The 115,343-nt window shown below is 36.1% G+C and carries 110 protein-coding genes, 3 pseudogenes and 3 riboswitches (1 of these 116 running past the window's edge); of the genes and pseudogenes, 10 read left to right on the forward strand and 103 right to left on the reverse strand.

Going from position 1 to position 115,343, the window contains the following annotated elements:
• Positions 1–138: 138 nt before the first annotated feature.
• The 4 genes from ACIQX2_RS00005 to ACIQX2_RS00020 all read right to left on the reverse strand — a co-directional run bounded on the left by ACIQX2_RS00005 (position 139) and on the right by ACIQX2_RS00020 (position 3,422).
• Positions 139–555, reverse strand: coding sequence for a hypothetical protein (locus ACIQX2_RS00005; RefSeq protein ID WP_402845711.1), 417 nt, complete (start codon positions 553–555; stop codon positions 139–141).
• A 225-nt stretch (positions 556–780) separates the two neighbouring features.
• Positions 781–1,971, reverse strand: a complete 1,191-nt coding sequence (locus ACIQX2_RS00010) for a hypothetical protein (protein ID WP_402845713.1) — start codon at positions 1,969–1,971, stop codon at positions 781–783.
• 225 nt (positions 1,972–2,196) lie between these two features.
• The gene (locus ACIQX2_RS00015; protein ID WP_402845715.1) at positions 2,197–2,565 is read right to left on the reverse strand and encodes a hypothetical protein; all 369 of its coding nucleotides are present in this window, start codon (positions 2,563–2,565) and stop codon (positions 2,197–2,199) included.
• Positions 2,566–2,852: 287 nt separating this feature from the next.
• The gene (locus ACIQX2_RS00020) at positions 2,853–3,422 is read right to left on the reverse strand and encodes a group-specific protein (RefSeq protein WP_402845717.1); all 570 of its coding nucleotides are present in this window, start codon (positions 3,420–3,422) and stop codon (positions 2,853–2,855) included.
• Between the two features lie 451 nt (positions 3,423–3,873).
• Here ACIQX2_RS00020 and ACIQX2_RS00025 point away from each other — a divergent pair, with 451 nt between their 5' ends.
• The gene (locus ACIQX2_RS00025) at positions 3,874–4,620 is read left to right on the forward strand and encodes a class I SAM-dependent methyltransferase (protein ID WP_402845719.1); all 747 of its coding nucleotides are present in this window, start codon (positions 3,874–3,876) and stop codon (positions 4,618–4,620) included.
• A gap of 201 nt (positions 4,621–4,821) precedes the next feature.
• Here the strand turns inward: ACIQX2_RS00025 and ACIQX2_RS00030 are convergent, their stop codons facing one another.
• The 13 genes and pseudogenes from ACIQX2_RS00030 to ACIQX2_RS00090 form a co-directional block, all read right to left on the reverse strand.
• Positions 4,822–5,214, reverse strand: coding sequence for a DUF3139 domain-containing protein (locus ACIQX2_RS00030; protein WP_402845722.1), 393 nt, complete (start codon positions 5,212–5,214; stop codon positions 4,822–4,824).
• Between the two features lie 211 nt (positions 5,215–5,425).
• Complete coding sequence (locus ACIQX2_RS00035; RefSeq protein ID WP_402845724.1) at positions 5,426–6,199, reverse strand: Cof-type HAD-IIB family hydrolase; 774 nt, start codon at positions 6,197–6,199, stop codon at positions 5,426–5,428.
• Between the two features lie 472 nt (positions 6,200–6,671).
• Positions 6,672–7,145, reverse strand: a complete 474-nt coding sequence (locus ACIQX2_RS00040) for a DinB family protein (RefSeq protein WP_402845726.1) — start codon at positions 7,143–7,145, stop codon at positions 6,672–6,674.
• Positions 7,146–7,281: 136 nt separating this feature from the next.
• Entirely contained in the window at positions 7,282–7,752 is a 471-nt protein-coding gene (locus tag ACIQX2_RS00045) for an NUDIX domain-containing protein (protein ID WP_402845728.1), read from the reverse strand.
• Positions 7,753–7,927: 175 nt separating this feature from the next.
• Positions 7,928–8,338, reverse strand: a complete 411-nt coding sequence (locus tag ACIQX2_RS00050) for an Ig-like domain-containing domain (protein WP_402845730.1) — start codon at positions 8,336–8,338, stop codon at positions 7,928–7,930.
• Between the two features lie 16 nt (positions 8,339–8,354).
• Entirely contained in the window at positions 8,355–8,972 is a 618-nt protein-coding gene (locus tag ACIQX2_RS00055) for a phosphotransferase (RefSeq protein WP_402847455.1), read from the reverse strand.
• Positions 8,891–9,418 carry an aminoglycoside phosphotransferase/kinase family protein gene (locus ACIQX2_RS00060; protein ID WP_402845732.1) on the reverse strand — a complete coding sequence of 176 codons (528 nt, stop codon included), beginning with the start codon at positions 9,416–9,418 and terminating at the stop codon, positions 8,891–8,893. The genes ACIQX2_RS00055 and ACIQX2_RS00060 overlap by 82 nt, the downstream gene beginning before the upstream one ends.
• A gap of 44 nt (positions 9,419–9,462) precedes the next feature.
• Positions 9,463–10,026, reverse strand: coding sequence for a hypothetical protein (locus ACIQX2_RS00065; protein ID WP_402845734.1), 564 nt, complete (start codon positions 10,024–10,026; stop codon positions 9,463–9,465).
• Positions 10,027–10,338: 312 nt separating this feature from the next.
• Entirely contained in the window at positions 10,339–10,560 is a 222-nt protein-coding gene (locus ACIQX2_RS00070; RefSeq protein WP_402845735.1) for a hypothetical protein, read from the reverse strand.
• A gap of 106 nt (positions 10,561–10,666) precedes the next feature.
• Complete coding sequence (locus ACIQX2_RS00075) at positions 10,667–11,107, reverse strand: hypothetical protein (RefSeq protein WP_402845736.1); 441 nt, start codon at positions 11,105–11,107, stop codon at positions 10,667–10,669.
• 169 nt (positions 11,108–11,276) lie between these two features.
• Positions 11,277–11,675 (reverse strand): annotated as a pseudogene (locus tag ACIQX2_RS00080) (transcriptional regulator).
• Positions 11,676–11,910: 235 nt separating this feature from the next.
• A complete protein-coding gene (locus ACIQX2_RS00085; RefSeq protein WP_402845738.1) occupies positions 11,911–12,381 on the reverse strand; it encodes a DinB family protein in 471 nt (156 codons plus the stop codon).
• A gap of 347 nt (positions 12,382–12,728) precedes the next feature.
• Positions 12,729–13,682, reverse strand: coding sequence for a calcium/sodium antiporter (locus tag ACIQX2_RS00090; RefSeq protein WP_402845740.1), 954 nt, complete (start codon positions 13,680–13,682; stop codon positions 12,729–12,731).
• A gap of 293 nt (positions 13,683–13,975) precedes the next feature.
• Here ACIQX2_RS00090 and ACIQX2_RS00095 point away from each other — a divergent pair, with 293 nt between their 5' ends.
• On the forward strand, positions 13,976–14,155 hold the full coding sequence (locus ACIQX2_RS00095; protein ID WP_402845742.1) for a hypothetical protein: 180 nt from the start codon (positions 13,976–13,978) through the stop codon (positions 14,153–14,155).
• Positions 14,156–15,236: 1,081 nt separating this feature from the next.
• The gene (gene hpaB / locus ACIQX2_RS00100; protein WP_402845743.1) at positions 15,237–16,688 is read left to right on the forward strand and encodes a 4-hydroxyphenylacetate 3-monooxygenase, oxygenase component; all 1,452 of its coding nucleotides are present in this window, start codon (positions 15,237–15,239) and stop codon (positions 16,686–16,688) included.
• A 787-nt stretch (positions 16,689–17,475) separates the two neighbouring features.
• On the opposite strand, the gene ACIQX2_RS00105 is transcribed toward hpaB (ACIQX2_RS00100), so the two are convergent.
• Positions 17,476–18,600: an NADH-dependent flavin oxidoreductase gene (locus ACIQX2_RS00105; RefSeq protein WP_402845745.1), complete on the reverse strand. Its 1,125-nt coding sequence runs from the start codon at positions 18,598–18,600 to the stop codon at positions 17,476–17,478.
• 162 nt (positions 18,601–18,762) lie between these two features.
• Between ACIQX2_RS00105 and ACIQX2_RS00110 the strand changes: the two genes are divergently transcribed.
• Positions 18,763–19,077, forward strand: a complete 315-nt coding sequence (locus tag ACIQX2_RS00110; RefSeq protein ID WP_402845748.1) for an ArsR/SmtB family transcription factor — start codon at positions 18,763–18,765, stop codon at positions 19,075–19,077.
• A gap of 233 nt (positions 19,078–19,310) precedes the next feature.
• Here ACIQX2_RS00110 and ACIQX2_RS00115 read toward each other — a convergent pair whose 3' ends face one another.
• The 10 genes from ACIQX2_RS00115 to ACIQX2_RS00160 all read right to left on the reverse strand — a co-directional run bounded on the left by ACIQX2_RS00115 (position 19,311) and on the right by ACIQX2_RS00160 (position 25,427).
• Positions 19,311–19,781, reverse strand: coding sequence for a hypothetical protein (locus ACIQX2_RS00115; RefSeq protein WP_402845750.1), 471 nt, complete (start codon positions 19,779–19,781; stop codon positions 19,311–19,313).
• 195 nt (positions 19,782–19,976) lie between these two features.
• Positions 19,977–20,531, reverse strand: coding sequence for a D-glycero-alpha-D-manno-heptose-1,7-bisphosphate 7-phosphatase (locus ACIQX2_RS00120; RefSeq protein ID WP_402845752.1), 555 nt, complete (start codon positions 20,529–20,531; stop codon positions 19,977–19,979).
• Positions 20,532–20,655: 124 nt separating this feature from the next.
• Positions 20,656–21,027 carry a YhfM domain-containing protein gene (locus ACIQX2_RS00125; protein ID WP_402845754.1) on the reverse strand — a complete coding sequence of 124 codons (372 nt, stop codon included), beginning with the start codon at positions 21,025–21,027 and terminating at the stop codon, positions 20,656–20,658.
• Positions 21,028–21,238: 211 nt separating this feature from the next.
• A complete protein-coding gene (locus tag ACIQX2_RS00130; RefSeq protein ID WP_402845756.1) occupies positions 21,239–22,243 on the reverse strand; it encodes a DUF4179 domain-containing protein in 1,005 nt (334 codons plus the stop codon).
• Positions 22,221–22,763, reverse strand: a complete 543-nt coding sequence (locus ACIQX2_RS00135; protein WP_402845758.1) for a sigma-70 family RNA polymerase sigma factor — start codon at positions 22,761–22,763, stop codon at positions 22,221–22,223. Before ACIQX2_RS00135 ends, ACIQX2_RS00130 begins: the two co-directional genes overlap by 23 nt.
• A gap of 396 nt (positions 22,764–23,159) precedes the next feature.
• Positions 23,160–23,678, reverse strand: a complete 519-nt coding sequence (locus tag ACIQX2_RS00140; RefSeq protein ID WP_402845760.1) for a YfiT family bacillithiol transferase — start codon at positions 23,676–23,678, stop codon at positions 23,160–23,162.
• 161 nt (positions 23,679–23,839) lie between these two features.
• A complete protein-coding gene (locus tag ACIQX2_RS00145) occupies positions 23,840–24,103 on the reverse strand; it encodes a hypothetical protein (RefSeq protein ID WP_402845761.1) in 264 nt (87 codons plus the stop codon).
• A gap of 164 nt (positions 24,104–24,267) precedes the next feature.
• Positions 24,268–24,522 carry a hypothetical protein gene (locus tag ACIQX2_RS00150; RefSeq protein WP_402845763.1) on the reverse strand — a complete coding sequence of 85 codons (255 nt, stop codon included), beginning with the start codon at positions 24,520–24,522 and terminating at the stop codon, positions 24,268–24,270.
• Positions 24,523–24,660: 138 nt separating this feature from the next.
• Positions 24,661–24,831, reverse strand: a complete 171-nt coding sequence (locus tag ACIQX2_RS00155; protein WP_402845765.1) for a hypothetical protein — start codon at positions 24,829–24,831, stop codon at positions 24,661–24,663.
• A gap of 218 nt (positions 24,832–25,049) precedes the next feature.
• Positions 25,050–25,427 carry a CopG family transcriptional regulator gene (locus tag ACIQX2_RS00160; RefSeq protein ID WP_402845767.1) on the reverse strand — a complete coding sequence of 126 codons (378 nt, stop codon included), beginning with the start codon at positions 25,425–25,427 and terminating at the stop codon, positions 25,050–25,052.
• Positions 25,428–25,888: 461 nt separating this feature from the next.
• On the opposite strand from ACIQX2_RS00160, the gene ACIQX2_RS00165 reads away from it, so the two are divergent.
• Positions 25,889–26,446 (forward strand): TVP38/TMEM64 family protein, encoded by a 558-nt coding sequence (locus ACIQX2_RS00165; protein WP_402845768.1) that lies wholly within the window; start codon positions 25,889–25,891, stop codon positions 26,444–26,446.
• Between the two features lie 252 nt (positions 26,447–26,698).
• On the opposite strand, the gene ACIQX2_RS00170 is transcribed toward ACIQX2_RS00165, so the two are convergent.
• Positions 26,699–27,052 (reverse strand): winged helix-turn-helix transcriptional regulator, encoded by a 354-nt coding sequence (locus ACIQX2_RS00170; protein ID WP_402845770.1) that lies wholly within the window; start codon positions 27,050–27,052, stop codon positions 26,699–26,701.
• Positions 27,053–27,188: 136 nt separating this feature from the next.
• Here ACIQX2_RS00170 and ACIQX2_RS00175 point away from each other — a divergent pair, with 136 nt between their 5' ends.
• Positions 27,189–28,061 carry an SDR family oxidoreductase gene (locus tag ACIQX2_RS00175; protein ID WP_402845772.1) on the forward strand — a complete coding sequence of 291 codons (873 nt, stop codon included), beginning with the start codon at positions 27,189–27,191 and terminating at the stop codon, positions 28,059–28,061.
• A 427-nt stretch (positions 28,062–28,488) separates the two neighbouring features.
• Here the strand turns inward: ACIQX2_RS00175 and ACIQX2_RS00180 are convergent, their stop codons facing one another.
• The 9 genes and pseudogenes from ACIQX2_RS00180 to ACIQX2_RS00220 form a co-directional block, all read right to left on the reverse strand.
• Positions 28,489–28,653, reverse strand: a complete 165-nt coding sequence (locus ACIQX2_RS00180; RefSeq protein WP_402845775.1) for a hypothetical protein — start codon at positions 28,651–28,653, stop codon at positions 28,489–28,491.
• Positions 28,654–28,671: 18 nt separating this feature from the next.
• Positions 28,672–29,652, reverse strand: coding sequence for an SDR family oxidoreductase (locus tag ACIQX2_RS00185; RefSeq protein ID WP_402845776.1), 981 nt, complete (start codon positions 29,650–29,652; stop codon positions 28,672–28,674).
• 424 nt (positions 29,653–30,076) lie between these two features.
• Positions 30,077–30,976, reverse strand: a complete 900-nt coding sequence (locus ACIQX2_RS00190) for an aldo/keto reductase (protein ID WP_402845778.1) — start codon at positions 30,974–30,976, stop codon at positions 30,077–30,079.
• Positions 30,977–31,150: 174 nt separating this feature from the next.
• Positions 31,151–31,867 carry an SDR family oxidoreductase gene (locus ACIQX2_RS00195; protein ID WP_402845779.1) on the reverse strand — a complete coding sequence of 239 codons (717 nt, stop codon included), beginning with the start codon at positions 31,865–31,867 and terminating at the stop codon, positions 31,151–31,153.
• A 92-nt stretch (positions 31,868–31,959) separates the two neighbouring features.
• Positions 31,960–32,472, reverse strand: coding sequence for a type 1 glutamine amidotransferase domain-containing protein (locus tag ACIQX2_RS00200; RefSeq protein ID WP_402845780.1), 513 nt, complete (start codon positions 32,470–32,472; stop codon positions 31,960–31,962).
• A gap of 100 nt (positions 32,473–32,572) precedes the next feature.
• Entirely contained in the window at positions 32,573–33,595 is a 1,023-nt protein-coding gene (locus ACIQX2_RS00205) for an LLM class flavin-dependent oxidoreductase (RefSeq protein ID WP_402845782.1), read from the reverse strand.
• Positions 33,596–33,634: 39 nt separating this feature from the next.
• Positions 33,635–34,600: a TIGR03571 family LLM class oxidoreductase gene (locus ACIQX2_RS00210; protein ID WP_402845784.1), complete on the reverse strand. Its 966-nt coding sequence runs from the start codon at positions 34,598–34,600 to the stop codon at positions 33,635–33,637.
• 11 nt (positions 34,601–34,611) lie between these two features.
• Positions 34,612–34,958: pseudogene (locus tag ACIQX2_RS00215) on the reverse strand (ArsR/SmtB family transcription factor).
• A 232-nt stretch (positions 34,959–35,190) separates the two neighbouring features.
• Positions 35,191–35,475 (reverse strand): putative quinol monooxygenase, encoded by a 285-nt coding sequence (locus ACIQX2_RS00220; RefSeq protein WP_402845786.1) that lies wholly within the window; start codon positions 35,473–35,475, stop codon positions 35,191–35,193.
• Positions 35,476–36,066: 591 nt separating this feature from the next.
• Between ACIQX2_RS00220 and ACIQX2_RS00225 the strand changes: the two genes are divergently transcribed.
• Positions 36,067–36,498, forward strand: coding sequence for an ASCH domain-containing protein (locus ACIQX2_RS00225; RefSeq protein ID WP_402845788.1), 432 nt, complete (start codon positions 36,067–36,069; stop codon positions 36,496–36,498).
• A 272-nt stretch (positions 36,499–36,770) separates the two neighbouring features.
• Here the strand turns inward: ACIQX2_RS00225 and ACIQX2_RS00230 are convergent, their stop codons facing one another.
• The 3 genes from ACIQX2_RS00230 to ACIQX2_RS00240 form a co-directional block, all read right to left on the reverse strand.
• Positions 36,771–37,247: a hypothetical protein gene (locus ACIQX2_RS00230; protein WP_402845790.1), complete on the reverse strand. Its 477-nt coding sequence runs from the start codon at positions 37,245–37,247 to the stop codon at positions 36,771–36,773.
• A gap of 308 nt (positions 37,248–37,555) precedes the next feature.
• Positions 37,556–38,791 (reverse strand): hypothetical protein, encoded by a 1,236-nt coding sequence (locus ACIQX2_RS00235; RefSeq protein ID WP_402845792.1) that lies wholly within the window; start codon positions 38,789–38,791, stop codon positions 37,556–37,558.
• On the reverse strand, positions 38,772–39,311 hold the full coding sequence (locus tag ACIQX2_RS00240) for a sigma-70 family RNA polymerase sigma factor (RefSeq protein ID WP_402845794.1): 540 nt from the start codon (positions 39,309–39,311) through the stop codon (positions 38,772–38,774). The genes ACIQX2_RS00235 and ACIQX2_RS00240 overlap by 20 nt, the downstream gene beginning before the upstream one ends.
• Positions 39,312–39,483: 172 nt before the next feature.
• On the opposite strand from ACIQX2_RS00240, the gene ACIQX2_RS00245 reads away from it, so the two are divergent.
• On the forward strand, positions 39,484–39,630 hold the full coding sequence (locus tag ACIQX2_RS00245; RefSeq protein ID WP_402845796.1) for a hypothetical protein: 147 nt from the start codon (positions 39,484–39,486) through the stop codon (positions 39,628–39,630).
• Positions 39,631–39,829: 199 nt separating this feature from the next.
• Here the strand turns inward: ACIQX2_RS00245 and glgA are convergent, their stop codons facing one another.
• The 10 genes from glgA to ACIQX2_RS00300 all read right to left on the reverse strand — a co-directional run bounded on the left by glgA (position 39,830) and on the right by ACIQX2_RS00300 (position 54,066).
• Positions 39,830–41,266, reverse strand: a complete 1,437-nt coding sequence (gene glgA, locus ACIQX2_RS00250) for a glycogen synthase GlgA (protein ID WP_402845798.1) — start codon at positions 41,264–41,266, stop codon at positions 39,830–39,832.
• Positions 41,267–41,282: 16 nt separating this feature from the next.
• On the reverse strand, positions 41,283–42,389 hold the full coding sequence (glgD, locus tag ACIQX2_RS00255; RefSeq protein ID WP_402845800.1) for a glucose-1-phosphate adenylyltransferase subunit GlgD: 1,107 nt from the start codon (positions 42,387–42,389) through the stop codon (positions 41,283–41,285).
• Positions 42,390–42,404: 15 nt separating this feature from the next.
• Positions 42,405–43,562 carry a glucose-1-phosphate adenylyltransferase gene (locus ACIQX2_RS00260; protein ID WP_402845802.1) on the reverse strand — a complete coding sequence of 386 codons (1,158 nt, stop codon included), beginning with the start codon at positions 43,560–43,562 and terminating at the stop codon, positions 42,405–42,407.
• Positions 43,552–45,501 carry a 1,4-alpha-glucan branching protein GlgB gene (glgB, locus tag ACIQX2_RS00265; RefSeq protein ID WP_402845804.1) on the reverse strand — a complete coding sequence of 650 codons (1,950 nt, stop codon included), beginning with the start codon at positions 45,499–45,501 and terminating at the stop codon, positions 43,552–43,554. Before glgB ends, ACIQX2_RS00260 begins: the two co-directional genes overlap by 11 nt.
• Before the next feature lie 274 nt (positions 45,502–45,775).
• Positions 45,776–46,798 carry a glycoside hydrolase family 15 protein gene (locus ACIQX2_RS00270; RefSeq protein WP_402845806.1) on the reverse strand — a complete coding sequence of 341 codons (1,023 nt, stop codon included), beginning with the start codon at positions 46,796–46,798 and terminating at the stop codon, positions 45,776–45,778.
• A 596-nt stretch (positions 46,799–47,394) separates the two neighbouring features.
• Complete coding sequence (locus tag ACIQX2_RS00275) at positions 47,395–48,402, reverse strand: LLM class flavin-dependent oxidoreductase (RefSeq protein ID WP_402845808.1); 1,008 nt, start codon at positions 48,400–48,402, stop codon at positions 47,395–47,397.
• 260 nt (positions 48,403–48,662) lie between these two features.
• Positions 48,663–50,120, reverse strand: coding sequence for a D-alanyl-D-alanine carboxypeptidase/D-alanyl-D-alanine endopeptidase (gene dacB, locus ACIQX2_RS00280; protein ID WP_402845810.1), 1,458 nt, complete (start codon positions 50,118–50,120; stop codon positions 48,663–48,665).
• Positions 50,121–50,309: 189 nt separating this feature from the next.
• Positions 50,310–51,023: a TrkA C-terminal domain-containing protein gene (locus tag ACIQX2_RS00285; RefSeq protein WP_402845812.1), complete on the reverse strand. Its 714-nt coding sequence runs from the start codon at positions 51,021–51,023 to the stop codon at positions 50,310–50,312.
• 641 nt (positions 51,024–51,664) lie between these two features.
• Entirely contained in the window at positions 51,665–53,086 is a 1,422-nt protein-coding gene (gene hpaB / locus ACIQX2_RS00295; protein ID WP_402845814.1) for a 4-hydroxyphenylacetate 3-monooxygenase, oxygenase component, read from the reverse strand.
• A 194-nt stretch (positions 53,087–53,280) separates the two neighbouring features.
• Positions 53,281–54,066 (reverse strand): SDR family NAD(P)-dependent oxidoreductase, encoded by a 786-nt coding sequence (locus tag ACIQX2_RS00300; protein WP_402845816.1) that lies wholly within the window; start codon positions 54,064–54,066, stop codon positions 53,281–53,283.
• A gap of 187 nt (positions 54,067–54,253) precedes the next feature.
• On the opposite strand from ACIQX2_RS00300, the gene ACIQX2_RS00305 reads away from it, so the two are divergent.
• Positions 54,254–54,580 carry a DUF3889 domain-containing protein gene (locus tag ACIQX2_RS00305; protein ID WP_402845818.1) on the forward strand — a complete coding sequence of 109 codons (327 nt, stop codon included), beginning with the start codon at positions 54,254–54,256 and terminating at the stop codon, positions 54,578–54,580.
• A gap of 46 nt (positions 54,581–54,626) precedes the next feature.
• Here ACIQX2_RS00305 and ribH read toward each other — a convergent pair whose 3' ends face one another.
• The 3 genes and pseudogenes from ribH to ribE form a co-directional block, all read right to left on the reverse strand.
• Positions 54,627–55,091: a 6,7-dimethyl-8-ribityllumazine synthase gene (gene ribH / locus ACIQX2_RS00310; RefSeq protein WP_402845820.1), complete on the reverse strand. Its 465-nt coding sequence runs from the start codon at positions 55,089–55,091 to the stop codon at positions 54,627–54,629.
• Between the two features lie 36 nt (positions 55,092–55,127).
• A pseudogene (gene ribB, locus ACIQX2_RS00315) lies at positions 55,128–55,715 on the reverse strand (3,4-dihydroxy-2-butanone-4-phosphate synthase); the annotation flags it as partial.
• A gap of 12 nt (positions 55,716–55,727) precedes the next feature.
• On the reverse strand, positions 55,728–56,363 hold the full coding sequence (gene ribE / locus ACIQX2_RS00320) for a riboflavin synthase (protein ID WP_402845822.1): 636 nt from the start codon (positions 56,361–56,363) through the stop codon (positions 55,728–55,730).
• A 104-nt stretch (positions 56,364–56,467) separates the two neighbouring features.
• Positions 56,468–56,599, reverse strand: a riboswitch (FMN riboswitch).
• A 112-nt stretch (positions 56,600–56,711) separates the two neighbouring features.
• A riboswitch (FMN riboswitch) is annotated at positions 56,712–56,844 on the reverse strand.
• A gap of 112 nt (positions 56,845–56,956) precedes the next feature.
• Positions 56,957–57,088: riboswitch (FMN riboswitch) on the reverse strand.
• A gap of 155 nt (positions 57,089–57,243) precedes the next feature.
• Here ribE and ACIQX2_RS00325 point away from each other — a divergent pair.
• Positions 57,244–57,468 (forward strand): hypothetical protein, encoded by a 225-nt coding sequence (locus tag ACIQX2_RS00325; protein ID WP_402845824.1) that lies wholly within the window; start codon positions 57,244–57,246, stop codon positions 57,466–57,468.
• A 54-nt stretch (positions 57,469–57,522) separates the two neighbouring features.
• Here the strand turns inward: ACIQX2_RS00325 and ACIQX2_RS00330 are convergent, their stop codons facing one another.
• The 49 genes from ACIQX2_RS00330 to ACIQX2_RS00570 form a co-directional block, all read right to left on the reverse strand.
• Positions 57,523–58,383 (reverse strand): YitT family protein, encoded by an 861-nt coding sequence (locus tag ACIQX2_RS00330; protein WP_402845826.1) that lies wholly within the window; start codon positions 58,381–58,383, stop codon positions 57,523–57,525.
• Positions 58,384–58,539: 156 nt separating this feature from the next.
• Complete coding sequence (locus ACIQX2_RS00335; protein ID WP_402845828.1) at positions 58,540–60,006, reverse strand: protein adenylyltransferase SelO; 1,467 nt, start codon at positions 60,004–60,006, stop codon at positions 58,540–58,542.
• Positions 60,007–60,226: 220 nt separating this feature from the next.
• Positions 60,227–62,251: a TRAP transporter permease gene (locus ACIQX2_RS00340; RefSeq protein ID WP_402845830.1), complete on the reverse strand. Its 2,025-nt coding sequence runs from the start codon at positions 62,249–62,251 to the stop codon at positions 60,227–60,229.
• Positions 62,244–62,759 carry a DUF1850 domain-containing protein gene (locus ACIQX2_RS00345; protein ID WP_402845832.1) on the reverse strand — a complete coding sequence of 172 codons (516 nt, stop codon included), beginning with the start codon at positions 62,757–62,759 and terminating at the stop codon, positions 62,244–62,246. Before ACIQX2_RS00345 ends, ACIQX2_RS00340 begins: the two co-directional genes overlap by 8 nt.
• 71 nt (positions 62,760–62,830) lie before the next feature.
• Positions 62,831–63,820 (reverse strand): TAXI family TRAP transporter solute-binding subunit, encoded by a 990-nt coding sequence (locus tag ACIQX2_RS00350; protein ID WP_402845834.1) that lies wholly within the window; start codon positions 63,818–63,820, stop codon positions 62,831–62,833.
• A 210-nt stretch (positions 63,821–64,030) separates the two neighbouring features.
• Positions 64,031–64,468, reverse strand: a complete 438-nt coding sequence (locus ACIQX2_RS00355; RefSeq protein ID WP_093060210.1) for a YlbF/YmcA family competence regulator — start codon at positions 64,466–64,468, stop codon at positions 64,031–64,033.
• Positions 64,468–66,015 carry a tRNA (N6-isopentenyl adenosine(37)-C2)-methylthiotransferase MiaB gene (miaB, locus tag ACIQX2_RS00360; RefSeq protein WP_402845836.1) on the reverse strand — a complete coding sequence of 516 codons (1,548 nt, stop codon included), beginning with the start codon at positions 66,013–66,015 and terminating at the stop codon, positions 64,468–64,470. The genes ACIQX2_RS00355 and miaB overlap by 1 nt, the downstream gene beginning before the upstream one ends.
• A gap of 170 nt (positions 66,016–66,185) precedes the next feature.
• On the reverse strand, positions 66,186–67,052 hold the full coding sequence (locus ACIQX2_RS00365; RefSeq protein WP_402845838.1) for a 2-oxoacid:ferredoxin oxidoreductase subunit beta: 867 nt from the start codon (positions 67,050–67,052) through the stop codon (positions 66,186–66,188).
• On the reverse strand, positions 67,039–68,793 hold the full coding sequence (locus ACIQX2_RS00370; RefSeq protein ID WP_402845840.1) for a 2-oxoacid:acceptor oxidoreductase subunit alpha: 1,755 nt from the start codon (positions 68,791–68,793) through the stop codon (positions 67,039–67,041). Before ACIQX2_RS00370 ends, ACIQX2_RS00365 begins: the two co-directional genes overlap by 14 nt.
• A gap of 748 nt (positions 68,794–69,541) precedes the next feature.
• On the reverse strand, positions 69,542–69,808 hold the full coding sequence (locus ACIQX2_RS00375) for a stage V sporulation protein S (protein ID WP_093060206.1): 267 nt from the start codon (positions 69,806–69,808) through the stop codon (positions 69,542–69,544).
• Positions 69,809–69,893: 85 nt separating this feature from the next.
• Positions 69,894–70,691 carry a TIGR00282 family metallophosphoesterase gene (locus tag ACIQX2_RS00380; protein ID WP_402845842.1) on the reverse strand — a complete coding sequence of 266 codons (798 nt, stop codon included), beginning with the start codon at positions 70,689–70,691 and terminating at the stop codon, positions 69,894–69,896.
• Between the two features lie 92 nt (positions 70,692–70,783).
• Entirely contained in the window at positions 70,784–72,340 is a 1,557-nt protein-coding gene (gene rny, locus ACIQX2_RS00385; RefSeq protein WP_402845844.1) for a ribonuclease Y, read from the reverse strand.
• Between the two features lie 400 nt (positions 72,341–72,740).
• Positions 72,741–73,811: a recombinase RecA gene (recA, locus tag ACIQX2_RS00390; protein ID WP_402845846.1), complete on the reverse strand. Its 1,071-nt coding sequence runs from the start codon at positions 73,809–73,811 to the stop codon at positions 72,741–72,743.
• Between the two features lie 179 nt (positions 73,812–73,990).
• Positions 73,991–75,247 carry a competence/damage-inducible protein A gene (locus ACIQX2_RS00395; protein WP_402845848.1) on the reverse strand — a complete coding sequence of 419 codons (1,257 nt, stop codon included), beginning with the start codon at positions 75,245–75,247 and terminating at the stop codon, positions 73,991–73,993.
• Positions 75,248–75,261: 14 nt separating this feature from the next.
• Entirely contained in the window at positions 75,262–75,840 is a 579-nt protein-coding gene (gene pgsA, locus ACIQX2_RS00400; RefSeq protein ID WP_402847457.1) for a CDP-diacylglycerol--glycerol-3-phosphate 3-phosphatidyltransferase, read from the reverse strand.
• Between the two features lie 53 nt (positions 75,841–75,893).
• A complete protein-coding gene (locus ACIQX2_RS00405) occupies positions 75,894–76,751 on the reverse strand; it encodes a helix-turn-helix domain-containing protein (RefSeq protein WP_402845850.1) in 858 nt (285 codons plus the stop codon).
• A gap of 16 nt (positions 76,752–76,767) precedes the next feature.
• On the reverse strand, positions 76,768–77,574 hold the full coding sequence (locus ACIQX2_RS00410) for a DUF3388 domain-containing protein (protein WP_402845852.1): 807 nt from the start codon (positions 77,572–77,574) through the stop codon (positions 76,768–76,770).
• 153 nt (positions 77,575–77,727) lie between these two features.
• A complete protein-coding gene (gene ymfI / locus ACIQX2_RS00415) occupies positions 77,728–78,459 on the reverse strand; it encodes an elongation factor P 5-aminopentanone reductase (RefSeq protein ID WP_402845853.1) in 732 nt (243 codons plus the stop codon).
• A complete protein-coding gene (gene yfmH, locus ACIQX2_RS00420) occupies positions 78,452–79,753 on the reverse strand; it encodes an EF-P 5-aminopentanol modification-associated protein YfmH (RefSeq protein WP_402845855.1) in 1,302 nt (433 codons plus the stop codon). The genes ymfI and yfmH overlap by 8 nt, the downstream gene beginning before the upstream one ends.
• A complete protein-coding gene (yfmF, locus tag ACIQX2_RS00425; RefSeq protein ID WP_402845857.1) occupies positions 79,746–81,023 on the reverse strand; it encodes an EF-P 5-aminopentanol modification-associated protein YfmF in 1,278 nt (425 codons plus the stop codon). Before yfmF ends, yfmH begins: the two co-directional genes overlap by 8 nt.
• 106 nt (positions 81,024–81,129) lie before the next feature.
• A complete protein-coding gene (locus tag ACIQX2_RS00430) occupies positions 81,130–82,089 on the reverse strand; it encodes an ABC transporter permease (protein ID WP_402845859.1) in 960 nt (319 codons plus the stop codon).
• 1 nt (position 82,090) lies between these two features.
• On the reverse strand, positions 82,091–83,137 hold the full coding sequence (locus tag ACIQX2_RS00435; RefSeq protein ID WP_402845861.1) for an ABC transporter permease: 1,047 nt from the start codon (positions 83,135–83,137) through the stop codon (positions 82,091–82,093).
• Positions 83,127–84,677 (reverse strand): ABC transporter ATP-binding protein, encoded by a 1,551-nt coding sequence (locus ACIQX2_RS00440; protein ID WP_402845863.1) that lies wholly within the window; start codon positions 84,675–84,677, stop codon positions 83,127–83,129. Before ACIQX2_RS00440 ends, ACIQX2_RS00435 begins: the two co-directional genes overlap by 11 nt.
• Positions 84,678–84,857: 180 nt before the next feature.
• Positions 84,858–85,943, reverse strand: coding sequence for a BMP family lipoprotein (locus tag ACIQX2_RS00445; RefSeq protein WP_402845865.1), 1,086 nt, complete (start codon positions 85,941–85,943; stop codon positions 84,858–84,860).
• A gap of 48 nt (positions 85,944–85,991) precedes the next feature.
• The gene (locus ACIQX2_RS00450) at positions 85,992–86,720 is read right to left on the reverse strand and encodes a GntR family transcriptional regulator (protein ID WP_402845867.1); all 729 of its coding nucleotides are present in this window, start codon (positions 86,718–86,720) and stop codon (positions 85,992–85,994) included.
• Positions 86,721–86,918: 198 nt separating this feature from the next.
• Positions 86,919–89,162, reverse strand: coding sequence for an FtsK/SpoIIIE family DNA translocase (locus ACIQX2_RS00455; protein ID WP_402847458.1), 2,244 nt, complete (start codon positions 89,160–89,162; stop codon positions 86,919–86,921).
• 356 nt (positions 89,163–89,518) lie between these two features.
• Positions 89,519–91,186, reverse strand: coding sequence for a ribonuclease J (locus tag ACIQX2_RS00460; protein ID WP_402845869.1), 1,668 nt, complete (start codon positions 91,184–91,186; stop codon positions 89,519–89,521).
• Between the two features lie 398 nt (positions 91,187–91,584).
• Positions 91,585–92,466 (reverse strand): 4-hydroxy-tetrahydrodipicolinate synthase, encoded by an 882-nt coding sequence (gene dapA / locus ACIQX2_RS00465; protein ID WP_402845871.1) that lies wholly within the window; start codon positions 92,464–92,466, stop codon positions 91,585–91,587.
• A gap of 2 nt (positions 92,467–92,468) precedes the next feature.
• Positions 92,469–93,515, reverse strand: coding sequence for an aspartate-semialdehyde dehydrogenase (locus ACIQX2_RS00470; RefSeq protein ID WP_402845873.1), 1,047 nt, complete (start codon positions 93,513–93,515; stop codon positions 92,469–92,471).
• A 77-nt stretch (positions 93,516–93,592) separates the two neighbouring features.
• Positions 93,593–94,180 (reverse strand): dipicolinate synthase subunit B, encoded by a 588-nt coding sequence (locus tag ACIQX2_RS00475; RefSeq protein ID WP_402845875.1) that lies wholly within the window; start codon positions 94,178–94,180, stop codon positions 93,593–93,595.
• Positions 94,180–94,980, reverse strand: coding sequence for a hypothetical protein (locus ACIQX2_RS00480; protein WP_402845877.1), 801 nt, complete (start codon positions 94,978–94,980; stop codon positions 94,180–94,182). The genes ACIQX2_RS00475 and ACIQX2_RS00480 overlap by 1 nt, the downstream gene beginning before the upstream one ends.
• Positions 94,977–95,249, reverse strand: coding sequence for a YlmC/YmxH family sporulation protein (locus ACIQX2_RS00485; protein WP_402845879.1), 273 nt, complete (start codon positions 95,247–95,249; stop codon positions 94,977–94,979). Before ACIQX2_RS00485 ends, ACIQX2_RS00480 begins: the two co-directional genes overlap by 4 nt.
• Positions 95,250–95,927: 678 nt before the next feature.
• Positions 95,928–97,157 carry a M16 family metallopeptidase gene (locus tag ACIQX2_RS00490; protein ID WP_402845881.1) on the reverse strand — a complete coding sequence of 410 codons (1,230 nt, stop codon included), beginning with the start codon at positions 97,155–97,157 and terminating at the stop codon, positions 95,928–95,930.
• 94 nt (positions 97,158–97,251) lie between these two features.
• The gene (pnp, locus tag ACIQX2_RS00495; RefSeq protein WP_402845883.1) at positions 97,252–99,372 is read right to left on the reverse strand and encodes a polyribonucleotide nucleotidyltransferase; all 2,121 of its coding nucleotides are present in this window, start codon (positions 99,370–99,372) and stop codon (positions 97,252–97,254) included.
• 153 nt (positions 99,373–99,525) lie between these two features.
• On the reverse strand, positions 99,526–99,795 hold the full coding sequence (rpsO, locus tag ACIQX2_RS00500; RefSeq protein WP_090562453.1) for a 30S ribosomal protein S15: 270 nt from the start codon (positions 99,793–99,795) through the stop codon (positions 99,526–99,528).
• Between the two features lie 376 nt (positions 99,796–100,171).
• Positions 100,172–101,128 (reverse strand): riboflavin biosynthesis protein RibF, encoded by a 957-nt coding sequence (gene ribF, locus ACIQX2_RS00505; protein WP_402845886.1) that lies wholly within the window; start codon positions 101,126–101,128, stop codon positions 100,172–100,174.
• A 1-nt stretch (position 101,129) separates the two neighbouring features.
• A complete protein-coding gene (truB, locus tag ACIQX2_RS00510) occupies positions 101,130–102,050 on the reverse strand; it encodes a tRNA pseudouridine(55) synthase TruB (protein WP_402845888.1) in 921 nt (306 codons plus the stop codon).
• A 69-nt stretch (positions 102,051–102,119) separates the two neighbouring features.
• Entirely contained in the window at positions 102,120–102,461 is a 342-nt protein-coding gene (gene rbfA / locus ACIQX2_RS00515; RefSeq protein ID WP_269921274.1) for a 30S ribosome-binding factor RbfA, read from the reverse strand.
• 21 nt (positions 102,462–102,482) lie between these two features.
• On the reverse strand, positions 102,483–102,761 hold the full coding sequence (locus ACIQX2_RS00520; protein WP_402845891.1) for a DUF503 domain-containing protein: 279 nt from the start codon (positions 102,759–102,761) through the stop codon (positions 102,483–102,485).
• Positions 102,761–105,181, reverse strand: coding sequence for a translation initiation factor IF-2 (gene infB, locus ACIQX2_RS00525; RefSeq protein WP_402845892.1), 2,421 nt, complete (start codon positions 105,179–105,181; stop codon positions 102,761–102,763). The genes ACIQX2_RS00520 and infB overlap by 1 nt, the downstream gene beginning before the upstream one ends.
• A gap of 4 nt (positions 105,182–105,185) precedes the next feature.
• The gene (locus ACIQX2_RS00530; protein WP_402845894.1) at positions 105,186–105,506 is read right to left on the reverse strand and encodes a YlxQ family RNA-binding protein; all 321 of its coding nucleotides are present in this window, start codon (positions 105,504–105,506) and stop codon (positions 105,186–105,188) included.
• A complete protein-coding gene (gene rnpM / locus ACIQX2_RS00535) occupies positions 105,503–105,781 on the reverse strand; it encodes an RNase P modulator RnpM (RefSeq protein WP_093060176.1) in 279 nt (92 codons plus the stop codon). The genes ACIQX2_RS00530 and rnpM overlap by 4 nt, the downstream gene beginning before the upstream one ends.
• Before the next feature lie 19 nt (positions 105,782–105,800).
• Positions 105,801–106,934, reverse strand: coding sequence for a transcription termination factor NusA (gene nusA, locus ACIQX2_RS00540; RefSeq protein WP_093060174.1), 1,134 nt, complete (start codon positions 106,932–106,934; stop codon positions 105,801–105,803).
• A 22-nt stretch (positions 106,935–106,956) separates the two neighbouring features.
• A complete protein-coding gene (rimP, locus tag ACIQX2_RS00545) occupies positions 106,957–107,436 on the reverse strand; it encodes a ribosome maturation factor RimP (RefSeq protein WP_402845897.1) in 480 nt (159 codons plus the stop codon).
• A 134-nt stretch (positions 107,437–107,570) separates the two neighbouring features.
• On the reverse strand, positions 107,571–111,884 hold the full coding sequence (locus ACIQX2_RS00550) for a PolC-type DNA polymerase III (RefSeq protein WP_402845899.1): 4,314 nt from the start codon (positions 111,882–111,884) through the stop codon (positions 107,571–107,573).
• A 95-nt stretch (positions 111,885–111,979) separates the two neighbouring features.
• Complete coding sequence (gene rseP / locus ACIQX2_RS00555) at positions 111,980–113,245, reverse strand: RIP metalloprotease RseP (RefSeq protein ID WP_402845901.1); 1,266 nt, start codon at positions 113,243–113,245, stop codon at positions 111,980–111,982.
• A 45-nt stretch (positions 113,246–113,290) separates the two neighbouring features.
• The gene (dxr, locus tag ACIQX2_RS00560; RefSeq protein ID WP_402845902.1) at positions 113,291–114,439 is read right to left on the reverse strand and encodes a 1-deoxy-D-xylulose-5-phosphate reductoisomerase; all 1,149 of its coding nucleotides are present in this window, start codon (positions 114,437–114,439) and stop codon (positions 113,291–113,293) included.
• 17 nt (positions 114,440–114,456) lie between these two features.
• Positions 114,457–115,248 (reverse strand): phosphatidate cytidylyltransferase, encoded by a 792-nt coding sequence (locus ACIQX2_RS00565; RefSeq protein WP_402845904.1) that lies wholly within the window; start codon positions 115,246–115,248, stop codon positions 114,457–114,459.
• On the reverse strand, positions 115,245–115,343 hold the final stretch of the coding sequence (locus ACIQX2_RS00570; protein ID WP_402845906.1) for an undecaprenyl pyrophosphate synthase. It continues 696 nt past the right edge of the window; 99 of the gene's 795 nt are visible here — the last part of the coding sequence; its start codon lies off the right edge, out of view; the stop codon is at positions 115,245–115,247. Before ACIQX2_RS00570 ends, ACIQX2_RS00565 begins: the two co-directional genes overlap by 4 nt.

The following is a 115,343-nucleotide window of genomic DNA, read 5'->3' on the forward strand; positions in this document are numbered from 1 at the left end:
TTCATTTCCTCACCCCAATACCAATATCCAATTCTATAATTCTATACCTATCCTCAACAAACCTGCCGCGTTAGTTTAATAAGAAAAAAGGCTTTACTCCTTCTTGAAGTAAAGCACCCGTTAGTTGAATATTCCATTTTAATTCTCCTCAGAATATTCTTGTGTGTAATACTCGACACCTTCTGGGTCCTCGATAATTCTTAATCCTACCTTTTCAAACTCTAACTTAATATTTTCGTTAAGAGTTATATAGTATTTAGAACCATCTGTCTTAATCGTGGCGTCTTTATAAACTTTATTAAATTGTTGGGTAAGTGGAATATTTTCTTTTTCAAGAACTTTATCAATACTGCTTTTTCTGTGACTCTTTCCCCACTGAACATGACTACTTATCCTTATTCCCTCTTCTGATAAAACAATGATTTGATTAGATTTATTTATAAACCCAGAGTTTTCAAAATCTGAGACATATGCTTTTAATTCATCATTCTTGGAACTATCAGTACAAGCAACTAAAAGTAAAACTGAAAACAACATTACCATCAGCTTTTTCATCACAATTCCTCCCTCTAAAATATATACAGATTAAAAAACGGAAAGGTTTCAAAAAATTATGAATTATATGAAATGTGTTCTCCAACTAGGAATTATTGTTAAATTTGAACTTTCAGAAATACCACTTATTAAACTAAACTGCCCCGTTAGTTCAATAAGAAAAAGAGTTACCAATGGCAACCCCATGATTTTTTACTAAAGCACCCGTTAGTGAAATAAGAATAATTACCGTATTAAAATTTCATTTATATTAAAACGATATTCTGATGGTAATTTATCTATCTCACGAGAAACTTCTGCCCTTAGACTATTTCTGCCCTTTATAACAATCTCATTTTTCTTTAATTGTATTTTACCTATACTATAAGGTGCATAATAAATATTTAACTTATCAATAGCTATAATTCCAGTCTTATTACTATTTATTTCTGTTATTCTTAGTTTAAAATCAACCTTTGTAAGATGACTGTGTGGAACATGGTATACGATTTCAACAAGATAATCTTTATTTCGTGCAGTAGAATAAATTATTTCCATATCAATTCCATTTTTACCTATATACTCAATTACACTTTCGATTTTATCTTTTTCTAAATGGTCAAAATCAGCAATCATCCTTAATCCCTCGCACATTGAATTAAACACCATATTTGCTTTCCCTTTGTCATCTGCTTGGTTATACTCAGATAGATTTAATGTGGCGTACGTGTATTTAAAAAATTCGTCAATAGTAATTGATTGTTTTGCTTGTTCTATTGTTTCACCAATACTGAAATATATCTCTTCATAGTCAGGGGATTTTACCTCGGCTCTTCTTAATAAATTACTAAATAGTTCAGAGTATATATAATCGTAAGGTGCTAATGTATTCCTTTCAAAATGGTCGTATAATCTAACACCAATTATTCGTTTCAACAATGGTCTTGGATTAATCTTGCAGGAATATATCAAGCTATCGACACGTTTGACGTTATTTAAATACTCAATCTCTTTGTATTTTTTTGCATAATTTTTTAATTCTTCATCAGTTTGTGGAGCCTTATTAATAATATTATCAAGGTTATATAATAATTTTTCTTTATTAAAATCCAGTTCTTCTTTAACCTCAATTTGTGAAACCATGTTAATTGCTTCTTTAACCTTCGATAGTCCATGTTGAAAATCAGCAATGTTTAACTTCACGTTGTTAGTAAAGTTCCCTTCAGTTTCAACTTCTGCAATTATTTTATAAAGAGTTTTTAATTTAAACTTTTTTGTGTGTGGTGCTTTGTTTACAAAACGAATTAGTATGCTTTCAAATGTTTGTCCATGATAATCTCCAATAAAATGTTCATTTAGGAATGTATTCAGTATACTTAATGATTTATTTTTCTCTTCTTTGGTACTAAAATCTTTATATTCAATCAAAAATCGCATAAGTATCTCCTTAGTAATAAAGTGACTTTATTTGTTATTTTATCAATAACCCTTATTAAACTAAACTGCTACGTTAGTTTAAGTGTAACACTTCACAATGCATTCTGAGTTCTACTCGATGTTTTGGTTATAAAAATAGACCATCGAAATGATGGCCATGATTAGCTAAAGCACCCTTTAGTTTAAGTACATTCTTTCACAAACTTTTTAACTTTAGTGTTACTGCTATCTTTTTTCAATCGCCATACGTAAGTTCGAGATGACTCCAAGGAACAATATTAACGAACAAAACATTTTTTCAAAAGGTGTTCCTAACAATTGTTGTATAAACCCAAAAGACCAAAGTACAACAAAAAGCCAGCATATAACGGTTATTCCTCTTTTATATAGTATATTTCTGCCAACAATTAGAGTAAACACTCCTCCAATAACAGAAATAAAGATACTGATAATAGATATTGGTAGCTGCGTAGCGAAGGATTCGGAGCGTCCGCCATTAACCCATGTGAAAGGAATAATGCCGCTAATAATTAGAACATGGATTAAAATAGTCAATGAGTAAAATATAATCCCCATAAATACAGCAGTTTTCATATTAATTTTTCTAAGTTTCTCTAATATAAAATCACCTCATTTCTTCCTATTATCATTTTATTTAATCTAGTAAGATACTATTCCTATATGATTTTCCATATGGTACCTTTTTTGTGCTCAAACCCTCTCCGCATTTCTAATATATAGGCTTATGTATTCTAGTTAAACTAACCAACCGCGTTAGTTCAATAAGAAAAAAGAGCTGCCTAAGCAACCCATAAACTTTTACTAAAGCACCCGTTAATTGAACAAGGTCGCAGATTTATCCTACCTATTATTAAAACTAACTATGTTTTAACTGGAGCAACACTCCAGTTAATTTTATTAATACCTTTTACATTAATGTTTCCTAAACTCAAAATATGAGGAATGTATGCGAACATCCCAAAGTTAACACCTTTTTTATGTTCATCTGTAAAGTACGCTAAGGTGTCCGATGGCAAGGCTGAACATACTTGATAAAAAATTATATCAATGATTTTAACTTCTTCATCAGGTATATCTGTAGCTGGTCCTTTATAATTTTCTTTATTACAGAAATACACAGCATTTTTATTTTCCACCAATTTTTCCGTTGGTATTTCATAAAACATCAAATCTTTTTTAGTACTTACTCCAAGAGAATGTAAAGCCTCATAGACATAGTAAGGGTGAAGCGGCAGTAAAAAAATTACATCATTCCATAAACAATTTAATTTGGGAATGCTTTTCAATAATAAGCTCGCCCTTTCTGGATGGTTAAAATACTTTCTTGAGTAGGTTTCATAAAGTTCGGGATGCATCAGTTTTATCTCATTAAGGGAAGTAAGAAACTCCCCCTTCATTTCTTTTGGCACCATATGATAAACGTAATCCATCAGAATTCCTCCCCAAATAAGTTTGATTCCCCAAAATGATAATTCCCTATATATCCTTTAATTCCCTTTTCACCACTCATACTACCTAGAAAATTTGAAAATAAACAGACTTATAGTTTATGGAATAAAATGCTATAATTGAATTAACTTAAAAACAGGAAACCGCTAGAGAAGAAGTACATTCTCTAGCGGTTTTATATTGTTCTGCCAACTCGAACTTAAACTAACCTGCTTCTTTAGTTCAATAAGAAAAAGCTACCCTTAAAGGCAGCCTCTTGTTAAACTAAAGCACCCGTTAGTTGAAGAGCTTAATGAACACTTTGTAGAAAACTCAATTTTCTGTCATTAACTTAATATCAATGATAAGATAGTAACGGGAGGTGCTCTATATGGGTATCAGAAATTTAATTTAATTCCTGTAAACGAATAGTTTATTACAGGAGGATATTTTATGAATGATAATTGGGTAAAACCTTTTTACAAAAGACAATTTGAATTTTATCAGGTTCCCTTAGACGATATAAATGATTATAAGAAGGAAGTAGCATTGATTCACGAACAAGTGGGTAAACCCTTTAAGGATGTTCTTGAAATCGGTGCTGGCTCAGGGCTACTTGCAAACACACTTTCACTAACAAATAAGGATATAACTACAGTTGAACTGGTATCAGAATTGGTTGATTACGCTAGAGCTCACTCAAATTCATCTATAAACATTTTATATGACAACTTTTATACGGTAACACTAACTAAACAATATGATTTAGTTCTCTATCTAGATGGTTTTGGCGTAGGAACAGATAAAGATCAACTACTCCTATTACAACGTATTAATGAGTGGCTGAAGCTTGACGGATATGCACTTATTGATATATATCAACCAAACTATTGGCTAAATATTAAGGGACAACAAATGCTTGTCTCTGAGAAAAATCAGATAATGAGAGAGTACGGGTATGATGAAAAAAACTGTCGCATGACGGATACTCTTTGGGAAAGAAGTTCACCTAATGAAACAATTACACAATCGCTAGCTTGCTATTCAACAGATGAAATATATTGTTTATGTCAACAAGCGGGTCTACAAATAATTGCCTTTTACCCAGGTGGAGCACTTAATTTAGATACTTGGAATTTTGAGGAAGTCACTTCGTTATCAAATTGTTTATCTTACCGAATTAAGGTAAAAAAAGTTTAATTCATTTGTTTAAATAATATTTTAGATTCTAACTACTATTTCTTATTCAACTAAACTGCCCCGTTAGTTTAATAAGAAAAAAGCTTTACTCATTCTTGAAGTAAAGCACCCGTTAGCGGAATTAGAAAGCATAGTATGCTCCATAAATGAAAAATAAAAAAAAGCCGCCAAATTGGACGACTCATTGATAAATTCACAAATCTAAAGTTCAATAACTCCTTCTTCTATGATCTTATTGCCATAAAAGTAAATATCATACACAGGGTATTTCGCTTTTTTATTGGCTAAATCTAAAGATATATTATTATACATAGTAAAAATTCTTACTTGATCTTCTGATCTTGTATATTCATATTGGTATGCGATTTCTGGATCATCTTTAAATACAATCTTCTGATACCAACACCCATTTTTATAGTCGTATAAATCTACAAGTATCTCACTATTCTCTATAGATGCTCCTTGATATTCAATTACTTTTGCTATTATTTCTTCAGCCTGTTTTTCATAAAGAAAAAAGTTTAGTTTTATTCCTCCCCACAGCAGCAAAAAAAATAGAAGCATTGAAAATAAAACTATTAATACCTTCTTCATTCTTTACATCGTCCTTTTAGTGTAAATTTACACTTTTTAGTTTAATGTATAAAATGAATATTGGCAAACCTGTTAAACTAGGAACATTTCGTACAACTATACTGCTTCTTTAGTTCAATAAGAAATGGCTTTACTCCTTCTTGAAGTAAAGCACCCGTTAGTTGAAGAAGAAAAAAAGTTTATTTAAGATTCAAAAATAAGGATTACTGTTCTAGATTATCATAAATTTTTTCAATGCATATTCAATACCATCATCACTGGATTTTTTGGTAACGAAATCAGCCACATTTTTCAATGTATCGTTAGCATTTCCCATCGCTATTCCTAACCCTACTAATTCCAACATATCAATATCATTTTCTCCATCTCCAAAAGCGATTGCATCCATTTTGTCTATACCAAAAAATTCTAAAGTTTTTAGGATAGCTAATGACTTGGATACATCCTCCTTCAAAACGTTCAACACATAAGGATGCCATCTCTTGAATGTTAGATGCGGAAATTCATGAATGTACTTGTCAACTGCTTCATCATTGGCAAACAAACACAATAAAAATATATCTTGATTATGTATTAATTTATTAGTTTCAGGATACTCATTCAGAGATAGTGTTTCCTTCAATGCTCTTAAAATTCCATCTTCAGTTACACCATTCATACTAAATTCTTCAGTATAGAAAGATAATCCGTTATTGTGTAATGTGGCAAAATCCATAACATCTTTAACCAGATTTTTATCCATTGGTACACTATGAATCAATTCTTGGTTATGTTTCACATATCCCCCATTAGCTGTAATGAATGTTTCTATACCTAGTTCATGTAATTCATTGCACATTGATAACGGTCTTCCTGTTGCTGCAACAACTTTTATTCCTTTACTCTTCAATGTTTTTATAACTTCAATAGTACTCTGTGGAATGGTGCCATCTTCATGATTTGTAATAGTCCCATCCACATCGAAGAAAACAATTTTATAACCCATAAATATCTCCCTTAAAAATTTCTATAATAGTAACAGCTTATCTAGTATTCGCTTTCCCTACAAAGAATCCTTCTTCAACTAACCTGCCCCGTTAGTTCAATAAGAAAAAAGAGTTACCAAAGCAACCCATTGACCTTTACTAAAGCACCCGTTAGTTAAAAAATCCACTTGGAATATCCCATAAAATATAGTGTTTTGAATATTGTCTGGTTTCTACAACTAAAGTTTCTTCATCTTTTTCAAAGACAAGTCCTGAACCCATTTGCTCCTTAAAATACCATCCCTTTTCATTCATAAAATCTTTTAATACATCGATCGTATCGAGAATTACCTGTATTCACTGATACATAACTATTACTTGTATTTGATTCATAAAATTGTTCATAATTACTATTGGAAAGTTCGATACCCATTATCGAGTTAAGTATAGTTTTATAACAGGAAAGCTGCCCCGTCTTAGAATTACGGTATTTCATTCAAATAGTTGTACGTTTGGTTTCCGCTTAAGAATGTGAACGATCATGGCGTGCAGCTGACCTCGGTGATGGTAAAAATATGCCTGAGTATCCAGCAGCCACTCGTAACGCGAATGGACTGACCCAAAGAAGGAAGTAGTTTCTCTCAATAACTCTGCATCTTCGAGTTCGGCTACACCCTCTCTGAAAAAAGTGTAATTGTCTATCAGTGTTGAAGTTATGGACTTCAGATTCGCCTTTGGTTCTGACTCTTCGTAATAACGATCCATTTCCTCCTCCGATGCCCCCAAACCAATCAGGAAATCTGCTTTGCATATAACCGACATGTGCACGAGCAGTTCACCAATTGACCATTTTTCTTCCGTGGGTTTGATGTTTAGGTCTTCCTCGTTTAACGTATTTATCAGCTTGACTACTGAATCAATTGCCATATCCATCTGATTTATAATTCCTTTACAATACACGTTCATTCTATTATCCCCTTTTTACTTAAATTTTGGGCTACGGACTAAATTCCTTCTTCCACTAACCTGCCGCTTTAGTTCAATAAGAAAAAAGGCGTTACTCCTTCTTGAAGTAAACACCCGTTAGTTAAAAACGAAAGTTTTAACTTCTGTTTGTATCATCAATTTCAGAATTTAAAGTACTCTCCCACCAAATATTCTTATTTCCGTTTAAATAATTCTTTATCAGATTCCTAAATGGGTAGGGTTGTAGGTTTATAGTTTCCAATTCATCAGCATTGCACCAGAAAAAATTAAGATGAGATTCAATTGATTTTGGGTTAAGACTTGTTGTTAATTCATCGTTTGTAATCTCAAATACTTGATTTATTTCACAGTTTAAGATGCCTCTTTTCTCCCATTTATGTTCTACTAACCCAAGTAATCTAACCACTTTGCAGGTTATTCCTAATTCTTCTTCTATCTCTCTCAACAGTGCATCTTTTGCACTTTCACCAAATTCAATGTGACCACCTGGTAAAAATGTATTTTGATATCCGGTTGATTGTGCAAGTAAAACTTTATTATCTTTTATAAAGATTCCCCTTGCTAAATGATGAAATGGATTAGGCAAGAAATCCTCCTCCTAACAATATTTTTTCAAAACTGTATCGGGTACTTATTCTGTATTTCAGTTAAAAAACCTTTAAATTTTGCATGGTTCTTCTTAAACTAAACTGCCGCGTTAGTTCAATAAGAAAAAAGGCTTTACTCCTTCTTGAAGTAAAGCACCCGTTCTTAAATAGTAGTTATAGATTATTAATCGTCGAGAAATGTATTCGATATTGTTTGGGCATATCTTGATTCCCCACGTGTTCCAAATCTAAATCTCTATCAAAGTAGATATCATATGATTTTCCTTTTAGATAACCCTCACTTGGTGGTTTTATTAACATAGTTGTAGAATCTTTAGCTTCTACTATCACACTGACTTTATTTTTATCTTCGTCTAAAACATAAATGGATTTTTCATTAATAATATCCTGATTAATTCCCTTATCGAAAGTAATTACCCAATTGTGATTTAAAGGAATATCAGATTGATTCATACTAGCCATTACTATATTTTCTTGTTTTTCTTTAGTGCTCTGATTATAACTAATTAGACTTCCTACTCCTGCAATGGTAAAAGCAAATAAAACAAGAACTATCTTTTTCATATTATTTCCCCCCTTATTATTCACACTCGAAAGGTTCTTCGCACGAGAAAACTTCATGGAAAAATCCCTTATACGGGATATCTTCTTCGAGGCATTTTATGCTATATGACAACTCCTCATAGCACTTCAACTCTTCTCCGTTGTTCCGCATGACCTCGAATGCATCTATAATATTTTCCATGAGGGTAATTTGGATAAATAAGGACAAATTATTCAACATCGAATCTTCAATTTTGGTCTCAGATGTGTATCCCTCGAGTACTGTTTTGAAATAATCATCCATAAAGTCTTTTCGTTTACCGGCATCTGGTTCGAATTGTATCCAGCCCAATCCGAGCATCCAGACATTTGCCAAGTCATACATATACCAACAGAAACAAGAGTTATCGAAATCAAATACAGTGATTTGTCCGGTATCAAAGTCAATCATATAATTACCATCATTGTAATCAAAATGTACCATACCGAAAGACTCAGAGTTCTTGTCCAATTCTTCTAAGGTTTTAAGAAGCTCTACCATCTTTTCCTTAAGCAGTGGTAACGTACCCGGTATCAGATTATCGATATACTCGACATTATATTTATCAAAGAAACTATATCGGCGATGAACAGGAGCATATAGCCTTTCGACAATTGGTGTAGTTTCCCGAGAACTTTACCGCAGTTATAATAGTATTCCGTAATAGGAACTCCTTCGCGATACTGATAATGATTTTCTACAAGCGTTTTTCCCCTAGCCTTTTCGAACAGGCAGATAAAAAGGGTGTGATTATTATGAGTGATCTCTTCCAGTAAATTTCCCTTCCGGGAGCTGATCACATTCGAGACACTACCGCCATGCTCGAATAAATATTGGATATATTCAACTTCGCCCAACAAATCCCCTCGGCTCCTGTCATTTAAATAGGCGATTCTGAGTATTTTTGCACTAGCGCCCTCCTTCACACAGTTATAAACGACATTTCGCCCTCCGGCATGAGCATTAATTAGACTTGTTTCATAGCCTTCCAACTCGTACAACTCTGATACTAGTGGACTTAAATAAGTTTCGTATATTTCAGCAACTTCATTATGATTCATAACATCTCCTCCAACTAAAGTGAAACTCTTCACATTTTCTAAAATTAGTTATTAAAAAGTTCTGTTAACTCAATTACATTACTATTTTTGTCGTAGAATACTAAATTTGCTGGGAATGGTTGATTTACACTTTTAGGAAGTTGAGAGTATTTTACAAAAACTTCATCCGTACTAACATCTACTTTAAAATTAAATTCGGAAGAGAATAATTTGACTTTAATTTTTTCAATTTTTAGCTCAGGGTTTTTCCCAACTAAAATACCGTATATCCCTTTGTTCGTTTTCACTTTTTGATATTTCACTATATTCGTTCCATATCCAACATTTTCAATCTTTAATCTTCCATTCCACCCCTTTTTATAATGAGCGTACCCAATCTTATTACTGCCTGTTTGAAATAAAACTAGATATGATTTTGTGTCACCTATTCGAAGAAAATCAAGCACATCAGGTTCAATGCCTTTCGTATTACCAGAACTAATCCATATCTCTAAGCTGGATTGTATATCTTCTCTATTATCTTTAATGCGATAATCATTTAGATAAAAGACCATGTAACCTATAAAAATTATCCCAAAAACCAATAGTAAATATGTTAATTTTTTCAATATTATCGCCTTTCTATATTATGTTTGATTGCACTAACTTGCTGCATTAGTTCAAGAAAAAAGTGCCACCCCAAACTTGAAGTAAAACACCCCTTTAGTTCAATAATTTAAATATATTAACTTATTCAACACAATCGCAAAAAAACCTTCTTCTTCAACTAAACTGCTTCTTTAATTCAATAAAAAAAGCTACCCAAAAAGGCAGCTACTTGTTTAACTAAAGCATCCGTTAGTTGAAGAAGAGTTGTAAATAAAAAATTTTTTTTTTATTTAAAGCTAATACAGGCTGTTTGTCGCTATATCTTGAGTAAGTCAACCTTCATTCGAAACATCTGTACAATTCTTATCGGTGCAAGTAAAAATATATGATTCCTTCCCAGTTTGAACCTGGATCTCATAGTTATAAATTGAAGAGGGGTCACTAACATTGAATCTATTTACGACTTGTTTAATAGCTTTAACCGTTTCCCTTGCAGTAATTTCTTGATATTGCTCGTTTTGAAGTACCATTTGTGTCATTTCAGCTAAAAACACTTGGTCATCTCAATTGGGTGTAGTTGTGTTTTTGAGATAACTCGTATTTCCCAAATATAGATTCAGTAGCAAGCTAATGAAAAGTAGTGCGACGATTAACTTTGATTTATTTTTCATTTAAGTACCCCTCCCCCACTTTTTTGCGTTTTTCTAATAAATTTACTAAAAATAAAACATGATAGAATATATTTGTAGCGAGTACGCCTAGTCCCAAAAAATAGAGCATGTTGCGAATGTAAAATATCCCTGGAGGGAATAAAGCAACTCCTACGATTAAACCGAATAATGAGTACATCAATAGACCAAAGACATATGATTTTTTGGGACTCACTTTGTTTGTAACCCAAATGTTCAAATAAGAAAACAAGATGCCCACCGTGAAATAGAATGGAAAACTAAAAAGGCTTCCGATAGTAAATCCTCCTACAAAGTTATCAAAAGCACTAATTTCATAATAATTTTCAATTACGATAAATATTCCGAAACAGACACCAAATAAAAGAGCTGATAGGAATGCCGTAGCAAATAATTTCAAAAATAATTTCAAGTTGATCCTCCTAATTTATTTATTGATATCTCAGTAGGTTCATAGTTTGGAACTTCAATTTATTAACTTTCGGAAGAATTATTGACCAGCTGAAACCAGTCCTAAATGTTTTTTATATCATCCAGTTTAACCTTTGAACGAGTAACTAATTGTTAATACTTATCTTGAGCTAGCTCGTTAAACGAATGAACACTCCTACATCTTCAAATGAACTATACCACCGATAATTATTTCATCGATAATCCGATAATGTTGGTTTATTAGATTTTGCTGCAGTCGTTAATCCCCTTTTGTCTCAATTTCTTTCCACCATACCCTTCCACCCATTGATTTATCTTTAGGTCGTTACCGTTATGTGCAATCGTTTCGATTTTTTCCAATGGCTCGTCCCCTAAAACAGACTGCAATTACATTCGTCCAACCAGATAAAGTCCTGCTTTTTCGATTTGAACAAGTGTTTTCTTGGAGATCTCCATAATTTCAGCCATCTTATCTTGTGAATAAATATTCTCTACCGAATCATTCTCATTTTACTGGAAATTAGCTGAATAACTTGTTGTCTACTTATCACAATACCTTTTAAAAAAGTTACAAATTATATCAATAAGTGTAATTTTACACCTTAAATTCAAAACTTTCAATACTGAAATCTTCAGAATTATAGTATAAAGTCTAAAAAAACCATACGAAGTCTCACTTCGCATGGCTTCTCTTACTTTGCGCTAACCTGCCCCGTTAGTCAAAAAAAGCTACCCTTACAGGCAGCCTTTAACTAAAGCACCCGTTAGTTCAATAGTAAAGTTCTATTCAAACAATGGAACTTTTGGGTCTATCCCATAACAATGAACAAGCATAGAGTGTAATTGTCCTCTGTGATGATAAATATGAGCTACAATCTCTAACAACCATTCATATCGTGAGTATGTAACACCCCAATAAGAAGTAATTTCCTCTTGAAGTTCGACTTCTGTAAAATTCATAAATTTCTCTTCTAAAAATTGATGATTTTTGATCAATGCTTCTTTCAACTCATTTAGACTTTTATATGAAATACTTGAATAAAATTTATTCATCTTGTCTTGGGAAGCCCCGTCCGAAATAAGCGAATCGGCATCACAAATAATAGCGATGTGCTCTAACAGCTCTCCTATGGAATGCTTATTGGGTGTAGGTCTTTTTTGCAAGTCTTCTTCTGCTAACTTTTCAATTATCTCGACAATTGTAGTTACAGCGACTTTAATTTGATGTAATGTACTCTTACAATATGTATTCATATTATCCTCCTTTACTTCAATCCTATATTCATCTAACTTGCTGCGTTAGTTGAAGTGTAAAATTTCACAATGATATCTGAGATGTAATGTTTTGGAAATAAAAATAGACCATCGAAATGATGGCCATATTTTACTAAAGCACCCTTTGGTTTAAGTGGAATCCTTCAAACTCTTCTCCACCTTTATTACTCCAATCCATTAAATATGTTACTTGCAGAATCCGATTGATTTAGAAAAAGACGACTCCCTATTAAGCCCCTTTGTATTAAACTTAAATCCAGGCTCTTAAGCCAACAATCTAGCACGTATCTTAGATCTAATCCTATAAAGAATGAACGGCTATTTCATTAATTTCGTAATATAATATACACAAAGTAAATTAAGTAGGCGGCGATAAGCACTAATCCTTCCAGCTTTCCAACCTTGAAGCTGGTTCTTGAGAAAACCAATAATATAATAGTCAGTACAATCATAATGATGACATCAATAAACATTTTATCATTTACCGCTAATGGAGAAATAGTAGCCGAGGCACCTAGTACAAATAAGATGTTAAAAATATTACTCCCGACAATATTTCCCATCGCGATTTCACTTTCTTTTTTTAGTGCCGCAGAGACGGAGGTGACAAGTTCAGGTAGGGATGTTCCAATTGCAATAATCGTTAACCCCACCAATGTTTCACTCATACCAAGAGAGTATGCAATTTCTTTACCGTTATCTACTACCAGGTCCCCCCCAAATATAATTGCAGCCAATCCTAATATGGTAATTAATATATTTTTACCCCATTTGATGTCCTCAGGAACTGTTTCCCCTGCTGTATCTTTTCTGCTTTTTAGGCCAATCTCAATCACATAGTACATAAAGATGGATAAGAATAATAAAAAGATAAATCCATCACTCCGTGTAAGCAAGTTGCTATTGGTTCCTTGCAATACAATATCACTTATTAGAATTAGCAATGCCGCACTTGCGAGTATCGTAAATGGGATTTCTTTTCTAATGGTTTCACTTTCAACTCTCAAAGGATATAAAAAAGCTGCTACACCTACAACAAGGGTAATGTTAAAAATATTGCTTCCAACTACGTTCCCCAGTGAAACATCTGCACTTCCTTCCAGTGCTGCAATAATACTGACAGTCGCTTCCGGGGAACTTGTTCCAAAAGCCACAATGGTTAACCCGATTAAAATAGTCGGAACCCGGAGCAGTTTAGCAATATTGGAAGACCCATCAACAAAGAGATCTGCTCCTTTTATCAACAATGCAAAGCCAACAATTAATAAAATATAAGCCATAGTTTGTTCTCAACACCCTCATTAAGTTTCTATTACGCTCTATTACTTTCTAATTACTATAAATATACCCCATTATTACGGAATTAAAATAATGAAACTTAATAATATAGCTAAGATTTTTATAATAAATACGATTAATAAAAAAATGTTTAAATGTCACTCTTTCACTAACCTGTCGCGTTAGTTCAACAAGAAAAAGGCTTTACTCCTTCTTGAATTAAAGCACCCGTTAGTTGAAACCGTTAGGTTAGTTGAATAAGAATATTCTAGTTAATCAGGAAGGGGCAAGAACAATGAATAGATTTGTATTGCCACACATGTATTTGTTTTTTGGAATCATATTATTTATTTTGGCAGAGTTCACCTTTCCAGCAGGAGGCTTTTATTGGCTTACATTTTTCATTTCAATGACATGCATTGTTACTGGATTGATATGGAATGTCATTTTATTATTATTTAAAAAGAGAAGTTAATCGAATAGCATAACTTATACCAATGAATTAAACTAACGGGTGCTTTAGTAAAAAAAACGGACTTAAAAATACATTGAGTTTGGATACACATTTCCAAGCTCATTTTTTATGTACTTTTCTATTTTCAATGAAAAACCATTAATAATCTAGTCACTCAAAATGCAACGTCTCTCAGTCTTAACTTATCTGCGGTTTACCAAGTTCCATGAACACTTGCCAAGATATCCCTATGAATGGAGGTAAAAAGTGTTAAATCCAATGCGTTTTAATGTAGGACGTCAAAGGTTTCCCGGTTTTAGACCCCAATTTTTTCCCCGTTTTGAAAACGAAAGGTTTCCCGGTTTCGAAAACCAAATGTTTCCCGGTTTTCCTAGATAAAAAGGAATAGGAGGAAATTTGGTCTACATGAACCTGAATAAACACGAGATCTCTCTCAATTGCTTTAATATCATGTAGGAATCCGATGTTTTCCATATTTCTATCCGTATGATTAATGTCCTTTAACAACCAATCCTTCTTCAACTAACCTGCTGTTTTGTTTAAGTGTAACATTTCACACTCGATCTCCGAAATCTACTTGATGTTTTGGACGTTAAAACAGACCATCGAAATTGATGGTCTTGTTTAACTAAAGCACCTGTTAGTTCAAAAAGAAATATCCGTTAGAAGAAAATTAGAAGTAATGCTCCTACGACGAAACAATAATATGTAAAATAAACCAACTTCCCATTTTTCATAACTCCCTTTAATTCTTTCTCTGGTAACGAGAAAAATGAATCAACTTTATAATTCCCGTTCTCTATTTTTTCTGGAGCATAGGCGAAAGCTGAGATTGAACCATCGGTATTAAGTTAAAAAAACAAGCTGAGATATTTTTTTCATGTTCCCTACAATCTATTTTGTAGGTAGTTTCTCCATGTTTCACATATCAATGCTAATTGAACTAACCTACCGCTTTAGTTAAAGAAGGAATATTAGCATGCTCTATTTACATAGATTAATTTTAGTAATAGTAATAAAATACTGAACGGCTTAACTTGTCAAAACAGCAATACACGAGATTTAAATTGGGGAGTGAAACATGGGGGCTATTAATGGAAAAGATTATATTAACCGATTAAATCAGCTAAATAATGCAATTTGGTACGACGGGGAAAAAATTGAGGGTTTGCTTTCTGAACACCCTGCCTTTAAGGGACTTATTCAGTCAAAAGCGGCTCTTTATGATTTGCAACATGACCCAAAAATAAAAGATGAGATGACTTTTATTTCTCCGGTATCAGGAGAACTTATTGGTCTTTCTTATTTGCAACCAAAAACGAAAGAGGACTTAGTAAGAAGAAGAAAGATGACTGAACATTGGGCTAGGTATTCAGGGGGGATCATGGGAAGAAGCCCAGATTATTTGAACACAGTTTTAATGAGCTTTGCTTCTTCAGTATCCTTTTTAAAAAATAAGGACAAATGTTTTCCAAATAATCTACAAGCATTTTATGAATTGTCCAGGGAAAAAGATCTTTCGTTTACACACACCTTTATTTCTCCTCAAGTAAATCGTTCTCATATATACATTGAAAATACCGAGGAGCCAATCGCCGCAAAAGTAATTGATAAAAATGAAGAAGGAATTATCATTAAAGGTGCCCGTCTACTTGCTACGCAGGGTGGTTTAACAGATGAAATATTAGTATTTAGCGTTGGTAGATTTCTATTTAATGAAGATGAAGCATTTGCTTTTTCTATCCCTTCTAACACGAAAGGAATAAAGTTTATATGTAGGGATACATTCATCGGAGGTCATTCTTCTTTTAATCATCCATTAAGCTCGCGGTTCGAAGAAATGGATTCTATCGTTGTCTTTGACAATGTATTAGTACCTTGGAATAGGGTATTTTATTACAACAATGCGGAAGTAGCCGAAGAATTCCCAATTCAAAGCTCATTCCATCCCTTTACTAAGCACCAAGTATTGACTAGACAGATTGTAAAAACAGAGTTCGTCTTAGGTATTGCTGAGCTTCTCATCGAAACGATTAAAATAAGCGAGTATCAACATATCCAAGAAAAGATGTCAGAAATCATCATTGGTCTAGAAACGATGAAAGCCTTGTTAGAAAAATCGGAAAATAACGCAAAATTAGATGAATGGGGATATATGCGACCAGAAATTTTCCCGCTTCAAGTTGCTGGTAACATTTTCCCTAAAATCTATCCTCGTTTTACTGAAATTATCCAGCTAATCGGGGCTAGTGGAATGATTACATTGCCAACCGAAAAAGCATTTCATTCTATTATTAGAAGTGACTTAGATTTTTATCTTCAAGGAGCAACTAAGACCGCAGAGGAACGAGTAAAAATATTTCGTTTAGCTTGGGATTTAACAATGAGTTCATTTGGAACAAGACAAACCCAATATGAGCGATACTTTTTTGGCGACCCGATTAGATTATCAAGCGATTTATATAAGAAATATCCAAAAAATGAATATGTAAAGGCAATTAGTAATTTCTTAAATCTAAAAAAAGAAGAGTAAAAGAAGTTCAATTATTGACTTAAATGAATACAGGTTTAATAATTCCTTTTTAGGATTAATATACTACGCTCAATCTTTAATACATTGAGCGTTCTTTTATTTTTGCAATGATTCCATACTTTTTTAACTATATTTTGCTTTCTTTATATCCTCTAAATCAACATTAAATGCAATATGTTTTTATGAAACGTGGCAAGGAATTTCTGATCCTTCCCTTCCTATAAACCAATCCAACTCTCTTCTTTAATTCAATAAAGCTGCTTTATTATCTTTTATAAAGTATAAAACCTAATTTTTCATAAAACTCTATTGTTAATTATAATTTTCTTGGTAGTAAAAAATCCCCGTTTTATTCAAATGTCTAATATTATTTAATTTTGTTCTACTATTCTAATCATTGTTCAACTAAATTACTGCTTTAGTTAAATAAGAAAAATGCTTTACTCCTTCTGGAAGTAAAGCACCCGTTAGTTGAAGAAGAAAAGTGAAGCTTATTCAACAATCGGCCCTTTAGTTAGAAGAATACGGTAGGGTTTAAATTTGGAACTTATCATATCTTTTTGTTAATCATCAGTCTTATCGTTTTTTTAATTCAAAAAAGAATTTATTAGTAATAAGGTAACTTGCCGATTGTCGGCACTATTGATCAGAAAGAGATGATACCACAAATCAAGGTTTAGTTATCAAATAAACTTCGAAATTTCAGTAAACAAAAATGTGAAACATTACAATAAGTAATGTTTCACATTTTTGTTTTTATTAGATTTTATATCTATCTTATATCTATTTATTTGACTATTGGTAGCCAGCCAGGTCTAGATTGTATATATTCCCACATAGCATCAGGCAATGCTAAATCTTCTCTGTCTTCCGGATAAATCTCTGTACGGATTGTACTTTCTTTCCCTGTTTTCACCTTTTCAATCCAATCAGGCTCTACAATAAGCTCTCTTCCAATTGCCACAAGTGGAAGATTAAGTTCTTCCAATGCTTCCAATGCATCATCTGGTGTTATTATAGAACCAACTCCAATAATCGGCATCTCAGCTCCAATTTTTTCATTAATAATGTTAATAGTTGGTGTATCACTTTCCTTATTACGAAGCGAACTCTGTGCCACACTACCAACTGAAACATGAATATAATCAAGCCCTTGATTTTTTAATTCCATTAATAGGGACAAGGTATCGTCAAGTGTAATCCCTGGCTCTTCTATCTCTTCTGGAGAAATACGATAACCAAAAATAAAAGGTTTGTCAGCATGTTTTTCGATTGCTGATTTTACAGATTGTACAACAGCAAGTGGGAAGTTCATTCGTTTTTCTAGCGTTCCACCCCAATGATCATTTCTACGATTAGAATGCGGGGAGAAAAATTGTTGAATTAAGTAAGTGTTTGCTCCGTGAATTTCTACCCCATCAAAACCTGCTTGAATAGCTCTTCTAGTCGCCTCACCAAAAGCCTCAATTTTTTCGCGAATTTCTTCCTCTTGTAATGCTCTTGGAGTCTCTGCACCTTCACGAACATGCGGGATATCACTGGCACTTACAGGTTGAACTCCTCTAAGCCAAGACGAAGGAGCCATTCGACCCGCATGGAAAATTTGTAAAATGGCTTTTGTACCTGTACTTTGGATTGTTCTAGCTAGTTTTGCAAGACTTTCAATATACTTATCTGATGAAGCACTCAATGAGCCAGCAAATTTACCATCTTCTGTTACGTGTGCACAAGAAGTAATGACTGCACCAAGACCAGTTGTTCTACGTTTGTAGTAGATATGTTCATCTGTCGTAACCATCCCATTCTCAAAAGCTGAATCAGTTGTCATAGGTGACATGATAATGCGATTATCAATCGTTACACCTGATGCAAAAGTAAACGGTTCAAATAACTTATCGTATTTACTGTTCATTTTTATATCCTCCAATTTTTATATTTGCTTCTTTTTGTATATCGATATATACCGATTAAACGATGATAATACATCGTAAATGAATATGCAAGAAAGAAGCCTTATGGACCTGCTAAGCTATGCGTCTTGACTTATCGTTATATTCCGATATAACATATGCATATGGAACCTATTGATATTTTTAAAGCGCTCTCGAATGAGACAAGGTTAAATATACTGCGATGGTTAAAGGAACCTGAAAAGAATTTTCCAGTACAACAAGCTCACTTGCCAAAGGGGGATAAAATAAAAGGTGGGGTTTGTGTAGGTGACATACAGGAAAAAGTTAATCTTTCTCAATCCACCGTATCTCAGTATCTATCAATGATGCAGAAAGTAGGCTTACTGGAATCGGAACGCTACGAACAGTGGACATACTATAGAAGAAATGAAGAAAAAATTTCTGAGTTAAATAACTTCATGAAAACAGAACTATAATAATTATTTAAATAAGAGTGGTCAAACTAGAGATAGTTGACCACTTTTTCCTGCCATCTTTGTGACAGCAAGGAAGCCACATAAAATGAGTGTCGCCTATAGCAGAGAAAAAATTCCACTTCTCTTTTTGAACTAAACTGCCCCGTTAGTTCAATAAAAAAGCTCCCGTTAAAGGCAGCCACTTGTTTAACTAAAGCATCCGTTAGTTGAATATAAGAAATTTTTAATTCGATTCAATTATCAATAGAATTAGCTATCTGAACTAAAATTTCTGGAGTAATATTTTCAGACATTCTTTTATCCATACTAAACCTATATTGTAAATTATCTTTTTCAAAAACCAATAAGTTTGCACCTCTTATACTCAACAAGTATGCAGTGCTTCCATCCTTGAGCCTAAATTCCTTTATTACTTCTTTATCCAGTATTTCAAATTTTGATTTATCTTTTAATGCTACATTGATCATGAATTTGTTCATAGATGATTGCTCATTTATGTACTCCATTTCAAAAATATCATGACTACCAACATTAGTTCGTGCAAATACGTGAGTAAAGATAACAGGAGGGACTCTCAATGGCAGCTGTAAATCCTGTTTATAATTTTGTGCAAAATCACTTAAAGCTTCCCCGACAGGTTTATATCCAATTTCAAGATAACTTTCTTCAATAGTTCTAGGTTGAAAGTTAGCGTTTGCATCCATTTTTCCGTAATATGCTCCACAAATCACAGTATAAATAAATATAAGTAGAATAAACTTGTTCAGGTAAATCACCCTTTATTGATTTTTGTATTATTTTACCCATGTCTATTCGCACTATCCCTAGTTTAATAATAAAAGGCTTTACCTCTTATTGAAGTAAAGCACACGTTAGTTGAATAACTCTCCTGTTCTTCTTCATTGTTTTAAATCATTTGAAATCCAATTTACTGCGTCTATTAAATTATCCGCTATATAGTCCGGGTCTACCTCTTCCCAATGATTGCGATACTTAGTCAGTGACCCTTCTCCCCATCCTGTTTTTACTAATACGTTTTTCGTTCCTGCTTTGTAGCCAGCTAGCATATCTGAACCACCCGTATCGCCAACAACGTAACATTCTTCAAGTATTAGATTATGTTCTTTTTTAGCTCTTAACAATAATCCAATGTTAGGTTTTTGGCATTCGCAACCATCATCAGGTTTATGAGGACAATAGTATATACCATCTAAAAATGCAGAATGGAATGATAATTCATCTTCCATCCTTTTAAATCCTTCTAATAAATCTTCTTCTGTAAAAAATCCTCTGCCTACTCTTGTTTGGTTTGTAAAAAGAAATACTTTAACTCCTTGTTCATTGAGCAATTTTATAGCTTTAGGAGCAAAATCATACAAAGAAAAATCAAATGGATGCACTCCTCCTCCAGTACCTCCAATTGTTCCATCACGGTCTAGAAAAATAGCTTTCATTTCTGTATCTCCTTCCTCTCAATACCTGTTAAAATATCCACCCTTATTGAACTAACCTGCTGCGTTAGTTCAATAAGAAAAAGAGTTGCCTATGGCAACCCATGATTTTTTACTAAAGCATCCGTTAGTTTAATAAATCATTAACCGTTTTTGCTGAACTTTTTGAAAGGACATAGATGGTATGAGTATCTTTTAAATTCATTATCGTGCCACTTTCTTCACTTATCCAAAGAAAATAGGATTCTTCACCAAATTCAACTTTATACTCAGGGTTACCCATATCAACTATACCTGGCATTTTTTCAGCATTGTTGAACGCCTTTACAAAATCATTAACAACTTTTGAATCTGTAAACGAGGTCAATGAATCTTTTTTGATATCCGAAAAGCTTTCCATTTCGTAAACATCTACTCTTTGAATATTTTTAGTGGAACATCCACCAAGGAAAAACAAAGTAAATACCATAGCTATCAATAACAGAGACAATCTATTCAACGAAGCACCCCCATATAATTAGACATGTTCAAGCAAATAAAGTTACACATTTATCTTCGTTTATTGAACTAACCTGCCGTCTTTAGTTCAATAAAAAAGGCTTTACTCCTTCTTGAATTAAAGCACCCGTTAGTTTAAGTGCAACCCCTCACATTGTTCATATAACAACAAATTCGATATTTGAAAGTTGAGGATACTACCGCAAAAATATTTAATTTAATTCAATCGTAATTGTATCGAAATCAATTCGTTTATTATCGCCTTGACTATTACTTACATGGGCAAATGGATAAAACGTAATGGATCTTGCTTCGGGGTCAAGATCATGGATTGTTGCATCCCATGTAATATCTTCACTCGAGTCACCACCCTCTGTCCCAATCCCCCCGTTATAAGGCACTTTATATTTATTGCCCAAATTGTCAACAGCACTTAATTCCGCTTCTACTGCTATCCAGTTTTCATCCATAGAAGTATCAACATCTTGCAAATAATTAATCGTTAAATTTACTTCCGTTTTGACAGCATCGATTAACTTGACTGTTACACCATCTTGAGTCACCTGTTCATTAATTGCTATTTGTTTTCCTTCTAGCTTATTTAATGAAAATTTAAAATTCCAGTTACCTTTAATTGTTTGTTTGTCTGTAACAATAGCCTTAGGACTCCAATCTAAATTCACCGTATCTTTCTTACCGGGCACAGATAAATTCATCATGCCAACGTAACCAACACCATCCACATAATTTCCACCATAGCCACCTGTACCTAAATTTATTGGTAGAGCCTCGAAATATGGAAATGAATCTAAATCTTCTTTAGTTCGTACTACATATGATAGTGTTACCGTATTTCCATCGAAAAAAGCTTGCTCAATATTTATTTCGATACCATTGCTTTTTTCAACTAAACCAATGTCTGTACTGACGTCCTCATAAGCTTGATAATAGTCTTCTTGAGAAATGAAATAGTCGAATGCGTATCCAATTACCGGAATTTGTGTAACAAAATTAGCAAATGCAGGTGATACGTATGCAGTTGAAATTGTACCAAACGATAGAATCCCGGCTGCTGCCATATATTTAACCATTCGTTTGAAGGGAAATTTCACTTCCTTCTTCTCCTTTTTAAAAGCGTCTGACAAAATAGTATCTAATTCTTTAGAAGGAACAGGAATTTCATTGATTGCCTCTTTAAATCGGTTTTGTTCGTTCATCTAAGTACACTCCTTTTAATGTCTTTTTAATTTTCGCTAATGCTCTCTTACCGTTAGATTTGACTGTACCAATCGGTTCGCCAAGTAACTCTGCAATTTGCTCAAAAGTAAAATCCTCATAATATTTTAAAAGAAGTACTGTTTTATATTTTTCATCTAACCGGTAAATTGCATCGAGTAGATCCAACTTCTCATCAGATGTTGCTATTTCGGTGGAGATGGATTGAAATTTTTGGTTGTCCAGAGAGATCACTTTCTTTTGTTTTTGAAGTACACCAATTGATACATTGATACAAATTTTCATCAGCCATGTCGTGAAATATTTTGGCTCTCGTAACTGATGAATGGATTCAATTGCTAGCAACACTGTTTGCTGGAAGATGTCTAGAGCATCTGCCTGATTACGAACATAACTATAAGCAGTCCTATAAAGTTTCTCTTTTTCTTGTTTAAGTAAAAACAGCAGTGCTTCTTGATCCCCTTCTATTGATAGTTTTACTTTCTTTTCGTTAACCGTCATCTTTTCTCACCATCCTATCTATTAGAGAGCGTACATAAAAAAAAAGATGCACTTTTTTGAAATAAAATAGAACTAATTACTTTTATATAAAAAAGGGGGTACTTTTGTAATATTTATACAAAAGTACCCCCATCTTCTCATTTTTTATAACCTCTATTTTCTTATATTATATTTAAAATTCACTAACAAACCTCGTTTAAATTCAAGGGAACGAGGTTTGTTATATTTTTTTGTACATAAATTTCTTATTTTTTCCCATTCTTTAATTTTCCTTTAATTTTCATTATTTTTCTAACTTTAACAGAACCTTTTAGTTGAACGAGAAACAGAGCGGCATTGTCAAGGTTCTTCAACTAAAGCACCCGTTACTTTAAGTGTAATAGTTCACAAAGACCTTTACCAGCTCTTACGACTACACAAAGAAGTAATATGTGCAAGATGATGTCTACCGTGCCAAGCGTAGATTCCTATATTTTTACCTACTGAAACTTCCCCTGAATCTGGGTGTTTAAATGTCTTTTCCATATCCGCAGGACTTAAACTAAGTAAAAGGTTTGTCCAGCGTTTGTGCAATGCTTCGAGCAGTGATAGTGAAATATCAATTGGCAATTTATAATCAGAAAGTTCCGCCCATTTCGTTTCGTCATAAGGCTTAATTACAGGTTTTTCTTCTGTAAGAGCCAATTTAAAGCGAACGTAGGCATTCATATGGCTATCTGCAAGGTGATGTATTACTTGTCGAACAGTCCACCCTCCTGAACGATAAGGTGTATCAAGCTGTTCATTATCTAAGTCTTTTACAGCATCTTGTAATAAACTTGGTAATTCTTCAATCTCATTTATCCAGTCCATTGTAACACTTTTAGTAATCTCACCATCAAATTGAAATTTTCCAATTGGATATTTCATATCCATCTACTATTCCTCCTATAAAATCCCTTGAAATTTTTTGGGTTAACTAAATGAAATGTATAAAAATATATAATTCTACATCATTTCTTAAAATCCTTTACACCTATATATGTTCTTCAACTAAACTGCCCCGTTAGTTGAAAATGATTCAATTAAGGCGATATTTATACGTAAGTAAAACCAATTGCAAAAATGATTGCCGTCACACTAAAGAATGACCAATTAACAATTCGACTTTCTTTTACTGTAAGAAATTTGGATTCCATAAATCTGAAACTACTTAGAATAAAAATAAGTCCAAACGTTATGAGTCCACGTCCTATGACATCATCTATGATTAAAATGTACCTTATACCAGCAATCATAATTAAGAAAGTACCTATATATCCAATGACAATATAAAAGTAATGGTTCTTTTTCCTATCCACGAACTTCTACTCCCTCTCAATTGCAAACCCTTCTTTAAGTATGCCTTCTTATTCCACTAACCTGCTTCGTTAGTTCAATAAGAAAAATAGTTACCAATGGCAACCCCATGATTTTTACTAAAGCACCCGTTAGTTATAGAAGTTCTGCATACTGAGTTCTATTATTACAAATCAAAGAAATAAAATGAACCTAATATACAGACAAAAGCTATTATCCATAAGATCAAATATGTAGGCTTCTTTAGTTCTCTATCTAATGTTGATATAGATTGAATAACTTTAATAACAACCGCTGCAAACAGAGCTACCATTAATGCTCCAATTAATGTAGGCATGTCGATTATATATTCATCAATTAATCTAAACAGAATAACCGCAAACACTACTGAAACACCAGAAAGAAAATGCTTTAAATTCATTTGAATTTCCCTCTCTCATAACAATTTCCTTTAATTAACCTACCCAATACTTGAATGATTCTCCATAACAAGTACTCCTAGATCTTTTCAAAAAAGCCTGCTTCTTTAACTAAAGAACCCGTTAATTGAGCACTTGATCTATACTTTTTCAGACTTATCCTTTAGAAATAATCCGATTAACGTAAATACAAATCCACCAGTTACAATAAAGAACTCTTTATCACCACGCAATATTCCACCATATTCTTGTATCCAGAAACCTAAAATCATTATTGCAATGCCAAGTAACATTATTTTAGTAGAACGCATTATTCTCCCTCTTTTCTTATTGAACTAACCTGCCCCATTAGTTTAAGTGTAACATTTCACAATGCATTTCTGAGATCAACTTAATGTTTTGGACATAAAAATAGACCATCGTAATGATGGTCTTGTTGAACTAAAGCACCCGTTAGTTTAAGAAGAACAGAGACGCTTCTTTTCTCTTTGCTTATTCAACTAACCTGAACGGTTAGTTGAATAATGCATCATTGTTTTAATACTTTTTTTATCTCTGGAGTTGCTTTGAGTACCCCAAATACTTTTAAAGATTTTATTGTTTTAGTTGCTAATTCCTCGTCAATGTCATCTGCAAGGATCACCATTCCAACTACTTTAATATCTAGTATTTTGTTTTGTTCCTTTACTTTCTCAAGCCGTTCCCTACTGTATAGACTTACTCCCATTAAATATGATTTATCTGTAATTATATTATCAACAACATTTGCATGAACTGATAATTGATTACGGATAGCTGTTTTAATAAAGTCTGTACGATTAGAATAAAACCCTTGTTCAACTAATAAATCAACTTTCCCTAAATCCACAACATTCATGTTGATTGTTATCTTTTCTGTTTCCGCCATCTTCTTACCATCCTCTCACCATCTAATCGTATTGTATGTTATCATACAATAAAAAATACCATCTGTAAAACATCCAAGCGGATGTTTTACAGATGGTATTTTATTTTTATTGTAAAATTCTTATTGAAGTAAAGCACCCACTTCCATTGACGATGCATCAAAAGGGATCAGCATAATGTTTAATATTTCTTTCTCCATTAAAGTAGGGTTTAACAATTCCATTTCATTTTCACGTGGACATAAAATACTCGTTATACAATTTGTTATCTACCATGAGTAAATTCCTTTTTATGCCTTCAATCTCTGATTCACTTTTCTTAAATAAAGCTATACCAGCTTCATTTTCTATAACACACAAAGTTCCAACCTTTAGAATCATGATGTACGATGATAGTATAAACAAAGAGTAAACAATTGAAAAAGGAAATTTTTACTTCTTAACGATAGGTGGCTTATAACCTTTGCATGAATATATACAACTCATTCCATTACTGAACATAGCACTTAAATTTTTCTGTTTACTTATCTTAAACTTAGGCATTGGGGCTATCGGCTTTGTGCCAAGTTTCTTTATCACAGCAATCAACATCAACACTCTGGGTTTAGTATTAGGCTCCGTACTTACATTTATAGGAGAAATTCTTGGAGCGCTTATCGGGTTTCACCTATACCGTTGGGGTTTCTCTAAAATTCGTTCTAAATGGTTAAATAATTCTTTTTTTAAAGTAATGAAAATTAGCTCTCCTAAAAATATATTTATTCTAATTATTCTTTTTCGACTTCTACCGTTTGTTCCATCCGGGTTAGTTACGGCAGGTGCTTCCATGACAACTATCAGTGGAGGACTCTTTATGATTGCTAGCTCTATAGGTAAAATACCTGCAGTAATCCTTGAGGTTGCAGTAGTCTTTGGTGTTCTCCAAAAAGTATCTATGACTTCTTTGAATATCTCTATTATCTTGTTATTAATTATTATTTCACCTATTTGGATAAAAATTAAAAAGAAGACAACTGATTAAGGTTGGTATAGAGCTTAATAGACTTAATATGAAATCATAGTTTTAATGTTGGGTTTGGAAAAAGGATGAATAATACAGCTACAAATGTTGATTCTAATAGTAAGTTACAACCCCTATTCAAAGGGGCTATTTTTAATACAAGTATAGGGCTTATTTGTAATAAAGATTGATTATTTCGGAAAGCGTATATATAACTAAAGTGCAAGTTAGTTGAATATAAAGCATTTAAATATGTAATGATGGATTTTCTTTTTATTTACTCACTAAATGTTTTTTACTCCACTCGCCCATACTTTGCAGTATAGGGATAAAACTTTGTCCCAAAGGTGTTAACGAGTATTCTACTTTAGGAGGAACTTCTTTATATACTTCTCTGTGAACCATTTGGTCTTCTTCCAATTCTCGCAACTGACGTGTCAGTATTCCTTTTGAAATATTAGGTAACAATCTTTGAAGTTCATTAAATCTTCTTGTCTGTATGCTTAAATACCATAGAATGATGATTTTCCATTTCCCTGCAATTATGTCTTGAGCTTGAGTAACTGGACAAACCTCTATTCCCTCAATTTGTTCCTCTGGAGGATCACCGAACCAACTTCGTGCCATAATAAATGCCTCTCTTTCTTAATGGTACTATTTTTGAGACTATGTTATAAAAAAATGACTACTTTTAAATAAATGTCTAACACTATAATATTAGACTAGGCTTAAAAATCAAATAAAAAGATTGGAGAGATAAATAATGAAATTATTAGTAACAGGAGCAACAGGGAAATTCGGCACTAAGGTTGTAGATAAGTTATTGGAGACTGTACCAGCAAGTCAATTAGCTGTCAGTGTGCGTAAACCAGAGAAAGCAGAAGGATTCCGAGCTCGTGGAGTAGAAGTTCGACATGGAGATTTTGATTATCCAGAAACATTGGATTCTGCTTTTGCAGGAATTGATCGCTTATTAATTATTTCTGCTGATGGAGACAATGAAACGCGAATTCGTCAGCATGGCAACGCAGTCAAAGCTGCTGAGTATGCTGGAGTTAAATTTATCGCTTATACAAGTTTGGCAAATATAAGAGAAAGCAAATTATCCCTTGCTGAAGTTCACCGTTTTACAGAAAAAGTAATTTTGAAAACAGGTATTCCATACACTTTTCTACGGAACAACTGGTACTTGGAAAATGAAATTGCAAGTATTCAAGGTGTACTAGCAGGAGCTCCTTGGGTGACATCTGCCGGAATAGGAAAAGTAGGCTGGGCAACTCAACAAGATTATGCAGAAGTTGCTGCTGCAGTACTTTCTGGCAAAGGACACGAAAATACCATATACGAGCTTTGTGGTAAACCATTGACTCAGGAAGAATTAGCATCAGCTGTTGGTGAAGTATTAGGAAAAGAAGTAATAGTTCAACAAGTGGATGACTCCACTTATGCCGATATTATGACAGGTGCTGGTGTACCAGAATTTGTTATTCCAATTCTTGTTGATATACAAAAAAGCATTAGAGAAGGTTCACTTGATTTAGAGAGTAATGATTTAGAAAAAGTTCTTGGTCGTCCAACTACGCCAATCAAAGAGGCACTTACTCAAATTGTAAATGGAATTACCCAAAATAAATAATTGAACTGAACCGACCTTGTTTGTTCTAAATAGGGTCGGTTTTTTATTACTTTTAAAAAAACTAGGGATATATATAATTACCCTAGTTTTATCAACATTATTGTTTGTTGAACTAAACTGCTTCTTTAGTTTAATAAGAAAAAAGGCTTTACCCCTTCTAGAAGTAAAGCACACGTTAGTTGTATAAGGATGTATTAATAAAGCGTCCATTCATAAATTTTATGCATCTCCTCACCCAAAGTGACCCTTGGATAAGAAAGCCTTGGTTATCAAATATTCAATATCGGAAGGACAACTGTCGTTTTAAAACCGTTATTCTATTTTCATATTAGTTTAAATGGGTGAATTAAAAGTTATCGTAATTGAAACCCTAAGAGAAATGTCGAATGGGCTTCCACACTGTTTATAGAAGCCTTTTTGTGTATTATTACATTATTGGATAATTCAGCTCGTAATTTGGGTAGCAATAGTATGGTGGTCTCGGTCCTATTTTTGGCATGGGCCAGGAATCCTCAATATAGACCATCGTTACTTTTTCATTTGAATGGTTTACTAGCAATAGAAATACTTCTGGATTAAATTCGTATCTCAAAATGTTAACCCCCTTCCATTAGGAATGTGTGGATTCTCCCCCATCAACATGAAGAACTTGACCAGTAACAAAACGAGAATCATCAGAAGCAAGATAGACAAAGGTTGGTGCGAGTTCAAATGGATGGGCAACTCGTTCCATTGGATTAAATGCTCCATATACAGCGACTTGGTCTGACGAGAAACTTGCTGCAATTAGTGGGGTCCAAATTCGGCCGGGGGCGACGGCATTGACTCGGATCCCTTGTTTCACGACATTTTTAGCCAAGGCACGTGTCCAACCAACTATTGCGCCTTTTGTGGCCGTATAATCAATCATTTGCTTCTCACCTACATACGTGACCACTGAAGAAGTGCCAATAATTGAGCTGCCTGGTTTTAAATGAGGAAGCGCTGCTCTTGTTGTGTAAAAATGGGAGTATATATTAACTTTGAAGGTGTCCTCGAATTGCTCGTCTGTAATGTCAAGGAGACTTAGTTGTTGGAATTGGATACCAACGTGATTACAAAGAATATCGAGACGCCCAAACGTACTTACTGTTTGTTCTACAATGGAGATGCACTGTTGTTTGTCTCGCAAGTCACCAGGCATTAGAAAACAACGTTGTCCGAGTTGTTCAATCCTCATTTTTGTTCTATTTGCATCCTCATGTTCATCTAAATATGAAATAGCAACATCTGCGCCTTCTTTAGCAAACGCAATTGCTACTGCTGCACCAATACCACTGTCACCCCCTGTAATAAGTGCTACTTTTCCTGTTAACTTTCCACTCCCTTTATAGTTCGGGTTTTCGATAATTGGAAGGGGTACCATAAGTTTTTCCACTCCGGGATGGCGCAGCTGGCGCTGTTCAGGAAGATTTATCGGAATTTCTTCGTACCGTGTTATTTTGCCATAGTTAGGGTACATGGGATAAGGTTGAGTTTGCATGTTCGCTATAAACATTTGTTGCATTTGCTTTATTTGGTCTAACTGAAGACTTTGATCCTTTTGATCCATGGAATCCTCCCATAAAAGTAATTTTCTACAATAGAATGTTTATGTTGTTCACTACAAATATAGTACCCCCCAAAAAGTCAAACAGAAAAACCGGCAAACCACATAATACGATTTGGCCCTATTGCTGAATAACAAAAATTACGTTTTGTATTTACACAAATGCCTTAATTGTTTTTGAAATCCCTAACTGATTTCAGCAAACTTTCTTACTCTCTTTCTCCAAGCTCTTTAAGAAGTAAGCTAATCTCACCATTCCGCTACTTAGTGAAGGGAGGGCTCATAGTTAAAAAGCAATTGACTCCATGTGCTCGCTTTCCGCCGGCGAGCCGGGAGCCTCCTCGGCGCTGCATCTGGAGTAAATCTTCCCAATACCTCTGTTGACATACACATTCAATCCCTTCTTTCTTGTCTATCCTCGAAATTTCTATAAAATGTCCAAAGGCATTTTTCTAGTCGGTTGCGGAAATACTTCATCAAGTCTATTTAAATCCTCTTTTGTTAATTCAATAATAGCGGCTTCCGCATTTGCTAGTACATGTTCTTTCTGAACAGCTTTTGGAATAGCTAGACAATTGTTAGAACGGATTGTCCAAGCGAGAGCGATTTGTAAGGGTTGTACAGCGTATTTTTCTGCAATCTCTAAAATGGTTGGATCCGTTAACAGTTGTCTTCTTAAAGAACCCCCTTGAGCTAGCGGGCTATATGCCATAATAGGCATGTGATGTTCTCGCTGCCATGGTAAGAGATTATACTCTATACCCCTTGAACCAAGATGATATAATACTTGATTAATCATACAATTTTTTCCGTTAGTGGTGTTCCATAACTCTTTCATATCATCGGAATCAAAATTGGAGACTCCCCACCTTACTATTTTTCCTTCCTTGCGTAGATTTTCCATTCCTTCAATGGTTTCTGCTAATGGCACACTTCCTCGCCAGTGTAAAAGGTATAAATCAAGAAGATCGGTTCCCAGCCTTTTTAGACTGTTTTCACACGCTTTGGCAATCATATCTAATCCTGCATGATGAGGATACACCTTTGATACTAAAAAGACGTCATCTCTTCGTCCTTTAATTGCTTCACCTACTAAGCGTTCAGAATCGCCATTACCATACATTTCCGCCGTATCTATTAGTTTCATGCCTAATTCTATTCCGAGTTGTAAAGCTTTGATTTCCCGTTCTCTCATTTGAGGATTTTCTCCCATGTACCAAGTTCCTTGTCCTATTCTTGGCATAGAAGTTCCATCAGGCAATGTAACTACACGACTTTCAAGGGATTTTTTTATTTTTGTTAATTTATTTTCGTCCTGTACACTCATTAAAAATCAACACTTCCTTTTGTATCTTTTTATGTACCTAATAACAAAAAAGGCGGCAATACTCTTTTGCAGTATTGCCACCAGTAAATTACTTAATACTTAACTTATTTCTATTTTAGTTAGAACCCCTGCTTGGCAGGGTGATAAGCTTCCGTTCAACATCCATTTTGGCCATTATACAAAGTGGGCTCCACCATCAATAAGAACAGCCGTACCAGTAGTAAAACCATTTTTAGCAAGGTATACATAGGTTTCAGCTATGTCTTCCGGCTTTGCAATCCGTCCAACAGGGAGCTGTTGTGCAATGCCGTTGAACAGTGCTTGCCTCTGATCATCTGGCATTCCTGCATAGATTGGAGTGTCTACAATTCCAGGTGAAACCACGTTTACCCTAATAGGGGCAAGGTCTACGGAAAGTCCTCGAACCAATCCTTCAATGGCTGAATTGATTGCCGCTAACGTAGTAGCGCCTTGAGGAGGACGAACGCCATATACACCAGAGGTTAAGGTGATTGAGCTCTCATTGTTTAAATATGGAAGTGCTGAACGGACGGTAATATATTGCCCCCAGAACTTACTATCAAACGCCTCTTTAGCACTTGCCACAGGCAATTCGCTAAAGTGCCCCATTGCGCCTTCTCCTGCTGTTACCACAAGGTGGTCAAATTTTCCAACCTTGCTGAAAAATTCTGCTACTTTTTCTTCGCTTCGAAAATCGATTTCATTTCCTTCTACATTACCACCAAGAACTTGTTTTGCCTCATTTAATTTGGAAACAGAACGGCTGGCAATGATCACTTGAGCTGATTGATCGAGAAACGCTTTGGCAGTTGCTAAACCAATACCAGAAGTACCCCCTAAAACAACTACTCTTTTACCATTTAATGACATAATAAAACCCCTTTCTTATTAAAACCTTTTTTGTATTGAAATTCATTGTGAAATATTAATTTCTAAAACGATACTATTGAGTACGTACGCTATTATTCAGCTAATAATTTTAAGGATTCACGATTAAAGGCAGGAATGTCATCCGGAAAACGGCTTGCTACAATATTATTGCTTACCACAACTTCTTCATCTTTGTAGTTAGCACCTGCATTTTTGAGATCATTCCTTATTGATTTGAAACCTGTTATATCGACGCCTTTTAATAGGTCTGTATCAATTAATACTTGTGGGCCATGGCAAATGGCAAAAACAGGTTTACCTTCTTGTATAAATGCTTTTGCGAATTCACCAAAACGGTCGTCTTCACGTAATAAATCGGGAGAGAAGCCGCCAGGGATGAGTAGAGCATCAAAGTCTTGAGGATTAACTTCCCCAATTCCTTTATCTATTTTTACTGCTTCACCTTTTTTACCAGTAATATCTTTTCCAGCCTGTATGTCGATTGTGATCACTTGATGACCAGCATCTTTAAATGCTTGTGCTGGTTCTGTGAATTCTACATCTTCAAATAAGTCTGTTATTAGTGTAGCGATTTTTTTGCTCATTATGATAAGCCCCCTTATAATTGTAAAAGCATCGTTGGGTTTCATCCATATTCAATTCCCTAGAAAAATCAAAAAGGTTTCCTTGCTGATGTCCTCCTTTTTACCTTTCGCTTTTTGTAATTTCTGCCAGAAGCTCGTATGAATGCAGGCGAGCTTTGTGGTCGTAAACTTGGGCAATGGCCATGATTTCATCTGCCTGGCTCTCCTCCAAAAATGTATGCAGCTTGTCCTTTACCGTCTGCTGGCTGCCAACAATCGATGAGCCTAATTGCTGCTCAAGAGCCTTTAATTGGTAGCTGCTGGCCACTTCGGATATGTCATCTACCGGTGGTTGAAGCGGTGTAAGGTTGCCACTCATCAGATTCAAAAATTGCTGCTGTATTGTTGTAAAAAGGCGCTTTGCCTCTTTATCCGTTTCTGCTGTAATGATATTCAATGCCACCATCGCATACGGCTTATCGAGAACATTCGAAGGCTTAAACACCTTGCGATAGATCTGTAGAGCACCCAGAGTGTTAAGTGGCGAGAAATGGGCGGCAAACGCGAATGGCAAACCAAGTTCTCCAGCCAGCTGAGCACTGAAGCCGCTTGAACCCAGCAGCCAGACTGGAATATTCAAACCTTCACCTGGAATCGCTTTTATAGGGTTCCCTTGTGCCAGAGATGGATCAAAGTAACCGCTGAGTTCCGCTAATTGCTCAGGAAAGTCATCTCCGGTACTTCCCAAGTCGCGTCTCAATGCACGAGCGGTCACCTGATCTGTACCGGGTGCCCGCCCCAGACCAAGGTCAATTCGCCCAGGATATAATGATTCAAGAGTGCCAAATTGCTCAGCGATGACGAGCGGTGCATGATTCGGCAGCATGATTCCTCCTGAACCAATCCTGATTTTTGATGTACCGGCTGCCACATGGGACATCACCACAGAAGTGGCGGAACTGGCGATAAACGGCATATTATGATGTTCTGCGAGCCAAAAACGGTTGTAACCAAGTTTTTCAGCAAGCTGTGCGAGTTCCAATGTATGGCGGAAAGAGTCAGCAGGAGTACTTCCGGCTGTTATCGGTGAAAGATCAAGCACCGAGAATGGAATTTCGTTTAGTTTATTTGCATGTTTAGACATAAGTTCATCTTCTTCCCCTATCTAATTTTTTTTTAAAAACTAATCTAATACTGGAATTTCATGAGTCGGAAAGTAAGGCAACACAAACTCTCCAAGCTCCTGGATGACTTCCTCGGGAGGGCGCTTTGAAAAATACAATACAAATGCCAGGTGATTGACACCAATGGATTGAAATTGATATAGAATTTCTAATAACTGTTTACTCCCTACACGAAATCCTAACGGAATCGGAACAGGAAACAAATCGGGATTTTCCGATAAATCGATAAATAATGTCTGAGTGAAAGGTTTAAACACTCCTGGGGCGTGAATTTCCGACAACTCGCGATACTCGTTAATCAATTGAGTTTGTTGTGGGATAATCCTCGGGTACTGGATCCAGCCGTCCCCATTCTGGGCGATCCATTCAATCGATTGATTGCTGAATCCTGTCACCATGGTTGGAATCGAAGAAAAAGGTTTGGGGATCATTCTCATATCCGTTCCATCGATGATGCCTAAATCACTGTTGATTGTCGGATTGTCCTCCTTTAACAGCCGTTCAAGGAATGCATAATTCTTTTTAAACAGCCCTCCACTTTCCAGCTTGGATATTCCCAAAGCTGTGAAATCTTTATCCCGGTCTCCTGAAGCCACTCCCATGATCAGGCGTTCGGGAAACAACCGGTCAATAGATGATGCTTCCTTTGCCACCCGGACAGGATGGCGCAGCGGGAGGACCACACTCGCCGTCCCAAGTGCAATATCCTTGGTATGGGCCGCAAGATAGGTCAAATAAATCCATACATCATACATTTGACCATTATCATCAATATTCAAATTCTGAATCGTAACGTCCCGAAGCCATAATGCCGCGAAACCATGGTCTTCAATTTTGCGAGCAAGCGACAGCTGATTTTCCATATTCGGATATTTGGACATCCTTGCCGTCGGAATCGCGAAACCAAGCGTCATTTTATCCTGTTGGTACAACCTGTTATATGCTCGATGCTGTAATAAACTCACTTCAATTCTCCTTAAATTTTTGAACCAATGTATTTTTCGAACTTTTTAATCGTCTCCTCATTACAGCGATAATACGTCCATTGTCCGATTCGCTTCATTTCAACCCGTACGCTTTGCAGCAGAATCGATAAATACTATGAAGTAGTGGATTGCGAAATCCCAGCCTTGCTTCGGATATCCCCTACGCAAACCCCGCCTTCAAATCTTCATCAGCAATAATATGGGCTTGCGGTGAAAAATGACTGTCGGGATCTTTTAACATTTGAAGAATGCTCACCCTCGTCTGGTTCGACAATGCCTTAAAAATTTCAACGGCTTGTTCATCATTTAAGCGTTCCAATTCCTGCTTGAATGTCATTTGCCTCTTTCTATATCGACTATCACTATCTCACTGTAAGCTGGATAGATGGTCTGAAAGCATCACGTCAAATCGGTAATTCGCGATATTTATATATTAGCCATCTGGTCTGTCAAAATCAAAAGATTTGTTTCGAAGGAGATACGGCGAAAAGCTCCCATCTTAAAAAAGACAACTAAAAAACCTGCATATAACAGGTTTTTTCGACGGTTCCGCCACTCCATCTTTGAACTTATTCCATTATTTTTAGCTTATACACTTCTCTAGTTGAAACAAGGTCTGCAATATTGTTCCTGTATTCCTGATAATGAGCAGACTGAATATGGTGTTCCAGCGCTTCCCCATCCTCCCACACTTCATATAAAACAAAAGTTTGGTCTTCAGATTGGTGCAAGTCATACTTTATACAACCCGCCTCTTCCCTTGATGCCGCTTGTACCTTTTTGAGATCTGATAATAGTTGCCCCTGCAGGCCTTCTTTTGGTTTTAATACAGCAGTAATTACAATATGCTCCATTTTCATCCCCCTTAATAACGAGTAGTTTGTCTTTCTTTTAAAAGTTGGTGGCAGTGGAGTTAATGTCCCTCCCAGCATCGTGTAAAAAATATACCCTTTTTAATCTCTTATCCGCTTTTGTTATGTAAGCTTTTAACTGTTACTCTTTACTTTTTTAGTTAGAGTACTTAGAATTTCACATGTTTTTGTAAAATATGCATACTTCATATCACTATAAAAATTAATTTTACTTACGCCTAGTTGAATCGATTCACCAGTTGAATTCCTTCCGATACGTAAACTTCCACAATCGGTATAACAAACCACATTAAATCTGTTCGTTAAAAGCTCCAGGCTGCTTTTCATATTCTAGCCCAACTTGTGAACTGGGTCAGTACATGTGTAAGTTTGTGCCCAATCACATCTAGTGAGTTTGTAAAACCCAACAAAAATAGTTCGCTGATTAATATATGATATTAATGATCACTGGTCATGACTCATGCTTCATAAATTGGATCTCCGTGAACTGATATTCTGCCTTTTGCTCATAATATTCCTTTAAAGGGACACTCTATAATCAAAATAAACTTCTATAGGTTGGAGGCAGTCAGAATGAAGGTTTTATCAATGATTCAGCCGTGGGCAAGCCTTTTTGTCCTTAGAGAGGCAACATATGAAACAAGGTCATGGAGAACGAATTATCGGGGGCCACTTGCCATTCACACAAGTAAAAAAATAGATAAATACGTCTCTAACCATATAGCCATAATGTCGTTGCTTGGTAAGCATGGATACACACCAGAGAATCTTCCAACTGGCCAGATTATTGCTGTATGCAAACTTGTAGATTGTTTGAAGGTAACTGAAAACAATGGGACATGGGCCATTCTTGAGGATGGCCGAATCGTATCAGGGAATGACTATTTTATGGGTACCTTTATAGTGGGAGGTTATGCTTGGGTAGTTGAGGATATGGAGATGCTGGATGAATTTATTCCAGCAAAGGGAAAGCTAGGATTATGGGAGCATGTTTTAATTTTATAGGAAATTATACATTAATTTCAAATACAGGGGTTTTATTCCAAATATTTACCTCTACAGAAATTTGTATAGAACTGATCTTGAAAAGCGCCTTATGAAATGCGCCTGATTACGGAGATCAAGATAATGATTATTCAACAATATGGCCCTATTGCTAAAAAAGGCACAATTCCTTTTCAAGAATTGCGCCATATTGTGAAACATTATTTCGAATAGTCCTACTTAAAACAAAGCCATCGTTAAATAATAAAATAGCCGATCTTATGAAATCTATATTAAAGAAATTTTAATTTTGTTATAAGTACATCATCTCTGTTTTTTGAAAGCTTCATCCATATTGGCAGCCTACTTTCAGCACTCAGATAATATAATCCAGAAGGTCTTACACGTTCTTTTATATAATTTTCAACCCCGAAAAGATGTTCGTAATTAAAGAACCAAAGTTTTTGCCCACAGCATTGGGTTTGAAGATACAACGGCAAACCGAAGTACCAATCTACTCCTTGTTTCACATTATATAATTGGTGACTAATAGCCCAAAGATTATTCCATTTTCTTTTGGGGTGAATATCTTTCGTGTATCCACATTTGACACATAACAACCGTTTCGATTCATGCCCCAAATATCTAGGTTCATTTTCACCTATTGCTCTATTTGGAGTATAAATTCTCGCACAACTGTTACACCTAGGACACTGAACAAGAAACAAGTCAGAATAGTCTAATAACCTTCCACCTACACCATCTAACATTAGAAATTCTCACCTACAATCAATATTCGTTATCTTAATTGTAATTCATTTTCTTATGTTAAAATACTTACAATCACACAATACCACCTAAATTATTCTCCAGATTTATTTGAGGTGTTACTCAACAATCTGGCCCGATTGTGGAATAAGACATAAAGACGATTCTTAAACTAACCTGCCCGTTAGTTTAAGTGAACACTTTCACAATCTTAAATTTATTTTAACACAAATATCCAGTTCAAAATTTTATTGGGAAACCTGTTCTCCAAAAACATTAAGGATTAATCAACCTTTTCTTTTAACAGGGTCTAATTTACTAACTCCAACATATTTAATCCGTTGAATTTATATATAAAATTCTGTGTCCCTTGGATGTTTTTATAAGTCAATTTAATATATGGATCGTTCCATTCCGTATGAATTTCGCCGGTATATTCATTTTTTGAAATAGCTTTGGTCAGATTTGTTACACTTAAACTACCTCCATTGCTTTTAAACAAAATGACATCTTTATCATTCGACACTATCTCTACTAATCCATCACCATTTAAGTCCTTATACATTGGAGATGACCATAAACTAAGTGTTTGATATCTATCAAGATTTTCATCAAGTAAGATTAATGTAAAATCTTCAATTCGATCAATCAGACCAATTATTTTTAATTTTTCACCAAGCTGTTCATTAACTTTCTGTATGGTAATATTCCCCCCCTCCAGTGAAGTAAGAATATTCAAATCAAAGATCTCATTGCTATCTTTTAAATAGGTCAACATATTCCCATTTTTTCGAACTATTTGTACTTCTAGTCCTTCTCCTAACAACTCAGTATGCAAAATATCTATGAATTCAGCTGAAGTCGAAACCTCTGGTATGAAAACATCGGTTTCTTTATATTCCAGTGATATTGACTTAGGAGCAATAAAAGGTTCGTATTCCTGCCACTTTTCTTCCAGATTTTCATAAACAACAGCTGAGGGCACATCCGTTAAATTAGTTAAATTGACTGAGTGCTTATACTCGACGGGACTATTTCCAATTTCTCGATGGACCAAATCAATACGAAAGCCTGGTTCAGCTTGACTTGGAATAATTGCATCCACTCGAATAGATTCAAAATCAACATTACTGTATCGAGATATTAATGTTTTTAAATCCTCTTCGCTTTCATTGAAAAAAGAGTATTGCTTTAAGCTTTTGAAATCCTTTTCATAAATGCTACTTAAATAACTCTTTAATACGTTTGCTACGTAATCATTGTCAATATCATCATTCACTATGGTATATATGCTATCTAAATTTCCGGTTGGGTCTACAGTTTCTACTATAGATTTTTGAATAGAAGATTGATAAAGAAGATAACTAAAAGCAAATATACAAAGGATTGCCGCTAACGGAAGGAATCTGCTACCTCTTTTACGTTTAGAAGATTTCTTATAGTGCTTACTCTTTCCCTTTACCATTTTTCTTATTAACTCTTCACTTAACCACTGTTCTTCACTGATTAATGTATCAATAGATTTTTTAATTGGAGAATTTTTCATGAAAATAGTCCTCCTCTCCATGGAAATAGTCCCTCAGTAAACCTTTTCCTCTCCTAAGTCTCGTCTTTACTGTATTAGGAGGACATTGTAGTAAGGCCGCAATTTCTTCAATCTGAAATTCCTTATAATAATATAAGACGATTACTTCACGGTATTTCGTTTTGAGATGAAGCACAGACTCAGCGATGACAAGCTTTTCTTTGTTTTTTAGAACTATTTCCTCTGTTGAACTAGATCCTTTAAAGACCTCATGCAGCATATCTAATACCATTGAATTCTTATATGTCCAGCTACGTACATAATCGTGACATTTGTTAATCGTAATACGATATAAATAAGTGCGGTAAGTAGCATCTCCTCGAAATTCTTTCCTCTTCTCAAATGCTTTAATAAAAACATCCTGCACAATATCCTCAGAGACCGTATGATTTTTTACATAGGTAAAAGCTAAACGTAGTAGCTCCTCTCCATACAACCGAATGAGTTCACCGAACAATCGATCCTCATCCCTCTCTTCCATATTAATCCACCTCCAGAAGTAACAGTTAGACGGAATGATAAAAGGTAAAGTTTCATTTTCCTATCAAACAAATTCAAACACAAAATCCCCTCATTCAAGTATGGTAAAGAACAAATCAATTTGAATAACTCCAGCTATACTGAGCACATTAAACTCTAGGAGGTGACTATACATGTCAAATAAAAGCAAACCAAACTTCAAGAAGAAAGAACCAAATTCAAGAAACGACAATCGCGAAGAATTTGCAGAAGACTTTGATTCAAATCAAACTAAAAGTAAAACTGAAAAACAAAATAACCGAAAGAATCGAAAAAGATAATTAACACATTTGCAAATATTGCACGATTTAAATACTTTAGTGATTTCAATTTTTAGAAGGATTCCAATTAGAACTTTATTCTAATTATTTGTAAATTGCCTTAAAAAGAAGACGCATCCCTTAATGGAATGCGTCTTTATATATGAACCTTAATTATGGTAGGAGCATAAAGAATTTTACCTCTGAACATCATTCTTTCTTATTTATCAGATATCAGGAGTTGCTCGTACAATTTGTGATATTGCTGCGAAGAAGATGACCAGCTATAATCCAGATTCATTGCGCGAACAACCAAGTTGTTCCATTTAATAGGTTGGAAGCTATATAGTGCAACTGCTCGCTCAATTGTATAAAGCATTTCGTGGGCATTATAATTAGCAAAGCTGAATCCATTACCTTCTTCGGTTATTTCATTGTAAGGGTTGACCGTATCCTTCAGTCCTCCTGTTTCACGGACAAGTGGTAAGGTTCCATAGCGAAGTGCTAGCAATTGCCCTATACCACATGGCTCAAACTGGGAGGGCATTAGAAAAAGATCCGAACCGGCATAAATTTGTCGAGCCAAAGCTTCGTCAAAATAAAGGTTAGCAGACACTTTACCGGGATAAATTTCTTCAAAATTTCTGAACGACTCTTCATACTGCTGATCGCCTGTACCTAGTAAAACAAATTGGACATCCAAACCAATGATTTCATGAAAGACATGTAAAATTAAATCTATACCCTTTTGATCAACTAGTCTTGTAACCATTGAAATAATTGGAATATCAGCATTAATTGGAAGCCCGAGTGTTTCTTGTAGATGCTTTTTATTGACAGACTTTCCCTTATAATCGTCGAATGGAAGGAATAGATTTTCATCACTTTTAGGATTATAGGAGTCATTATCAATCCCATTCACGATTCCATGAAGATCAGCACCTCTTTTTCGTAAAAACCCATCTAACCTTTCCCCATAATAAGGAGACTGTATTTCGGATGCATAGGTTGAACTTACGGTGGTCACACAATCAGCAAAGGCCAGTCCTCCTTTGAGGTAACTGACATCCCCATAGAACTCTAAGGCATCCATGTGAAAATAATGCTCACTTAAATCCAACAAATCAGAAAGCACGGCTTTAGGATATACGCCTTGGTAGCGTAAATTATGAATTGTAAACATTGTTTTGATACCCTGATAATACGCATTATTTTCATAATTCGCCTTCAAATGAACAGGTATCAATCCTGTTTGCCAATCATGACAATGTATAATATCAGGCCGCTGCTCTAAATAAGGTAAAGCCTCTAGAACAGCTCGAGAAAAGAAAGCGAAACGTTCACCATCATCCCAAAAGCCATAACTGCCATGCCTTTTAAAATAATATTCGTTATCAAGAAAGTATACTGTTATCCCCTGGTACAGCAATTTTTCTATACCACAAAATTGACGTCTCCAGCCTACAGGTACTTCAATGCTTTTGATCCATTGCATTTGTTCTTTAAAATGTAATGGAAGATCGCCATATTTCGGTAATATCACGCTAACGTTTGCTCCCTTTTCATGTAAAGCTTGAGGCAAGGCACCTATAACATCACCTAGTCCCCCAGTCTTTATAAATGGGGCGCACTCTGAGGCTGCAAATAAAACATTCATGCTGGTGTACCTCCAGTTAAACTACTTCTTCTTTTTTAATTACTATTGGTTTATTTCTCGCTGTAATGATTCGATCCCTTGTAATGATTACTTGTTTATCCGTAATCACATTTTCGATATGTGCTCCTTCTTCAATGTCACCCTTTTGCATAATGATACTGTTTTTAACTACTGCACCTTTTTTAACTTTTACTCCTCGAAAAATAATACTATTTTCCACGGTGCCTTCAATAATACATCCATTAGCAATTAAAGAATTAGATACCTTTGATGAATTTGTGAATTCGGCAGGTGCTTCATGTTTAATTTTGGTGAAAACTTCCCATGAATCATAAAAAAAGTTACGAAGAATTTCTGGGTTAAGAAATTCCATATTACTGGCATGGTATGTATCTAGGGAATGAATAAATGGCATATAACCCGTGAACTGATACCCCTGCACTTTCAAATTTACTAAATTTGCTTTAACAATATCTTTCAAAAAATCATACTCATCATACTCAATACAGTTCTTAATCAAATCTATTAATAGTTGTTTTTTAATCACATATGTTTCCAAACATACTTTGTCACCTTTCTTAGGTGACGTATAAAGGTTTATATCAAGGACTTCATCATTTGTATCAAGTGAACATTGATGATAAATTGGTCTTTTAACTGGTACACCATCATAATCCTTATACAGAACTGTAATATCAGCTTCACTACGCTCGTGTTCTTTGATCACATCGTTAAAGTCAATTTTACATATATGATGCCCTGGAGCAATAATTACTGTATCTGCAGTTGCACGTTGGAAAAATTCTAAATGATCATAGAACTGTTGTAAATCTCCTCTAATCTTTTCATCAGGATGAATGGAAGGAAGAATAAATAAACCTTGTGAGCGATGATCAAGATCCCATTCCTTTCCAGAACCTAGATGATCCATTAATGATCTATATTTATCTTTTGTGAAAATGGCAACTTTACTGACGGAGACATTCATAAAGTTTGACATAGTGAAATCGATCATCCGATAGCGGCCGCCAAAGGGTAAGGAGGCAAGGCAACGGTGATGGGTCAATTCTTTTAATATTGGTCTTTCATTTACAAGATTTATAACACCTAATACATTCCTCATATAAACTACCTCCTATTATAAAGCTTGTAGCAAAGCTGTTTTAGATGAAACCATCTGATTTTCACCAATTAATGTAAGTCCTTGTTTTGAGTCAGAGATAATAGCGCCATCTTCGATGATTGTACCAGTACCGATTATTGCCTTTTCAATTATTACATTATTCCCGATTTTCACATTTGGCATAATTACAGAATTTTTTACGATAGAGCCCCTTCCAACTTGGACATTATAGGAAAGAACAGAATGGTTTACCATCCCAAATACCAAACAGCCTTCATTGATCAAAGATTGGGTCACATCAGCATCTTCAGATATATATTGTGGGGGGTGATTGGCATTCCCTGCGTATATTTGCCAGTTTGGGTCTCCAAGCTTGAAATCAGATGATTCTTCCAATAAATCCATATGCGCTTCCCATAAGCTTTCAATAGTACCTACGTCTTTCCAGTAACCTTTAAATCGATACGCTTGTAATTTTGCTTCATCATTAAGCATCTTTGGAATAATATCTTTACCAAAGTCATTGGTGGAACTGCTATCCTGTTCGTCTTCTGTTAAATATTTTTTTAAATGTTTCCAATTAAAGATATACACACCCATCGATGCTAAATTACTTTTTGGATGTTTCGGTTTTTCATCAAATTCAATAATTTGATCTGTTTCGTCGGTATTCATTATGCCAAAGCGATTTGCTTCTTCCCATGGCACCTCTATAACAGCAATGGTCGCATGTGCACCCTTATCAATATGATCTTCAAGCATTTTATTATAATCCATCTTGTAAATATGATCACCTGAGATAACAAGTACATATTCCGGGTCGTTATGATCGATAAAATGGAAATTTTGGTACACTGCATTTGCGGTACCTTTATACCATTCACCTCCATCTTTCCCTTGATAAGGCGGAAGCATAGATACCCCTCCCTTATTACGGTCTAGATCCCACGGGCGACCGTTTCCAATATATGAATTCAAAAGATGCGGGCGATATTGAGTAAGTATGCCGACTGTATCAATACCGGAATGTGTACAGTTGCTTAAGGTAAAATCGATAATCCGATATTTCCCTCCAAATGGTACTGCGGGTTTAGCTAAGTCACTCGTCAATTCCCCCAGCCTTGAACCTTGACCACCTGCTAAAAGCATTGCAACCCATTTCTTAGATGTCATTTGTATTGACTCCCCTTTTTCTTGTTTTTGTTTCTTTCATAAAAATAGCAACCCCTAGCGGTGGCACGGTAATTTCCATACTGCATGGAAGGTTATTATGCGGGATCTTACTGGCCAGTATTGGAGCTGAATTTAACTGTCCCGATCCGCCAAATGCTGTAGCATCGCTATTAAATGCTTCGTAATATTTTCCGATGGACGGAACTCCTATTTGATAGTTATGGTAAACATCGGATGAAAAATTACAAACAACAATGCAATAATCGCCCTTCCGTTTTCCTTTTCTCATAAAGGTAATCACGCTTTGTTTCGCATTGTCCGCATCGATCCATTGAAAGCCGGCTTGCTCATGATCTAGGCGCCAGAGAGAACTGGTTTCCTGATAGAATTTATTTAATTCTTTATAGTATTTAAAAAAAGTAGAGTGAGCATCAAAATCTAATAGCAACCAATCCATTTCTTGCGAGTATTTCCATTCGTCAAACTGACCAAACTCACTGCCCATAAACACAAGTTTTTTCCCAGGATGTACAAACAAATAGCCAAATAAGAGGCGTAAATTCGCAAACTTTTGCCAGTAATCGCCTGGCATTTTGTTTACCAATGACCTTTTTCCATGCACTATTTCATCATGTGAAAATGGAAGGACAAAATTTTCTGAAAATGCATATAAAAATGAAAAAGTTAGTAAGTGATGATGCTCTGGTCGTTGATTAACATCAAGCTTCATATATTTAAGTACGTCATTTGTCCAACCCATATTCCACTTATAATTGAATCCAAGTCCACCTGCAATAGTGGGACTTGTTACCAGCGGCCATTCAGTTGCTTCCTCCGCCATCATGAGGACACCGGGATATTTTCGAAAAATGGTTTCATTTAACTTTTTTAAAAAATCGATTGCCTCAAAATTTTCTTCACCACCATACTGATTTTTCAATTTAACTGGAAGTGGATTATCATGATTCAGATAAATCATAGATGAAACTGCATCAATTCGAATTCCATCAACATGATAGACATCCATCCAAAACATTGCGTTTGAAATTAGAAAGCTTACGACTTCAGGTTTGCTATAGTCAAAGCTATATGTCCCCCAGATTGGTCGCTCGGCTCGCATAGGATCTGTCGATTCGAAGAGAGGTGTTCCATCGAACTGTCCAAGACCATGGACATCTTTACAAAAATGTGCGGGTACCCAATCAAGAATCACACCAATACCCTTTTGATGGCATTGATCTATAAAATACATTAATTGCTCAGGTGTACCGTATCTGCTAGTCGCTGAGTAATATCCTGTTATTTGATAGCCCCATGAACCATCGTAGGGATGCTCCATAACAGGCAGCAACTCAATATGTGTAAAGCCATTTTCAATTGCATAATCGATTAATTCGTCTGCGAGTTCTTGATAATTATAAAATCCACCATCTTCTCTTTGTTTCCAGGAAGCCAAGTGAACTTCGTAAATCGCCATCGGTTTGTGGTAAATATCTTGCTTTACTCGCTGGGCCATCCATTTTTGATCTTGCCATTCAAAGGTATTTAAATTGTAAACAATAGAAGCTGTTGCTGGCCGCATCTCTGAATAAAAGGCATACGGATCTGATTTTAATACCTTCCGTCCATCTACTCCTATAACTTCATATTTATAGATGTCTCCATGCGCTAGCTCAGAAACTAATAATACCCAGAGGCCAGAATGATCTAAGCGTTCCATTAGATGTTGGGTACCATTCCAATTATTAAAATCACCTACGATGGATACCTGTTTTGCATTTGGCGCCCAAACAGCAAAACGCACACCTTGAATATCGCCTTCATCAAGTATATGAGCTCCAAGCATCTTATAACTTTCAAACAGTGTTCCTTCATGAAAAAGGTATACATCAAAATCACTAGGGTATTGCAAGCTATTCGTCTTCAAAATCTCTACCATTTCAACACCTCTTTCAATCTATGAATATTTCATTTTATATATCAGTACTTCTCTTTGATTATTCGCCATCAATTTTAAAACACCTTTTATTATTTAACTTTTCTTAATAATAGATAAATTTCGACAAAAAAAGCCCTCCATTGAATGAAGGACTTTTGAAAATATATTTTGTTCTTGAAAAATAAATAACGGAAATATACTATAGTTGACCACAGACTAGTTATCAGCTGTCCTCCCTATTAAAATGCAATCTTAGAACTCCTGTAAATTAAGATCAGTCATTTCCTGTCAATTGTATAGAAGGTGTAGTAATCCTACGGTTTAAAAATAAATAGGAAAGGGAGACAGACCACGCTAGTGGAGTGTTGCCATTTGGAACATTTTTACCGCCAATATATAATTCAGGTACCTCCCAATTTTCTGGTACGATTCGTTCCGTTTTATTTACATATTCATAAGCCCTATCATGCATGCCAAGTTCAAAATAGCACAATCCTAGCCAAGGTAGTCCGAAGCACCATTCTGCTTCGCTCCCTTCGTTGTAATATTGATCGTTCTCATAACGAATACAGCCATTTGTTCGCTCTAGGCGTTCGGAAACCATCTCGACAATTTTAAGTGCTGTTGTCCTTTCAACAATGCGATATGGATAGATAAGTGAAAGAAGGGATAAATCGGTTTCTTTTGTTTCACTTTCCCTAGGCAATAGAAAACGCAGCGTCTCTTCACCTTTTTGAATCAGTTCATCTTTAACATTTACGAGCATTTTAACCGCACGTAACCCCGCCACACATGCACCTACACTTGAAGCATGCAGTTCCATATTCTCTTCCCACATTCCATTATCCTTTGCCTGCCAGTATTGAAGACACTCTAGATAGTCGACTAGCTTCTGAACAATAGCAAGATCTTTCTCATCACGGATTACTTTATGTCCGTGACTCACTCCAACTCCTACTCCCCATAGGAATGCTCCGATAGCATCGTTCTGAGCATGACCCCATTCTTGGCTCAATTCCTTTAAATCTGTAGAATATCGTGAATGAATATATTCAAATAGATAAACCGGTTTTTTTTCTCGGTGAATGTCGATTTTCCATTCATAGGTTTTAAATAGTTCAAATAAAGCATGATATGCTTTTTCATACCTATCAGATTGGCTTTGCAAAAAAGGCAAAACTGTGTATACGACATCACGTATCCAAACAAAATGATAGTCTTTTGAAACACTGGCAGTGTAAGCGCCGTTCTGTAGGCGCATCCGATCTAATACTTCAATTGCATTGTTGATATTCATATACGAGACCTCCCTTAAATAATACCTTTACAGTGATTGTTAACCATTTGCGTTTATTCTAGACAAATCATTCCCCGAAAGCGCTTCCTTTTTATAATAAAGAGATTTAACTCAATTTCATAAAAGAGTATTTTGTAGGAAAACCGAACAAATTTGATTTCCGCTTCAGGCGGCTGTTCCGCTGGAGTCGCTGACTTATAAGTACAGTCAACTATATCTACCTATAAAGCAATTACCGAATGTAGAATCACGTTAACGTTCATTTTTTATTGATATAAGTAATTAAAAATTGACTCATTTAAATACTTATATTTTATGTAGGATTCTGTTATTTGGAAAAGCAATAGACCCAATACACAAAAATGTTTATTTGCGTTGGAAAAATGCCAAAAATTCCATTTGGTTAACAGTGTAAGTATCTTTTATTGCTAATACCCCTAAGATATAAATTCAAATCACCTTTTGACATTTATTCCTCGAATAATGTTTACTAACCCATATTGACATATCTTCTTTATGTAATACCAACTTATTAAGAAAAAAAACATAACGATGCCCTTTAAGGGTTACGTCATGTTTCGTTTAAATCCAAATATTTAAAGTTGATCTACGGCTTCCTTCAATATTTCATACGAGCGTCTTCTAGCTTCCTGATCGAAAACATATGTAACAGCCATCAATTCATCTACTTGAAATGCTCCTAAGAATGAATTTAATTGCTCGGTGATTTTATTTCGGTCGCCTTTAAAATTATAAGCCGACATTCTACGGACCGCATTTTCTTCTAAATGATTCCACTGACCTTCCATGCTATCAACTGGAGGCTGTAATAGGTCCTTTTTCCCAGTAACTACATTTAAATAAAAAAGATCACTAGTTGTAGATAGCTTTTCCGCTTTCTCATTTGTATCTGCTGCTATTACATTTACACAAATTATCACGTATGGTGCAGCTAAATACTCAGAAGGAACAAACTTACTTCTGTAAATTTCTATTGCAATTTCCATTTGCTGAGGGGCAAAATGTGCAGCGAATGCATAAGGTAGCCCTAATCGAGCAGCCAATTCTGCACTTGAGGTACTTGAGCCAAGGATATAAATTGGTACATTGGCACCTACACCTGGAAATGCACGAACTCCACTTTGGTAATTTAATGATTTAAAGTAATTTTGCAATTCCACCACATCCTGTGGGAAAGAGAAAGAAGTTTCCTGTGTCGTTCTTCGTAGAGCATGAGCCGTTTGCATATCCGTTCCTGGAGCGCGACCAAGTCCTAAATCTAGTCTATTTGGATAAAGGCTTTCTAGTGTACCAAACTGCTCTGCAACAACAAGTGGTGCATGATTTGGCAACATAATTCCACCTGAACCTACTTTAATAGTTTCTGTTTTTTCCAACACATGCCCGATTAAAATGGAAGTAGCGGAGCTAATCACATTCGGTGCATTGTGATGTTCCGTTAGCCAATATCGATTGTATCCTAGTTTTTCTGCATATTGTGCAAGACTAACCATATCTTTAAAAGCTTCTTTATTTGTCTGACCTTCTTTTACGGCCACTAAGTCCAAAACAGATACAGGAATGGACTGAAGTTTTCTATTCATATTTTTTCTCTCCTTCGGTATTCAAACATCTCCATTTGATAATAGAGCCAAGTAAAAGTTTCTTCAAGGTATCTGCTTCATAGTGACAGAAACTAAAACTGTCATATCGCATAGAAATATTTGTTGAACTTTTTGATTGGAATTTAATTTCTATGTAGATTTCTCATATTAAAAAGCCCATCCTCAAAGGATGAGCCTCCATCGCTTCCTATACTTTTAAAAGTTTTACCTATCATCAACAAAAATATTATCTCATTCCCCTAGAATTCTTTTGCTATTTCCTTAACAATTTCATCAATCGTAGTGGAAGCACCTGATTTGTTTTGGACTAAAACACTAAAAATATAAGACTGTCCACTACTTGCTTCTAAATAACCACTTAGTGTACTAACACCCGTTAATGATCCTGTTTTTGCATAGACTTTTCCAGCTGTTAATGGGTCCTTTAAGCGATTCCTTAACGTACCACCTATCATTCGATCTGTATTTGCAGCTACTGGTAAGCTAGTAAAATAGGTAGTAAACCATTCTTCACCTTGCACTTTAAATAACAACTCACTCATTGATAAACTCGATACCCTATTTTCATGAGACATTCCAGAACCATCTTCAAATTGCCAATCTGCCATATCAACGTTAATAGAATTTCCATATTCTCTTAAAACTTGTAAACCTGCCTCTGTGCTACCATGATGATTTTTAACTTTACCCATTGTTTTCACTAATATATCTGCAATTCCGTTATTACTAAGTTTCATATACGGGATTAGCATTTGCTCTAGTGTCATTGATTGCTTCCTTGCGACGAGTTGAGCACTTTTTGGTGTTGCAGCTTGAAATACTTTGTCTTTTGAATACTCGATTCCTGCTTCTGCTAAAACCGCTTGGAACATTGATAATGTATGTGTAGTTGGATGTTTGACAGTCACCCATTCTCTTTTAGTCTTATCGACAGGAAGATTCCCACTTACGACAATCTTGTTTGTTTCGTATAATCTTTCAATGGTTATTGTATTGGCTTTTCCTGCTTCCACTGTCTGCGCTTCGTTTACTATTTGTAAATCGCCAATATGTGGCGTTATTTTAATAGATGGCAAGTCCCCAACAGTAGTTCCGATTGCTTCAACTATAATCGTACCAGTATCATAATCTGTGTTAGGAGATGTAGTTAAAGCTGAAATAGGTGCAGCATAATAATAAGATTCGTCCCCAACCCAAATTCCTGGTGTCAATAAATCATCATCAAACCATTTGTCATCCCCTACAATCCGCCCATCAACTTTATGAATACCCTCTGCTTTTAACTCTTTTACGAACAGTTGTAAGTCTTCTATAGATAGGGTTGGATCACCTTCACCTTTTAAATAGACATCTCCTTTTAAAACTCCATTAGACATCTTTCCAGAAGTATAGAGGCTCGTACTAAAACGATAATCCTTACCTAGTACATCTAAAGCAGCTGCAGTAGTCAACAGTTTCATATTAGATGCTGGTTTTACGGCTGTAAGCCCATTGTAGCCATATTTTATTTCACCTGAAAACCGGTCTCTTACAGTAATACTTACATCTGCTCCAGCTAGTTTTTCGTCTATAATGTTAGTAATAGAATCACTTAAGGTTTTATCTATTACTTCCTCAGCTTGTGCGCTATTTTGAAAACTAATCATTCCCAAAACCAGTACCCAAGCCATCATCATTGTCATCCATTTTCTCTTCATGTTTTTCCTCCTAATCTGAATTTTAAAAATATTGCTTAGGAGTATATTCATCAAAAAGATAATTTATCCTTTAAAACTATAAAAAATAGGCTTTTCGATCGGGATTGAACGTTTCAAACCACATCGATAAACCTATATTCAATAGAATATTAAGAAGAATAATATTTGTATACTAATTTTTATTCACGATTAGATATTATTCATTCGATCAATTTCCCGCTTCATCTCCATTTCATGTTTTTTCAGTTCTTCTGTAAACATACTTCTAATTCCTTCTTTGTCACCGAACATTAGGATGAAATCACCTTCCTGAAGCTTCGTATTAAGTCTCTTCTTCCGAATGATAATTTCACCACGCTTAATTAATAATACATTTATGTCTTCCACTGAATTTAGTTTTTCTCCCAATTCCTCTCCAATCATCTTAGAGGAACTATGTAGAGGAATTTCCACTAAGTAATCATTTTCTTCCGTTAGAAAGACTTCTTTTATTGTCAAATCCTGAAGATCAAAATTCTTTTCTAGTTCACGTTTGAATAAATCGGATAGTCTGTTCTTTACTTTATTCATTTTCAAAACAAATAGGCACAACACTAATATTCCAGCTGCATAACCTATTTTCATCGTGAAAAATTCATCTGAGAGGATGCTACTAATGGCAGAAATAATTACTGCTAATGAAAATGCTCCAAAAAGGATTAAAAAAGCCCCAAGATTCCTTCGTATGGGATGATCAATAATTAGTTCTGATTCTCCTGTGGTAAATCCAGTTCCTGTAAGCATGGAAATAACCTGAAATCTTGCAATAGGTTTTTTTAGTCCGGTAAAAGTAAAGAGAATGGTAATAATTTCTATGACAACCAAAATAATTGTTAGATAGATAAAAATAAATAAATACCCCATTTGGTTCTACCTCCGATTGTATCTGTGAAATATCACTTAACCTTTAACCTCACCTTCCCATAATCGATCAATTTAAAACATACTAGATTCTGTTTTTTCATAAACAGAGTAAGGAAAATAATTTTAAGGACGATGTTCCTCCAATAAAAAAAGCATTCAACAAATTGTCGAACACCTTAATAGTGAAATTATTTATTTAACATATCCGGATATAATCTTACCCCTGATGAATGCATTCGTTTTGTCCTGGATTTTGAAGAGGTGGTTGTAAAACTGGTATGAAATTATGTTGTCCTACTAAATGGTAATACGGGTTAACACCTGGATTTACAGCTAAAATATTCTCAAGGGTTATATGAAAACGCTGTGCGATTCCCCAATAATGATCACAAGGTTGAACAAAATAGATAAATCTACCATTAGATAAATTATTCTTATGCTTCTACTTTCCTCTCCTATTTATGAGTCGACCAAAAAACTTAGCATATATTTAAATCATGTACATATTATTCCACTCAGTTAAATTAGGTAAGTCATATAAAAAATATAACCAATAGGTTTTATTACATGAGTGAACGCTGCTTCTTTAAAAAGCATTCAACCTTCCTATTCAAAAAGCCCACATACAAAGGCCTGTGGACTCATTTCAATATATCTTTTACTCGTTTCACAAACTCATCCGTGTCATAGGAAAAGTATAACTGGCTTGCAAGTCTGACAGGATCACCAAAGAAAAATCGTTCATATAATGTTTGTCTTGAGCCAAATGGGCTCATCGTTAAGTCCCAAGCTAATCGGAACAGTTTGACACGGTCCTCACCGTTGCCTTCACTGGATTGTAAATAGTGATTTAACTCTTTTCTAACAGCTGATTGAAAAGCATTTTCTGTTGGAATAGACATAAGTCCACTGGCACCTAGGAGCTGAATGATTTCTGTAAACCTCGGATAGATGCGCGGAAATACATTCATTGCAATTTGTAATGTGGCGCGATCTGGTTGCATCCATCCACCTTTATCAACTTTGGCATCAACTTCTGATTTTATTACTAAGGCTTTCATGGTCTCCAAAGCCACTATTATTTCAGATGCCTTTTCTTGAACATGCTGATATTCCTCTATATTAATGGTTTCGATAATGGATTGGACAATCCCCAATATAAACTCAGTTTTCACAATCTGCCTAGATGCTACTTGATGGAGGGTAAATGGTAGGAACGAACTCGACTTCATAAAATTATTTGAAATAGCAATATTGTCATAATAAAATACGCGTTCCCAAGGAACTAAAACATTATCAAACACTACAACACTATCCATTTCTTCATATTTCGAACTTAATGGATAGTTAAATGTAGAATCGCCTCCTACAAATGATTCCCTACAAAGAAACCTTAATCCTTTAGTATTACTAGGTATGGAAAATGCGAAACTATTCTCGTCTTCTACTTTCCCACCCGTGGAGATAACTAGTAGTTCATCCGTTATTCCACCCTGTGTTGCAAGGAGTCGGGCACCTTTTATAATAATTCCTTCATCGTTTCTATCTATTATTTTCGCAGAAATCGGTTCGTTCGAACGTTCAACATACAATGATGTACGATTTACTTGTGGTTCTATAAACGTATGGGTCATGGAGATATCATTTTCTCTTGCATATTCATAAAATGTTTGTAGATTATCTGGAAAACAGTTCTTTTGATCCTGCAAAAAATGGATGGATGAAGCTAGAGCCATTAAGACGGTGTTCATATAATCTGGACTTCTTCCCAATAGCCCATTGTTCAGTTTAGCCCAGTGCTGTACCATTCCACGTCTCAAAACTAAATCCTCTTTTGTCTTTGGCTGTAAGTACGACAGGCCTACCTGCTCTTTTGTAGTTGGTGATTGATATGTTAGGGCTTTATGTTGTTGAAGATCGTACAGGGCTGCCTGACTATTTATTATTCCTTTAAACGCAGGATGCTCCGAGATATTTCCTGTAACTGGCTTACCGTCAATCCAAACGTCCGTTTTCAGTTGGTCAATTCGTTTTATATATTGTCTCCCCGTTATAGCCGGCATATTCTGATCACTCCTAGTGCATCTGACTGTTCTTAGCATTATATTATTGCTATTTAAGTGGAGTTGTGACAAATTCAGAAAGTTGGTAGAACGAAAAAAACCAGCCTCCAAATATAATTTAGGAGGCTGATTGTAGATAACATTTCCTGACATGTTAATATTAAAAAATGATCAGTTTAAGTTACGAATTTTATTTAAAGTGTTCCACCAGAACCACCATCAATATTAATGGATGTTCCAGTTACATATGACGCTGCATCGGATACTAAAAAAGTAATGACATTTGCTGCTTCAGCTGTTTCACCAATTCTATTTAGTGGAATCGAAGGACCTACTACATTTCTAGAATATTCTTCCCAAGTAAGTTCTCGGGCATCCTTTTTCCACATTGATTCGATTTGATTACTTCTGATGAGTCCAATACATACTGTATTCACACGTATATTATCTTTTCCTAAATCTTTACTCATCGCTTTCGTCAATGCCATTCCAGCTGCTCGACTAACCGTCGTTGGTAAAGAATTAGCAGGAGGTGTTTTTCCCAAAACCGCCGTTACGTTAACGATGGCTCCACCGCCAACTTTTCTCATATAAGGAATTGCAGCTTTTGAAGTATGTATCGCTCCAAATAATTTCAAGTCTAAATCCGTTTGCCATAAATCTGTATCAACAGATTCAAAATGATTCGCAGACGAAGTGCCAGCGTTATTAACTAAAATGTCAACATGCCCATAATGATCTACTGTTTTCTGAACGATTTGTTGACACGCTTCCTCTTTAGTAATATCACCAGGCACAACTAATACTTCTGCTCCTGTTTCAGTTTTAATAAATGCTGCAGCCTCCTTTAAGTCTTCTTCACCACGAGCGCAAAGAACTACTTTCGCACCCTCTTTAACTAATTGTAATGCTGTTTGTAAACCTATCCCTTTACTTGAACCAGTAACTATTGCCACTTTTCCTGATATTCCCAATTCCATTATGTTGCCCCCTCTAATTCAGTAATCTTATCCATCTTTTATTATATTACAACTTTATTATTTGTCAGAATTATTGCTCATACAAATACAGCGGATATACTAGATTTATAATTACTTCTTATTTAAAAACAGGTAGAATGATTTCCAGCGAATGACACACTCTAATGTAAAGGAGATGAGATTAAGTTTGAAGAAAATAGTTATTGCACTTGGTATTATTACTCCTACTCTATCTTTCGCAACACATATACCAATAGTTGCTCCTGCACAACAAGAAATACCAGCATATGCTAAATGGGGACAGCTTGCTATAAAAGAAACACAATCCAAATATCCTAATGCGAGAGTTATTGACTATCTTCACGAAGGAAGCGAATCTAGAGAAAATAATACAATAGAGAAATTTAGGCTTTGGTTAAAAGATGATATGAAAGAATTTGGTGTCTCTGTTAAAATAGAATTTAATACTGAAACGCATGAGGTGATCCATATTCAAATTGAAGAAAGCCAATGACTAATCTTGCTAGACATCGGCTTTCTATCAAAGAATCACTCATTTGTTACATTATTTTCAAAAGATTTGCCATTTCGATTGCCGATATTGCTGCATCGTATCCTTTGTTTCCAGCTTTTGTACCTGCTCGTTCAATGGCTTGTTCAATAGATTCTGTTGTAACAATACCGAAAATAACAGGTACTCCAGTTTGTAAACCTACTTGCGCAATTCCTTTTGCCGCTTCATTACATACATAATCATAGTGAGTAGTAGCTCCTCGGATTACTGTCCCTAGCCCAATAACAGCGTCGTACTTTTGTGATTCAGCCATTTTTTTTGCAATAAATGGAACTTCAAATACACCTGGAACCCAAGCTACTTCAATGTTATCATCCGCTATTCCATGACGTTTTAATCCATCAATTGCACCATCTACTAATTTTGCATTGATGAAATCATTAAAACGACCTACGACAATTCCTATTTTCAATTCTGTACCGATTAAGTTTGCCTCTATTGTTTTTACCATTTTGTTCTCTCCTTAGCTAGCTTTAATATTTTGTAAATAAATTGATAATTCTTCTATCGTTACAATTTTCAATTGGAATTGCTTTGCAAATTCCATTAAATCGGGTAACCGTGCCATTGATCCATCGTCTTTCATAATTTCACAAATTACACCAGCTTTTGCCGACCCACAAAGTATTCCAAAATCAACAGTTGCTTCTGTATGACCACGTCTTTCTAATACACCACCAGGCTTTGCAATCAGAGGAAAGACATGTCCAGGTCGCTTAAATTGAAGCGCATTTGCTTGAGGGTTAATAACTTGCAGCATTGTTTCTGAACGATCAAATGCACTAATACCTGTAGATGTTTTCTCATGATCTATAGACACAGTGAATGCAGTTTGATGAACATCCGTATTATGAGAAACCATTGGATGTAACTGTAGCTCCTCTGCGATTTCCTCATGAATCGGCATACAAATCAACCCTCGACCATACTTAGCCATAAAGTTAATATTTTCAGGTGTTGCAAATTCTGCTAGGCAAAGAAAATCCCCTTCGTTTTCGCGATTTTCATCATCTACCAAAATAATTAGCTTTCCTTGTTTTAAATCAGAAATTGCTTCCTCAATTGTATTTAGCATATTCTCATCTCCTTAAAAACCATTCTGTGTTAAAAAGTCTCTTGTAATAGACGATTCTTTTTTATTCGTAGCATACTGATGCACATACTTCCCTAGCATGTCACATTCTAAATTGACTAGTTCACGTTCTTTTTTTTGACCTAAAACTGTTTCTTGATTTGTATGGGGAATCAGTGAAACAGTAACTAAAGACTTCGATATTTCAAATATCGTTAAACTTGTGCCATCAATCGTAATAGATCCTTTCGGAATACAATAATTACTAACATCTTCGGGTATTGTAATATCAATATAAACTGCATTTGCGGTAGGACGCTTCTTCAAAATTGTACCGACACCGTCAACATGTCCTGAAACGAAATGTCCACCGAATCGTCCGTTTGCAGCCATTGCCCTTTCTAGATTTACTGCTGAACCACTGTTTAACAATTTTGTAGTAGTCGCTTGAAACGTTTCTGGCATAACATCTACAGTAAACTCGGATTGTGAAAACGCAATTACTGTTAAACAAACTCCATTCACCGAAATGCTATCACCCAATTTTATATCTTCTAAAATTCTTTCGGCACGGATAACAAGTTGCATACTATTGGCACTTTTTTGAACGCTCTTTATTGTGCCTTTTTCTTCAACTATTCCTGTAAACATTTTATCCTCCTCCTTCAAACAAAAAACTCCGTACACATAGGTGTCGGAGGAAAATTAGGTAGATTCAAATAAGCTTTTAGCCATATTTCTCAAAAAGCATTGTCCTACTCCTTCTCCCATCCAGACTGTAACTGTCGGCTTTGGATTTACACCAAATCATGCGTTTTACCGCTCACAGGCTCTGAGATTTCTCTCTTACTGTCGATTGGGACTTTCACCCGACCCCGAAGGATAAATTATTCAATTAAAAAACGCATCCAAAATGTATCGGATGCGAGAGAAGTCATACTTTAATAAGCCCCTACGTTTCGTTTTTTAGCATAACTAAAAAACCTCTACTATAGGCACCTAATCCTTCTCCCATCCAGACTATAACTGTCGGCTTTGGATTTACACCAAATCATGCGTTTTACAGCTCACAGGCTTTGAGATTTTCTCTCTTACTGTCGATTGGGACTTTCACCCGACCCCGAAGGATAAATTATTCAATTAGAAAAACGCATCCAAAATGTATCGGATGCGAGAGAAGTCATACTTTAATAAGCCATTTCGTTTCAATTTTTAGCATAACTAAAAATCTCTACAATAGGCACCTAATCCTTCTCCCATCCAGACTGTAACTGTCGGCTTTGGATTTACACCAAATCATGCGTTTTACGGCTCACAGGCTTTGAGATTTCTCTCTTACTGTCGATTGGGATTTTCACCCGACCCCGAAGGATAATTTATTTAATTGATTTTAGGATAACAACACTTGAGTTTAATTGCAAGGAAATTTGACTTTTATTCTAAAGACTCCTTATAACTTATTGAAGTTCTATATCTGTCAAACAATCATAAAATATATAGATTCTAAATTATTGAGTAAGGGGAAATGAAAATGTTCGCAGTTCATTTTATGGAGAAAAATATAATCGTTTTAACTCAAGTATTAAGAGATATCCCTGCGGTAGATAGCGATCTAAAAATCAAAGGTCGAAAAGGCAAGGTAGTTAGTGTTCATGAGACAGAAAAAGATGGAATTCATGTGCAGGTTGAGTTTGAAAAAGTAATAGACAAAACTAAAATTTCCATAAAAGATCTTGGGAAGAAAAAAAGAAAATAAAAATTATAGAAACCCGTTGAATGATTGCTTGATTCATTCAACGGGTATTGTGTATTAGTGAATATCTCTTTTCTTGAAGCTACCGCCCCTCACTTCTGCTACATCTGTAATCACAACAAAAGCACTAGGGTCCAATTCCTTAATAATTGTTATTACTTTGTTCTCTTCCATACGAGTTATTACACATGTGGCAATATCTATTTTTTCATGTGAAAAACCACCTCTACCACTGGAAAAGGTAACTCCACGTCCTAAACGATCCTGAATCGCAGAACCAATCTCCAACGAATGTTTACTAACAATACGAACGGATTTCGAGCTTTCCAGTCCGACTTGTATAACATCAATAGCAATTTTAGCTATGTAATAAGTTGTGGCTGAATATAAAGCACTTTCTAATCCATAAATAAACCCTGCACCTATAAAAATAAATGCGTTAATTAATAAAATAATATCTCCTACAGAGAATGGGACTTTTCGGGAAACAAGGACTGCGAGTACTTCAGCTCCATCAAGTGCACCACCGTTACGAAGGACAACCCCAATACCAACGCCTAACATAACACCACCAGAAATTACTACTAATAATGGATCTTTAGCGCTTAAAATCGGTTCAATTTGGTGCATTAAAACCGTTGAAACAGATAATGCTGTTATCCCGATAATACTCATTAGAGCGAAGGTTTTTCCCACTTGTTTATAACCTATATAAACAAAAGGGATATTTAATACAAATAATAATACTCCTAGTGGAATACCAAACAAGTATGTACCCATGATACTAATACCTGTAACTCCTCCATCAATTACAGAGTTAGGTATTAAAACAGCTTCTAGTGCATAACCTGCAATTGCTGCACCTATGACAATCATAATTATTCGACGAATTGTATCCGCTACTTTGTTCGTTTGCATGAATTCGAAAACTCCTTTATGTAAAAGACTAACAAAATTTGTACACTATAATATAACTTTATAGAAAAACTACCCTCCGTAAAAGTTTGAATATGAATTTTATAGAAGAAAAGCCAGTCAGTTTAATATATTTACTGGCTTTCTGCGTATATTTTATTAGGTTCCACAAAATGTTTTATACGGTCCTGAGGTATCTGAGGGCAGGTTAGTATAATCTATATAATCGGAACTATAATCGTAAGGGCTCGTAATTACTTGGAGAAGATTTTCTAATATACTATAATCTTCTCTTTCGATTGCTGCTTCAAGTGCTTCTTCTACCCGGTGATTTCGCGGAATGACCACTGGATTACTTTTTTGCATCAACTGTTGGATGAAATCTTTAGACACATCCTGTTCATCAAGTCTCTGTTGCCATTTTTCATGCCACAGGTCAAAGTCTTTTTTTCCGAACAAATCAGATTCATCTATTTTTCCAAGTGTTAGAAGACGAAATGTATTCGTATAATCTGCTCCGTATTTCTCCATAAGTTGAAGCAACGTATCAATTAACGAAATATCCTCATGTTCTATATTAAAAATCCCTAATTTATTTCCCATTCCTGCAAGCCAATATTCTTCATACTTTTCTGGATATGCTGTCATCGCTTTTTGAGCTAGTTCGACTGCTTGTTCTTGGTCTTCATGTATAAGCGACAATAAACTTTCCGCTAAACGGGCTAAATTCCAAGCACCAATATTCGGTTGATTTTCATAGGCATAACGAGCTTGAATATCGATTGAGCTAAATACCGTCTTGCGGTTATACGTATCCATAAATGCACAGGGGCCATAATCGATTGTTTCGCCACTGATTGTCATATTATCAGTGTTCATCACACCGTGAATGAAACCAACCAGTTGCCATTTGGCTATTAAAGCGGCCTGACGCTCAATCACTTCTTGAAGGAATAAAAGATAACGATTTTCTTTATCCATTAATATTGGATAATGTCTTTCTATAGCATAATCCGCTAATGCTTTAAGATCCTTAGGAGTTCCCCATTTTGCGGCGAATTGGAATGTTCCTACACGTAAGTGACTGGCAGCAATACGAGCCATTACAGCACCTGGTTGGACCATTTCCCTCATAATATCCTCTCCAGTAGTAACTACAGCAAGACTACGTGTTGTTGGTATACCAAGACCATGCATCGCTTCACTAATAATATACTCCCGTAGCATTGGTCCAAGCCCAGCTCGGCCATCCCCTCCTCGCGAATAAGGTGTTCTCCCAGAGCCCTTAAGCTGTACATCAAACAATTCTCCTGAAGGGCTTATATGTTCACCTAGCAACAGAGCTCTTCCATCTCCTAACATAGTGAAATGCCCAAATTGATGCCCAGCGTAAGCCTGTGCTATTGGTATCCCACCTTCTAACGCGCGATTACCAGCAAGCTCTTCCACACTTACTTTACTTTTTAAAGCTGTATAATCGAGTCCAAGTGACTTTGCCAATTTTTCATTGAGTATAATTAATTTGGGGTTATTAACAGGATTAACGTCCATCTCACTAAACATTATATTTGGAAGACTCGTATAAGTATTTTCTAAGTTCCAACCAATTTTTAGATTATTTTCCATCATCGTATCTTCCTTTCTGTATAAGGCTTGCATATTTAAATATTGTTCTATAATTATTATACCCTTACTTGAGCAAGATACGCTTCACTTGATAAAATGGTTGCTTTTATGAACAGGAATCCGAACACTTAAAGCAAAAACACGAGCCACATTGGCCCGTGTTTTTATTTAAACAGATAGTTTTTATATAATGGTCTAATTCCATTCTTCACAATTTTACTCAAAGTGCTATTGCTTCTGGTTTCTTCTTTTCTCGTGTAAACAATTGAATTAATAACAAAATAGCAAAAATTATTAATCCAGCAATATCCGAAAAGCTCTCCGGATAAATTAAAAGCAAACCAGCTCCAATTGCAAATATTCTTTCAATCCATGTTACTTTGCGATACCAGTAGCCAATCATTCCTGCTCCGATTGCAATCATCCCGGTGATTGCTGTAAAGACAACCCATAAAATTTCCCATAGGTTCGTATCTATCATTAGTAGAGCTGGTGAGAAAATCACCATATAAGGAATGATAAATGCTGCAACTGCTAATTTTGCAGCTACAACTCCGGTTTTAATAGGATCACCACCAGATACCCCTGCTGCTGCGAATGCTGCAAGTGCAACCGGCGGTGTAATATCCGCAATAATTCCAAAGTAAAACACAAATAAATGTGCTGATAAAGCGACAACTAAAGGAACTGTTGCTCCAGCAGGCAAATCAAGCATCAATAGCGTAATGATAGCCGGCGCAGCAATTGTTGATGTAATAACATAATTGGCAGTCGTTGGAGAACCCATACCTAAAACAATAGATGCCAACATCGTAAAGAATAGTGTTAAGAATATATTCCCACCCGAGGCAGAAATTAGACCATTCGCTAAACTTAACCCCAATCCAGTTTTTACTACAACTCCAACAATTATACCTGCTGCAGCTGTTGCCGCAGCAACTGCCAATGCTGTTCTTGCTCCATCGACAAGAGCATCTATTATGTCTTTAAAGTTCATTCTCGTTTCTTTATCGATTGCACTAAATACTACAGCGGCAACGATACCCCATAATGCTGCTTGCATTGTTGGGACCCCAATAAACATTAGAACAATAATCGCTATAATCGGAATTAATAAATATAACTTTTTCAAAACTTCTTTTCGATCAGGCATCTCTTCTTTCGACATACCTTTTAGACCAACACGTTTTGCTTCAAAATGTGTCATGATCCAAATACCAGCAAAATATAAAACCGCTGGTATTGCTGCTGCCTTTGCTATTTCCCAATAAGTTATACCACCTATAAATTCAACCATTAGGAATGCTGCTGCCCCCATAATCGGTGGCATTAATTGACCACCAGTTGAGGCCGCTGCTTCTACTCCTCCTGCAAATTCCTTTCGATATCCAAGTTTTTTCATCATTGGAATCGTATAAGAACCTGAGGTTACTACGTTAGCTACAGAGCTACCAGAAATTGTGCCTTGTAATGCACTGGAGAAGATCGCAACCTTTGCAGGCCCTCCAACTAATCTACCTGCAAGTGTTACAGCAAGGTCATTGAAGTACTGCCCAACTCCGGTCTTTACTAAGAAAGACCCAAATAGCAGGAAGACAAATATAAATGTTGCAGATACACTAATAGGTGTACCTAATATTCCATCTGTTGTAAAGAACATTAAATGCACTAAACTGCTTAAATCCTGCCCTCTGTGTGCTAAGAAACCTGGGAAATACTGTCCGAAAAAAGCATATACTAAGAACACAGTAGCGATTATCGTAATTGGTAACCCCACAGTTCGACGGGCGGCTTCTAAAGTTAATATTATTGCTAATGTACCTATTATAAAATCTAAATCGGTCATAGTTCCTACTCGAAAAACTAACTCATCGTATTGGATTGGCCAATAAAGACCTACTCCTAAGGATAGCAAAGAAAAAAGATAATCATAAATTGGAATTTTTCTTTTTCTTATAGATTTCTTTCGCGCAGGGAACATTAAGAAAATGAGTGATAATGCAAACCCTAGGTGTATAGATCGCTGGATATAGGCTGTAAATTGGCCTTGGATAGCGGTATAAAGTTGGAATAAAGAAAAGGCTAATAATCCAAAGAAAATTACCTTTTTCATTATGCCATCTACGGACCTAGTATTAGATTCAGGATCGTATTTCTGTAAAATGGCTTGTTGCTCTTCTTCCGATAACTGTTTAAAAGATTCTGTTTCATTGGATTCGCTTGGTTTTATTTGTTTTTCAGTCATTCATCTTAACTCCTTTCAATTGTTCATATAGCGATAATTTTTTCACTTTAAATTCATAGGATTTACTTCGTTCCAGTAGTTGTTTTAAGTCATATTCCATTTGTCCGTATTGAAATATTAAATCCATATCAATATTCGCAACTAAAAGTGTAAAGGAATTGATTATTTCATCATCATATGAAAGTTTATACATACCATCTTTTTCTTCAAAAGTTTGGCCTTCCTCAGCATATCCTGGCATCCCAATCGCTAAATCCTCATAAACCATTGATACTAGTTGAATTTTGGCATCCTTTGTAATTCTGTAGGATTCTATTACATCGCTTTTATGTATAGAATGAGTGTATTTAATTTGGAAATCTCTTTCTTCTTCAACCGGTAAATAGAAAAAATTAGGATTCTCACTTCTTGTTTCTGTAAAAACAAATGCTTGCTTAAATGGCAAGAAAAATGCAAGTCCAATTACACAAATGAGGATTATTACTCCAAGCATATTAAGAAATCGCATATCCTCTCCACCATTCTTTCAATCAAAAAGGGGCATGTAAGCAACCGCAACATGCCCCAATGCATTAAATTTTATTTATTTACTTCATCAAAGTATTTTTGTGCGCCAGGATGAATTTTAATCCCAATACCTTCTAGCCCTGTTTCTGGTTTAATAAATTGACCTTTTGGATGTGTAATACTTCCAGCGTTATCAAAAATCGCTTTTGTCATTTCATACACTAAGTCCTCTGGTAGCTCATTAGTTACAGCTAGCATCGCTAATACAGAAACTGTTGGTACATCTTGAGTTAAGCCGTAAGTACCTGATGGAACTATGTCTTTAGCATAATACGGATATTTTTTGATAAGCTCATCCGCTTTAGCATCATCAACTGGAACGATTACTACATTTGCAACTGCATTTAATGCTTCTACAGCCCCAGTTGGAGTACCAGCAGTAATAAATGCCGCATCAATTTGACCAGCTTGTAAGCTATCTTGTGATTCCCCAAAATCTAGGTTTTGTGCTTCAATATCGTCCATTGTTAACCCATGAACTTCAAGTAGCTGTTCTGCGTTTGCATATGTCCCTGATCCAGGAGCACCCACAGAAATTTTCTTGCCTTTTAAATCGTCAAACGTTTTAATACCAGTTTTGTCTGTTGTTACTAATTGAACTGTTTCTGGATAAAGCGCACCTAGTGCAGAAATCGTATCAACTTTATTGTCCTTAAACATTAATTCACCTTCTGTTGCATAGAAAGCAATATCAGTTTGAGTGAAAGCTATTTCTGCTGTACCTTCTTTTAAAGCAGTCATATTTGCTGCTGAGGCTTGCGAAACTTCTGCTGTTGTTTTAATCCCAGTTTCTTTCGAAATCAATTCAGCAAATGTACCTCCCAATGGATAATACGTTCCTTGGACCCCACCTGTTAACAAACTTAAAAACTTGTAATCTTCTTTTTTCTTACCAGAGTCACCATCTGATGAAGATCCTTCATCTGTTGTGCCACAAGCTGCAAGTATTAATAAAACAAAAACGCTTAGAATACTCAACAACTTAAATTGCTTTTTCTTCATGCAATTTCCCCCTTTTATATATATTCCCAATGCACATAATAATATTACCATATTAGTTTATCTAATTACCACTCAATTATGTGTTTTCAGTTATTTATGAACCTACATCCCGGTTCATAACTACCTGGACAACAAGAAATTTTACTCATTTTATAATAAAAAGCATTCATCTAATCAAATGATTAAATGAATGCTTTTTTATATAAGAAATTAAGAACAGCTATCGTATGTTGTGTTTTTTACTTTAGAACCAGTTTCACCTCTAAGTAAGTCACCCTCAGTTGCTTCAATAATTTGGTTTGTTACGTTGTTTGAGATGGAATTTGCTACTAATTGTAACAGACTATTTACATCTCCTTGGGATTGCTTAAATTCTTGCACAATTGGAAGACCGTCAATTTCTTCTTCGATTGCTGCAATTTTACCTTCAATCATTTTTAGCGCTTTTTCTTTTCCTAAATGCTGAAAGTTGACAGCTTGTTTTTGCAAGCTTTTTAGACTTGCAATTTTTTCACGGACCATTGTATTTTCATTGATTTGCTCTTCTGCACGTTTGAAAAATTCAACTTCCTCCGTATTGGCAATCATTGTTGCAATTTCTTTTGCTTTTTCAATAATATCGTCTCTAGTATATTTTGTAGTAGACATTATACTCCCACCTTTTGCTCGATTGTTTCACTCACTAGCTCCCCAGTAAGTGACCATGTTTTAGATTCTGTTATTTTAACTTTCACTAATTGCCCAATGCTCTCTTTTGGACCAACGAAATTAACTAATTTGCTCTTACTTGTATAGCCAGCAAGGACATCTGGGTTATTTTTACTTTCGCCTTCGACTAACACTTCGACAATTTGTCCATCATACTTTTTCATCGCTTCAGCGGACATATCATTTACTAGCTTATTTAAACGTTGAAGTCTTTCTTTTTTTACTTCCATCGGCACGTTATCCACCATCTTGGCAGCTGGTGTACCTTCTCGTGGAGAGTAAATATACGTATAGGCAATTTCGAAGCCTACTTCTTTATATAAAGACATTGTTTCTTCAAACTGTTCCTCAGTTTCATTTGGGAATCCAACAATAATGTCCGTTGTTAGAGATACATTTGGGATAGCAGTTTTTATTTTACGAACTAGCTCTAAATAATGCTCTCTAGTATACTTACGAGCCATTATTTTAAGTATATCCGATGAACCTGACTGAACTGGAAGGTGAATATGGTCGACTAAGTTTCCTCCTTTTGCAAGCACTTCGATTAAATGATCATCGAAATCTCTAGGATGACTAGTCATAAATCTTATGCGAGCTACGTCAATCTTCTGGAGGTCAGCCATTAAATCACCAAAGCGATAATTCAAATCTTCAAAGTCTTTTCCATATGCATTAACGTTTTGACCAAGCAATGTTACTTCTTTGTACCCTTGAGCAGCTAGATGTCTAATTTCTTGAATTATATCTTCCGGACGGCGACTACGCTCTTTTCCACGTGTATATGGAACGATACAATATGTACAGAATTTATCGCAGCCGTACATAATGTTGACCCATGCTTTAATCGAACCTTTACGTACTCGCGGCAGGTTTTCTATAACGTCTCCTTCTTTAGACCAAACTTCGACAACCATCTCTTTTGAAAGGTATGCTTCGTTTAATATGTTAGGAAGACGGTGAATATTATGTGTTCCAAAAATCATATCTACTTGATTGTAAGTTTTTAATATTTTATTTACTACTGATTCTTCCTGCGACATACATCCGCAAACACCGATTAATACATCTGGATTTTTTTGCTTTAAATGCTTAAAGTGTCCAAGCTCTCCAAAAACTTTGTTTTCAGCATTTTCGCGAATGGCACAAGTATTTAGTAAAACAACATTTGCATCTTCTACAGTATCAGTAGGTTCATATCCAAGTTGCATGAAAATACCTGCCATCACTTCGGTATCATGCTCGTTCATCTGGCAGCCATAAGTGCGAATATAAAATTTTCTATTTTGACCCATGCCTTTAAATTGCTCTGCAATTGCAAAGTCGTTATGGTATTCTACCTCTTCTTTTCCACGTTTTTTCGCATCTTTTAATGACGGTGGAGTATAGACTGCTTGAAAATATTTACTATAATCCTTCTCAGATTTTTTATCTAAAGTGCTAGGTGCCTTCACTTGAGTACTCTGTAAACGGGATTCTTCGTTCATAAAAACTCTCCTTTCCTACGTTCATGAAAAGTACATATATCCACCCTATTATACTGAACAGTACTCTATTCCTACAAGGCATTCAGCTTAAAATTTCTTAAATGGACATATATGTTGATTTTTACAAAAATAAAGCTCATGAACGTTAAAATTCATGAGCTTAGATATTTTTACATAAAGTCTTGAAGTAATGCATTGAATTCTTGTTCACTCATCTTCAAGTTTTGATCGATAAGTGGTGTTGGTGCGTAGCCTGGAACTTGTTCTTGGTACGATGGTGCATTTTCATCTTGGTAGATGATTCCTGTTACAAGCCCTTCTGTTTCCATTACTACTTTCATCGCATCTTCTCTGTTACTAGAGTCATATCCTTCGACATTAGACAGCTTTGTTAAATGCTCTTTAAACCAATCATACGTATTTACTTTATTGTATGTTACACATGGGCTAAAGACATTAATAAAAGAGAAACCTTTATGATTAATCCCTGCTTCGATTATTGCAGTTAGCTCTTTAATATCCGACGAAAATCCTTGTGCTACAAAAGTTGCTCCAGATGTAAGTGCTAGTTCTAGTGGTTGAACGGATGGTTCAATAGCTCCACCTGGAGTTGACTTCGTTTTAAAGCCCTCTGCTGAACGCGGGGACGTTTGACCTTTTGTTAGACCATAGATTTGGTTATCCATAACAACATATGTGATATCGATATTTCGACGGATGGAATGAATGGTGTGTCCCATCCCTATTGCAAATCCATCTCCATCTCCACCAGAAGCGATGACGTGTAGATCTTTGTTTGCCATTTTCAACCCTTGTGCTATTGGAAGTGCACGGCCGTGAATGCCATGGAATCCATAAGAGTGAATATATCCAGAAATTCGTCCAGAACAGCCGATTCCTGAAATGACAGCTAAGTCATGTGGTTGAATACCAACATTTGCAGCAGCGCGTTGAATTGCTGCCTGTACAGAGAAGTCACCACATCCCGGACACCAGTTAGGTTTTACGTTGTTACGAAAATCTTTAAATGTTACCATCTGTTAGCAACTCCTTTACTTGTTTTGCAAGCTGTAATGGTAAAAATGGTGTGCCGTCATATTTCGTTACACTAACCAATTTATCATGACCGCCGACATTCATTTTAATAATATTTGCTAATTGGCCTGTTGCATTATTTTCGACTACTACTACTTTTTTCGCTTTTGCAACTAATGATTGCATTTCTTCCACTGGGAATGGATGAATTAAACGAATATGTGCATGATTTACTTTTACATCACTTTCAATAAGTGTTTGCTGTAATTCTTCAAGCACCCCTCTAGTAGAGTTGAAGCCAACAAATAGTATATCTGCTTCTTCGTATGGTGCGTTTACATATACAGGTTCTCTAAAGTTAATATGGTTAAGCTTTCCTAAACGTTTATCCATTTGAGCTTTACGATTTGTCGCTGCTTCAGACGGCTTACCTGTTTCATCATGCTCTACTCCAGTTACATGGTGAATTGCATGCTCCGTACCAGGTAGGACACGTGGTGAAACGCCATCTTCTGTTAGTTCATATCGCTTAAAGTACGATTTATCTTCAGCAACAGGAACTTCTTCATGTTCCACTAATTTACCACGTCTGATTTCCACCTTCGAATAATCAAATGGCTCTACCGTTTGTTTACCAAGTGACAGTTGTAAGTCAGATAAGATAATTACTGGAAGCTGTAATTCTTCTGCAATATTGAAAGCTTGAATCGTATCATAGAAAGCTTCTTCTCCTGTACTTGGTGCAATCACTACTTTTGGAATTTCTCCATGTGTACCATAAATCATTTGCATAAGATCGGATTGTTCTTGTTTAGTTGGTAAGCCTGTTGAAGGTCCCCCACGCTGTGTATCTACAATTACGAGCGGTTGCTCCGTCATACCAGAAAGACCGATTGCTTCCATCATAAGAGAAAGTCCCGGACCAGCAGATGCCGTAAACGCACGGACACCACCATAGTTTGAGCCAATTGCCATTGTAGCTGCAGCAATTTCATCCTCTGTTTGAATAACTGCTCCACCAAATAGTGGTAGTTTTTTAATCATATATTCCATAATTTCTGACGCTGGAGTGATTGGATATGCTGCCATAAAACGAACACCCGCTGTTAGTGCGCCAAGTGCAATTGCATCATTTCCTATCATAAACATACGGTGTTTTCCGTCTGCAGGTGCAATTTCCCACTCTCCCAAACGGTCTCCTAGCTGTTCAGCCATTGTATCAAAGCCCTGTTGAATTGCTTCCATGTTTTTTTCTACTACTTCTTGTCCTTTTTTGCCGAAAATTTCATCTACTACACCTTGGAAGACACCTTTGTCCAAGTTAAGTAGTGCAGCACTTGCGCCAATTGCTACCATGTTTTTCATAAGAGATGTTCCAAGCTCTGCCGCTATCTCTGTGAAAGGGACAATATACATTGGAGCCTTACAATCTTCAGGTGCTACTGGCGAGAATTTTGCGTCAGCAAGAATAACACTTTTTTCTGTTAACTCTTTGTAGTTGACGTCAATTGTTTCTTGGTCAAATGCAACTAAAATATCTAAATCATCTGGAATTGTACGAACTTGTGTTGGACGTACACAGATTTTATTGTTTGTATGGCCACCTTTAATACGTGATGAGAAATGACGGTACCCGTACAGATAATATCCTAGGCGATTCATCGCCATTGAGAAAATTTCCCCTGTACTTTCAATACCCTCTCCTTGCTGCCCTCCTACTTTCCAAGAAAGCTGTTGCAACATATAAACATCTCCTTACTATTCGATTAAATGCTAATTTCTTTCATTAGTTTATCATGAAGTGCCGTTTATCACTATGTATTCCCCATTTTTTTATCGAAAATCAGACCTTTGACGGAAACGCTTCGTCACAAATTATTCTTATAAAGAATCTATTAAAGAAAAACCTGGAAATTCCGTTGATTTCAGCTCCGGTCGGAAGCTTTCCGTGGGCACGGTTTGAGCTGGAGTCTCTCCTTCGTGCTTTCCCACAGGAGACCCCGACCTTCTCTACAATCAACAATAACCTCGTTTATTTAAAAAAAGTTCCATACAATACCACATCAAATTAAAGTCTGCCTATTACATCAATCATTGGACTACAACCCTAATCTTAATAAATTACCGGTAATTTGAATGGAATTGATTGTTTAACTAAAATTTGCCCGATCTTTTTATGTTAGGGATAAGCTGTGCCAAATCTCTCCGTGTAGTACTACACATAAATTGATCTTCGTTATAGGCGGCGACTCCGATTGAGACCAGCAGGATGTGGGGTATGCAATCGTTGCCGCAGGACGCTGCGTTCTAGGCTACTGTCCCACCACCTGTTTCTACACTCTTGCTTCGAAACATGAAAATGCTCTCTAACGGAAATCATAGGATTATTCGTTCTTACAAGTCTCTTAAATCCAGAATCACAGAATATTTTTATATACTTTCCTATCATTTAAAAAGAGAGTTCGCTACTCTATGAGCAGCGACCTCCCGTTTACTTTACTTTTTTTTCAACAAGTAACTTTAAAGCAGTTCGATCTTCACCCGATATAATAATATCCGTGAAGGCAGGAGAACAAGTTAGGTCTGTTCCACTCGGTGCTACGAATCCTCTGGCAATCGCTATCGCTTTGATAGCCTGATTTAATGCTCCTGCTCCTACTGCTTGCATCTCTGCATACCCTTGTTCTCTAATTACTGCAACCAATGCCCCAGCAACTGAATTTGGGTTTGAACGGGAAGATACTTTTAAAGAATCCACTATCATTTCTCCTTTTGTCGCTATATTATGAACTTGCTTCTGGTCCATAACTTAACGTATGCGCAGGAGTATTGATTTAGACTTTTTAGCCTTTGAATGGGTAATCTTCGTTTATATAAATTCGCTCTTGGTGTAATGCTTTTCCAGTGTTATTGTCTACTTCTACAAAGAAGCCGCTTAGTACAGTACGCCCAGACTTTGGAACTTCAAATCGAGCAGGCATATTCGTTTGGAAACGATAAAGCACATCTTCTTTTTTCATGCCTAAAACACCATCGTACGGCCCAGTCATACCTACGTCTGTGATATAAGCTGTTCCACCTGGTAATATGCGAGAATCAGCTGTTTGAACATGTGTATGGGTTCCAACTACTACAGATGCTTTTCCATCTAAATGCCAGCCAAAGGCAATTTTTTCACTTGTAGCTTCTGCATGAAAGTCCACAAAGATGATAGGGGATAATTTTTTTGCTTCTTCTACCATTTCCGTTGCCATTTTAAATGGATCATCATGTGGGGGTAAAAATGTACGTCCATGCATATTAATCACTGAAATTGTATGGCCATTTTTAGAAATTGAAGTCATCCCTTTACCAGGAGCATCCTCTGAAAAGTTAGCAGGTCGTATTAAGTAGTCTGTGTCATCAATAAAATCCATAATCTCTTTTTGATCCCAAGTGTGGTTTCCCATAGTTACTACGTCTACTCCCATGTGAAGCAATGACTGAAAAATACTCTTCGTTATGCCTCGTCCAGCGGCTGCATTCTCTCCGTTAGCAATAACTACATCTACATCATATTTTCTTTTTAGTCTCGGCAAATAGTCTTCTAACGTATCCCTACCGATTGATCCAACGATATCTCCTATAAATAATATTCTCATTACTACTTCCATTCCTTTCACGAAAAAAAGGCTTCATTTCGAAGCCTTTTTTAATACTAACTTATGAGACAGTGAAATACCATAAATGAATATTATTTAGCGTACTCTACTGCTCTAGTTTCTCGAATCACAGTCACTTTAATATGACCAGGATAATCTAATTCTTCTTCGATTCGTTTACGGATATCTCTTGCCAAACGATGAGCAGTTAAATCATCAATTTGATCTGGACGAACCATTATACGAATTTCTCGACCAGCTTGAATAGCAAATGATTTTTCTACACCTTCATAGGATTCAGAAATTTCCTCTAGTTTCTCTAATCGGCGAATGTAGTTTTCGAGTGTTTCACTTCTTGCACCCGGGCGTGCTGCGGATAATGCATCGGCAGCTGCTACTAATACAGCAATAACTGAAGTAGCTTCTGTATCTCCGTGATGAGAAGCAATACTATTTATAACTACTGGATGTTCTTTGTATTTTCTTGCAAGCTCAACACCAATTTCTACATGGCTTCCTTCTACTTCATGGTCAATTGCTTTCCCGATATCATGGAGTAACCCCGCGCGTCTTGCAAGTGTTACGTCTTCTCCGAGTTCCGCAGCTAACAATCCGGATAAGTAGGCAACTTCTGTTGAGTGTTTTAACACATTTTGACCATAGCTCGTACGATAACGAAGTCTACCAAGAATTTTCATAAGATCCGGATGTAAATTGTGAACACCTATATCGAATGTAGTTTGTTCACCAATTTCACGAATTTGTTCATCAACTTCTCTTCTAGACTTTTCAACCATTTCTTCAATTCGTGCCGGATGAATTCGTCCATCCTGTACTAGCTTTTCAAGTGCTAAACGGGCAGTTTCTCTTCTGATTGGATCAAAGCCTGATAGAATTACGGCTTCTGGCGTATCATCAATGATTAAATCGATTCCTGTTAACGTCTCTAGTGTACGAATATTTCGACCTTCACGACCAATAATGCGACCTTTCATCTCATCATTTGGCAAGTTAACTACAGAAACAGTTGTTTCAGCAACATGATCTGCTGCAAAACGTTGTAACGCTAGGGAAAGAATCTCACGAGACTTTTTATCGGATTCTTCTTTAGCTCTAGTTTCCGATTCCTTCGTCATTACAGCAATATCCGTAGCAAGTTCATTTTCTACTTCTTGGAGAATTATTGTTTTCGCTTCATCTCTAGTTAGAGTAGAAATTCTTTCTAGTTCAGTTTGTTGTTTCTTAACTAGTTCATCCACTTTGCTTTCCTTCTGTTCGATATGCTGTTGTCTTTCAGTTAGAGCATCATCTTTACGCTCAAGACCTACTTCTCTCTTGTTTAGAGCATCATCTTTACGATCAAGGTTCTCTTCTCTTTGTAATAACCGATTTTCCTGTTTTTGCAGTTCCATACGGCGTTCACGGATGTCAGATTCTGCTTCATTTCGTAATTTGTGAGTTTCATCTTTGGCTTCTAAAAGTGCTTCTTTCTTCAACGCTTCCGCTTCTCGCTTTGCTTCATCTATGATGATTGCTGAAGATTGTTTTGCACCAGTCACTTTTGAATCGTTCACGTTTTTCAGATAAATATAACCAACAACGGCACCGACAATCAGACCAAGCAAAGCGGAGATGATAATTTCTGTCATTCGAACACCCCCTATTGCTATACTTTTTAGTTTCAGTCGGCACGTATATATAAAAACATATACGCAATGCCTATAATCATTTAATAATAAAGAAATTATACAATTTTAATTGTATAGATGTAGAAATACTCTGTCAAGGAAGGGAAGAATAATATATTCAAACTAGGACAAAATAAACCTTTCCGTATGAATCAATTTCATGAAAGCATATTTTATAGTGAAATCCGAACAATGCTGATTTTCGCTTTAGGAGTACGCTTTCAGCGGGCACGGCTCGAGCATGAAGTCTTTCGCTTTTGCTGTTCCCGCTGGAGTCGACGCAGTACACAGCATTTGCTAAAAGATTAGTTGTTCTTTCAAAAAAAATAGTCTCCCAAATAAATGAGAGACTATCGGGATATTATTCTTCATCTAATAACAATTCAAATTCCGCATCTTCTTCCTCTTCGACCTCATGCGCACCAATCGTTAAAGCGCTTGCGGCCATTCCAAGTGATTCACGGATTTTTGCTGTAACCTCAGCTTTGATAGAAGGATTTTCTTTTAAATATTGTTTTGCGTTTTCTCTACCTTGACCTATACGTTCTCCATTATACGCATACCATGAACCACTTTTTTGAATAATATCAAACTCTGATCCTATGTCAACAGCTTCTCCTTCTTGAGAAATTCCTATACCATACATAATATCTACTTCTGCAGTTTTGAATGGTGGAGCTACCTTATTCTTTACTACTTTAATTTTCGTTTTGTTACCTACAATATCGGTACCTTGTTTAATAGCTTCTGAGCGTCTTACTTCTAAACGAACAGAACTATAGAATTTAAGAGCACGTCCACCTGTTGTAGTTTCCGGATTTCCGAACATTACTCCAATTTTTTCACGAACTTGGTTAATGAAAATAGCAATCGTGTTCGATTTATTAATAACACCTGAAAGTTTGCGTAATGCTTGAGACATTAGTCGAGCTTGAAGACCCATATGAGAATCTCCCATCTCTCCTTCTATTTCAGCTTTAGGTACTAAAGCAGCTACCGAGTCGATTACTAAAATCTCAATTGCTCCACTACGTACAAGCGCCTCTGCTATTTCAAGTGCTTGCTCTCCTGTATCTGGTTGTGATAATAGCAATTCGTCAATATTTACACCAAGTTTTTGTGCATAAATTGGATCTAATGCATGCTCTGCATCGATAAATGCTGCTTGCCCACCAGTTTTTTGTATTTCCGCAATGGCATGTAGCGCAACAGTTGTTTTACCAGAACTCTCTGGACCGTATATTTCAATAATACGTCCTCGTGGATATCCGCCTATACCTAGTGCAGCATCCAATGCTAATGAACCACTAGAAGAAGTCTCAATTTCTAGATTTGTTTTTTCTCCTAGTTTCATAACAGAACCTTTACCAAACTGTTTCTCTATTTGTTTCAACGCCATATCTAAAGCTGCTTTACGATCATTATTAGCCAATTAAATTTCCTCCTCAAAAGAAATGTTGATGTTTTTTATTTCTACTCTTACTATACTCGGTCTTTGAGAAATTTACAAGAAAAAAGCGAACGTTCATTCGTTTATTTTTTGCAACAATTTAATTTTGGGAGTGAAAAACGGCACAAAAATGAATTTTGGGCCGTTTTTATCAATCAAAATTAAATATCTGCTAATTTTTGTTCTTGCAACAAACGTATCAAATAATAGATTGTCAGCTTAACTGTTCTAATCCTATTCGTGTTTCGTAACCCGGATAGATTTAGTTTATACGTAAAGGACTTCGTATCACCTATGGCAATTCCAATCCAAATAGTACCTGCTGGTTGACCACCATGACCATCTGGACCTGCTGCTCCAGTAATACCAACGCCTATATCCGTCTGGAATTTTTCTTTTACGCGAAGTGCCATTTGCTCTGCACACTGACTAGAAACTACGCTATATTTCTCGATAACTTCAGCATCGATGCCTAAATGCTTAATCTTTACGTCTTCCGTATAGGTTATCATCCCACCCACCAAAGCTTCTCCAATTCCTGGTACTGCAGCAAGCTCCGATTGGAATAGTCCTGCTGTCATGCTTTCTGCCGCTGAAATAGTCAGGTCATTTTCAATAAGGATATCTCTCAGTTTTGAAGGCAAAGAATCATTATTGTAGCCATAAACAAATTTACCAACACGGTTTAGTATTTCACCCTGTAAGGCTTCAATCTTTTTCCAAGCTTCTTCTTTTGAATTACTTTTTGCTGTTAATCGAAGTGTAACTTCACCATCAGAGGCAAGTGGTGCAAGGGTTGGATTTGTTTGGTTGTCTAGTAAATCCTGTACTTCTGTTTCCAGTTCTGCTTCACCAATTCCATAAAAACGAATGACATGAGACATTATTACATTTTCATCTAAAAGAAGCTTCGGAAGCAATGGCTTTGCCTCGAATTGGAACATCGGCTCCATCTCTTTCGGAGGACCAGGTAGTAACATATATGAATGACTTTTTGTAGAAAGCAACATCCCTGGTGCCATCCCATGTTTGTTTTCTAGTACAGTAGAGCCTTCTAAAACAAGGGCTTGTTTTTTGTTGTTTTCTGTCATTTTACGACCCATACGTTTAAAGAAATCTTCAATATATATGATTGCATGATTATCTAAGACTAGGTTCAAACCTAAATGCCTCGCTATAGTTTCCTTCGTTAAATCATCTTTTGTAGGACCCAATCCACCAGTGAAAATGATGAGGTCTGCTCGTTTTTCTGCTGTTTGAATCGATTCTAAAAGTCTATCCGCGTTATCTCCAACAACCGTATGATAGTATACATCTAGACCAATCTCTGCTAATTGATTGGATATAAAACGTGCGTTAGTATTAGAAATCTGTCCAAGTAATAACTCCGAACCTACTGCAATAATTTCTGCTTTCATGAAGTACTTCCTTCCTACTTAGAATCTAATAATACCTTACGATTCAAATAAAAATAATCCCAGCCTGACCAGACTGTAAAGAATAGACATACATATAGCATGATCATATCAAAAGGAATATGGAACATTTCAAAGAATATATTCCCCAATAAAAGGGAAGAAATCGCTATTATTTGTGTCCACATTTTTATTTTACCTAATTGATTGGCAGCCACTACCTCTCCTTCGTTAGCTAATATTAAACGAAGACCAGTTACTGCAAATTCACGGCTAATGATTAATATTACTACCCATGATGGCGCCATTCCAAACTCAACTAAAATGATTAAAGCAGCAGAAACTAATAATTTGTCAGCAAGAGGGTCAAGAAATTTCCCCATATTCGTAACTAAATTATATTTTCTTGCATAGTATCCATCGATAAAATCTGTAATCGAAGCAATGATAAAAATAATCGCACCTACAAGATGACCGACTGGAATTGTTGACCCAAGTAGTGTAATATCTCCCCAATTAAAGTCAACCAGCATAAAGAACATAAAAATAGGAATTAAAAATATACGAAACAATGAGATTTGGTTTGGTATATTCATCTTCATAAAAAAACTCCTTTCAATATCAAATAAAATAGCCATCAATAAGATGACTATTTGTTGAACTGTATTACTGCGTTTTGAGTAACTTCTGTACTTTTAAACTCTACTATTTCATCATTTATTGTAACAGTATTTCCAGGAGCATGTCCAAGACGTATACGAATTTTAGACAAAGCACTTGCATCAAATTCAAAGGTTTCTCCAGCTTTAACCGATTGATCCACAAGAATTTTGTCATTCTCATCTCTAATATTCAACCATGTAGTATTTACAGCGACTACTTTTACTAGATAACTTTCCGCATTCGTTAAATTGTATGTGGAAGTTACACCTTGCGATTCTACAAAAGTTAACTGCTGTGTAGGCGCTTCTGGTTCTTCTATAACCTCTTCGGCAGGTTCTTCTTCCGAAGCATCCTCTTCACCAGGCTTTACATTCTCGTTATCCTCAAACGTCGGTTTTTGCTCTTGTACTAACTCATCGTTAGCGACTTCAGGTTCTGGATTGTCTGGTCTATTTTGAAACAAAGTCCAAACGATTATGATGATAGCAACGATAAATACGGCAACCATTACCATCGGGAAAATCTCCATAAACTTACTTGAAGATCTACCACCTAAGGCTCTTCTAGAGGGTGTTGCTGGAATATTTTTAGTAACTTCTTCATTCGACGGTGAAGGGATCTCTGTTTTATATGCTTCTAATAATTCGTCTCCATTTAACCCAACTGCTTCAGCATACTGTTTGATAAAAGCACGAACGTAAAAAGCACCTGGCATTGTTGCATAATTACCTTCTTCAATACCTGCCAAGTATCGTTTTTGAATTTTTGTTATTTCTTGCAAATCGTCAATACTATAACCTTTTGCTGTTCTCGCTTCTTTTAAACGAGCCCCAAGTTCAGTCAACTAAAACACCTACCCGTTAAAAATTGAATCCACCAAATCCGCCAAAGCCTGTCATTCCTTTGTCAGACATTCCGTGGTTTTTTTCCATCATTTCATATGTGATTTGTTCGTCAGGATTATGACGAAGCTCGATAATATAGTCAAAATCATCAATATCATACTCCGAATATTGGATGAACATATCAGGATGCTCCACAACCTTTATCGTTGGCATCCGCATCATTTCCCTTACTAACTGAAGATGCTTTTCATCATTTGATTTTCTCGTTACAATACCGTCTAATATAAAAATATTACGATCGCTAAACTCGTCCCCTGCCAATTGGCTTCTAATCGTTTGCTTAATCATTGTTGAAGACAGGAATATCCATTTTTTGTTAGCACATACACTTGCTGCGACCACTGATTCCGTTTTGCCTACTCTTGGCATTCCCCTGATTCCAATAAGTTTATGTCCTTCTTGTTTAAAGATTTCGGCCATAAAATCTACTAAGAGACCAAGCTCGTTACGAACAAATCTAAACGTTTTTTTATCGTCTGCATCTCGTTGGATATATCGACCATGACGGACTGCAAGCCGATCTCTAAGCTTAGGCTCTCTAAATTTAGTCAATTGAATCGTTTCCATTGTAGAAGCGATATGTTCAAAGCGCTCAATATTTTCCTTTTTTTCTGCTTTTATAAGCATACCCCGTCTGCCTTCATCTACACCATTGATCGTTACAATATTAACTCGAAGCATACCAAGTAAAGAAGAAATGTCACCTAAAAGTCCTGGACGATTAACTTGAATTTCGTATTCAAAAAACCATTCACTAGCCATGTTATATCTTTCCCTTCTTTATAGATGACGTTTCACTTAATGATTAGTTCTATCATATATGATTTTGGTGTCGAATAAAAGAAAAAAAGAAAAGAGCGTGTATTTCTCTCTTTTCTTTTCCTATAAGCTTTTGCAATTAGTGATATAAACTAATCAAATATACCATCCACCATTAACCCGAATAATTTGACCAGTAATATAGCTTGCCTTTTCACTTGTTAAAAAACCAACCGTATCAGCTATATTTTGTGTCGAGCCGAAAATGCCTGCAGGAATCTCATCCATAATTAGCTGACGTGCCTCTTCTTCAATATGAGCATTCATTTTTGTCTCGATAAATCCCGGAGCAACTGCATTTACTCTTGTTCGCTGCAAGGCAACCTCTTTAGCATAGGCCTTTACAAAGGCATGCTGAGCTCCTTTAGCAGCTGAGTAAGCCACTTCGTATGAGGCACCTGCATCTCCCCAAATACTACCTACAAAGACGACTGAACTACTAGGTTGTTTACGAAGCTTGCTATTCAGTCTTGCTAACAGAGCCATCGGATGCTCTACATGCACCTGAAATAGCAAACGAATATCAGCTAAGCTAGTGTCTTCTAAAGCTTTGTAAAGACTATGTCCCTGGGCAAATACAACCGCATGAAGGCTAAATACAGAATCTGCAATCTTTTCTATACAGTCTTCCTTACTCATATCCGCTTGAATGACGCTAAATTCCTGTTTTGGATAGGAATCATTCAGTTCTTTTAATAAAGTGAAGATGCTAGCTTCATTATTTGCATAGTGAAGATAAATGGACCAACCGGCCTCTGCAAGATTCCTACATATTGCATACCCAATTTCACCAGATGCACCAAGCACTAATGCAAACTTTTTAGTCATTATTTTTTTCAATTGGTAAGATTGTAAACACAGTATGCGCATCCTCGTTTGTTAACGATTGGAATGCTTCTTTTACTTGATCCATAGTTAGTTTCTCTAATGCAGGAACAACATCAAATAAATTCATGTCATTGAAAGAGTAACGAGTAAATTGATTTGCAATATATTCAATGGAATTTAGTGCTCGTAGGAAAAAACCGATTTTTTTACGCACAATACGTTGTAAATCCTCTTCCTTCAAATTCCAGTTAGAAGCGTAGCTCTGAATCGTTTCTTTTATTTTTTCGGTCAGTTCCGTTGGATTGACAGTATCTGAGCCAATCATCGTAAAACCATAGCCTTGCTCCATAGAAAAGTCTGCTGAGTAAGATTCATCGATCCAACCATTTTCGTATATTTCTTGATAAAATGCGGAACTTCTGCCGAATAACATCTCAATTGCAACTTGCATTGCTAACTCATAATTTAACATTTCATCCCCAGAAATATTTGTATTACTCGCTTTAATACCAAATAATACTTTAGGTTTTTGAACATCCATCTGAAGCGTACGTTCTTTTACATCAACTGCCTGTTGCTCCTCAGGGTAGAATCGTTTAATTTCTTGAGGTTCCTCAAATGTTTTCGCTGCTTGATCTGCTTTGATGAAGTCCATCATCTCTTCTGGATTGACTGCTCCCACAACGAATAACACCATATTCGAGGGATGATAGAACGTGTTGTAGCATTCATATAAATGTTCAGCAGTAATATGGCTGATCGTTTCAATTGTCCCGGCGATATCAATTTTAACTGGGAATTCTTTATACATATTCTCAATTGTTCCAAAGTATAGACGCCAATCTGGCTGGTCGTCATACATTGTAATTTCCTGACCAATTATCCCTTTTTCTTTTTCCACAGTTTGTTCCGTAAAATAGGGCTGCTGAACGAAATCCAACAACGTTTTCGTATTATCTAAAACATGGTCAGTTGAGGAAAATAAGTACGCGGTTCTAGTAAAAGAAGTAAATGCATTGGCAGATGCACCTTTTTCACTGAACTTTTGAAAAACATCCCCTTCTTCTTTTTCAAACATTTTGTGTTCTAGAAAATGAGCAATTCCATCAGGAACAATGACAGGCTCATCCTTACCTAAAGGAATAAATTCACGGTCGATTGAGCCATATTTTGTAGTAAAAGTGACAAACGTCTTTGAAAATCCTTTTTTCGGAAGGATATAGACATCTAAGCCATTTGGAAGTGTTTCGTTGTATAATGTTTCCTCTAATTGTTCAAAATAATTTTTATTCATTTGCTGCACCTTCCTTACCTGAAAGGAAATAAACAAATTCCTTTTCAATCGTTAATGCCGTTTGTTGAATTTGTTCTTTAGTTACATCCTTCCACTTTTCTATCCAGTTGTCTACAGTAAAGGATGTATTCAGTTCTTTATATTGATCGTATATTTCAATTTGAGCTCGTGCAGAATCTAAAGCTTCTTTTAGTTGATTGGTAAGCATTGACTTCGTTTGGTTTAACTCTAGGTCGGAAATTTCGCCCGCTTGCAAGGCTTTAAGTTGTTCATCAATTAATGCCACTGCTTTTTCCTGTAAATTAGACTCTATTCCCGCTAGTACAAAGATTAAACCGTAGAGAGATGAATAACTACTCGATGCGTAATAGGCCATACTTTCTTTTTCACGAACATTCATAAAAATTTTGGAATGAGAAAATCCACCTAAAATACCATTAGTCAGCTGCATAACCGGAAACTCTTCTGAGAAAAAAGTGATCGGTGTTTGATAGGCAATATGAAGCTTTCCTTGTTTCATTTCTTGAATTTCATGAAGAAAATTTTTGTCATTCTTTTCGTTTGGTATCTCTTCTGCTTTTTCAAGTACTTTTGTGCGATCAACAAATGAAAAATGATTCGTCATTTTTTCTTTTATCTCATCGACGTTTACATCACCAACAATATAGATAGACAGATCATCTTTTGTTAATAATTCCTGATGCATTTCGATTAGCCGATCGTTTGTAATCGCTTTAACAGCATCTACGGTTCCATTAGATGAAATAGAAGCTGCCTTATTTGGACGAATATTCTCTAACAAACGCTGCTGGGCATATCTTGTTTTGTCATCATACATGGATTGAATGCGCTCAATAACCTGTTCTTTTTCTCGTTTTACAATCGCTTCATCAAATTTTCCATTCACTAAATTTGGTTTGAAAATAACGGTATGTAATAAAGAGAATACCTCATCGACAATTTTTTCATTGGATAAGTAAGCATCATTTACAGTTTCCGCGTTCAATGAAAAAATATGATGGCTTCCTTTTTTTGTCGTATCAAAATACAAAACAGTTCCGTACAAATCATCTAAACGCTTTCTAAAAGCTACATTTGTAGGAAATACCTCATTGCTAAATTGTAATATATTCGCGAGTACCGCACGAATAGATGCCTTTTCTACTGTTAAAGGCTGTTTCCATTTGAATGAGATGTTGATTGTTTTAAATTGTTCTGTAGGTCTCACAAAAAGCTTAACGCCACTTGCAAGTTCAAATTGTTGAAACATACGTGATCCCCCTTTTATTCTAGTGTATCTCATAAGACGATTCACTATACATATGCTAATTATATCAGTACATACAAAAAGGGACCAATTAATTGGTCCCTGTCTGTTATCGTTTTCCTTTAATATAAGGTATTCCACTTGCTTTTGGCGCATACGCTTTACCTATAAATCCAGCTACTGCCAAGATAGTTAAAGCATAAGGTAATATGTGTAAGAAATACGTTGGAACTTCTTTTACATATGGAATCTGTCCACCAATAATACTTAGCGCTTGGGCAAATCCAAAGAACAACGCTGCTCCTAGTGCACCAAGCGGGTGCCATTTTCCAAAAATCATCGCTGCAAGAGCCATGAAGCCTTGCCCATTGATCGTAGTATGACTGAATTCACCAGAAATTGATTGAGAATATGCAGCTCCACCTATTCCTGCAAGCATACCAGATAAAATTACGGCAATATAGCGCATTTTCGTAACATTAACTCCCATTGTATCAGCTGCCATTGGGTGTTCTCCAACAGCTCGTAAACGTAATCCAAATGGAGTTTTATAAATGACAAACCAGGCCATAATAGCGATACCAACCGCTAAAATAGAAGTTCCGTATACGTCTTTAAAGAACATTGGACCAATTACTGGGATTTCACTTAATAATGGTATATCAAAACGGATAAATCGTTCTTGAATATAATCTGTTTGTCCTTTACCATAAATCATCTTCACTGAGAATAGTGCAATGGCAACTCCTAGCATATTGATCGCAACCCCGGAGATCGTTTGGTCTGCACGGAACGATATTGATGCAACAGCATGCATAATAGAGAATATACCAGAAACAACCATTGCCGCCATTAATGCAAACCATGGAGTCATTGCTCCAAAAGTATCGACAAACATTAAGTTAAATAGTATACCGATAAAAGCACCCATTACCATTAATCCTTCTAATCCGATGTTTATAACACCAGATCGTTCAGAGAATACTCCACCAATTGCAGTGAAGATTAAAGGAGCTGCATAGAAAATAGCAGAAGGTACAATAAAATATAATACATCTAAGAAGCTCATACTATTTCGCCTCCTTTTTCTTGTTCGCTTTTTCAAGGAAATAGCGAATAACGTAACCACATGCTACGAAGAATATGATAATAGCTATTACAATTGATACAATTTCTACTGGAATACCTGCTTCGTTCGGCATATTAAGAGCTCCATATTTTAAAGATCCAAACAGCACAGCACCGAATATAACCCCTAATGGTGTATTAGCTCCTAATAATGCAACTGCAATCCCATCAAAACCTATACCGGTGAATCCACCTTTAACATTGGCATATTGGAACGTACCTAATGCTTCCATTGCACCTGCAAGTCCAGCAAATGCTCCAGAAATGACCATAGATAGGATGATGTTTTTGTTTACATTCATCCCTGCATACTCGGACGCATGCTTATTAAAACCAACTGCTTTTAGCTCATAGCCAGTTGTTGTTTTATCTAAAATAAACCACATTAGTAAAACCATTGCTAATGCTATGAAAATACCATAATGCAAACGAGAGTAATCTGTAATACTTTCAAAAAATGCAGATTTTAAAGAAGCCGATGCATTAATTGTTCCTGTATTATCCCCACCATCAGATACAATTTTTATCAATGCGTTTGTTGTATGTAAAGCAATATAATTCATCATGATTGTTACAATAACTTCATGGACTTGTAATTTTGCCTTTAATAGCCCTGGAATGAAAGCCCATGCTGCGCCAGCTAATGCTGCAGCGATAATAGCAAATGGCAAATGGATATACATAGGTAAATCAAATGCAATTCCAACATAAGCTGCTGCAAACCATCCTACTAATAATTGACCTTCAACCCCGATATTAAATAATCCCGTACGGAAAGCAAATGCTACAGATAAACCTGCAAGTAAATATGGAGTAATTTGACGAATAGTCTCACCTATTGCATAGGTATCTCCAAAAATACCATTCCATAGTGCAGAATAGCCAGCTATTGGATCATATCCACTTACTAACATAACAATGGCTCCTACGAGCAATCCTAAAATAACAGAAATAACAGGGACAAGTATATTGACTACTCTATTCGACATGAGTTGTTTCCCCCTGTTTAACTTTGTTTGAATTCTTTTTTTGACCTGCCATTAATAACCCTAGCTCTTGCTCAGAGGTTTCTTTAGGTAATAATGTATCAACAATTTGTCCATCATAAATAACTGCAATACGATCAGATACATTCATAACTTCATCTAATTCAAATGAAAGTAGAAGTACCGCTTTTCCATTATCACGTTGTTCGATAAGACGCTGGTGAATAAATTCAATAGCTCCTACATCAAGTCCACGTGTCGGTAAAGCTGCAATCAATAATTCTGGATCACGGATGACTTCACGTCCGATAATTGCTTTTTGTTGATTTCCTCCAGAAAGTGCACGAGCGGGAGTATGTTCACCTTGAGTACGTACATCAAAGTCTTTAATAACTTTTTGAGCTAACTCTGAAACTTTTGAATAATTCATAAACCCATTTTTAGAGATAGGATCTTGATAATATGTTTGAAGTGCTATATTGTGACCGATAGAAAAGTCCAGAACTAGACCATGCTTATGTCTATCCTGTGGAATATGACCTACCCCAGACTCCGTAATTTTACGTGGTTTTTTGTTGGTTATATCTTGTCCATTAATAGAGACAGTACCAGCTTTTGTTTTACGAAGACCTGTTATTGCCTCGATTAGCTCACTTTGACCATTTCCATCGATTCCAGCAATACCTAAAATTTCACCCTTACGAACAGTTAAGTTTAATCCTTTAACTTTATCAATTCCACGGTAGTCTGCTACAACTAAATCTTTTATTACTAGGGTTTCATCTGTAGGATTTGCCTCACTCTTTACAGTTTTAAATTCTACTTGTCTTCCTACCATAAGTGATGCTAATTCATTTGGATTTGTTTCTGCGGTCACAACCGTACCAATACCTTCACCTTTACGGATAACTGTTACTCTATCAGAAACATCCATAATTTCTTTTAACTTATGAGTGATTAGTATAATTGACTTACCCTCTTGTATTAAACGCTTCATAATTTGTATAAGTTCATTAATCTCTTGAGGTGTCAGCGAAGCAGTAGGCTCATCAAAGATAAGTATATCGGCCCCGCGATAAAGCGTTTTCAATATTTCAACCCGTTGTTGCATCCCAACAGAAATATCTTCAATCTTTGCATTGGGATCTACATCTAACCCGTACATTTCAGAAAGTTTTCGAATTTTTTTAGCTGCATCTTTAATATCGACAACTCCAGCTTTCGTTAACTCATTACCTAATATTATATTTTCAGTTACTGTAAAATTCTCCACGAGCATGAAATGCTGATGGACCATCCCAATACCTAGATCATTTGCCACATTAGGGTCAGTAATTTTAACTGTCTTTCCTTTTACTTTTATCTCGCCCGCCTCTGGCTGATATAATCCGAACAAAACGTTCATTAGTGTAGACTTCCCAGCACCATTTTCTCCTAAAAGAGCATGGATTTCTCCCTTTTTTAACTGAAGGGTAATGTTATCATTTGCAACAAACGATCCAAACTCTTTCCGTATGCCAAGCATCTCTATTACATAATCCAATGAATTCACTCCCCACTATAATACTAGTACTAAATTAATACAGGAAAGATCTTAAATTTATAAGTTAAAGTTTATCTCATATAAATTTAGTAAAGACTTTAAATTTTTAAAATCTTTCTTCTATTAATTAAAATATCATAAAGACCGATAAGTATCGGTCTTTATGATGTTAAAAACAAATTATTCTACTGTTTCAGGAACAGTAATTTCGCCTGAAGCGATTTTTTTAGAGTATTCATCAATTTGGTCAAGAATTTCTTGTGGGATAGCTCCACGAGAATCTGCAAGGCCAACACCTTCTTCAGCTAAACCATAAGTTACTGTTGTTCCACCAGGGAATTTTCCATCCATTGTTTCTTTTGCAATGTTTTGAACAGCAGTTCCAACTTTTTTCAACATTGAAGTAAGTGTTACATTCGTGTCGCCAACAGCACCTTCTGCGTATTGGTCAGAGTCAACTCCGATTACCCATACGTTTGCATTAGCATCTTTTGTTTTACGTTCTTTTGCTTCAGCGAATACACCGTTACCAGTACCACCAGCAGCGTGGAAAATAATATCTACGCCTGAAGAATACATACGGTTAGCAGTTGTTTTACCAAGAGCAGCATCATCAAATTTACCAGTATATTGTACATCTACTTTTATAGAAGGATCTACAGCTTTAACACCTTCTAAGAAACCAGCTTCGAAACGTTCGATTACTGGAATTTCCATCCCACCAACGAATCCGATTTTTTTAGATTCAGACATTAGAGCAGCAGCGACACCTGCAAGGAATGATCCTTCTTGCTCTTTGAACATTACAGAAGCAACGTTTGGAGCATCAACGATTGAATCGATAATTGCAAGTTGAGCATCTGGTTGTTGCTCAGCAATTGTTTTGATTGGTTCTTCCATTAAGAAACCAATACCATAAACTATATCAAAGTCACGACGTACTAAATTGTTAAGGTTTGTAATATAGTCGGCATCTGAAGTCGATTGAAGGTAGTCATATCCACCATCGCCTTTTTCAAGACCATTTTCTTTACCGAATGCTTCAATACCTTCCCAAGCTGATTGATTGAATGATTTGTCATCAACACCACCAACGTCAGTTACCATTGCTAGAGAAAAATCTACTGCTTCAGTTGTACCTTCAGAACCTGAATCTTTTGAATCTGTTGATGTAGATGCATCATCATCTTTAGATCCACATGCTCCTAGAATCGTTCCAGCAGCTAGTACTAGTGATAGACCTAATCCAAATTTACGCTTTGTCAATTTGAAAACCCCCATTATTTTTTTCTTGTTAGCAGGAATTGTTGCATTTTACACCCTTTTCCGAACAACGTGAAAGCTAAATTTATCCGCTCGAAAATAATTTTTCGAGTACAAAACCACACGATCGTTTTCATCGTAATGGAGTTGCTTTAAAACAAGCAAGGAAGTCTCTGGTTCACAATTCAAAGTTGGTGAAGCAATCAAATGGTAACCCACGGGATCAATGTATGTCACCGCATAAGAAATATGTATTTCTCCAGACTCTTCTAATGCAGTAAAAATAGAGCCTTCTTCTCTAATGAGAAAATCATTAGGCAAATAATTTTTCGGAACTTTATCGACACAATACACAACTGGTTCGCCATTTGCAGTACGGACGCGTTCCATCGTAACAATCGATTGCTCCTGACCACATTGAAATCTTAAAATATCATCCTCGGTTGGGATCGACTGCATAGAACTTAAGTAAATAGTACCAGGTTCCATACCTGCTTTACGTATCATGGAAGATACGCTTGATAGCTGTTCAATACCTGACGTGAAAATAGGCTTAGAATTTACAAAGGTACCTACTCCATGTCTTCTTACGATAACATTTTCTTCTTCCAATAACCGTAGAGCTTCTCTTAATGTTGCGCGACTTACTCCTAGTGACTTGGCTAATTCAAATTCAGAAGGAAGTTTTTCCTTTTCTTTGAATACGCCCTTTTCGATGTCTTGTTTAAGACGATCGATCACTTGCAAATATAAATGACGATGGTCTACTTTTATTGTCATCTAAAACACCACCATTTTGAAGAGATCAGACCTCTGATGTAAAACTTTCCTACTAATCAGTCATACTATACCATTTTTAAAAGGTGAAATAAATACTTTTCTTCACATTAGGTTAAAAGTTGTTACAAAAACTTGATTACTTTGTAATGATTTTGTCATACTTTTTTTGAAAAGTGTTATACTATTTAACCTTTTGACTCATATTATGTCATCATCAACGGCATTTTTGGATATTAAAACCTGTCTTGGCTTACTTCCCTCATAAGGTCCGACAACTCCACTAAATTCTAGCTGATCAATAATTCTTGCTGCTCTGGAATAACCAATTCTAAATCTACGTTGAAGTAAAGACACGGATGCTGTTTGCATTTCTGTTACGAGTTGTACTACATCATCGTATAATTCATCTCTATCAATCTGTTCGGCAGATTCTTCAACTTCATCGGGGATCATTTCATCTTGATAGTTTGCTTTTTGTTGTTCAATAACAAAATCTACAATTCTTTCAACTTCTGCATCTGATAAAAATGCCCCCTGTACTCGAACAGGTTTCGAGCTACCAGCTGGTAGGAATAACATATCACCTCGACCAAGTAACTTTTCTGCTCCACCCATATCCAAAATAGTTCTAGAGTCTATAGCGGACGATACCGCAAATGCAATTCTAGATGGAATATTAGCTTTAATAATACCTGTAATTACGTCTACGCTTGGTCTTTGTGTTGCAATTATCAAATGTATTCCAGCAGCACGAGCCATTTGAGCTAATCGAGTGATTGAATCCTCCACATCAGCAGAAGCTACCATCATTAGATCCGCTAACTCATCCACTATTACCACAATAAATGGTAATTTTGGATGTTTTTCTTCATTTTCTTCATTCCATCTATCAATATGCTCGTTATACCCTTCCATATTTCGTGTGCCTGTATGAGAAAATAATTCGTACCTTCTCTCCATTTCCGATACGATTTTCTTTAATGCCTGAGATGCTTTTCTTGGATCCGTTACTACTGGTGCAAGTAAGTGTGGAATGCCATTATACATATTAAGTTCAACCATTTTGGGGTCAATCATCATCATTTTCACTTCATGAGGTTTTGCGCGCATCATAATACTTGTAATTATTCCATTGATGCATACACTTTTCCCACTACCTGTTGAACCTGCAACGAGTAAATGTGGCATTTTATTCAATTGTGCAAGCACTGCTTGTCCTGTTACGTCTCGACCAAATCCGATAAGTAGTTTCAGATTTGGTTTATCATTTTCTTCCGATTCTAGAACTTCGCGTAAACTTACAATTGCTATTTCCTTATTCGGCACTTCAATACCTATCGCTGATTTACCGGGAATAGGTGCTTCTATCCGAATATCTCTCGCAGCTAACGCTAGAGCGAGGTCATCATGTAGACTAACTATTCTGCTAACCTTTACACCAACATCTGGTAGAACTTCATATTTTGTTACTGCTGGTCCTAAGTGAACTTGCGTAACCTTTGCTTTTACTCCAAAACTTAAAAATGTTTGCTCTAACTTTTTCGCATTTGCTTGTATTGCATTAAGTTCTCCACTTTGATCGCTATGAGCAGGCGCATCTAATAAGTTAATAGAGGGTAATTGATAGTCCTCATTTTCCACTGTTTCATTTTCCATATTTATGTCTAATGGTTCTATTGGTTCAGTTGGTTCCTCCACTACTTCTTTTCTAGCTATTCGTTCCGTGAAAGCAGAAATAATAGGAGACGAGGCTTGCTCGACTTCCTCTGTCTCTACAGGTATCGCCTCGATTACAGTTACCGCTTCTTCCTGAGCTGCCTGTTTTTTGTTGCGACGGGACGGTCCACTAGGTGGAGTTGGCGCAGGTTTTGCTTTCTTTTTTTTCGGTCTGTTAAGGAAGTTTTCTTTTAGCTTTGGAAATGTCTCTACTAAGTACGGAACTAACGCTTTGCCAGTTAGTAATACAATCCCTATAAATAACATAAGCCAGCCAGCTACTTTCGCTCCAGCCGAATCAAAGAGAACATGGAAAGATGCAAAGAGTATGGCTCCTACTATTCCTCCACCTAAAGAACTGTTTCGATCAGTGATTCCGCCACTCTCAACCATGACACGATAGCTTTCTCTTAAAACAGAATTCGTCACTAATGCCTTTCCTTCAAATAATTGTTGGAATAGAGCGATATGACTAAATAATAGTAAACTGCTTAATATAAACGCACATCCCATTAGCAGCCGGTGGTTCCATGCTGGTACTGATTGTTTGATCATTATAATAAGTGCGTAAACAATAAGCATAAATGGAACTGCAATATGCCAATTTCCGAATAAGAAATAACTTATGTAAGCTAAAAATTCTCCCACAAGTCCATATTCAAAAAACGAAATAATAGATAAACCAATAATTAATAGTCCAATTATTTCATAAAGAAGCGGATGCATTGTTTTTTTTGCAGGCTTTTTTGTTGGTCTTTTTTTCTTCCTTGCCAAAGTGTCACCTACTTTCTAAATTGTTATTAATATCACTTTAAAGAAAAGTCGGACAAAAAGAAGTGCGCTCCTTTTTGTTCATATCCTGTTTCTATAGTTTTCAAAGGGTTTGGACAGATGTTTTACTATATGATTACCAATATCACTTTTTTCGGTAATCTTATGATGTTTGCCTGTCCGTCGCCCTCCTTCAATTCTTAAGTATCATGTACCCAGTGTTCACATTATAGTACAATTTTATATACTTTTTATTCTTTAAGATAAAAAGGATTTCCCTCCGTATTCGGAAAGGAAATCCTTTATTCACATTAATATTCCATAATAATCGGGATGATCATCGGACGTCTTTTTGTTTGTTGGAATAAATATGAATTTAGCGTATCACGGATTTCTTGTTTAATGTTTGTCCATTCAAACGTTTCTTTATTCACATATTTTTCAACAACTGTTCGGACTAGGTTAGCAGACTCTTCCATTAGCGCTTCTGACTCACGGACATAGACAAATCCTCTAGAAAGAATTTCAGGTCCAGAAGCAATTTTCTTCTGTGCTCGATTTAATGTGACAACCACTATAAATATACCATCTTGAGAAAGCAGCTTACGATCGCGTAATACAATATTGCCAACATCTCCAACACCGATTCCATCGATTAGAACGTTTCCTGCTTGAACTCGACCACTCATTCTCATTTTACCGCTCTTATACTCTACAATATCGCCTTTATCGGCAATGAAAATTTCCGATTTGGACATGCCGGTATCTTGAGCCAATTTTGAATGGGCCATCAACATACGATATTCCCCTTGAATTGGTATAAAGTACTTAGGTTTAGTCAGGTTCAACATCATTTTCAAATCTTCTTGACTTCCATGACCAGATACATGGACATTTTTTTCGGAAGTTAATACTTTCGCTCCGACTTTTGCGATTTGGTTCATCGTATTATACATGCCTACCTCCATACCAGGAGAAGGTGTAAAAGTGATTAACACAGTATCTGTATCTTTGATCTTAATATCTTTATGATGTTTACGAATCATTTTTTCTAATGCTTCTAATGGTTCACCTTGTGTACCAGATACAATGACCACAATATTCTCATCATTATGTTTTGAGATTTCCTTAATAGAAATAATTGTATCCTCTTCTACTGTAAAATAACCAAGATCTAAACCAATTTCGAAAATATTTTCTAAGCTTTTTCCAGCAATTGCAACTTTTTTTCCTGTTTCAATTGCTTTGTCAATTACTTGTTGAATACGGATAAAGTTGGAAGCATATAGGGCAACGAGTATACGTCCTTTAGCAGCGTGGAATGTTTCTGATAATTGGTTTTCAATAACTGCTTCTGATGTGGTATAACCCGGTCTTTCTGCTTCAGTTGAATCGGATAAAAGTATAAATACACCATCTTCTCCTAAACCAGCAATTTTAGCAATATCTGGACGATACTTCCCTTTAGCTGACTGATCAAACTTAAATTCTCCTGTATGAACAATTGCACCTTCGGACGTATGGAACACGATACCTAACGAATCCGGAATACTATGTGTAGTATGGAAAAAGGTTACATATGTGCCTTGAAAATTCATACGGCTTTTATTTGTTACTTCAAAATATTTGACTGGTTGCTTCGTCGGTAACGCTTTTAAATGCGTTTTAGCCAAAGCTATGGTCAACTTCGAACCGTATACAGGTGCTTGTACTTTTTGTAGTAAATAAGAAATTGATCCGATCGCATCTTCATGACCATGCGTTAAAAAGATTCCTTTTACTCGATCTTTATTTTCCACTAGATACGTAATGTCTGGAATAACTATATCTATTCCTAGCATTTCATTTTCTGGGAACATTAAACCACTATCGACGACAAATATTTCTTCATCTATTTCTACTACATACATTGCTTTTCCGATTTCTCCAACTCCACCGAGCGGTATAATTCGAATAAGTTCATTTTTTACTTTTACCAAATCTTTTCCTCCTATAAATCAATTGCGCCTAGGTATAATTGCGTCCAGATTTTGAATTGTGCTAGGGCCTGCGTGATGCAGGTCAGTTAGCCGCTGTCGTATGAATGGGATGTTCTTAGACTAACATCATCCTAAGAGTCCATTCAAAAATCTGTTACATTCACCATAAGCTTAACTTTTCAGCAAGGGCTTTGCTCACTGAATTGTTTTTTCATATCGGTATTCATCTCTCCGCTTTCTCTAGAAGTCGAGGATATCTAATCACGTTAGATTGTTAATTTTTTTGCTGAAGAAGTTAACCCGTCCAACATCCACTAATTTTCATTATATCGGACGTCATCGATTCACACAAATAAAAAAAAGGCTGAAATAGCAAATCTTCAGCCTTTCCGCCAAAATTATTCAAAATTTTTGTATTGTTCCCAGATTAAATCAAATTCCCGTTTTTCTCTTTCAGTCATTTCAACAAGTGGGAGACGTAAACTACCCACTTCGATACCTATTTTAGAAAGTGCATATTTTATGACTGTCGGATTCGGCTGTTTAAATAAAGCCTGTATTAGTGGCACTAATGATTGATGAATTCGTGCAGCTTCTGGATGATTACCACTCTGAAATTCTACAATCATTTTCTTCATATCATTTCCTACAATATGAGAAGCAACTGAAATTATCCCTTTGCCACCTATTGCAAGTAATGGAAGTGTGAGAGAATCATCACCACTATATACTTCTAAATCACCTTTTGTAGCCTTCATAATTCTAGTCATTTGATCTAGATTGCCACTGGCTTCTTTTAGAAATTGAATAGATGGAATTTGGCTTAACGCTACAACAGTCTCTAGCTCCATATTAATAACAGACCGACTCGGAATATTATAAACAATTATTGGCAAAGATGTTGCATTTGCAATTGCATTAAAATGGGCAATTAACCCTCGCTGGTTTGGTTTATTATAATATGGTGTGACAATCATTAGTCCATCTACTCCAAGAGCCTCAGCCTTTAGAGAAAGTTCAATTGAAGCAGCTGTATTATTACCTCCCGTACCCGCGATAACGGGAACTCTATTATTCACTTTTTCTACAACGAATTTAAGCAAATTAAGTTTTTCTTCAGTTGATAGAGTAGGAGATTCCCCTGTTGTTCCGCTAATGACGAGAGAATCGGTCCCAGTAGCTAGTAAATGTTCGATTAAAAGTTCCGTTGCAGCATAATTGATTGATCCATCTGTTTGAAACGGGGTGACCATTGCCGTAGCAATAGGGCCTATATTCATTTTTACACCTCTTTTAAAATACCTTCAGCAATAAGCGCTTCTGCAATTTGTATAGAGTTCAGTGCTGCACCCTTCAATAAATTATCTGATACAATCCACATATGAAACCCTTTATCATTCGAAGGGTCTTTTCTTAAGCGTCCTACAAAAACATGATCCTTATCCTCTGCGAAATAAGGCATCGGGTAAAGCTGTTGAGCAGGATCATCCTGCAAGATTATGCCATCAGAATCTGCAAGAAGTTGTTTTACTTGATCTAGCGTTACGTTGTCTTGTTCTACTTCTACAAATACCGATTCAGAATGTCCCGTCACAACTGGTACTCTTACACATGTAGCTGCAATCGCAAGATTTGGTAAAGACATAATTTTTTTCGTTTCATTCATCATTTTATGCTCCTCAAATGTAAAACCATCTTCAGTGAATACATCAATTTGAGGGATGACATTTCCTGCTATAGGAAAATGCTTTTCAGCACTTTTTACTGGTAAAATTTCAGGTCTTGCATGTTTCATTTTTATTTCTTCGCTTTGTGTTGTCAATTCCTCAATAGCAGCTGCTCCAGCACCCGATACTGCTTGATAGGTAGAAACAATCACTTTGTTTAAACCAAATTTTTGTCTAATCGGCTCAAGTGCGCAAACCATCTGAATAGTAGAACAATTCGGGTTAGCAATAATCCCTGTATGTTCGTGTAACGCTTGTTTATTTACTTCTGGAACAACCAAGGGTGTATCTTTATCCATCCGGAAGGCACTCGTATTATCAATAACTATTGCACCTCTATTACTCGCCTCTTTTGCTAAAGCTTTAGAGATAGAGCCACCTGCAGAGAAAAATGCTATGTCAACACCTTCAAATGACGCTGGTGTCGCTTCTTCAATTATATAAGTACTCCCATTAACTACTACTTCTTTACCCGCTGATTTTTTGGAAGCTAATAATTTTAATGTGGTAAAAGGAAAACTTCTATCTACCAATTTTTCGATTATTTTTTGACCAACTGCACCTGTCGCTCCCACTACTGCTACTGTAAAACCTTGTGACATGAAAAGCTCTCCTCCTAGACCAATGCTATTTTTGATATTGTATTATATTATACATGAAAATACATCTTCATCAATATTTATAATTGATGACTAATGAGTAATGGTTGAAATTGCTTGAATTGAATTGCATGCTCAACTGTAGGAATAATTTTTGTAAAGTCAGCAATAAGCGAGTTTGGTTTGTTATGAGGGTTATCTTGGCCGAAGGGGATAAAGTATATATTTTTGGTAGAAAGTAGTTTCATAATGTTCATACCATTCAATCCTAATGCATCATTTGTGGATATTCCTAGTACTACGGGTTTTCCATTACGCAAAGTTGCTTTTGCCGCCATTAACACGGGCGAATCTGTTTGTGCATTTGCTAGCTTACTTATTGAGTTCCCAGTCATCGGAGCAATCACCATACAATCTAATGGATTGGTTGGTCCAAACGGTTCTGCCTCAACAATCTTTGATACTACCTTGCTGCCACTAGCCTCTTCTATTTTTTCTACCCATTCCTCACCTGTTCCAAAGCGTGTTGCTGCAGTTAACACAGAATACGTAATTATTGGAACAACAGTTGCCCCTAACTCTGTAAACTGTTTAATCATTGGAATAACTTCTTCATAAGTACAATGAGATGCGGTTATCCCTAATCCTATTCGAAGATCTTTTAACACTATTCTTCCCCCTCTAGCAAAGCCAATTGAGTTTGCACAGTCTTTGCTATTAAATATCCTGCATCCTTCGGAAAAAACAAGCCTGGTAAGCTAGTAGAATGTATATAGTTTGTAGGAGTCGAATTGGCTGACTCGAGCAGACACCCAGGATTTGATGCTAAATCATACACTTTTATAAACCTATTCGTATCGGACGGACTAAGCCATCTATATGGAATGGTATTAATGAGATAGGTCGATTGTGCATCTCGGATTTTATCCACATGCTCCAATTGCTCTATTTGATATCCATAACTTTTTGCTTCAAATAGTTGATGGTCAGATCGAACTGAGATGATTACCTCTGCTCCTAAATGATGCAGAGCAAAAGCCAGTCTTTTTCCTACTCTACCGTAACCTGTTATGATAAATTTTTTGTTATATATGGATTCGTTTTCATTTCTATAAAAGTAGTTTATGAAACCTTCAGCTGTAAGATTTGCATTTTCCCAAATCCACTGCTCATCCTCTAAATAATTAAAAGCATGAACCTGGCTATTTTGTATTTCCTGTTCAATTTCTGAATTCTTTTTTCCAACAAAAAGGAGAAGACATGAGTTGGGCAAAACGAAAGAACAATCTATTTTTAATGGTGGTATTGGTAAAAAAATAATGGTAGGATGAAAATCGTTTATGGCTGCTTTAAGTTCTTCCGTCCAAATCATTGTTGGAAAAATTTTCACTTCTAATAGATTATCTAAAGTTTCCTTTACAAAAGGTAGACGGGCATCTGTACCAATGATTGCACACTTTTTTTTCACGAATATTCACTATTTCCAATTTCAGTATTTGCTTCATTAAACAGAATTCTGTCTTTCCCAATAAGAATAATTTCTTCCCATGCAATAAATTCCTTTTTCTTGCCTGATTTGTTTGCTTGAAAAAAAGTTCCTGTTTTTTGAAAAACCTCGAACCCTTCAATTTTCCCGTTTTCTGGATTGAAGAGCAATTCAGTGTCTGCAAGTTTGCCGTATCTTGCGCCGTCCTTAACTTGGATAAGTTCTTTTTCTGCAAGTTCCGAAAGTAACAATCATTCTCCTCCTTATTGATTTCTATTTATATATATGCCATTTCGCCGTACAAAGTGAATAAAAGAAATGCTTGTGAAAAATGAGCCTGTTGTTTATGTAGTTAATTTCCTCTAGAGTTGTTTTCCGTTACGTCGGACGCTTTCCGGGGGCACGGCTCGAGCCTGTAGTCTCTCGCTCGTGCTGTTCCCCAGGAGTCGCTGACTTCACTTCAAACAACCAGAATATGAAGATTCTAATATGGTCTATTTTCTAAAAAATTAAAGAAAAAAAACGTGAGATCAAGTGAATGATTCCAGATTTTTAAATTTAAATACTTACCTGTTATGTCCCAACTTCCCCCTTTATCGGTAATCCTATAGCTTCTGTCTCTCAGTTTTAGCACTATCTATGTTTACTTTGACTACTATTTATACCTAAGTGATACGCTTTGCCAATCTAATTGGGGAGTACTACTCATTTTATTGATTGTAGTGAAAGGTGGCGACTTCGGCGGGATGAGTGAGACAGGTGTGACATCACAGCGACGCGTTAGCGACTGTGATGGCTCATCGTTCACCCCGCGAAAAGCGTCCACCTGAAACGGAAATCAGTAGTATTACTTATTTAATAATTATCTTGAACCATGAACCCAGTGTTAATGGAATATTATATTTACTTTATCTATTAAAAAAAGCCGATCAGTTATGATCGACTTTTGGTTTGATGATGGATATAGCTGGTTTATGTGAAAATGTCTCTGCGGCAAGTTCCATTACTGATTGTAATGTGACTTCATCAATTGATTCACTTACTTCATCTAATGAACGATGTTCACCGTAGAGTAATTCATTTTTGCCATTACGGCTCATTCGAGCATTGGAGCTCTCTAATCCAAGGAGTAAGTTACCTTTTAATTGCTCTTTTGCATTAGAGACTTCAGTTTCAGTAAACCCCTTTTCAAGTACGTTTTGGATGGTTTTCTGAATAGAATCTGTTAATTCCTCTAATTGTTTGCTGGAAGTCCCCCCATAAATAGCAAGTGCTCCTGTATCTTCATAAGAAGAATGATAAGAATAGATGGAGTAAGCTAGCCCTTTTTCTTCTCTGATCTCCTGGAAGAGTCTAGAGGACATACTACCACCCAAAATATTATTCATCACAACTAAACTATATATATTATCTGCTTTTACACTCAAGCTTGGATAAGCTAAACACAGATGTGCTTGCTCTGTATCTCTGAAGTTTTCCACATGTACTGGCTTCAAAATCGGCGTTGTCACTTCTATTTTCTCATTGATTTCATTGTCCAAACGGCTAAATAATTCTTCAATATGCTGTAGTAATCCTTCGGGAATATTACCTGCGACAGAAATAACAACATTTTCTGGTGTATAATGTTTTTTCATGTAAGCCAAAATCGTTTCTTTTGTAAAACTATTTAAAGTTTCCTCTGTTCCAAGTATAGGAGCACCTAAAGGATTTTCTTCATACATCGCTTGCCATAAATATTCGTGGACTATATCATCTGGAGTGTCCTCTACCATATTAATCTCTTCTAGAACAACCTGTCTTTCCTTCTCAATTTCGTTTGCATCAAATTGAGAATGGAAAAACATATCTGCTAATATGTCTACTGCATGTTCTGCATGATGATCTAACACTTTTGCATAATAGCACGTATTTTCTTTAGATGTGAAGGCATTGATATTCCCACCAATACGATCGAATTCCTCTGCGATTTGTTTCGCTGTTCTAGTTTCAGTACCTTTAAATAACATATGCTCAATGAAATGAGTTAAGCCATTTTCTTCAGGCAGTTCATATCTTGACCCTGCTTGCACCCAGATCCCCACAGCAACAGAACGTACATATGGTATATGTTCAGATACAATTCGAAGCCCATTCTTGCATGTAATTTTGTTTATCAAATTAGCACCTCTGTTTATTCTATTCAGCTATTTAAAAAGGTTGCCGTAGCATTTAAACTACGGTCAACCTTTTATGTCGTGCTGATGTAATTAATTATTTGTTTTCTTGTTGTTCAGCGCGTTCTTTTTCTTCTTTGATAACTACTTTACGAGATAAGTTTACACGACCTTGATTGTCGATTTCGATTACCTTCACTAGTAGCTCATCTCCTAATTTAAGGACATCCTCGACAGCTTTTGTACGTTCTTCTTGAATTTCGGAAATATGCAGTAAACCATCTTTACCATTGAATATTTCTACGAAGGCACCGAATTTTTCAATACGTTTAACTTTCCCTAAGTAGTATTCTCCAACTTGTGCAACTCGCACGATGTTTTCGATAATTTCTTTTGCACGAGCAATCATCTCTTCGTCAGCTGAAGCGATATAAATTGTACCATCTTGCTCGGTATCAATTTTAACGCCAGTTTCATCGATGATTTTATTAATTTGTTTACCACCTGGTCCAATTACATCGCGGATTTTATCCGGATTAATTTTGATAACGACAATTTTAGGTGCATATTTTGACAATTTCTCACGTGGCTCAGAAATTGTTGCAAGCATACTTTCTAAAATTTGCATACGACCAATTTTAGCTTGGTCAAGCGCTTCTTCAAGAATTGTTCTTGATAGACCATCAATTTTAATATCCATTTGAAGTGCTGTAATTCCTTTAGACGTACCTGCTACCTTAAAGTCCATATCTCCAAGATGATCTTCCATCCCTTGAATATCCGTTAAAATAGTGTAGTTTTCACCTTTTTTCACAAGCCCCATAGCAATACCAGCAACTGGTGCTTTTAAAGGAACCCCTGCATCCATCATAGCTAGAGTAGATGCACAAATACTAGCTTGTGAAGTAGAACCATTCGATTCTAATACTTCCGCTACTAAGCGAAGAGTATACGGGAAATCTGCTTCATCCGGAATAACTGCTTCTAGAGCACGCTCTCCTAAAGCACCATGACCAATTTCACGACGACCTGGAGCACGAATAGGTCCTGTTTCTCCAACACTAAATTGTGGGAAGTTATAATGATGCATGAAGCGTTTTGTTTCCTCTAGACCAATACCGTCAATAATTTGAACATCACCAAGAGGTCCTAAAGTACATACACTTAAAGCTTGTGTTTGACCACGTGTAAACAGTCCAGAACCATGTGTTCGAGGTAAAACGCCAACTTCTGATGATAGAGGACGAATTTCCGCTACTCCACGACCATCAGGACGGATTTTGTCCTCTGTAATCAAACGACGAACTTCATCTTTTACCATTGCATCTAAAATTTCACGCACTTGCTTTAACGTTTCGTCAGTTGCTTCTTTTTCTGTATATTGTTCCATAACTTCTGTTTTTACTTCAGTAATAGCATCTTCGCGAGCGTGTTTTTCTTGAACTTGAATTGCTTGTACAAGTTTAGCTTCACAAATGCTCTTCACTTCTTCGAAAAGCTCTTTATCTAACTCAAAAAGAGGAATATCTTTTTTCGCTTTTCCAACTTCAGCTACAACTTTTTCTTGGAATTCGATTAATTTGATAATTTCATTATGTCCGAACATAATTGCTTCAAGCACCGTTTCCTCTGAAACTTCTTTTGCTCCAGCTTCAACCATGTTGATCGCATCTTTCGTTCCAGCAACGGTAAGATCTAAAATACTCTTTTCCATTTGCTCAACTGTTGGGTTAATAATTAGTTCTTCACCGATCAATCCTACTTGTGCTCCAGCAATCGGGCCGTCAAATGGAATATCAGAAACGCTTAGCGCTAAAGATGAACCTAGCATTGCAGCCATTTCAGATGAACAGTTTTGATCAACAGACATTACGATTGAAATAACTTGAACCTCGTTACGGAAACCATCTGGAAATAGCGGACGAATTGGACGGTCAATTAAACGACTAGTTAAGATTGCTCGTTCCGAAGGACGACCTTCACGTTTAATAAATCCACCTGGAATTTTACCTACAGCATATAATTTTTCCTCATAGTTCACTGTCAACGGGAAGAAATCTAAATTCTTAGGGTTTTTAGATGCAGTTGCTACAGATAATACTGATGTATCACCATATCTTACAAGTACTGCTCCGTTCGCTTGTTTTGCAAGTTGTCCTATTTCTACTTGCAGCGGGCGTCCTGCCCATTCATACGTAAATACTTTCTTTTCACTCATGTAATCTGGACTCCTCTCGACTTCAAAAACTCCTTTAAAAAAGGGTATATAAAGTGTATATGTATCATAAGTAGTGTATCAAAAATCTCTAAACTATGCGAAGTTTTTTATGCAAAAGAAAAAGCGGGATAAATCCCGCTTTCCTGAAAAATCTTATCGACGTAAACCAAGTTTTGCGATTAGATCACGGTAACGTGATACTTCGTTTTCACGTAAGTATTTTAATAAGTTACGGCGACGTCCAACCATTTTGAATAGACCACGACGTGAGTGGTGATCTTTCTTATGAGTACGTAAATGTTCGTTTAAAGAGTTAATCTCTTCTGTAAGAATTGCGATTTGAATATCAGCAGATCCAGTGTCACTTTCGTGAGTTCTGTACTCAGCGATTAATTCATTTTTGCGTTCTTGTGTAATTGCCATGTTGTTTTCCTCCTAAAATTCTAGTTATCCCCTAGTCCTGAGCAATCGTTGGAGAATCGAAAAAGCCAAGGAAAGGTTAAGTACGGTATTGTACTTATAAAGATTATCATAAAAAGTTTAGTGAAGCAACTAATTAGTAATAAAGAGCTTTTAATCACTCTTATAAAAAATGAAGTAAACTATGAAAGATTCTATTTTAAAATCAGTGGCGGTTACTCCTGGGAACAGCAAATTTTTACTGTACCGATAGCGAAGCAACAGGTACACACACGAGCGAGAGACTACAGGCTTGAATCGTGCCCCGGAAAGAGTCCGCAGAAAGGGATACAACTATAATGGAAAACTAATTGAAAGTTTTGTCCCACTCTCGATTCTTTTATAATTCAACTTCTTTTTTAAAAAAATCAATTGCAACCTGTTTGTCTTTTCCAATCTGCTCTTTTAATTCATCAATGCCATTGAACTTTTGTTCAGATCGGATACGCTTATACCAATGAACCGTTACTTCCTCACCATATATCGATTGTTCAAAATTAAATATATGTACTTCAATAGAAAGCTTTTTCTCTTCAGGGTTATTAAATGTTGGTTTGAAGCCTACATTACAAACACCCTCATGCCAAGTTTCCTGAACAGAAATTTTAACTGCATATACACCGGTTGCAGGAGTAAATTGTCCTTCGGTTGGATCGACATTTGCTGTCGGGAAGTTTATCGTTCTCCCTCTTTTGTCTCCATGAATAACTACTCCTGTTAACTGAAAGGGTCTGCCTAATAATTCTCTTACTTGCTCCATATTACCTGTTGTTAGCTCTTCTCTTATACGAGTAGAGCTAATCTTACCACCATGTAGCTCTTTTTTGCCTACTACTGATACTGTATATTTACCCTCGGATAGAAGGTCCATATCTTTCATCGTACCTTTTCCAAAAGCACCAAAAGAAAAGTCAAAGCCGGCAGTAACATGTTTTACATTCGTCTGGTTTATAAAAAACTCGATGAATTTTTCCGGAGTAAGCTTTGCAAAATCAGAAGTAAACCGAACAACAAAAACCGCATCTACTCCAAAGCTTTTCAAAATATTCATTTTTTCTTGAAGTGGGGTAATATAAAAGACTTTCTCTTTTCTGCCACCAAGTACTAATGAAGGATGGGGATCGAAGGTCATTACTGCAGTTTTGATATTCATCTCTTTCCCTTTTTCGAGCGCATTTTTTATAACTGCTTGATGCCCTTTATGCACTCCGTCGAAGAAACCGATTGCTAAAGAGTATGCATCATTTTTATCGTTTGTAAATAAATGGTTGGGGTAAGATAAGTGATAGATGTCCATATTAATCTCCTTTTGTAGATGAAAACATTTTTTCTGGTTTCATCATACCACTTTTTGTTGGATGTTTAATATAAACTGCAATCGGATCTCCTAACATTTCGTATACTATTTTCTCGTTTTCCATCAACAATGGATGTACTTCCACTACTTGTCCATTGGTAATACTCTTTTCGTTTTCTTCATTTACCTCAAGTGTTGGCCAAGCAGACAATGCACTTTTTAAGGGTAATAAAGTATCTATCAATGTTTGTTCTTCTACTGCATTTTGCACATCAGCTAAAGTTAAACATTGCTCTCGAGTGAAACTTCCTGAAGCTGTTCTGACTAGTGATGACATATGTGCGGGATATCCAAGAAGTTCTCCAATTTGAACTGCAAGTGTACGTATATAGGTTCCTTTTCCACATTCAATTTCTATGTTGAACGTAACTTCCTGCCCCGAAAAAGTAGCAGCTTCATCCAATAAATTAATATTGTGAATCATTACTTTCCTACTTGGACGTTCAACCTCTTTCCCTTCACGAGCATATTCGTAAAGTTTCTTACCATTCACTTTCACCGCTGAATACATAGGAGGAATTTGAGTAATTTCTCCAGTCAACTCTGCTAGCACTTCTAAAATCAGTTCACGAGAAAAAGATTTTGAAGTGGAGTCATTTACTACGATATCACCATCTGCATCTTCAGTTGTAGTAGATGTACCTATAGAAATAGTGGCCACATATATTTTTCCTTGATCCATAATATATTCCGATACTTTTGTAGCCTGTCCTAAACAAATAGGTAAAACTCCTTCCACACTAGGATCCAGTGTTCCAGTGTGACCAATTCGTTTCATCTTCAATATTTTTCTAAGTTTAAATACACAATCATGTGAGGTCATTCCTTTTTCTTTCCATAAAGGTAATATCCCTTCGTACATGCCGTTCACCCCCGGTATATATAACAAAGAAGTCTGCTTCAGTAAATAAGCAGACTTCTTTTTGTTTTATTACTCAGATGGTTTATTAATTTGTCTTAATAAATCATCTATACGATTTCCATATGCTGCAGACTCATCATATTCAAAAATAAGTTCAGGCGTGATACGCAAGCGAATGCGCTGCCCTATTTCAGAACGAATAAATCCTTTAGCTTTTTCTAAAGCTTTTAAAGTATCTGCTCGGTTTCCATCAAGGACAGTGATGTAAATAGTCGCTTGTTGTAAATCACCAGTAACAGCTACATCTGTAACTGTGATAAAACCGATACGTGGATCTTTTAACTTACGTCCGATGATCTCGCCCAACTCTTTTTTCATTTGCTCAGCAACTCGGTTAGCACGCATTGACATGATCGCTACACCTCATTTTCTTTATAAATATTCTTTATTAATATTAATACATTCCCATTCAGGATTGGATTCCAAGAAGCGGATCGCGTTCATTAGCTCTCGCTCAGCTGCATCTTTTTGAGATGCAATTGCAACGATTCCAATAGTAGTACGCTGCCACGTATTTTGATGATCCAATTCTGAAATAGAAACATTATACTTTTGCTTTGTTCTTGTGAGCATTCGTTGAAGGACTGCTCGTTTTTCTTTTAAAGAATGTGCAGTGGGAATGAGAAATTCGCAGTCTGCATATACAATCATTATCGTTTAATTTCTTCCATGATGAACGCTTCTACGATATCGCCCTCTTTAACATCATTAAAGTTTTTAATCGTGATTCCACATTCGTATCCTTTAGCAACTTCTTTTGCATCATCCTTGAAGCGTTTTAAAGTATCTAATTCGCCTTCAAAAATAACGATTCCATCGCGAATTACACGAACTCCACTATCTCTTGAAATTTTACCTTCCGTAACATATGAACCAGCAATCGTACCAACTTTTGATACTTTGAATGTTTCACGTACTTCAGCTTGACCGATAATTTTCTCTTGGAATTCAGGGTCAAGTAATCCCTTCATAGCGAATTCGATTTCTTCAATTACTTTATAAATAATACGGTGTAGACGGATATCTACGCCTTCTTGATCGGCCATACGTTTTGCATTTGTGTCTGGACGTACGTTAAATCCGATGACGATTGCATTCGATGCAGCAGCCAAGCTAATATCTGATTCCGTGATAGCTCCAGCTCCAGTATGAATGATGCGAACATTAACACCTTCAACATCAATTTTCATAAGGGATGCAGCCATCGCTTCAACAGTACCTTGAACGTCTGCTTTTACGATTAAGTTTAACTCTTTCATTTCCCCTTGTTTCATTTGATCAAATAAATTGTCTAATGTCACACGAGTTTTTTCTGAGCGTTGAGTAACTTGTGCTTCTGAAGCACGAGATTCGCCAACTTGACGAGCAGTTTTTTCATCTTCAAATACAACAAAGCGATCTCCAGCTTGTGGCACTTCATTTAAGCCAGTAATTTCTACTGGTGTAGATGGACCTGCCTCTTTCACACGACGACCAAGATCATTAACCATTGCTCTTACGCGACCGAATGCATGACCAACAACGATAGGATCTCCGACTTTTAACGTACCATCTTGAACTAGTAATGTAGCGACAGAACCTCGACCTTTGTCAAGTTGAGCTTCAATAACAGTTCCCAAAGCAAGACGCTTTGGATTTGCTCTTAATTCTCCAACTTCAGAAACAAGTAGAACCATTTCTAAAAGGTTATCGATTCCTTCCCCTTTTAGTGCTGAAATTGGTACGAAGATTGTGTCTCCACCCCATGCTTCAGGAACTAAACCATGCTCTGTTAACTCTTGCATAACACGGTCAGGGTTTGCAGACGGTTTATCCATTTTGTTTACTGCAACAATAATAGGTACCTCAGCAGCTTTAGCATGGTTTATCGCTTCTACAGTTTGAGGCATTACACCATCATCTGCTGCAACTACAAGAATTGTGATATCCGTAATTTTCGCACCACGTGCACGCATTGTAGTAAATGCAGCATGTCCTGGTGTATCTAAGAACGTAATCTTTTTATCATTATCCACTATTTGGTAGGCACCGATATGTTGGGTAATACCGCCTGCTTCCCCAGCAGTTACTTTTGTATGACGAATAGAGTCAAGAAGTGTTGTTTTACCATGGTCTACGTGCCCCATAATTGTAACAACTGGTGGACGCTCTGTTTGATTGTTACTATCTTCTGGAGTTGGATCGAAATGAACTTCTAAATCAGTAATATCGATTCGAATTTCTTCTTCCACTTCTACACCATAGTCTGCACAAATAAGTTCGATTGCATCCTTATCTAAAACTTGGTTTATTGTTGCCATTACGCCAAGTAAGAATAATTTTTTGATAATCTCTGCCGGTTCACGCCCAATTTTTTTCGAAAGTTCTAAAACAGTTAAAGAATCGGTAAATGTAATCTTCGCAGGAAGTTCACGTTCTTTTCTTGGTACTGGTGGTTGAACAGGTGTAGTAGGACCTTTTCTACGTTTTTGGAATTTTTGACCTGGTCTATTGCCACCTGGACGGTTTTGGCCCCCCGGACGATAAGCACCACCTGGAGCTTTGTTATTAGTAAATGTTTTTTTAGGTTGATTATTTGTTCCTTGCGTACTGCTTCCTTGCGTATTACTACCAGATGAAGCAGGTTTTGTATTCGATTGGTTAGACGGTCTTGACTGTCCACCAGATGCTGGTCTCTGTTGGCCTTGATTAGATGGTCTTGACTGACCCCCGGATGTTGGTCTTTGTTGACCTTGGTTAGATGGTCTTGATTGTCCTTGTGAGGCTGGTCTTTGTTGTTGACCTTGGTTAGACGGTCTTGACTGTCCTTGTGAGGCCGGTCTTTGTTGTTGACCTTGATTGGCAGGTCTTGATGATTGATTCTGTTGTGCTGGTTTTGCTGATGATTGAGCAGGTTTTGCTGATTGTTGTGATGATTTTTTATAAATACCATCCAGCTTTTGGATTGCTTCTCCTTCAAGTGTAGACATATGATTCGTTACTTGAATATTCAACTTTCCTAGTTGCTCAATAACTTCTTTACTCGATTTATCTATTTGTTTCGCATATTCATGAACTCTGATTTTAGTCATTAGCTCACCCCCGGTTATATTCGTTGAGAAGGCCGGACAGTTTTTTAGCGAAACCGTCATCCATAATGGCAACTGCCACTCTGGCCTCTTTTCCCGTCGCATGTCCGAGATCGTGCCGGTCTCCAAAGACATGCAGCTCAACGTTAAAAGATGCACATTTATCATTGATTTTTTTTGCTGTATTTTTAGAAGCGTCATTTGATAAAACCACTAGTTTTGCCTTTTGACTTCTAATTTCTTTTACTACAAGTTCTTCACCAGTTATCGTTTTTCTTGCTCGAGTCGCTAAACCTAGTAGATTAGATATTTGTTCTTCTATTGTCATTTGAGTTTTTCTCTCTCAATTACGACGATTAACTGATCATAAATTTCATTTGGAATTGGTGCTTCTAAATGAGTGCCTAATGAATTTTTCTTTTTCGCTTGGTTTACCGCTTCGATAGATTTAGATACATAAGCTCCACGACCTGATTTTTTTCCAGTCAAATCAATCGAAACTTCTCCTTCTTTCGAACGGACTATACGAATCATTTCTTTTTTCGGAAACATTTCACCAGTTGCAACACATTTACGTAACGGTATTTTCTTTTGAACCGCCATTAAAAATCACCATCCTTGCTTATTCTTCGTCTTTATAAAAATCGAAATCATCCAATTCCTCTTCGTCCAAATTTTCAATTATAAGCTGTGGCGAATTTTCATTTGGATAAATTCCAAGTTCTCTTGCATCTGTTTCACTTTTAATATCAATCTTCCAACCAGTTAGTTTAGCTGCAAGACGAGCATTTTGACCTCTTTTACCTATTGCAAGAGATAGTTGATAGTCAGGTACTACAACAGTTGTAGATTTTTCTTCCTCATTTACTTGAACGTCGATTACTTTAGAAGGACTAAGCGCATTTGCAACAAACACCACTGGATCTTCTGACCATTCAACTATGTCAATTTTCTCTCCACTTAACTCATTGACAATCGTTTGAACTCGAGCTCCCTTTGCACCAACACATGAGCCGACTGGATCGATTTCATCATTATGTGCAAAAACTGAAATCTTCGAGCGATCTCCTGCTTCACGAGCAATTGACTTAATCTCTACTATACCTTCAAAGATTTCTGGTACTTCCATTTCAAACAAGCGACGAAGTAAACCTGGGTGTGTTCTAGAAACGAATACTTGTGGTCCACGTGTAGTGCGTTCTACTTTCGTAATATATACTTTAATACGTTCATGTGGTCGGTATGTCTCTGTTTGAATCTGCTCATTTGCAGGCAGTACTGCCTCCACTTTTCCTAATCCCACATATATATTTCGTGCATCTAATCGTTCAACAATTCCGTTTACGATATCATCTTCTCGATCCACATATTCTTCGTAGATAAGACCACGTTCAGCTTCGCGTACACGCTGAGTTACAACTTGTTTTGCTGTTTGAGCTGCAATACGACCGAAATTCCGTGGGGTTACTTCCTCTTCTACTACATCACCAATTGCATAGTGCGGGTTTATCACTTGCGCATCTTCTAACGAAATTTGCAAACGGTCGTCTGAAACATCTTCTACTACATCTTTTCTTGAATAAACAAGCATAGTACCAGTAGCTAAGTTAATGTCGACACGAACATTTTGGGCTTGGTTAAAATTTCTTTTGTAGGCAGTTACTAAAGCAGCTTCTATTGCTTCTATTAAAACATCTCTTGAAATTCCCTTTTGTTGTTCGAGCGCAGTTAACGCATCTAATAATTCACTACTCACTACTTTCACTCCTCCATATACGTTATGCTGAGAAATCGATTGCTAAACGAGCCAGCGCAATTTTCTCTTTTTCAATTTGAATTTTTACTCTTCTAGTTTTTACTCGCACTTCGATTAATGCGCCTTCCTCAATTGAATAAGAAAGTAATGTCCCTTCAAATTCCTTCGCCCCATTCACCGGCTCATAAGTTTTGATATAAACATACTTACCAATTGCGTTCGTGAAGTCCGCATCCTTTTTCAAAGGTCGTTCTGCTCCAGGAGAAGAAACCTCTAAAAAGTAATTTTCTGATATTGGGTCTTCTACATCTAACTTTTCACTTAGTTTTTCACTAACTTGAGCGCATTGTTCAATATCTATACCGCCAGTCGGATTATCGATATAAATACGTAAAAACCAATCTCGACCTTCTTTAACATATTCAATATCTACAAGATCTAAATTTAACTCTTGCAAAATAGGCGATAGAAGTTCTTCAATTTTACTTGTAATGTTACTCATATTAGCCTCCTACATAACAATGATTTTCTATATAACAACAGAAAAGAGCGGGAAATCCCACTCTTTCGTCACAGAACTATGAAACATTGGTAGTTTTATATTACCATACATCATGTAGCCTTGCAAATTTCCTACTAAAACAGCGAAAGCTGATTGGCATCTGGTAAACCCTCTAAACAGCCCATCGTATCCATATATTCGATGATTGTCTTCGATACTTTACCTCTTTGTTGAAGGTCTTCCTTCGATAAAAATTCACCATCTTCTCTTGCTTTAGCTATTTGGAAAGCAACATTTGTACCTAATCCTGGTATCGAGTTAAAAGGCGGAATTAACGTATTGCCTTCAATTTTAAATTCATTGGCATGGGATTTGTATAAATCTACTTTTTGCATTTTAATGCCCCGTTCAGTCATTTCTAATGCAATTTCTAAAACTGTCAACAAGTTTTTTTCCTTTGGAGATGCTTCTAGTCCCTTAGCATTGATTTCGTCTAATTTAGCTCGGATTGTTTGAGATCCGTTTACCATAGAGATCAGATCAAAATCAGAAGCTCTTACTGTAAGGTACGCTGCGTAGTATAGTATGGGATAATGCACTTTAAAGTATGCAATACGAACCGCCATTAATACATAAGCGGCAGCATGGGCTTTTGGAAACATATATTTTATTTTTTTACAGGATTCAATATACCAATTGGCTACTCCTTGTTTCTTCATCTCTGCTTCAAATTCTGGAGTTAGCCCTTTCCCTTTCCGAACAGACTCCATAATTTTAAATGCCAAGGAAGGATCTAGCCCTTGATAGATTAAATAAACCATAATATCATCACGACATCCAATTACATCAGAAAGCTGACAAGTTCCAGCTTGGATTAGTTCTTGAGCATTTCCAAGCCATACATCTGTTCCATGCGATAAACCAGAAATCTGAACTAACTCAGAGAAAGTCGAAGGTTTTGTCTCCTCAAGCATTTGTCGAACAAAGCGAGTACCAAACTCCGGAATACCCAATGTCCCTGTTTTACAGTCAATTTGCTCTTCCGTTACACCTAAAGATGCTGTTCCACTAAATATTTTCATCACTTCTGGATCATCTGTTGGAATTGTTTTTGGATCAATACCCGATAAATCCTGCAGCATACGAATAACTGTAGGATCATCATGCCCCAGAATATCGAGTTTTAGTAAATTATCATGGATAGAATGAAAGTCGAAATGGGTTGTTTTCCACTCTGAGTCTTGCGCATCTGCAGGGAACTGTATAGGTGTAAAGTCAAATATATCCATATAGTCGGGAACAACGATAATACCACCTGGATGCTGACCAGTTGTTCGCTTAACTCCGGTACAACCCTGCACTAATCGATCGATTTCTGCACCGCGAAGAGCCATATTATTATCATTCATATATCCTCTGACATATCCATAAGCTGTTTTTTCTGCAACGGTTCCAATTGTACCAGCACGAAATACATAATCCTCTCCGAATAGTTCCTTTGTATAGTTATGCGCAATAGGTTGATACTCACCACTAAAGTTTAAATCTATATCGGGAACTTTATCCCCTTTGAACCCTAAGAAAGTTTCAAACGGTATATCTTGTCCATCTTTTACATAAGGAGTATCACATTTAATACAATTTTTGTTTGGTAAGTCAAATCCAGAACCTACTGACCCATCTTGGAAAAATTCTGAATGCTGACAGCTTGGACATACATAATGAGGTGGTAACGGGTTTACCTCTGTAATTTCTGTCATTGTCGCTACAAGAGAGGAACCTACTGATCCCCGTGATCCAACTAAATAGCCATCATCCAATGATTTTTTAACTAATTTATGTGAAATTAAATAAATTACCGCAAACCCATGACCAATTATGGACGTTAGTTCCTTTTCAATTCGTGCTTCTACTATTTCGGGTAACTCTTCGCCATAGATTTCTTTTGCTTTAGAATAAGTAAGAGATCTTACCTCCTCATCCGCTCCTTCAATCTTAGGTGTATATAAATCATCTTTAATAGGTTTAATTTCTTCAAGTGAGTCAGCTATTTTCTGAGAGTTAGTGACTACAATTTCTTTTGCTAAGTCTTCACCAAGAAATGCAAAGGCATCTAACATTTCATTTGTCGTACGGAAATGTACTTTAGGAAGTCCATGACGATTTAATGGATTAGCTCCGCCTTGTGAGTTTACTAATATTTTTCTAAAAATAGCATCATTTTCATGCAAGTAATGTACATTTCCAGTAGCTACCACTGGCAGATTTAATTTTTTTCCGAGTTTAATCATTTTACGGATAATGTCTTCTAAATTCCATTCGTCTCTAACTAATTCTGCCTCGATTAAATGAGCGTATACTTCTTTTGGATGGATTTCTAAATAATCATAGAACTGAGCAATCTCTTCTACTTGCTCTAATGGTTTTTGCATGAGACCTTCAAAAACCTCTCCTTTATCGCAGCCTGATCCAATGATAAGACCTTCTCTATGCTTTTGTAACACGGATCTCTTTAATCTTGGTACACGATGGAAGGTAGTAGTATGAGCAAGTGATACTAATTTGAAAAGGTTTTTTAACCCTATTTCATTTTTAGCTAAAATTGTACAGTGGGTTGGTCTAGCTCGCTTATAAGAGTCTCCCTGTCCAATATGCTTGTTAAAATCATCATGATACTCTATTTTATGTTCCTCTGCCTCTTTCAATAAATGAAGTAATAAATAGCCTGTTGCCTCACAGTCAAAGATTGCTCGGTGGGCTTGTGTAAGCTCAATATTGAATTTTTTAGTCAAAGTACCAAGACGATGAGACTTCATCTCTGGATGTAAAAAACGTGCAAGCTCCAATGTATCAATTACAGGATGATTGAAATGATCTATTCCAGTTCTTCGATATCCTTCATATAAGAAGCCCATATCAAATGATGCATTATGCGCAACGATAATTCCATCCCCAATAAATTCGTGAAAATCTTTAATAACCTGCTCAATTTCAGGTGCATTTCGAACCATGTCATCTGTGATTCCGGTTAACTCAATCGTAGTTGCTGAAAGTGCATGATGCGGATTTACAAATCGTTCAAATTTATCAATTATATTGCCGTTTTGCATTTTTACAGCTGCTAATTCAATTATTTTATCGTAAGTTGCAGACAAACCTGTAGTTTCTACGTCAAACACTATATATACTGCATCTTCTAATGCAGTATGCTGCTCATCATAAGCAATAGGAACACCATCATGAACTAGATTCGCTTCTAAACCATAAAGAATTTTAATACCATTCTTTTTACCCGCTGCATAGGCCTCCGGGAATGACTGTAAATTGGCATGATCTGTAATAGCAATTGCCTGATGGCCCCACTTAGCAGCTTGCGAAACAAGTGAGGAAACAGAGGAAACTGCATCCATTTGACTCATTGGTGTATGAAGATGTAATTCTACTCGTTTTTCTTTTGCAGTATCTAATCGGACTACCGGATTTATTTCATTCATATCTTGTGCCATGATGATTAAATCACGAACAAACGTATCATTTTGAACGGAACCTCTAACCTTTATCCACATTCCCTTTTGAAGTCTTTCCATCATTTGGGCATCTTCTTTATCTCTAGAGAACATCTTCACTAATATGGAATCTGTATAATCTGTTACTTTCGCAGTTAATAGTGAGCGACCACTTCGTAATTCTTTAATCTCTACATCGAATACGAAGCCTTCAATCGTTACTCTACGTTCTTCATCCTGGATAGTTTTAATATCAATAATAGGCTCGTCTTTTTTAAGCGGGACTCCAAGTTGGAATGGTCCATCAGTATTTTGATTGCCATTTTCCTGTCTATTTTGGTCTCGTTTTTGCATATCTTCTAACGCTTTTTGTCCAAGCATTTCTTCTTCTAATCGACGCTGTTCTAAAAATTCTAATTGAGCTTGTGCTATTGCTTCAGTATCCTCTACTAACCGGAAGTCGAATGCAATTTTCGGAAATCCAAAACCTACATAAACATCTGATAATTGTTCGATATATTTCTTTTTAAACGTTCGTAATTCAATTTCCTGCCCACACGTTAAATGAATCATCTGACCGTTCCATTCTGGCTGTTGTTTTAACAAGCGGTCTTTTAAAGGTGGAGCCATATCACTTAATTCTTTAAGAACTAACGGCCAATATTGATTGATCAACTCTTGTGAAACATCTTTTCCCTCACATTGAATAGTTAACAATATATTAGCTATACCTGAAAACTTTTCTATTAGCCGTGTTTGGAAAATCGTAAAGACATCTATTGGAAGTATCGCCTGTAGTTGAATTTTAAAATCCCATTGTCTATTTTTCTTATGTACAGTGAATCGATCGATGGATGCATGTTCAAAGTGCTTTACAAATGAATCCTCTGTTAACTCCAGTTGTTGAAGCAACAAATGCATTCTCATTTTCCCGTCGTCCATAGCTCGTATCCCTCCTATAACTTAAGGCTCTTGCGAATTTCTCCGTTCAACAGTAAAAGAAAGGAAGTTCATATAATTGAACTTCCCCCCTAACTTTATCCATTAAAGAAAAATCGTTGTATGTCATTCCATGTAACGACAACCATTAATACCATGAGCAGCATAATACCGACAAAGTGAACCATACCTTCTTTTTGTTTATCTACAGGTTTCCCACGTAAAGCTTCAAACAAGAAGAACAACAGTCTACCTCCGTCTAATGCTGGTAATGGCAATAAATTCATAATACCAAGATTAATACTAAGTATTGCAGCCCAGTGCATTAAATTGTATACACCATATTGCGCAACTTCCTCTGTCGCTTTATATATTCCAACAGGTCCGGATAAATCATCTATTGAAAAATTGCCAGTAATTAAAGTACCTAATATCGTAAAAATACGTTTCGTCCATTCATAAGTCTGTTCTGCCCCGAAGACAACAGCTTTTGCAGGATTCTTTTCTAGTGGACTTGAGTATTGAACACCAATTTGTCCCACTTTTTCTTTTCCTGCTACCACTTCATTTGGAGTCATGGAAAGATTTACTTCTCGCCCATCACGTACTACCGTAAATTCCATTAGCTCATTTGAACTAACCTTTACTTTTTCTGATAGTTCGTCCCAAGTAGTAATAGAAGCTCCATCAATCTTCGTTACCAAATCACCGTCTTGCATACCTGCTTGTTCTGCAGGACTGTCTTTAACCACAGTTGTAATGACGGGTTCATATGTTGGTACTCCTTGAAACAAACCAAGTGCTAAAAAGATGAAAAAAGAAAGGATAAAGTTAAATAACGGTCCTGCAAATATAGTCATGGATCGTTGTCCAACTGACTTCGAACCGAATTGGCGATCAGCAGGCGCAATTATTGTTACATTACCCTTTTCATTTATGATAGCATTTCGGGCTACTTTGTAACGCACTAACTTTTCTTCTTCATTGTATCCTTCTATAAACATTTGATCATTTAAATCAGATCTTTCTACTTCTAAAAACATCATATCTGGAAATTGTTTGTTTTGGTTTAATAGAATCTGATCGATTTCGTCTTGAGCATTCAAATGGACTCCTAAACGATATCCAGGCTGCAATTCTACTGAGTCCAAATCTTCACCGGCCATACGGACATATCCACCGATTGGCAATAATCGTAGTGTATAAAGAGTCTCGCCTTTTGTATATCCAAAGATTTTAGGACCCATCCCAATCGCAAACTCACGCACCATAATTCCTGCTCGTTTCGCAAAGATAAAATGCCCTAGCTCATGGAAAAATACGATACTTCCAAAAATAATTATAAACGCAATGGCTGTCTCCATTATATCCCACCTTTAGTTTCTAGCTGATTATGCTTTCACATCTAATCATTTTACCATGTTCTCCACAGATTTTCTTGTTTTCACATCTACATGAAGAATTGTTTCTAAATCTGGATTGGAAATATTTACATGTTCATTCATTGCTCGCTCTATTAATTCATCAATTGTTAAAAAGCCAATCTTCTCTTCTAAAAATAAAGATACAGCCGCTTCGTTTGCTGCGTTTAGTACCGTTGTCATTGTTCCGCCTGCTCGTCCTGCATCAATAGCCAATTTCAATGCATGATATCGTGTATAATCCATTTCTTCAAAATGAAGTTTACCTATTTGAGCAAGATTAAGACGTGTCGCTGATTGCCTTGTCAATCTATCTGGATAGGACATTGCATATTGAATTGGGACACGCATATCTGGCGTTCCTAGTTGCGCAATAACACTCGTATCATGAAATTCAACCATTGAATGGATAATACTCTCCCTGTGAAGTAACACTTCGATATCATCATAGCTAATATCAAATAGTACGCGAGCTTCAATTACTTCCAGACCTTTGTTCATCATAGTGGCTGAATCAATTGTAATTTTCGACCCCATTGACCAATTGGGATGATTAAGTGCATCCTGTACAGTTACATTTTTTAGCTCTTCTCGTGTACGGTCTCTAAAGCTTCCACCTGATGCAGTAATTATTAACTTAGCAATTTCTGACCGTTTTTCTCCATTCATCGCTTGGAATAAGGCTGAATGCTCGCTATCCACAGGAAGAATTGGGACATTATGCTCTTTTGCAGCTTTCATGACTAAATGTCCTGCAGTTACAAGTGTCTCTTTATTGGCAATTGCAATTGTTATTCCTTTTTTAATTGCTTCTAATGTTGGTCTTAAACCTACACTGCCTAGTACTGCATTTACTAAAACATCTGCATCCGCATGGGCAGCAACCTGAACTAATCCTTGGTCACCGAAAACTACTTCGACTTGAGGAAACTCTTTACCTAATTGAATGGCATCCTCCTCGGATAAAACGGAAACTAAAGGAACAGTAAAATCTTGAATAATTTGTTTCGTAGCTTCCATATTTTTACCCGCAGAAAATGCTACTAGTTGGAACTTGTCCGGATGCTCTTTTATTATATCCAATGTTTGTATCCCAATAGAACCAGTGGCTCCTAATAAACTTATTCTTTTCGCCATGAAATAATGTCGTCTCCTTATATAAAATGTAAAAAGTGAAGAAGCGGTAAGACAAATAATATACTGTCAAAACGATCCAATATTCCACCGTGACCTGGTAACAGAGTTCCAGAATCTTTCACATTATAATGTCTTTTTATCGCTGATTCCACTAAATCTCCAAGTTGACCAAATATCGAAGCAACAATAGTAATTCCTATTAAAACCAGTATTGATGAAGTAAGTGGACTTATCATTTGAATGATAAATGCAGTGATTAACGCCCAAATAATCCCTCCAACAAAACCTTCTACCGTTTTATTTGGGGATATGTCTGGCCATAATTTCCTTTTTCCAATTTTTCGTCCGGTGAAATAAGCACCAGAATCTGTTGTCCAAACGATTAGCAACGCAAAAATAACATATGCCAACCCTTCATTTCTTGTTTCTATAAAATAATAAAAACCGATACCAACATAAAGGGTACTTAAGATGACGAATGCTGCATCTTCAAAAGTAAAACGATTTTTTACTAACACTGTGTAGATTAATAATAAGAAAACTCCGATAAACAGCCATTCTAATTTTGTATGCCCCGTGTATATCCTAATATTCTCCGTTAAGGTTGACGGCAGTAATAATAGAAACAGGAGCAGAAAGGAAACTAAACTGGCAAATGAAAATAAAGCTATGCCCTTCATACGAAGCATCTCATGTAAGCCCACCGCTGCTATTATGTATACTAATATAGTGAAAACTGACCCACCTAATAAAACAATTGGGAGAAATAATGCCAATGCAATAGCACCAGTAATAATTCGTTGTTTCAATTCACTTCTTCCCCCTTAAGTCCACCGTATCTTCGATTTCTTTTTTGATAACTTTCAATTGCTTCTAACAAACAAGTTTCATCAAAGTCTGGCCA

Source organism: Psychrobacillus sp. NPDC096623, assembly GCF_044762655.1.
Taxonomy (GTDB): Bacteria; Bacillota; Bacilli; order Bacillales_A; family Planococcaceae; genus Psychrobacillus.

Excerpts from the sequence above, each read along its gene's own strand:
- ACIQX2_RS00005 (WP_402845711.1), bottom strand. The coding sequence starts at position 555 with ATGAAAAAGCTGATGGTAATGTTGTTTTCAGTTTTACTTTTAGTTGCT.
- ACIQX2_RS00010 (WP_402845713.1), bottom strand. The coding sequence starts at position 1,971 with ATGCGATTTTTGATTGAATATAAAGATTTTAGTACCAAAGAAGAGAAA.
- ACIQX2_RS00015 (WP_402845715.1), bottom strand. The coding sequence starts at position 2,565 with ATGAAAACTGCTGTATTTATGGGGATTATATTTTACTCATTGACTATT.
- ACIQX2_RS00020 (WP_402845717.1), bottom strand. The coding sequence starts at position 3,422 with ATGGATTACGTTTATCATATGGTGCCAAAAGAAATGAAGGGGGAGTTT.
- ACIQX2_RS00025 (WP_402845719.1), top strand. The coding sequence starts at position 3,874 with ATGAATGATAATTGGGTAAAACCTTTTTACAAAAGACAATTTGAATTT.
- ACIQX2_RS00030 (WP_402845722.1), bottom strand. The coding sequence starts at position 5,214 with ATGAAGAAGGTATTAATAGTTTTATTTTCAATGCTTCTATTTTTTTTG.
- ACIQX2_RS00035 (WP_402845724.1), bottom strand. The coding sequence starts at position 6,199 with ATGGGTTATAAAATTGTTTTCTTCGATGTGGATGGGACTATTACAAAT.
- ACIQX2_RS00040 (WP_402845726.1), bottom strand. The coding sequence starts at position 7,145 with ATGAACGTGTATTGTAAAGGAATTATAAATCAGATGGATATGGCAATT.
- ACIQX2_RS00050 (WP_402845730.1), bottom strand. The coding sequence starts at position 8,338 with ATGAAAAAGATAGTTCTTGTTTTATTTGCTTTTACCATTGCAGGAGTA.
- ACIQX2_RS00060 (WP_402845732.1), bottom strand. The coding sequence starts at position 9,418 with ATGAATCATAATGAAGTTGCTGAAATATACGAAACTTATTTAAGTCCA.
- ACIQX2_RS00085 (WP_402845738.1), bottom strand. The coding sequence starts at position 12,381 with ATGAATACATATTGTAAGAGTACATTACATCAAATTAAAGTCGCTGTA.
- ACIQX2_RS00090 (WP_402845740.1), bottom strand. The coding sequence starts at position 13,682 with ATGGCTTATATTTTATTAATTGTTGGCTTTGCATTGTTGATAAAAGGA.
- ACIQX2_RS00095 (WP_402845742.1), top strand. The coding sequence starts at position 13,976 with ATGAATAGATTTGTATTGCCACACATGTATTTGTTTTTTGGAATCATA.
- hpaB (WP_402845743.1), top strand. The coding sequence starts at position 15,237 with ATGGGGGCTATTAATGGAAAAGATTATATTAACCGATTAAATCAGCTA.
- ACIQX2_RS00105 (WP_402845745.1), bottom strand. The coding sequence starts at position 18,600 with ATGAACAGTAAATACGATAAGTTATTTGAACCGTTTACTTTTGCATCA.
- ACIQX2_RS00110 (WP_402845748.1), top strand. The coding sequence starts at position 18,763 with ATGGAACCTATTGATATTTTTAAAGCGCTCTCGAATGAGACAAGGTTA.
- ACIQX2_RS00115 (WP_402845750.1), bottom strand. The coding sequence starts at position 19,781 with ATGGATGCAAACGCTAACTTTCAACCTAGAACTATTGAAGAAAGTTAT.
- ACIQX2_RS00120 (WP_402845752.1), bottom strand. The coding sequence starts at position 20,531 with ATGAAAGCTATTTTTCTAGACCGTGATGGAACAATTGGAGGTACTGGA.
- ACIQX2_RS00130 (WP_402845756.1), bottom strand. The coding sequence starts at position 22,243 with ATGAACGAACAAAACCGATTTAAAGAGGCAATCAATGAAATTCCTGTT.
- ACIQX2_RS00135 (WP_402845758.1), bottom strand. The coding sequence starts at position 22,763 with ATGACGGTTAACGAAAAGAAAGTAAAACTATCAATAGAAGGGGATCAA.
- ACIQX2_RS00140 (WP_402845760.1), bottom strand. The coding sequence starts at position 23,678 with ATGGATATGAAATATCCAATTGGAAAATTTCAATTTGATGGTGAGATT.
- ACIQX2_RS00150 (WP_402845763.1), bottom strand. The coding sequence starts at position 24,522 with ATGAATTTAAAGCATTTTCTTTCTGGTGTTTCAGTAGTGTTTGCGGTT.
- ACIQX2_RS00155 (WP_402845765.1), bottom strand. The coding sequence starts at position 24,831 with ATGCGTTCTACTAAAATAATGTTACTTGGCATTGCAATAATGATTTTA.
- ACIQX2_RS00160 (WP_402845767.1), bottom strand. The coding sequence starts at position 25,427 with ATGGCGGAAACAGAAAAGATAACAATCAACATGAATGTTGTGGATTTA.
- ACIQX2_RS00170 (WP_402845770.1), bottom strand. The coding sequence starts at position 27,052 with ATGGCACGAAGTTGGTTCGGTGATCCTCCAGAGGAACAAATTGAGGGA.
- ACIQX2_RS00175 (WP_402845772.1), top strand. The coding sequence starts at position 27,189 with ATGAAATTATTAGTAACAGGAGCAACAGGGAAATTCGGCACTAAGGTT.
- ACIQX2_RS00185 (WP_402845776.1), bottom strand. The coding sequence starts at position 29,652 with ATGGATCAAAAGGATCAAAGTCTTCAGTTAGACCAAATAAAGCAAATG.
- ACIQX2_RS00190 (WP_402845778.1), bottom strand. The coding sequence starts at position 30,976 with ATGAGTGTACAGGACGAAAATAAATTAACAAAAATAAAAAAATCCCTT.
- ACIQX2_RS00195 (WP_402845779.1), bottom strand. The coding sequence starts at position 31,867 with ATGTCATTAAATGGTAAAAGAGTAGTTGTTTTAGGGGGTACTTCTGGT.
- ACIQX2_RS00200 (WP_402845780.1), bottom strand. The coding sequence starts at position 32,472 with ATGAGCAAAAAAATCGCTACACTAATAACAGACTTATTTGAAGATGTA.
- ACIQX2_RS00205 (WP_402845782.1), bottom strand. The coding sequence starts at position 33,595 with ATGTCTAAACATGCAAATAAACTAAACGAAATTCCATTCTCGGTGCTT.
- ACIQX2_RS00220 (WP_402845786.1), bottom strand. The coding sequence starts at position 35,475 with ATGGAGCATATTGTAATTACTGCTGTATTAAAACCAAAAGAAGGCCTG.
- ACIQX2_RS00225 (WP_402845788.1), top strand. The coding sequence starts at position 36,067 with ATGAAGGTTTTATCAATGATTCAGCCGTGGGCAAGCCTTTTTGTCCTT.
- ACIQX2_RS00230 (WP_402845790.1), bottom strand. The coding sequence starts at position 37,247 with ATGTTAGATGGTGTAGGTGGAAGGTTATTAGACTATTCTGACTTGTTT.
- ACIQX2_RS00235 (WP_402845792.1), bottom strand. The coding sequence starts at position 38,791 with ATGAAAAATTCTCCAATTAAAAAATCTATTGATACATTAATCAGTGAA.
- ACIQX2_RS00240 (WP_402845794.1), bottom strand. The coding sequence starts at position 39,311 with ATGGAAGAGAGGGATGAGGATCGATTGTTCGGTGAACTCATTCGGTTG.
- ACIQX2_RS00245 (WP_402845796.1), top strand. The coding sequence starts at position 39,484 with ATGTCAAATAAAAGCAAACCAAACTTCAAGAAGAAAGAACCAAATTCA.
- glgA (WP_402845798.1), bottom strand. The coding sequence starts at position 41,266 with ATGAATGTTTTATTTGCAGCCTCAGAGTGCGCCCCATTTATAAAGACT.
- glgD (WP_402845800.1), bottom strand. The coding sequence starts at position 42,389 with ATGAGGAATGTATTAGGTGTTATAAATCTTGTAAATGAAAGACCAATA.
- ACIQX2_RS00260 (WP_402845802.1), bottom strand. The coding sequence starts at position 43,562 with ATGACATCTAAGAAATGGGTTGCAATGCTTTTAGCAGGTGGTCAAGGT.
- glgB (WP_402845804.1), bottom strand. The coding sequence starts at position 45,501 with ATGGTAGAGATTTTGAAGACGAATAGCTTGCAATACCCTAGTGATTTT.
- ACIQX2_RS00270 (WP_402845806.1), bottom strand. The coding sequence starts at position 46,798 with ATGAATATCAACAATGCAATTGAAGTATTAGATCGGATGCGCCTACAG.
- ACIQX2_RS00275 (WP_402845808.1), bottom strand. The coding sequence starts at position 48,402 with ATGAATAGAAAACTTCAGTCCATTCCTGTATCTGTTTTGGACTTAGTG.
- dacB (WP_402845810.1), bottom strand. The coding sequence starts at position 50,120 with ATGAAGAGAAAATGGATGACAATGATGATGGCTTGGGTACTGGTTTTG.
- ACIQX2_RS00285 (WP_402845812.1), bottom strand. The coding sequence starts at position 51,023 with ATGGGGTATTTATTTATTTTTATCTATCTAACAATTATTTTGGTTGTC.
- hpaB (WP_402845814.1), bottom strand. The coding sequence starts at position 53,086 with ATGCCGGCTATAACGGGGAGACAATATATAAAACGAATTGACCAACTG.
- ACIQX2_RS00300 (WP_402845816.1), bottom strand. The coding sequence starts at position 54,066 with ATGGAATTGGGAATATCAGGAAAAGTGGCAATAGTTACTGGTTCAAGT.
- ribH (WP_402845820.1), bottom strand. The coding sequence starts at position 55,091 with ATGGTAAAAACAATAGAGGCAAACTTAATCGGTACAGAATTGAAAATA.
- ribE (WP_402845822.1), bottom strand. The coding sequence starts at position 56,363 with ATGTTTACAGGAATAGTTGAAGAAAAAGGCACAATAAAGAGCGTTCAA.
- ACIQX2_RS00325 (WP_402845824.1), top strand. The coding sequence starts at position 57,244 with ATGTTCGCAGTTCATTTTATGGAGAAAAATATAATCGTTTTAACTCAA.
- ACIQX2_RS00330 (WP_402845826.1), bottom strand. The coding sequence starts at position 58,383 with ATGCAAACGAACAAAGTAGCGGATACAATTCGTCGAATAATTATGATT.
- ACIQX2_RS00335 (WP_402845828.1), bottom strand. The coding sequence starts at position 60,006 with ATGGAAAATAATCTAAAAATTGGTTGGAACTTAGAAAATACTTATACG.
- ACIQX2_RS00340 (WP_402845830.1), bottom strand. The coding sequence starts at position 62,251 with ATGACTGAAAAACAAATAAAACCAAGCGAATCCAATGAAACAGAATCT.
- ACIQX2_RS00345 (WP_402845832.1), bottom strand. The coding sequence starts at position 62,759 with ATGCGATTTCTTAATATGCTTGGAGTAATAATCCTCATTTGTGTAATT.
- ACIQX2_RS00350 (WP_402845834.1), bottom strand. The coding sequence starts at position 63,820 with ATGAAGAAAAAGCAATTTAAGTTGTTGAGTATTCTAAGCGTTTTTGTT.
- ACIQX2_RS00355 (WP_093060210.1), bottom strand. The coding sequence starts at position 64,468 with ATGTCTACTACAAAATATACTAGAGACGATATTATTGAAAAAGCAAAA.
- miaB (WP_402845836.1), bottom strand. The coding sequence starts at position 66,015 with ATGAACGAAGAATCCCGTTTACAGAGTACTCAAGTGAAGGCACCTAGC.
- ACIQX2_RS00365 (WP_402845838.1), bottom strand. The coding sequence starts at position 67,052 with ATGGTAACATTTAAAGATTTTCGTAACAACGTAAAACCTAACTGGTGT.
- ACIQX2_RS00370 (WP_402845840.1), bottom strand. The coding sequence starts at position 68,793 with ATGTTGCAACAGCTTTCTTGGAAAGTAGGAGGGCAGCAAGGAGAGGGT.
- ACIQX2_RS00380 (WP_402845842.1), bottom strand. The coding sequence starts at position 70,691 with ATGAGAATATTATTTATAGGAGATATCGTTGGATCAATCGGTAGGGAT.
- rny (WP_402845844.1), bottom strand. The coding sequence starts at position 72,340 with ATGACAGAAATTATCATCTCCGCTTTGCTTGGTCTGATTGTCGGTGCC.
- ACIQX2_RS00395 (WP_402845848.1), bottom strand. The coding sequence starts at position 75,247 with ATGAAAGCAGAAATTATTGCAGTAGGTTCGGAGTTATTACTTGGACAG.
- pgsA (WP_402847457.1), bottom strand. The coding sequence starts at position 75,840 with ATGAATATACCAAACCAAATCTCATTGTTTCGTATATTTTTAATTCCT.
- ACIQX2_RS00410 (WP_402845852.1), bottom strand. The coding sequence starts at position 77,574 with ATGGCTAGTGAATGGTTTTTTGAATACGAAATTCAAGTTAATCGTCCA.
- ymfI (WP_402845853.1), bottom strand. The coding sequence starts at position 78,459 with ATGACTAAAAAGTTTGCATTAGTGCTTGGTGCATCTGGTGAAATTGGG.
- yfmH (WP_402845855.1), bottom strand. The coding sequence starts at position 79,753 with ATGAATAAAAATTATTTTGAACAATTAGAGGAAACATTATACAACGAA.
- yfmF (WP_402845857.1), bottom strand. The coding sequence starts at position 81,023 with ATGTTTCAACAATTTGAACTTGCAAGTGGCGTTAAGCTTTTTGTGAGA.
- ACIQX2_RS00430 (WP_402845859.1), bottom strand. The coding sequence starts at position 82,089 with ATGAGCTTCTTAGATGTATTATATTTTATTGTACCTTCTGCTATTTTC.
- ACIQX2_RS00435 (WP_402845861.1), bottom strand. The coding sequence starts at position 83,137 with ATGTCGAATAGAGTAGTCAATATACTTGTCCCTGTTATTTCTGTTATT.
- ACIQX2_RS00450 (WP_402845867.1), bottom strand. The coding sequence starts at position 86,720 with ATGACAATAAAAGTAGACCATCGTCATTTATATTTGCAAGTGATCGAT.
- ACIQX2_RS00455 (WP_402847458.1), bottom strand. The coding sequence starts at position 89,162 with ATGCATCCGCTTCTTTATGAAATAATTGGACTATTAATTATTGGTTTA.
- dapA (WP_402845871.1), bottom strand. The coding sequence starts at position 92,466 with ATGAATATAGGCCCTATTGCTACGGCAATGGTCACCCCGTTTCAAACA.
- ACIQX2_RS00470 (WP_402845873.1), bottom strand. The coding sequence starts at position 93,515 with ATGTCACAAGGTTTTACAGTAGCAGTAGTGGGAGCGACAGGTGCAGTT.
- pnp (WP_402845883.1), bottom strand. The coding sequence starts at position 99,372 with ATGAGTGAAAAGAAAGTATTTACGTATGAATGGGCAGGACGCCCGCTG.
- rpsO (WP_090562453.1), bottom strand. The coding sequence starts at position 99,795 with ATGGCAATTACACAAGAACGCAAAAATGAATTAATCGCTGAGTACAGA.
- ribF (WP_402845886.1), bottom strand. The coding sequence starts at position 101,128 with ATGGACATCTATCACTTATCTTACCCCAACCATTTATTTACAAACGAT.
- truB (WP_402845888.1), bottom strand. The coding sequence starts at position 102,050 with ATGTACGAAGGGATATTACCTTTATGGAAAGAAAAAGGAATGACCTCA.
- rbfA (WP_269921274.1), bottom strand. The coding sequence starts at position 102,461 with ATGTCAATGCGTGCTAACCGAGTTGCTGAGCAAATGAAAAAAGAGTTG.
- ACIQX2_RS00520 (WP_402845891.1), bottom strand. The coding sequence starts at position 102,761 with ATGATTGTATATGCAGACTGCGAATTTCTCATTCCCACTGCACATTCT.
- infB (WP_402845892.1), bottom strand. The coding sequence starts at position 105,181 with ATGACTAAAATCAGAGTTCATGAATATGCGAAACAAATAGATAAATCG.
- ACIQX2_RS00530 (WP_402845894.1), bottom strand. The coding sequence starts at position 105,506 with ATGACAATAGAAGAACAAATATCTAATCTACTAGGTTTAGCGACTCGA.
- rnpM (WP_093060176.1), bottom strand. The coding sequence starts at position 105,781 with ATGGCGGTTCAAAAGAAAATACCGTTACGTAAATGTGTTGCAACTGGT.
- rimP (WP_402845897.1), bottom strand. The coding sequence starts at position 107,436 with ATGAGTAACATTACAAGTAAAATTGAAGAACTTCTATCGCCTATTTTG.
- ACIQX2_RS00550 (WP_402845899.1), bottom strand. The coding sequence starts at position 111,884 with ATGGACGACGGGAAAATGAGAATGCATTTGTTGCTTCAACAACTGGAG.
- rseP (WP_402845901.1), bottom strand. The coding sequence starts at position 113,245 with ATGGAGACAGCCATTGCGTTTATAATTATTTTTGGAAGTATCGTATTT.
- dxr (WP_402845902.1), bottom strand. The coding sequence starts at position 114,439 with ATGGCGAAAAGAATAAGTTTATTAGGAGCCACTGGTTCTATTGGGATA.